Source organism: Staphylococcus sp. M0911 (genome assembly GCF_003491325.1).
Lineage (GTDB): Bacteria > Bacillota > Bacilli > Staphylococcales > Staphylococcaceae > Staphylococcus > Staphylococcus warneri_A.
The window spans coordinates 1,499,460-1,614,802 of the sequence record NZ_CP022881.1; the positions used below are offsets into that span (position 1 = coordinate 1,499,460).

The window sequence follows — 115,343 nt, forward strand, 5'->3', positions numbered from 1 at the left end:
TCCTTCGATAGATACGATTTCCGCACCATACATTACTGCTTGTGATAATTTACCTAAAGCAATTTTACCTTCAGGAATAACTACTATTGCTTTTAATCCTGCTCTCGCTGCATATGCCGCTGCAGATGCTGACGTATTACCTGTTGACGCACAAATAACAATTTTTTTACCTTGTTCTTTTGCTTTAGTTACAGCCATAACCATACCTCTATCTTTAAAAGAACCTGTTGGGTTCGCACCTTCATATTTCACGTATAATTCAATCCCAAGCATCTCCGACATATTTGCACAATAAATTAACGGTGTATTACCTTCATTCAACGTTAATTGAGGTGTTTGATCATTTACAGGTAAATATGTTTCAAATTCTCTAACTAAACCTTGCCATCTTTTCATAAGTATTAAACCCCTTCTACTGGATAAACTTTATTAACATCAAATCCTGCATCATTTAATAATTGTTCAGGTGATTGATCTAATCCTAAAATTACTATTGCATACGTATCTGCGTCACGCTTAGTTACCTTTAATGATTTATGGAATGGTAAATGTGATTTAAGCTCTTTTTCTAACTTTTCTTCAGACTGTGCTTGAGATTTAAGCACTACATAAAAGTTTAACTTTTCTTGAACGAGAACGGCTTCTTCATTATCCATCATTTCTCTTGTCTCTTCAGTTTTCAATTCAAAATGAGGTGGTAGCGTATGTAAATTTGATTCAAAGAATAAAGCAACATTCAGTAAATCACTCACTACAGCACTGCCTGTAGCTAAACTACCTGCACCTTTACCATAAAACATTGTATCTCCTACAGCATCACCAATGACATAAATGGCATTATACTCATTTTCAACTGCCGCAAGTTGATGCTTTTCATCGATCAAAGTAGGTTCTACGGATGCATTAACCTTTCCATTATTATAAGTTCCCTTACCAATCAATTTAATTTTATATCCTAGTGCCTTTGCCGCATTGATATCACTTAATGTCGTATTTCTAATACCTGTCAATTGAACATCATTAAGTTTAATCACTTGGTTAAATGATAGATAAGACGTAATTACTACTTTTCTAGCGGCGTCTACACCATCTACATCGTCTGTTGGATCAGCTTCAGCAAAACCTAGACGCTTAGCTTCCTCAAGTGCATCTTCAAATGTTGTTTGATCTTGAGTCATCTTTGAAAGAATAAAGTTTGATGTTCCATTTAAAATCCCCATAAATTTAGATATATTATTGGCATTCAAACCATTATTAATTGCATTCACAATAGGAATACCACCTGCAACACTAGCTTCAAATTTTAAAGCAACACCGTTAGCTTCTGCCAAATCTTCAAGTAATTTTAAATGTACTGCTAATAAATCTTTATTCGCAGTAATGACATGTTTTTTATTCTTTAAAGCACTACGTAACCAATCAACTGTAGGTTCAATGCCTCCCATAACTTCCACAACAATATCAATAGTGTCATCATTTAAAATTTCATTTACATCTTCAGTTAAGTGATATTGACTAATATTTAATGGACGTTTCTTAGATTTGTCACGAACAAGTATATGTTTGATAACAATATCTTTATTGAGCGTATCTTTAATTTGTTGCCTATTCTCTTCAATAATTTTAACAACGCCTGATCCTACAGTACCTAAGCCAAGTAATGCAATATTTAATTCCTTCATGTTGCTGTACCTCCTTGTTCACTTGAGAAAAACAAATGTATCGTTGAAAAATACTATATGATGGTATAGTATAGAATTATTCTTAATTTTTGTAAAGTTCACAATAATGAAAATATAACTTTATAGTACCACGCTCCACCGAAAAACTAAATAAAATTTTCTGATTTTTTAGAAAGGTTGTTTTATTATGAAAGTAGCTAAATTTGGAGGCAGTTCAGTCTCTAACGCCAAGCAAATTAAAAAAGTATTAAAAATTGTTAATGATGATCCAGAACGTAAGATTATTATCGTTTCTGCTCCAGGAAAACGTTCAAGTGATGATATTAAAACGACTGACTTACTCATTCGTTTATATGAAAAAGTCATCAACAACATTGACTATCAACATAAAAAGCATGAGATTATTCAACGTTATGCAGATATTGTTGAAGAATTAGATATGGACCGTGATATTCTTACTACAATTGATGAAACTTTGGAAAAACATATCCGTGAACTTAAAGATAAACCTGCACGTCTTTATGATGCTATTGTGTCATGCGGCGAAGACTTTAATGCACAACTTATCGCAGCTTACAACAATAGCCAAGGTGTTCCTACTAAATATATTTCACCGAAAGATGCAGGTATTTTAGTCACTGATTTACCTAAACAAGCTCAAATTTTAGATTCTGCCTATGAACAAATATTCAAATTAAATGATTACAAAGAGAAATTAATCATTCCTGGATTCTTTGGCGTTTCCAAACATAATTTTATAGTTACTTTTCCTAGAGGTGGCTCAGATATTACGGGTGCTATTATTGCTCGAGGTGTTAAAGCATCCCTATATGAGAACTTTACAGATGTATCTGGTATATTCAAGGCAAATCCTAACATTATTAAAAATCCTGAAATTATCGAAGAAATAACTTATAGAGAAATGCGTGAACTTTCATACGCTGGTTTTAGTGTATTCCATGATGAGGCGCTACAACCTTTACATAAAGACCGCATCCCTGTTGTTATTAAGAATACAAACCGTCCTGAAGATAAAGGCACATTTATCTTACATGATAGGGAAATCAATTCTAAAAATGTTATAAGTGGTATTAGTTGTGATAAAGATTTTACTGTTATTAATATCAAAAAATACTTGATGAACAGACAAGTTGGTTTCACAAGAAAGATTTTAGGTGTTCTTGAAGATTATAATATTTCATTTGATCATATGCCTTCAGGTATAGATAATATCAGTCTTGTCATGCGCTCTGACCAAATAAGAGATGTAGAAAGTCGTGTACTAAACGATATACAAAGACATTGTGATGTTGATGAATTGAGTATCGATCACGACCTTGCAATTTTAATGATTGTTGGTGAAGGAATGAATAGAGTTATTGGTACTGCCAGTAAAATTACCCATGCACTTGCAGAATCTAATATTAATTTAAAAATGATTAACCAAGGGGCATCTGAAATTTCAATGATGTTTGGTATCAAATTAGAAGACGCAGAAAAAGCTGTAAGAGCAACATATGAATTCTGTTATCATGGTGTTTGCATAAAAGATTAATTAAAAAAGCAACTTTCTAAATAGGACAAAATCTAGTCCTTTAGAAAGTTGCTTTTAAGCTTCTAATATCTTTTTATTATTTAAAATAGCTTCTTTAATTCTTTTTTCACCCACAACAAGTTTAAGAATGAAAAATTGATAGTAACTCAATGAATCAATTACTTTTTTATAATTCGAGAATTGATGATAGTTTTGGTTATCTAATAAATCATACATCAGTACGATTTCCGGTTTAATATAATCCACACCATAATTTAATGAATGGAAATAAATATTATTCTTAGGCAAACGAATTTGGGAATTCAACCTAAATATCCACTCATCATTCACAACATCATATACAAAAATCTCCATAATTTGACGCTCTTCATCATAAACATTTGCATGTGTAATTTCTTTTAATGACATGTTATGACTATCGGAACATTCACCAGCTTTATTAAAAAAGCGAACATTAAAATAATTAGGTATAGCTTTGACAACATCTATTAACTTTTTTCGTTCTACACAAATATCTACTTTTGAAGGTAGCTCAAGGTCATCACTTAAAAATAACTGCATTGCTACAACACCATGAAATTTGAAAGATTGTGATGATGATTGAATTAATGCTTCAACTAAAGTTTGAGTATTTGAATGTTCTTCCATATACATGTACACCACCTTCTTAGTAAACGCTTTCATACCCTATATTATACCTTCTAGCTACATCTTTTTCAATTGATTATTTGTGAACAATTAGTAAAAATTATATTTAATATATTGATAATTTTTTATTATTTTATCTTAATTGGTGGTTACTCCAATGGTTATTTATTAAAAGTGTCTATAACGTTAAAATTTCAAATATTATTCTTAATTTCACTTACAATAGATTGAACATCATTAAATGTAAGTTTATAATCAATATTGAGTTATCAATTGTGTGATTTTGATTATATATATTATTTTCTTTTTCATAAAAATTAATATTTCATATCACTATCATACATATGCATTACTGTTTAAATCTAAATAGATTCGGGTGAAAATTATGTCAACTTTATCGATAATTCTAATAATTATCATCATTGTTTTGATTATCGCATTTTTCTTGAATCAACAGTATTTAAAAAGTAGAGTTGAAACTGAAGAATATGCAAAAAATCAAATCGTAGCCAAAAATTCAGCTTTAAGTGAGGAAAATCTTTCTTTAAAAAATCAAATGCTAAGTACCAACAAAGGCATTAGCCCACATGCATTCAAAAATGCGAAGCGTGATTTACGAGGTATCTTAGATCAATTTGTGGAAAGTGGTCAATTAAATGTATATAACATTATAGCAACGAGTAACCTTGCCACTAAACATCCATTATTTGATTATGTAAGATCATTTGATTTTATTATTGTTACTGATGTCGGTTTAATCAATGTTGATGTTAAACATTGGAACCAAAAAACTTTCTATCATTTTGATGTGCCTGATAAGCATATTAATTTAGACCAACAACCTCTAAATAGAGATAAAATAGTTGGACATTATATTAGTGAACAGTATCATAAACAATTCAATACTACTCGTGAAGGTGTCTATACATTTATTGAAATGCTTCAAGATAATCGAGTGATTTATGAATTTTATGATTATGATCCATACCAACAAGCTGCTAATAACGCTAAAGCATTAAAAGACCAAATCGAGTCACAGTTTAATTTCAAAATTCAAAGTATCGGTGTGGTGTATTTTAATGATGGAACTGTCAATATTATCGAAGGTTCTGAAGAAAGCGACAAATATGTAGACACAGTTTCAACTAAATCATCACTTGAAAAAGTGATTAGCGATGCAGTAAGTTTATCTAAACATCCACTAACTAAAGATCAAGTTGAACAAATTACACAACAATTTAATTAAAATTGATATGATAAAAGGCCAATACATTTATGAAATGATATCCATAAATTGTATAGGCCTATTTATTATATATTAACTCCAAATATTAACTTTGTTTTTCTTAGCTTCATTTTGAGCTTTTTTAAATACATCTCTATACTTCCCGTTTGGCGCAAAGTACTTCTCTCTTGCTAAACCTTTTTCAATTAGTTCTTTATTATACATATGATCTTTATCTAGCCATACATATGCTAATGTTCTACCATATCTATCATTTTTTTCTTTATCATATTCAAGATATACATCTTTATTGGTTAAAGTTTTCTTACTATAGTTTGAAGCTTCTTTACCATATGGTTGAACAGGTGTGTTCGGTTTAACTGTTTCAGGCGTATCAACACCAATTAAACGCACTTTAATTTTTTTGTTGCCCTGTTTTGCTACAAATGTATCACCGTCAACTACCCTATCAATATGGACTTTTTCCTTTCCTTTTAATTCTGTACTAGTATTTTCAGATTTAGATCCACTAAATGGTCCAGTATGATTAATAAATTGAAACAATAATACACAAACAACTATGATTACCAACACGAGTGTTGATAAAGACTTTTTCGATTTCATTGATGTCACCCATTCTTACTTATTTATCCTGACTAATCATAATGAATAATAATCATAGCGTCAATACTAAATAAAAATTTTTAAACAAGCATGACCATGATATAATAATCAATGATAGGAGTGAATTAACAATATGTCTAGTGAGAATAGAGTCACACTTATAGCAGTCATTGTGGCAATTATAATAGGTATTGTAATGCAAGTCGTATTCAAATTCCCAACTATAGTTTCTGCCGTAGTTGCATTATTTTTAGGGATTTTTGTAGGATTTATCGTTTATTTAATTACTAATTTCATGGAAAAAAGAAAATAATAGCAATTAATTTTATAAAATATCAATAATAAACAAAGCGTGCCATTGAAATCAAATTCAATGGCCTTTTTTCATTTCAAAAAAATATTTATTTTGTAACATTTATGTGAATATTAGAGGAATAATTTGTAAAATTTGTGGTATATAAAAATTAATAAAACAATTAATTCAATAAAATTTTTAGGAGGGGGAAATTATGGAAATTATAGATTGCATCATTGATAGCTATGAAATTACTTATAAAGTTAAAACACCCCAAAATCATACATTCGATCATACTTTAAGCATTGAAACACCAACTTATAAAGCAATTGAAATTTTAAAATTACTTTCAGAACATGTTGATAAACAACCAAGCTAATTATATCCACCCATTATTTGTGGCAATTTTCCAAGCATCAAAACGATTTTCTGCTTCAAGTTTATCAATAATAGATGAGGTATAATTACGTATTGTTCCATTTGATAAATATAATTTATCTGCAATATCCTTACTACTTAATCCATTACCGATTTCTCGTAAGACAACTTGTTCTTTGTGCGTTAATGGATTGGTGTACGTAATTAATGATGTCATCAAGCTATCACTATATTCTTTCTTCCCTTTAACTACCTTCTGAATAGTATTTACTAATTCATCTATGGATCGCTCTTTTAAAACATATGCATCTACATCATTTGCTACAGCTTTTTCAAAATATCCTGGTCTTTTAAAAGTTGTAACAACGATAATTTTGGTCTGTAATTTTAACGCTTTAGATTCTGCTAAGACTTCAATACCAGTCATACCTGGCATTTCTATATCTAGAATTGCAATATCAGGTTCATATGTTTTTATTAACTCTAATGCCTCATTACCATTTCCTACATCTGCTATTACCTTCAAATCATCATTTAATTCGATAAGTTGTACCATAGCTTTTCTAAGCATATGTTGATCTTCAGCTATAATCATTGTAATCACATCATTTCACCTCTAGGTACACAGATTGTTAGTTTAGTTCCATTGTGATTTTCAATATTTAGTTCTCCGTTTAAATAATTTACTCTACTCCGAATACTACTCAGCTTTTCTTTATCTTTATTATTCATTCCTATACCGTTATCTTGGATAGTTAACATAATGCAATTTTGATAATCACTTAAATTAATTTTAACTGCAGTTGCATTAGCATGTTTAATAATATTATTTATCGCCTCTTTTAAAATCATGGATACCAAAGCCTGTTTAGCTGGATTTAAAGATGCTACTATTTGTGTGTTAGAAAAAGCAAAATCAATTTGAGCATCTTTTAAAATTGTCGATACTGCTTTAACTTCTTCTTGAAATGAAGGCGTTTGAAGATTTTCTATTATATTTCTCACTTTTTTTAACGTGTCTTTTGATAGTTCATTGATAGATTCTATTTCATCTCTAGCTTTAGCTGGTTGTTGATCAATCAGTTTCATAGCCAGCTCTGATTTTAAGGTTAAACTTGCAAAAACGTGACCTAATGTATCATGCAAATCTTGTCCTATACGTGATCGTTCTTGTTCCGCTATTAGAATATTAATGTATTTATTCTGTTCTGTAAGTTTTTCTTTCATTTTACGCTCTTCTAAAGCATAAATATTCCCTACACACATTAAAAATATGACCACAAAATAAATTGATAAAGGTAATGTTGCATCATTTATAATAATAAACGTGATTCCTAGTGTTACTATCATCGCAATAACAAATGTAATAAAATATTTAGACTTAAATCCTTTTTTCAACATGAAAGGAATAGCAAATGCACTAAAGAAATAAAATAATGCATTCATCGGTTGTTTACATATAACAAAATAATCTAATAATATATAGTGAATCAAAAACATTGTATACAGTGTTTTATCACTCACGTGATTATAGTAAAAAACAATTGTGATATAATCAATTACAAAAATGATTAGAATCAGTAAATATTCCAATTTGGGTCTGTCAATACTGTAATCGATAAGGTTTAATATCGGAAAAATCAAATAAATTAAAGGAGTTATTCTAGTTCCAATTTTTGTCCAAACGGATACATTTGCCATATTAATCCACTGCTTTCTGTTTATTAATCAGTATTGCGATAATTAAAAATATCACGCTATAAAAAAATATTATTCCAAAAGAAGTAAAATCGAGACTATCACCTTTACTTAAACGATAAGCCAAATGTTTAAGATGATAAGTAGGTGTTAATTTAGAAATAGTTTGTAACCAATTAGGAAATGTGTTAGTTGGGAACCATAAACCTCCTAAAATCGCTAATCCTATACCTATTAAGTTAGCAATACTGCTTGCTTTTTGAGTATCGTTAAATTGAGCAATAATTAAACCTAATGTTAACAACAAACTAGCACCTATCCATAATATAACTGCAGATTTTATCCACTTTATCATTTCCATATTTACGTTATTATAAAAATGTGCTACTACAAATATTAATACAATAGCTAATAAAAACTGAAAAGTAGTCTTACTAACTTTAACCAAATAATATGACGTTATATTGAGAGGTGTGGTCATAAGATGCTTAAACCACCCATTTGTTCTTTCTTCAATCATATCAATAGGAAATGAAATCAAACAAAAGTTCATACAACTAAATACTACCATACTATACATATATTCCTTATAAAATATTATTCTTTCAGACTTAGGCAAATCTAATATAGAAGTGAATAAAAGATAAAAAAATAGTGGTAAACATATGGACATGATTAAATATAATCTTTTCCTAAGTAGGACTTTAAATTCGATTGTAAAATAAGACATTAGCATTATATTTCCTCCTCACTGATATGCGACTTATTAAATAGCACTTCTAATAGAGATGATTTATATATTTCAATTTCATTTAAATCAATATTCTGATTCATCATTTCTATTAATATGTCCTTGACTTGTTTTGTTTTAATTTCGAACTTTTGTTCTAATTTTTTGAATATAAAATTAATAGCCAGTTTTTGAACTTCATCTTTATATTTAAGTGGAATATATATGTAGGATGTTTTTTCTAATGACTTTATTTTATTTATATCTCCCTTAATTTTAATATGACCATTTTCTAATAAAGCAATTTGATCTGCCATTCTTTCTACTTCCTCTATATAATGTGTGGTATATAAGATGGTCATACCTTCACTTTTAAATCGATTGATTATTTTCCAAAAATGTTCTCTCGTTTCAATATCCATTGCAGTGGTTGGCTCATCTAATATAAGTAACTTTGGTCTACCAGTAACTGTTAAGGCAAAATCTAAAATTCTTTGTTGTCCACCAGAAAGCTTTGAAGCCCATTGATTTAACAATTGTTCGTCAAAGTTAGTGATATTCATAAAATCCTCTTTAGAAATATGCTCTTGGTATAAACTACAATATAAATTAAATAACTCTTTTACTTTTACTAATTTTGGAAAATGTGTTTTTTGATATAAAACAGCCATATATTTTCTATTAATTAAACTATGTTTATCAATAATTTCACCAAATTCCATTGCTTTATTACCAATAATAATATCGATTAATGTTGATTTTCCTGCCCCATTCTTGCCAATGAGTGCCGTGCAAATCCCATCTTCTATATTTAAGTTAATATTTTCAAGTACATTGACATTGTTAAATTGTTTACTTAAATGATTTATTTTTATCATTTATACCACCTCTTTTTTGAGTTGAATACAGAATATCAAGTTTGTATAACTCAAAATAGTAGCGTTTGTCATTATTTAGATATGACATTTGTCACATACTTTACATAATATACTTATAATAAACAAAAAAACTGCCACCATTAGTGACAGATTTTTTGTTTATTATAAAATTGGTGAAATAAGTTTAGCTAAATCTTCTTTAATTTTAATTGTTAATGAACGATTTCTATAGCCTTCTATTGTTAATTCTTTTGACTTTTTAATATCTTCTTTATAAGCTTGTTTAATTTTTTTAGCCATATCTTTATCATACACAAATGCATTAACCTCAAAGTTTAATTCAAAACTTCTATAGTCCATGTTTGCTGAACCGACTGACACGACCTCATCATCAATTAAACATACTTTAGAATGTAGGAATCCATTTTCATATGTATAAATATGGACACCACTTTCTAATAATTGTGCCGCATTCGCAAATGTTGCCCAATAAACAAATGGATGGTCTGGCTTACAAGGAATCATTAAATGTACCTCAATACCAGTCGCTGCTGCCATTTTCAAAGCATTGATATATGAATTATCTGGAATAAAATAAGGCGTTTGTATATAAATCGACTTTTTCGCTTTCATAATCATTTTAGTATAACCAAATTCAATTTGATGCCAATCTTCTGCTGGACTACTCGCCACAATTTGCATAGGTACATGTCCATCTTGCACATGCTTTTTCGGGAAATATCTATCGTTATATTCGAATTGTGGTCTATGTGCTTGTGAATTCCAGTCCATCATAAATCGAGTTTGTAAACCATCAACTGCATCTCCAGCAATTCTAAAATGCGTATCTCTCCAATAACCTAATTTACCTAAACCAAGATAATCATCACCAACGTTGAAGCCACCTATATAGCCAACTTGTCCATCAATGACTACAATTTTACGGTGATTACGGTTGTTCATTCTAAAATTGATAATAGGTAATTTAGAAGCAAAAAACGCCTCTACTTCTCCGCCTAGTTCATTAAAGTGTTTAAAATTAGCTCTTCCAACTTTTTTAGAACCGACATCGTCATATAATAATTTGACTTCTAAACCTTCTTTCAGTTTTTCCTCTAATGCTTTGATGATACGTTTACCTAAGCCATCCAATTCGAAGCCAAAGTATTCTAAATGAATATAATCTTTAGCATTTCGAATATCTTCTAACATTTGATCATATAATTCATGACCATCTGTAAAAACATCAAGTTGGTTATTTTCAGTAATAAATCCATCTTGATTCATAAGTAACATTCGTACTAGGTCATGGTGTTTCGCTACTAATTCGTTATCAGTACCATAATTGTGTTCATCAAAATCCTTAATCTGTTTATCAATAAGTTCATTAAAGGCATCTAATTCTTTACCATTATTTTTATCCAACTTACGTTTAGACACTGTACGTCCAAAGAATAAATAAAGGATAAAACCAATTAAAGGTAATACAAATAGTACAAATAACCACGCCCATGTAGAACTTGCACTACGTCGGTTTCTCTCCAAAAATATAATAATAAATGCTAAAACAACATTAATTACAAAACCTATTGCAAGTAATATCGTAAAAAGCATACCCAAATCATGAGAAAACTTTAATTCCATAAACATATACTCCTAACGACATATTATCTTTTAATTTGACTCATTTTTGACTAAAGTCACAAAAGCAGTGAAATCTTCCTCAATATTTGGAAACTTTTGTTCTTCAGTCTGTTTAATTGTAACATTTAACAAACGATAATTTGCCCCTTCTTCTGATTTTAAAAATTCATTTAAAGTACTTTCTAATTTTTCTAAACTACTTTCTGTAAAAGTCTTAAATTTAATTTGTTCCATGTTCTAATCCCCTTTTCTTTTTATTGATTAAATGATACGGCTTTTCCAAAAATAATTCAATAAATAGCGAAAGCGACAAAAGTAATTAAATATATTTCGACATTATATTGCTCGGAATATATTTGAAATATATTTAAAATAAGATATAATATATTCATCCATCTTAGTTATCAGAATAATCTAACTAATTAAGGAAAGTAATTCATTGTAATATTGGAGGGAAAGTAAATGTTATCTTTTGAAAATGACTATTTAGAAGGTGCACATGAAAAAGTTTTACAACGTTTAATTGAAACAAATCGAATTCAAGCTCCAGGATATGGATTTGATCAATTTACTGATCAAGCTATCCAACAAATTAAACATAAAATCAAATGTCCTGATGCAACGATTCGTTTTTTAGTAGGAGGTACGCAAACAAATCAAGTCGTGATTAACTCCATGTTAGAAAGCTATGAAGGTGTTATCTCAGCCGAAACTGGTCATGTTGCAGTACATGAAGGCGGCGCAATTGAATATAGTGGACATAAAGTACTGACAATCCCTTCATCAGAAGGAAAAATCACTGCCAACGGTGTTGAAGATTATATTGAAACCTTTAATAGTGATTTTAAACGTGATCATATGGTCTTTCCTGGTATGGTATACATTTCCCATCCTACTGAATACGGTACATTATATTCAAAAAGTGAATTAGAAGCACTATCTAACGTTTGCCGAAAACATAATCTACCCCTTTTTATGGACGGTGCGCGCTTAGGTTATGGTTTGATGAGTGATCAATCAGATATGACTATTGAAGATGTTGCGAATTTCTGTGATATTTTTTATATCGGTGGAACTAAAATCGGTGCATTATGTGGAGAAGCAGTTGTATTTACGAAGCAGAATGAACCCAAACATTTTACGACACGTATTAAACATCATGGTGCCCTATTAGCTAAAGGACGATTAACCGGCATACAATTTCTTGAATTATTTACAGATGATTTATATTTCAAAATTAGCCGCCATGCGATAGAAATGGCCAATAAAATGAAAGAAGGTTTCCTTAAAAAAGGATATCGACTATATTTTGATTCACCCACTAACCAACAATTCTTCATTTTAAGTAACGATAAAATTAATGAATTAAAACAAAAAGTAAAATTTGCCGTTTGGGAAAAATATGATGATCAACATCGAGTTGTAAGATTTGCGACAAGTTGGGCCACAACTGAAGAAAATGTTAATCGATTATTAGAATTGATATAGATAAGTATTTTGAAAGCATCATTCTTTAAGAGATAAGAGAGTGGTGCTTTTATTATATGTTCACGGAAGACATTTTTTAGACTACCTGGTCATCAACATTGTCCACACCAGCTTCTTTAAGCATTAATCGTGTTTCCTCTTTCATTTGATTCAAAGCTTTTTCTGCTTTGAGTTCTTGATTTTCTTTCAGAACTTTTTCAAGTTCATATTGAGTCTTCTGATCACGATTCATCTTGGCTAATTTCTCAGCTTCTTGAACAGCATCTTTAATACGTTCATCTGACTTCTTACGTTCTCTGGTCAAACGGTCTTTAAGTATTTGTGATACTTCTTCTTGAGAAAAAGTTTTCTCAGTTTATTGTGATTGTTCATCACTGTTGTTTAATTCCTCATTGTTCTTAGGTTCTTCAGTAATATTACTTTGATTATTCTCCATGAGATATACCTCCGTTTATAGTCTGTCGACTGATATTCCATACTTGCTTTTAAAATGTCATCAGCACGTTTTGGACAATAAAAATAACCTTCACATTGGAAGGTTAAAAAAATGTATAAAAATAGCACCACTTTCTATATTTTTATGTAGAAAGGATGCTATTGGGTGATTGTTTGTATTTCTTTAATTTCTGATTCATCAAATGAAAATATTCCTAGGTCATTTTCTAAATAGACAACAATATTTCCTGTTTCACTTTCGAATTCATTTTCATAGTCTGTCACAAATCCTTTATATATATCATTATTTAAAAGTGTTATAACAACATCTTTACGATATGTGTCTACAATTCTCAATATTCTCACCTACTTATTAATGTACGGTACTATATGTGCACCTGTTTTTGAATAATGTACTTTTCCTAAACTAGTTGTAATATAGTAATTATTAATATACACTTTTCCAATTATTTGTTTAAAATCAATAATCTCCTTTCTATCAAATCTTTTTCCACTTAATATTAATTCCCCAGTGGTATTTTTTTCTTTTAATAATTTATTTAATAAATCAATAGGTATTTCTGTATAGCTAGGTAATTTATTGTTCTTTAAAATAGCATTTTTCCTATTTTCTTCATATAGCTTATGACCTAACATATGTCTATTTTGTTTTTCAGGATTAATTTCTACTTTTATTTTACCATTACTTATCATTTCAAGCATTTCTTTTTTAGCTTTTTCTTGTAATTTTTCTTTTTCAGATACTTTATTCTCTACTTGATATTTACCTTTACGCTCTTTAAAGAACTTGTCTCGCCAATTCCCTACATGTGGCACTGTGGTACTTCTACACCATGGATGCATAGGTGGCGCATTTACACCTGGAATCATTTCTTTAACTTTAAATACTTTGCCGTTGAGTTAATGACATAGTTTAGATGTTTTCTTATCTATTTTGGCCACATATTTATATTCGCCATCTTCACCTAAATCTTTTAATTGTAATCAGCACGTTTTGGACAATAAAAAATAACCTTCACATTGGAAGGTTAAAATTGGGTATAAAAATAGCACCACTTTCTATTTATTTGTGTAGAAAGGATGCTATTTTGTAATTATTTGAATATCTTCAATTTCAGAGTCATCTATAGAATATATACCCTGTGATGTATCTAAATCCATTACGAAATTTCCAGTATCACTTTCAATAGGGTTTTCAAAATTAATGACATTTCCAATTATATTATTATTATCTTTTAAAATTACATTAACTTTTCGACCATAGGCCTTTGCAATTCTCATTATTCAACCTCCTTTTTAACATATGGAACTACATGTGTCCCTGTTTTTGAATAATGTACTTTTCCAAAAGTTGTATCTAAATATTGGCCATTTACAAATGATTTTCCAATTACAATTTCAAAATCTATTATTTCTTTTTGATTAAACTTATCTTTTAATATTAAAAATTCTCCAGTTCCTACTTTCTCTTTTAATAACTCATTAAGTTTTCGATTGGATATAATTGTATAACTAGGTAACATATAATTACTACTTATTGCTTGTCTTTTACTTTTTATAAATAAGTGATGATTTTTGTTATGTCTATTCTGTTTTTCAGGATTAATTTCTACTTTTATTTTACCATTACTTATCATTTCAAGCATTTCTTTTTTAGCTTTTTCTTGTAATTTTTCTTTTTCAGATGTTTTATTCTCTACTTGATATTTACCTTTACGCTCTTTAAAGAACTTGTCTCGCCAATTCCCTACATGTGGCACTGTGGTACTTCTACACCATGGATGCATAGGTGGCGCATTTACACCTGGAATCATTTATTTAACTTTAAATACTTTTCCGTTGATTGAATGACATAACTTAGACGTTTTCTTATCTATTTTAGCCACATATTGATATTCGCCATCTTCACCTAAATCTTTTAATTGTCATCAGCACGTTTTGGACAATAAAAATAACCTTCACATTGGAAGGTTAAAAAAATGTATAAAAATAGCACCACTTTCTATATTTTTATGTAGAAAGGATGCTATTTTTCTAATTTTTGTTCTTTATTCTTATTTTCTAATTCTATTGCTTTCTTGTATTCTTCATCCAATAATTCTTGTGACTGTTTATTAGTTATTTCACCATCTAACTGTGCAAAATACATTTTAATCACCTAACTTTATATATTATGTTACCACTATTATATAATCTCTTTAGAATCATATCAATATCCTTATGATTGAATTTTTTTATATTCTTATTTTTATTATATTTTTTAATACAATCAATACAAGTTGATTTGCAATATTCTTTTGTCTTAGTTAAGTACTTTGTTTGACCTTTATTTGTAACAATTGTCAGTGTTTTAATAGAATTATTAAATATAAATAAATACAAGTCTGTAAGAGAAAAACTAGACTGCCCAGGATGGTTATGTAACATAATAATTGTATTAGGTTTACTGTTAAATAACAATTCTGTTGCTTTTTCCCCTGGTACAAAAGATACACTATCTTGATCACCATATACTTTTGTAACTTTACCATCTTTTAATAAATAAGCTACTTCATTGCTATCATTGTTTTCTTTGGCGTCTTTAAGCAAGGCTTTATGTTGTTCTTGTATATATTGATTTTCTTCTTTGGTATGTGTTGGAATATCAACGTATCTTACTTTATCAATCGCTTGATCAGTAATATTAATTTTCTTACCTAACACTTTAGCTTGTTTAAGCTCGTTATTTTCTTCTTTTTGTTCTACTTGATACTTACCTTCACGCTCTTTAAAGAACTTGTATCGCCAACTGCCGACATGTGGCACTGTGGTACTTCTACACCAAGGATGCATAGGTGGCGCATTTACACCTGGAATCATTTCTTTAACTTTAAATACTTTGCCGTTGAGTGAATGACATAGTTTAGATGTTTTCTTATCTATTTTGGCCACATATTTATATTCGCCATCTTCACCTAAATCTTTAAGATAAGTTAACTTTTGTGACTCTGCTTGAACGCGCGCTGATTCAGTGACTAACAATCGACTAGCGTTATACGTAGTAGATTGCGTTTGTTTTTTAAATTCAGATACGAATTCATTTGGATAACGGCCACGAATAACGACGTGACTCGTGACACGTTCTAATTTAGTCATTACATGAGAAAAGATTTCGTTTTGTATGATGTCTTTGAGATCTTATCACTTTTTACATTTAAAAAGACGTATCTAATTAGATACGTCTTGGTCTAAATACAGTATTCACTTATGGCAAAATTTAAATTAAACCATTTCCAAATAGTTCAATGTTCAAATAGCTTATTCAAACTAAATTAAATATTTTATTAAAAGTATAATTCCTATTAAGAGAAGTGCACCTTTTAAAAAATCTAATTTCTCTTGTTTTGTCGTTTTCCTTACTGTAATCGTTACTTTCATAATTATTTACCATAACATCAGTAAATATATAACTAATGTCTACCTTTCTTTTTATTTTATATTAATTATTTGATATCTATTATCCATCTATTTTTGCGTTCTTATTTTTAAATTATCATTTCGTTCACTACGACTATAATAGAGTCATACTAACTTTTTTATTTCTTCCCTCAATGATATTTATAATAAAAGTTAATTGTCTTAAGTTCATTAAAAATTCTTTTATTTCATTTTTATCGAGAGAGGTGGACAATAAGTGGACAACAATCTAAACACGATTCTACATAAATTGTATTGTTCACGCCATCATACAAAAAAGAGCTAAAGCAAAATTGCTCTAGCCCTTGATATAACGACATTCCCCAATGTTGTTTAGCGTTTTAGTATTGTTTCATATATTGCTCGCGTTCCCATTCAGAAACTTGAGTTCTGTAATAATCCCATTCAATTGATTTTGAATTGATGAATTGGTTATAGATATGATTACCTAACGCTTTTTTGATTGTTGGATTTTCACGCATTGCTTTTAACGCAGTGTATAAAGTTGATGGTAAATCTTGGATACCAACAGCTTCACGTTCTTCACGATTCATTTCATAGATGTTTTGGTTTACTGGTTTAGGAACTTCTAATTTGTTTTTGATACCGTCTAATCCTGCTTCTAAGATTGCTGCTAATGCCATGTAAGGGTTAGCTGCTGGGTCAACTGAACGTACTTCAATACGAGTAGATAAACCTCTTGATGAAGGTACACGTACTAATGGTGAACGGTTTTTACCACTCCATGCAATATAACATGGCGCTTCGTAACCTGGTACTAAACGTTTATAAGAGTTTACTAATGGGTTACATACTGCAGTGAATCCACGTGCATTTTTAAGAATACCTGCAGTGAATTGGTACGCTGTTTCAGTTAATTCCATGTCGCCATTTGGATCATAGAATGCATTTTCTTTACCTTTAAATAATGATACGTTGAAGTGCATTCCGCTTCCGTTCACACCAAATAATGGTTTTGGCATAAATGTTGCATGCAAGTTATGTTTACGAGCAATTGTTTTAACTACCAATTTGAATGTTTGGATGTTATCACATGCTGTTACTGCATCTGCATATTTAAAGTCAATTTCGTGTTGACCTGGCGCAACCTCATGGTGACTTGCTTCAATATCAAAGCCCATGTCCTCTAATTCAAGAACGATGTCACGACGGCAGTTTTCACCTAAATCCGTAGGTGCTAAGTCGAAGTAACCACCATCATCATTTAATTCTAATGTAGGTTCACCTTTGTCATCTAACTTGAATAAGAAGAATTCTGGTTCAGGCCCTAAGTTGAAGTCTGTGAAACCTAAATCTTCCATTTCTTTTAAGATGCGTTTTAAGTTGGCACGAGGGTCACCTTCGAATGGTGTACCATCTGTTTTGAATACATCACAGATTAAACGTGCAACTTTTCCTTGACCAGCTGTCCATGGGAAGATAACCCAAGTATCTAAGTCAGGGTGTAAGTACATATCTGATTCTTCAATACGTACGAAACCTTCGATGGATGATCCGTCAAACATCATTTCGTTATCTAATACTTTTTCTAATTGACTTACTGGTACTTCAACGTTTTTAATTGTTCCTAAAATATCAGTGAATTGTAATCTTAAATATCTCACATTTTCTTCTTCAGCAAACTTACGAATATCGTCTTTTGTAAAACTACGTTTTGGCATACTTGAAATCCTCCAAATTTTATTTTATAAATCGGGATAAGTCTCCTCGATTTATCGGCAATGTTTCACCGTATGGTTTTTGAGTTGCATCTACAATCATTTTCTTTCTAGTTTCATGTTCGTCTGATGATAAGTGATTCTCTTGTTTATGAATAATTTGTTTAATACCTTTAATGTTAAAGCCTTTTTCAATTAAAGATTTAATTTCTAATAATCTTTCCAAATCATTCAGTGAAAATAATCTCTTATTTCCCTCAGTTCTTTCCGGCTTAACAAGTTCATGTGTCTCATAATAACGAATTTGTCTTGGACTTAATTCTGTTAATTTACTGACTACACTCATGGAGAATACAGCCATGTTTCTTCTAATAGAATCATTAGACATCGCTAACATCTCCTCCACTTTTGAACTTGTACTTAATTTAGCATAGTTTAGCTCAGATTACAAAAATATGTTAGGTTTTCTGACATGATAAGTAAAACCATTGATATGACTGCATTTTAGAAGCATTGAAATACCACCACGTAACAACATTCACAAAATTTCTGAATAAATTTTAAAATTTTCTGATAAAACAAGCTGAAACAGGGTGGGACAACGCTAAAGAAATACTTTTTCTTTAAAAATTAGTATTTCTAATGAATGAGTTTCACTCATGTATTCCTATTTTAAAGTACACATTAGCTGTGGCTAATGCGTAAGAACCACTACATCATCAATGATTAGTGGTTCTTTATGATTTCTGCCCCACTCCCAATATCAAATTAAACAAGTCCTTGTTCTTTTAATTGAGTGACTGCACGTGTAACAGCTAATTTAACATGTTCATATGTTAAACCACCCTGAACATATGCTTCATACGGTTCACGTATAGGGCCATCAGCAGACAATTCAATTGAGGAACCTTGAATGAAAGTACCCGCAGCCATAATAACATCATCTTCATAACCTGGCATATAACTCGGCTCTGGGCTAAAATGTGCATTGATTGGTGATGCATGTTGGATACTTTGGCAAAATGATATCATTTGTTCTTTTGTTTCAAATATCACAGTTTGGATTAGGTCTGTACGTTTAATGTTATACTTAGGTGTTGTAGTCATATTTAATTTTTCAAGTAACAGACTCGTAAATAAAGCCCCCTTTAAACTTTGACTGACGACATGAGGTGCTAAAAAGAATCCTTGATACATTTCTTGTAATGAATTTAAAGATGCGCCTGCTTCTTTACCAATACCTGGTGCAGTTAATCTATAACCACAACGCTCAATTAAATCCTTATTACCAGCGATATAGCCGCCTATTTTAGCTAATCCACCACCAGGATTTTTAATGAGTGAACCTGCAATTATATCAGCGCCAACTTCTGTAGGTTCTTGTTCTTCAACAAATTCTCCATAACAATTATCGACAAAGATAATGACATTCGGATATTGTGCTTTAATTGCCGAAATCGCTTCTTTAATTTCATCAACAGGTATTGAAGGTCGTTGATCATAACCTTTGGAACGTTGGATAGCAACGACTTTAGTTCGATCATTAATTGCATTTAGAACGTTAGGTATATCAATTTTACCCTCTGCTAATGCTACTTCATTATATGAAACACCATGTTCCTTTAAACTCTCAATGCCATTGCCGTTTACTCCGATAACTTCTAATAATGTATCGTATGGACTACCCGTGATATATAATAATTCATCACCGTATTTCAAATTACTTTGTAAAGCCAAGGTAATGGCATGTGTTCCAGAAATAATTTGAGGTCTTACAATGGCATCTTCTGCTTTAAATGTTCTTGCATAAATTTCTTCTAAATGATCACGTCCAAAATCATCATATCCATAGCCAGTTGTTCCTAATAAATCACTTTCTGTAGCTTTAACTGCATGAAACGCATCTAATACCTTTTCTTGATTAATCAAAGCAATGCGTTCAATATCTTTAAAGTACGGTGTCAATGTAGATTCTACATCTTCAATAAGACTTCTCATATCTGTCATCTTGCTAACTTCCTTTTTATATTTTTTTATATCCTTTAATTTCATAAGACTCGTCTTTTTCATTGAAATTGAGTTCACTGACGAGTGTATGTTGTTTTAAGAAATAGAGTCGGTCTGCATCCGAACTCGGTACTGTCTCCTCGTAATACGTTAAACTACGCTTAATTTGATTGATTAATAAATTTTTCACTTTATCCTTATCTGATTCATCTCTACTTGAAACAAATACATAAGGTTGTTCAGAAACTGGTAGTTCCATATTACTTGGACATTGATCCTTTTTATTAAAAATCACTGATTGAGGAATTTGATCCATATCTAGCTGCTTAATAAGTTGATTGACAGTATCATATTGAGAGCGATACTCTGGGTGACTTGCGTCAACCACATGTAAGAGTAAATCTGCTCCTTTAGCTTCTTCTAAAGTTGATTTAAATGCAGCTACTAGCGTTGTAGGTAATTTTTGAATAAATCCAACTGTATCTGAAATGATTAAATTAAATCCTTCATTGATTTGTATTTGGCGTGTTTTAGGATCTAATGTTGCAAACAATTGATTCTGTTCATATGTTGTTTCATTAGTTAACACATTAAACCATGATGATTTACCAGCATTAGTGTATCCTACTAATGCTATTTGAAAGACTTGATTCTGTTCTCGTTTACTTCGGTATCTATCTCTATGCTCAACAACTGTTTGTAATTGATGCTTGATTTCATTCATTCTTGTACGGATATGTCGACGATCCATTTCAAGCTTCGTCTCACCTGGACCACGTGTACCAATGCCACCACCAAGTCTTGATAAACTACGACCATGTCCTTGTAATCGTGGTAATAAATAATCTAATTGTGCTAATTCTACTTGTAGCTTACCTTCTCTACTTTTTGCTCTTAAAGCAAAAATTTCAAGAATTAACTGTGTTCTATCGATAATTTTTATGCCCAAATTGCCATTTAATGTTTTAGATTGAGCTGTCGTTAATTCATCATTAGTCACAACGACATCTATATCATGGAATTCTATAAAAGCTTGAATTTCTTCAATTTTACCTTTACCAACATAGTATTTGTGATCAACTTGTTCACGGTTTTGGGTGATTTGACCTTTAACATTTAATTGGCATGTTTCTGATAGCGCTTCTAATTCTTCCATTGTCGATTCAAAATTAAATTCATTATCGTTTTGAGCATGTACACCGATTAGTACAGCCGTTTCTAATTTTTTCTTTGTATCATGTGTTGATAGCTGTGCCATGATATACATCTCCCTTTTAATTTAGTTCTTAAATATTTTATCATAGTGCCAATATAAAGACTATTCGTCAATATTATGTTAAATTGTAATTAATTCGAAAGGGTGATCTTATGGAAAATATATATGACTTCGTTGTAGAAAAGAATACAGGAGAAACATATAAGTTAGAAGATTATAAAGATTATGTGATGTTAATCGTAAATACTGCAAGTGAATGTGGTTTCACACCACAATTTGAAGGGTTACAAAAGCTTTATGAAAAATATAAAGATCAAAAATTTATTATTTTAGGCTTCCCTTGTAATCAATTTGGTGGTCAAGAACCTGGATCGGGTGAAGAAGCTGCTCAAAATTGTAAATTAAATTACGGTGTAACATTCCCTATCCATCAAAAAATTGATGTTAAAGGAGAACATCAACATCCGTTATTCCGCTTCCTTACTGATGCACAACAAGGGATGTTTAATGAAAAAATCAAGTGGAACTTCACTAAGTTTTTAATTGATCGTGACGGTAATGTAGTTAAACGTTTTTCTCCGCAGAAGAAACCGGCACAATTAGAAAATGAAATTGAAAAACTTCTTTAAAATATCAAACATAAACTTCTCATTTTTTAATATTAAAAAGCTTCATTTAAAGTGATCTGCAATAGCGAATTGATATACGCGAATGCTTACTTTAAATGAAGCTTTTTTGAATTACAATCTTTAATACGATAAAGCACTAATTAGAACCAATAAATCCATTATTTCTCTTCTATGTAACTATTACTACGTTCATTTATGATTTGTGCTTTACTGCACTTCAATTATGTCTTATTCTTCAGATGTTTCTGATGCTGAATCGTTTTCATCATCAATCATGAAAGTGCTGATCGCATGTTTGTAAATCAGATGTTGTTTTCCTTGTGAAACTAAACGAATCACTTGGCTGTCGAAATCTTCAATTGTTCCTTTCATTTGGAAACCATTTAGAAAGAACACAGTGACTTCTGTTTTTTCTGATTTAAAGTTCTCTAGTGCTTGATCTTGGATGTTTTCATTTGCAATCATGTTCAGTACTCCTTTTATTTATTTGGGGTGTAATCTCATCTAACATCATTTGAAGTGACATATTTTCTCTATCTAACCAGTGAACGTTCATTTTATTCTTAAACCAAGTCAATTGACGTTTCGCATACTTTCGCGAATTCTGTTTTAACTTATCAATAGCTGACTGTAAATCCATATTCCCTTTCACAACAGGTATTAATTCCTTATACCCAATTGCTTGCATACTTTGACTTGACTCATAGCCTTGTTCAACTAAGTGTTGCACTTCATTAAATAATCCGTGGCTCAACATAATATCAACACGTTTATTTATTTTTTCATATAATGTTTCACGCGACATTTCAATCCCTACTAATAATGTATCATAATTTTCAGTGAATTGTTGAACTTTCTTGCGATAACTTAAAAGTTTTTTTGTTTTTAAATAATATTCTATCGCTCTCAATACTCTTTTTCTGTTATTAGGGTGTATATTGTCGGCTGATTCAGGATCAAATGAATTAAGATATTCATGTAATTCATTATTATTTAATTTTGCTAATTCATTTAATTTAGATTTAACCTCTTTCATTTTTTCTTCTGAAACGGTTTCATCTTCAAATTGATAATTATAAAGTAAAGATTGAATATATAATCCAGTTCCACCAGCAACAATAGGTGTCTTACCTCTATCTCTAATATCATTGATACACTTTTCTGCTCTTTGTTTGAAATCATAAGCAGAAAATGTGTCCTCAGGATTCAATATATCAATCATATGATGGGTAATACCGTCCATTTCTTCTTTTGTAACTTTAGCAGTACCAATATCCATTTGTTTATATACTTGCATAGAGTCGCCACTAATAATTTCTCCATTACATCGTTTTGCTAATTCTATGCTTAATTCTGTTTTTCCAGACGCCGTTGGTCCTACAATTACAATTAGAAATGGCTTATCTGTATTACTCATCTTATTCACTCACTTTATTTTTCTTTAATATTTGCTTTTTAATCCATTCAAACATATGTTGCCAAGTTGTTAAATAATCATCTTCAAATAATATTTCATGGCGTTTATTTTTATATAATTGCACAGTTATGTGTTTGATTCCTGCTTTTTTATAAATCTTACCTAGTTTTTTAACACCTTTACCATATTCTCCAAAGGGATCATCTTTGCCTGAAATTAATAGTATAGGTAGATTGTGATTCATCTGCTTTAATGATTTAACATTGGCAGTGTCCATCATATATTTAACTGTTTGATAAATCAGTTGGTTAGATACTCTGAATCCACAATATTCATCATCGATAAATTTGTTCACTTCTTCTCTTTTGGTAGATAGCCAGTCACTTTCTGTTTGAGGTTGATCAATTTTTTTAGTAAAGGATTTATTCATTAATTGGTTAACCCATTTAACTCGACGTCTTTTACCTAAAATCATTGTGATTAATTTCAATAGAACCATAGTTGGGATACCTTTCCATTTAGGAAACATACCTGTACCAGTTAATATGAGACCATTTGCAAATTGAGGGTATTGTTTTACAAATAGTCTTGCAATGATTGACCCCATTGAATGACCTAACACAATATAAGGTAGTTCAAAATGGCTATCATAAATGGTTTCTACTATTTCGTATGCATCGTCAACAACCTGTGTCATATCATTAAAGTGGCCTCTTTCATTCTCATCTATATTTTTACCATGACCTCTATGATTGTGTCTAAGTACATCATACCCTTGTAGGTTTAATGCTTTAACTAACTCATCATATCGGTCCATATGTTCAGCCATACCATGAAAAAGATGGACTATACCAATTGTTTCATTATTAGCTTTATCTATTTTCACTTCAATCATTGTTCCATCTTTGACTGTAATGTTGAATTGACTTTGACTCACGCATATACCCCCAAAACTTCTTATCTTCATTCATCATGTTTATTAATATAAACATACATATTATATTCAATATACCTTTTGATAACATCGGAATCAAATTGTATGCATATTTAGTTAACAATTCACATTCAGATGTACTTTTTGTCTTATAAGCATGTATGACAAATATAACATTTCATATAAAAAAACTACTAACATTGAGATAAAACTCAATGCTAGTAGTTTGAAATTGATTTAAATTATTCTTTAACTGCTGGTTGGTTATTACCAGATTGTGCTTCATCAATCGCTTTATTTACTTCATCAGTATAGGCTTGTTTTTGACCTTCACTATATTGAAGCATATCTGCTAATACATCGATAACTGCATCTTTATATTGTAGTACATCATCAATATTAAAGTATAATTTACCTGATCTACGTACAAGGAAGTCAGTTGGTTTAAATACCATTTCTTGTTGGATACCATAGATTAATTCTACATAAATTTCTAATGGTAATTGACTAGTATGATATTGCGCAGTTTGAGCAATGTTGAATAAATCATCAACATTTGAACCGTATTTACTTGCTAAACGGTATGCTACATCTTCATCAATACCAAAACCTTTAGCAGCGTCTACTTTTTGTTTAACAAAGTGGTCAAAGTTTTTACTACCACCAACGTCACCACCAGAAATTTTCAATTCTTTAGTCGCACATGGTTTGAATGTTAAACCATATTCTTTTTTAAGACGTTTAGCTAATAAATCAACAATTTCTAATGCCATATGACGGTATCCTGTTAATTTACCACCCGCGATTGTTAATAAGCCTGATTCGCCTTCCCATACTTCGTCTTTACGAGAGATTTCTGAAGGGTCTTTTCCTTCTTCTAAAATTAACGGACGTACACCAGCCCATGTAGATTCGATGTCTTCATCTTTTACATCAACTGTTGGGAACATGTAATTAATCGCATCAATTAAATAATCTCTATCTTCTTGCGTTGTTAATGGTGTTGCTTTTTCATTATCATAGAATGTATCAGTTGTACCTACATATGCTTTACCTTCTCTAGGAATCGCAAAAATCATTCGACCATCTTTTTCTGTATCAAAGTAAACTGCTTGTTGTAATGGGAATTTAGATTGATCGATTACAACGTGAACACCTTTTGTTAAACGTAATTGTTTGTTATTACGTGCATAGTCACCGCTTCTTACTTCATCTACCCAAGGTCCTGAAGCATTGATTACTTTCTTAGCTTTGATAGGATACGTTTCATTATCAATCATATCTACAACTTCAATACCGTTTACTTTTTTATTTGAATCATAAGTAAAGTGTTCTGATTTTGTATAGTTAATGATTTCAGCACCTTTTTCGGCTGCTTTTTTCATCACTTCAATAGTTAATCTTGCATCATCTGTACGGTATTCAACATAATAACCGCCACCTTTTAGTCCATCTTGTTTCACTAAAGGTTCTTTATTAATTGTATCTTGTTTAGAAAGCATTTTTTTACGTTCAGATTTTTTAACACCTGCTAAACGATCATACATTGTTAAACCAATAGCCGTTGTAAATTTACCAAATGTACCACCTTTATGCATAGGTAATAACATCCATTCAGGTGTTGTTACATGTGGACCATTTTCATATACAATCGCACGTTCTTTACCAGTTTCAGCTACAACGCCTACTTGTAGTTGTTTTAAATAACGTAAACCACCATGTACTAATTTTGTAGAACGTGAACTTGTTCCTTGTGCGAAGTCTTGCATTTCTACTAAAGCAACTTTCATGCCACGGTTACTAGCATCTAATGCAATACCTGCACCTGTAATTCCGCCACCAATAATAACAACGTCATACTCTTCATTCTTTAAATTTCTCTTAATGTGATCCCTTTTTAGTGTTGATAAACCCATAATTCAACGCCTCCTATTTAGTATAAAAAAAGAGAGACTTATCCCACAATTACCATTTAATTGTACGAATAAATCTCTCATTTCTCGATTTCCTTATTAACTTGCTTCAAGTATAACATAAATAAGAAAATCTAGTCTATCTCGAGCTTACAATTTATTGATTTGCTAAAGACTAATCTTCTAATTTAAATACTTGTGTAGCTTCTACAGCTTTTTTCCAACCTTTATAAAGCTTAGTGCGTTGTTCTTCTTCCATTTTTGGTTCGAATTCTTCTTCAAGTTTCCATCTGTTAGCAATGTCATCTTTACTTTCCCAGAATCCAACTGCTAAACCTGCTAAGTATGCAGCACCAAGTGCAGTTGTTTCTTGAATTTCAGGTCTTTCTACAGGTGTATTAACAATATCTGCTTGGAATTGCATGATAAAGTTATTTTTAACTGCGCCACCATCAACTCGTAAGTTTTGAACTTCGATACCTGAATCTTTTGACATTGCTTCCATTACATCGCGAGTTTGATAGCATAGTGACTCTAATGTTGCACGAATGAAGTGTTCTTTTTCAGTACCACGAGTTAATCCAAAGATAGCGCCTCTAGCTTCAGAATCCCAGTAAGGTGTTCCTAATCCAACAAATGCTGGTACAACGTATACACCTTCAGTTGAGTCTACTCTAGTCGCATAGTTTTCAGTTTGTGGTGCTGAATTAATCATTCTTAATCCATCACGTAACCACTGAATAGCTGAACCTGAAACAAAGATAGAACCTTCTAAAGCATAGTTTACTTTACCATCAATACCATATGCGATAGTTGTTAATAATCCGCTGTCAGATTTAACTGCTTCTTCACCAGTGTTCATTAACATGAATCCACCAGTACCGTAAGTATTTTTCACGTCACCTTTGTCGAAACATGCTTGACCAAATAAGGCAGCTTGTTGGTCACCAGCGATACCTGCGATTGGTACATTTTGACCAAAGAAATGATAATCAACTGTATGTGCATAAACTTCACTTGATGGCTTCACTTCAGGTAGCATACTTTCAGGTACTTCTAAAATATCTAATAATTCTTTATCCCATTTTAAGTCATGGATATTGAACATTAATGTACGACTTGCGTTTGTATAGTCTGTGATATGTGCTTCTTTACCAGATAATTTCCATACTAACCAAGAATCAATTGTACCAAATAGTAAATCGCCATTATCTGCTTTTTCACGTGCACCTTCAACATTATCTAAAATCCATTTGACTTTTGTTCCTGCAAAATATGGGTCTAATAATAAACCAGTTTTGTCACGGAACAATGCTTCATGACCTTGGTCTTTCAATTCTTGGCAAATACTTTGCGTTTGACGAGATTGCCATACAATTGCATGGTAAATTGGTCGACCGGTATTTTTATCCCAAACAACTGTTGTCTCACGTTGGTTTGTAATACCAATACCTTCGATTTGTTCTGCTCTAATGTTATGTTCGTTCATGACCTCTGCCATCACAGATAGTACTGACGTCCAAATTTCATTCGCATCATGCTCTACCCATCCTGATTGTGGGAAATGTTGTTTAAATTCTCTTTGTGCTACACCTTTAATTTCGCCATCTTTATTGAATAGAATAGCTCTTGAACTTGTTGTTCCTTGGTCTATTGATAAAATGTATTTTTCCATAGGTATTTGACTCCTTTTGATGTCTTCAATATTATTTAAAGTATTTTAATGATAATTACTTATATCATATATCAACACATCATGTTAATTTATATGCAATTTTTTAATAACAAACACTAAAATTGTGATATTTTCTTATGTTGATTAATAGATTGACTCAATATCATTACTTTTAGAAGTTCTATTTAAAATCACACCTAATACTAATGTAATGATAACTAAAATAATACCAACTACACAACTTACATTAAATGTTTGTTTATAAAATACTTCATAAATGACTGCGCCTAGCATACCTCCAGCAATAGGACCTAGTACAGGTACAATCGCATATGACCAGTTTGAACCGCCTTTACCAGCAATTGGTAAAATGGCATGCGCGATACGAGGACCTAAGTCACGGGCAGGGTTAATTGCATAACCTGTTGTACCACCTAAACTTAACCCGATTGCAATAATTAAAGCACCGACAATTAATGGATTTAAACCATCAGCAATTTTATTTACACCGATGAATAAAATACCTAAAGTTAAAGCTGTTGTACCAATAATCTCACTTAAAAAGTTTGCGAAATAATTTTTAATTGCAGGGGCTGTTGAGAACACGCCTAATTTTGTAGCTTGATCTTCTGTTGCTTTCCAATGTGGTAAATACATTAACCATACTAAGGCACCACCAACGATACCTCCAAGCATTTGGCAAACGATATATCCTGGAACTTGCGCCCAACTAAATCCACCATCCATGGCTAATGCAATTGAAACTGCTGGATTTAAATGTGCACCTGAAAATTTACCAACTGCAAATGCACCCATTGCAACGGCTAGACCCCATCCTGTAGCGATAACAATCCAGTCAGCGTTATTACCAGCACTACGTTTTAAATTAACGTTAGCACAAACGCCGCCACCGAAAAGTATAAGGATGGCCGTACCTAAAAACTCTGCTAAATAAGCATTCATATAACTATTCCTCCCAAAATAGATAGGGAGACCCCTACAACGTTATAAAGCTGCAGAAATCTCCCCTTCTCTGTTCTAATATTAACTTTTAATAACTTGGTTATATATTACAGTTATATTGTAAGCGTTGTCAATATTTTTGTTATAAATTTGTCAAATTTATTTCATTTCAATCCTCATTACTCAACTCATTTTTGATATATAAAAAGGAATCAGCGACTCAACAGTTCGACTGATTCCTACACTTATTCATAGAGATATTATTCTATTGTTACCATAATTTTTGATTGCTTGTTGTAATATATTCTGCACCATTATTTATGGCCTCTTCTACTTCAGATACTTCACTAATCAATCCACCTGCAATCACAGATGTATCAGTCTCTTCTTGAATACATCTTACTGCTTTGTGTGCAATACCCGGTAGCACTTCAACGAAATCTGGTTGTACCTTTTGGATTAATTCAATACTCCGACTTAAAGCCTGACTATCTATAATAAACACTCTAAAGATAGTTAGCGTATTTAGCGACTTTGCTTTTTTAATCACTTTAGTCTTTGTTGAAACGATGCCTTTAGGTTTATATTGTTGAATAATATATTCACAAGAATATTCGTCATGACTTAACCCTTTAATTAAATCAATATGGATATAACATTCAATACCTTTATTTTTCAAAAGATCTAATATACTTTTAAGATGACCGATATGCATATCCAACAGTACACATGATTTATATTCGGTTTTAATGAGCTTATCTAAATCTTTCATATTTCTAATTGCCGGGAGTATATTTTCTTTCAAATGATTGCTCCTCTCTACATTACACGTTTAAATAATTTTTCTAATTCGTAATTCGAAAAGTTAATGATAATGGGTCTTCCGTGCGGGCATGTAAATGGATCTTCCATTTCACGCAATTGATCAATTAAATCTGCCATCTCATTATTTTTAAGATAATGATTAGCTTTAATCGACTTTTTACAAGACATCATTATTGCTGCATCTTCACGCATTTTTTTCACATCAATTTTTTTATTTTCTAATACGAGTTCTATCATATCTTTGATGATCTCTTCCGCTTCTGCTTTTGGAAACCAAACTGGATAACTATTAACAATATAATCATGTCCACCGAAATGTTCAAGGTGTACGCCTACTCTGTCTAATTCTTCTTGATACTGATCTATAATGAACTGTTCATCTTTTGAGAAATGAAATGTCATTGGAATTAACAAGTTTTGAACTTCATTTGTTACTTCCCCAATCTTTTCTCTAAAATACTCGTATTTAATACGTTCTTGAGCAGCATGCTGATCAATCATAAACATGCCATTTTCGTTTTGAGCAATGATATATGTGCCATGAACTTGTCCGACAACTTCCATATATGGTACACGTCGACGTGTTGAAGCACTTACTGTACCTTTAATGTCATTTTCATTTTGATTTTCTTCTTGTTCTAGAGTCTCATATTGATTATCTAATTCATTTAAAATATCTTTTTGATTATTGAAGTAATAATCATCATGATTACGGTTAATATATTGAGAGTCATTAAACAATGTACTTTCATTGTCTTCGTTCACTTGTGAAATATTTTGATTCTCAACTTTATCTAATTTGGTTGCACTTAAATCTTCTTGTCTCTCATCTTCAGATGATTGTGGACGATTTTGGACTTCATTTTGTTTACGTTCAAAGTCTAACTTTTGTTGTTCAAAGCTATTGAGCACTTTATTTTTCTTTGGATGATGATCTAAGTCATTTTTAGGAATAAGGATTTTATCTTTAAATGCTTCTCGTATTTTTTCTACTATCAAATCATATAGTTGTTCTTCTTTAGATAATCTCACTTCAAGTTTAGTAGGATGTACATTGACATCTACTAATATAGGATCCATTTGTATATTGATATAACAAATAGGATATCGACCAATAGTTAGTAACGTATGGTAACCTTCTACAATGGCTTTATTCAAAACGAAATTTTTAATATATCTACCATTAATAAATATAGAAATATAATGTTTGTTACTTCTTGAATGTTCAGGTCTAGCTACATATCCTTCTAGATGGTAATCACTTGTATCACCTGTGATATGTACGAGATCTTTTGCCACTTTCATGCCATATATTTCTGCCATTACTTCATTTGTTTTCCCAGAACCATTCGTTTTGAGTAGTGTCTTGCCATCAGAAACAAGAGATATTCTTATATCAGGATGACTCATTGCCATACGGTTAACTATATCAGTGATTTTTCCTAGCTCTGTATAGAGACTTTTAATATATTTTAATCTAGCCGGCGTATTGTAAAATAATGATTCTACTAGGATATCCGTGCCTTTTTTCGCTTTAGCTGGTTTTTGGTTAATAATTTCACCATTCTCAGCATATATTTCATGTCCACTTTCATTATCTGTACATGTACGTAACGTTACTTTCGATACTGAAGAGATACTGGCTAAGGCTTCGCCGCGAAATCCTAATGTTCTAATATGAAATAGATCATCATCTGCATCTAATTTACTTGTCGCATGTCGATGAAATACCAAACTTAAATCATCAGCTTCTATTCCAGTACCGTTGTCTACTACACGTATTGATGCAACACCAGATTGTTCTACTTCAATATTTATTTCAGTTGATTGGGCATCGATGGCATTTTCCAGTAATTCTTTAACAACCGAACTAGGTCTTTCGACTACTTCGCCAGCTGCAATTTTATTAGCTAAGGAGGTTTGTAGTTCTTTAATTTTTCCCATTTACAACACCTCTATTTTAATTGATTTTGTAATTCGTTTAATTTTATCAATGCTTCGATTGGAGTCATGTTTGATAAGTTTAATGATTTGATGTGCGCTTCAATTTCGCTTTGTTGTGTTTCCGATTCAAATAAGTTAAATGCGGCTTGTTCAAATGATGCTTCTTTCTCATCACACTTGTCATGATTTGCCTTTTTATTAGGTGCCTTAGTTTCATCAGCTTGATATGATTCAGTTTGAACGATCTGAGGTTCAGGACTATCAGATTTTTGTTCAAAATCATTCAAAATAACTTGTGCTCTTTGAATGACTTCATCAGGTAAATCAGCAAGTTTCGCTACTTGAATACCATAACTATCATCAACCGCACCATCTTTAACTTTGTGTAAGAAGATGAGCTCTCCTTTATATTCATTAGCCGCTACGTGCACATTTTTTAAACATGGTAATAGCTGATCTAATGTCGTCAGTTCATGATAGTGTGTTGAGAATAGCGTTTTAGCATGTGAGGTTTGTGCGACATACTCTATCATCGCTTGTGCTAACGCTAAACCATCATACGTTGACGTTCCTCTTCCTATCTCATCGAAAATAATCAAACTATCCTCAGTAGCATAGGTTAATGCTTTTTGAGCTTCTAACATTTCTACCATAAATGTACTTTTACCTGAAACTAAATCATCTGCAGCGCCAATACGAGTAAAAATCTGATCAAAGATTGGCAATGTCGCAGATTCGCAAGGTACATACGCACCCATTTGAGCCATTATACTAATAATTGCAATTTGTCTCATATAAGTCGATTTACCAGACATATTAGGGCCCGTTATCAGATAAATAAATGTGTCATTATCTAAAGCACAATCATTAGGTACGTAATCATTATAATCCATGACACGTTCAACAACTGGATGTCTAGAATTTTTTAATTTTAATGTTTTATCATCACTAAAATGTGGTCGAACATAATTATATTTTTGAGCTATTTCTGCGAAACTTTGTAAACAATCCAGTTCCGATATGATTTTAGCTTGTTTTTGAAGTCTCTCGGTATATTCTTTAATATGTTCTCTTAATTTGACAAATAATTGATATTCTAACTCTATTGCTTTGTCTTCGGCACCTAAAATAATATCTTCTTTTTCTTTTAACTCATCTGTTATAAAGCGCTCAGCATTAGATAATGTTTGTTTACGATTATATCCAAACTGTGATGGATCAAAGCCTTGTAAGTTGGCACGAGTAATTTCGATAAAGTAGCCAAATACTTTATTAAAACTTATTTTTAATGATTTAATGCCTGTACGTTCTCTTTCTTTGGCTTGTAATTCAGCAAGCCAAGATTTACCATTACGTGAAGCTTCTAAATATTCATCTAATTGGTGATTAAATCCTGATTTAAATAGGCCACCATCTTTGACTGAAATAGGTGGTTCTTCAACCAAACTATTCTCTAATACTTCGAGTAAGTCATCAAGCGGTTCGAGTGCATCAAATTGCGTAATCGTATCGCTATCTAATTGACTTAATAATTGCTTTATATTAGGTATTTCACTAATTGAATGTTTAAGTTGAATTAAATCGCGTGCATTTACATTTCCGTAACTTACACGACCTACTAATCTTTCTATGTCATATACTTGATTCAAATAGTTTCTCAATGTATCTCGTTCAATAAAATGATTGATAAACTCATCAACGATATTTAATCGTTCTTCGATTTGTTGTTTATATATTAACGGACGGTCTATCCATTGTTTCAGTCGTCTTGCACCCATTGGCGTCTTGGTTTCATCCATCAACCATAGAAGTGTCCCTTTTTTAGATTTCAATCTAATGCTTTCTGTTAATTCTAAATTTCTTTTAGCATAGAAATCCATCTTCATAAAATCAATAGCAGCATATTGTTGGACATCTTCTAAGTGTGATAAATCTCTTTTTTGTGTATGTTGTATATAATCTAACAATAATTGCGTTGATTGTTGCATGTGCTGATGTTCGATGTTATTCACTTCAAAATATTGATTTGAAATCTCATCTCGAACTGTTATGGTTTCGGTAATCATATTAATTTGTCGTTGCATATTCTCAGATAAAGGTTCACAAATAACTATTTCATTGGGATTGATAGTCGTGATTTCATTTAATAATGTAGCTTCATCTTCAAAATGTGTAGTTTTCAATTCACCTGTTGAAATATCACAATAACTTAATGCATATTCATGAGGAGATTGTATAAAACTTAAGATATAGTTATTTTGCTTTTCATCCACGCCACCTTGATCCATAACTGTCCCTGGCGTTACGATTCGAACAACTTCTCTTTTAACCATACCTTTAGTTTGTTTTGGGTCTTCCATCTGTTCGCAAATCGCTACTTTATACCCGTTATTAATTAGCGTCTCTATATAACTATCTGCTGAGTGATATGGAACGCCACACATAGGTATAGGATTATCTTTTTTGGCATCTCTTTTTGTTAGCGTAATCTCTAATACTCTTGATGCTTCTTTAGCATCATCGAAGAACATTTCATAAAAGTCTCCAAGTCTAAAGAATAACAAGCAGTCATCATATTCTGATTTGATTTTTAAATATTGTTGCATCATTGGTGTCACATTTGACATAAAGTTCTTCACAACCCTTATTTTATAGTCTTTTTATTAATATGGTTCAATAAATTTATGTAATTTTTTACGTATTATTTAACTCATCTATTTTAACATATACAATCACATCTAGCCCATTATCTAAAATGAAGCATAAAAAATACGCATAATCCCATGTGCTAAATCATTACAGTTACACATTGGACTATACGTACTCAATCATTATTTTTGAAAACGATCTAAGAGGCCTCGTCTTTTTAATATTATTAATAACACATAACTAATAGCTGCACCGATAATACTAGATACAATGAAAGTAGTCATAAGCGGTTTTACAAAGAAGTTTTGTAAGTTAAGTATCCATGCTAATGGAATACAGATCAAACTGCCTATAATACCCGTGCCTAAAACCTCACCTACTGCAGCCATAAAAATATGTTTACGATACATGTAAAATAAACTAGCCAATAACACACCGATCATACTGCCTGGAAATGCAAATACACTTCCTGTACCAAATGTTACGCGTAAAATGGATGATATTAAAGCCTGAGCTAATCCATACCAAGGCCCTACAAAAACTGCACAAAGTACATTAACTAAGTGTTGCATAGGTGCTGCTTTGATTGGACCAAGTGGGATGACAATGATACTGCTTAAGATGACATTAATCGCTATTAATAACGCTGTTATGGTTAATTTTCTAATATTCAATGCATTGTCTCCTTATCCAATTTATTTATCGTGGTAGTTCTCATTATGCTCATTTAAGCGATTTTCCATTGTATTAATCATCATTTGTAATAAATCATTAGCTTCGTACTGTGATGCACGGAATTCTTCAACAATCGGCAATTCATTGATTTCATTTTCTAACTGATGTATTTGATTCTCTGACTGGTGAAATGCCGTTTCCTTACCATAATTTTGTAAGTTAACTGATTGCTTCTGTTGCTTTTTTAATTGATTCATTTTATTTTCAATCGCTTTATTATTATGAATTTGTGATTCAATTGATTGATATTCTTTGATCATTTCTAAGTTTTTAATCTTCTGCGCTAATTGATCTGCATTAGAAAGTATTTGTGTTTTGTTATACATTATTATTGCATCACCAATTCTCTTTGATGTTCTCCTATAAAGGTACCATTTAAAGAATATTGTTTAGCTTCATCAATCTTAACATCTACTAGCTTGCCAACCATTTCTTTTGGTGCTTTAAAATTGACTAATTTATTTTTTGAAGTATAACCCGCTAAAACAGAATCATCTTTTTTACTTGAGCCTTCACATAACACTGTGACAATTTCATTTTCATATTGGCTCATAGCTTTTTGAGAGTACTCTCCGACTTTTTTATTTAAGCGTTGTAGACGTTCTTTTTTAACTTCTGTAGGTACGTTGTCTTTCATTTTCGCAGCTGGTGTACCATCTCTTTGAGAATATAAATACGTGTAGGCATGTTCAAATCCTACTTCATCATATAAAGTTAAAGTATCCTCAAATTGTTCTTCAGTTTCATTAGGATAACCAACAATAATATCCGTCGTTAAGGCAATATTAGGAATGGCTTCTTTTATGCGAGATACTAAATCTAAATAACTTTCTCTCGTATATTTTCTTCCCATAATTTTTAATACTGCGTTATTACCTGATTGTACTGGTAAATGGATATGCGGAACAATATTACCTCCATTAGCAATTACTTCAATCATACGATCTGTAAAGTCCCATGGATGGCTAGTTGTAAATCTTACTCTCGGAATATCAATTTTAGAAATATCTTCTAGTAAATCGCCTAATCCATAGTCTAGTCCTTCAATATCTTTACCATAAGAATTAACATTTTGACCTAATAATGTAATTTCTTGATAACCTTCTCTAGCCAACTCTCTTACTTCATCAATAATGTCTTCTGGTCTACGACTACGTTCTTTACCTCTAGTAAATGGCACGATGCAATATGTACAGAACTTATCGCAACCATACATAATATTTACCCATGCTTTTATATGACCATCACGTACTTTAGGAAGATTTTCAATAACATCTCCTTCTTTAGACCATACTTCAACAACCATTGCTTTTGATAAGTAGGCTTCTTCTAATATTTCTGGTAGACGATGGATATTGTGTGTACCGAAAATCATATCAACGTTTTGGTATGATTTTAATATTTTGTTTACAACTGATTCTTCTTGAGACATACACCCGCATACCCCAATTAAACAATCAGGTCTTTCCTTTTTTAAATGTTTCAAGTTACCGATTTCACTAAACACTTTATTTTCTGCATTCTCACGAATTGCACAAGTATTGATTAAAATGACATCAGCAGTGTTAATATCAGTCGTTGCACTATAACCTAAAGCTTCTAAAATCCCCGCCATAACTTCAGTATCATGTGCATTCATTTGACACCCGTATGTTTTTATTAAAAATGTACGTTCTTTACCCATGCCACGATATTTTTCATCTATTTGAAAGTCTCTATTGTATTCAACTTCTTGTTTCCCACGCTTTTTAGCTTCTTTTAAATTAGGTGGTTGATACACATGTTCAAAATATTTGCTATAATCTTTTTCTTCTTTACGATTACGTTCTGCTAAAATATCTATCGTACCAGCTTTTCTCTGCTCTTCATTCACTATTAAAAATCCTTTCTATATGCCCATATATCATTTCTACATTATATTAAATTTAATACAAAAGTGCAAAAAGCGTCATCATTCAATCATACAAAAAAGGCTAAGACCAAAGCCACTAGCATGATTATCAATACGAAAAATTGACGAAGAAAATCTCTTTTCTATCTATATCAAAATGACTAGCTTTTGGTCCTGCCTCATTTATGCACTATGATTTTAAAATTTATCATTTGTTAGAATATGCTTTAGATATTATTATTTTACCTTGCATCATATTTTCCAGTTAATGTTTCTATTTCTATACCTTCTGGCACATGATAAAACTTAACTTGACTTATTATACTTGGACACTCTAATTCAACCATTCGTTGATTTAATTTTTGTATTAAAATTAAACATTCATTCATGTCTCCTTGGACTGTTGTCTCGAGAGGCCCTACGCGATAATGTAAACCAGATTGATCAATGATTTTAATTGCTTCATCAACATATGGAATAACATCCTCATTTTTTGGTGTTTTCGGTATAATTTGAATACTCATTAGTGTATCGATCATTTTATGCACCTCAATTTATATAATATATCGTTCTATATGATTACTTATATTCAACTCTCATTTTCTACTTTATCAAGTGCTGTTGCAAGTGCATTAGCAAAATCATATAAAAAATCATCCCAATTATTTTTATCTTCTCTACTTTTACGACCAATTTTTCCATCTTTAAAAAATTGCTTTCTTAAAGATTTCGTCAATTCAAGTTGAACGCCACCCTTAATACGAGTTTGATTCACAATATTCTCTTTTTGCTTACCAGACATTGTAGAAGGCGCATGCTCCACATTCACACCAATTTTATCAAGTTCTGATGTGATAAGTTCAATTAACGCTTCATCTTTCCCACCGATGTAAGCGACTGATTCATGTCCAGTACATCCATGTATTGAAATAGCTCTTTTACTTTTTTGAGTCAATTGACAAGCCGTATCATTATCGTAGTGTATAGATGTCACATGTAATTCATTATTACCTTTACTTCTATCCCCTTTAAACGTAAAAAAATTATAATCATTGGTTTGTGCAGTGACTAATGCTAATTCACTAGTTGCAGGTTCAATACCACCGCCATGAATAGCTAGAATAGTAACATCATGATGATTATCTATGGATTCGATATGCCAATCTTTATCTTCATTAGTATATTTTTGTAATTCATTCATCGTACTATATTTATCCATACCTATACCTCCTCAGTTAATCCTTGTTATTCTATTCCACCATCTTTATATTTTTAATTCTAATTTACAAAATCATTATAATACTAACAAATTTATAAAAACGAAAATGCCCTTTTCAATTTCAAAAATTGGAGTGTTTCAATAATAAAAATATTTTTATAAAATCAAGGATGTGTAGTTAAATAAATATTTCTTATGATTTGAATATTTAAGTCACATATAAAATTAACCTGAGCCATCTTTATTGTGCCTCAGGTTAATTCATTAAAGTTATACAAATTGTTTTGTTAAATCATTAAATGTTTCTTCAGAAATGTGAATATCTTTTTTAGCTAATGCTTCGCCTTCCATTTCTTCAATTTGTGATTCATATGAAGGTGTTTCTGTATCTTGGTAAACAATACCTTTAACTAGTGATTCATGTTCCAACACAGTTTGAATGGCTAGTTGTTTATTAGTTGGATCATAATTTTCAATATCGTCAATACTAATTAAGTTTTCTTTAAACCAGTCATAAGTATTAATTTTATTATAAGTCACACATGGTGAAAACACATTTACAAATGAAAAGCCATCATGATTGATAGCGTCTTCAATTAATTTCGTTAGTGCTTTGATATCACTTGAAAAACCTTGTGCTACAAATGTTGCGCCTGATGATAATGCCAATTCTAGAGGTGCTACATTTTTCTCGATATTACCTTTTGGTGTTGATTTAGTCACAAAGCCTACAGCAGATGAAGGTGATGTTTGCCCTTTTGTCAATCCGTAAATTTGATTATCCATGACAATATATGTCATATTCATATTTCTACGTAAAGCGTGAATTGTATGACCCATACCAATAGCATATCCATCACCATCTCCACCTGAAGCGATAACAGTTAAATCTTTATTAGCCATTTTTACGCCTTGTGCAAGTGGTAATGCACGACCATGTATCGCATGAACCCCATATGCATTTATATAACCAGATAATCTACCTGAACAACCAATTCCTGTAATGAGTGCAACTTCCTCAGGTTCTAGTCCTACATTTGCTGCTGCTTTTTGTATAGCCGCTTGAACAGAGAAATCGCCACACCCAGGACACCAGTTTGGCTTAACATTATTTCTAAAATCTTTAAATGTAGCCAATTAGACCAACTCCTTTAATTCTTTGGCAACTTCTAAACCTTTATCTTCAATTTCATGTGGTAAGAATGGTGTGCCATCATATTTCGTTTGATTCACCAATTTATCTTGAATATTAACATTCATTTTAATTATACTTGCTAATTGTCCTTGATAGTTATGTTCTGCAATAACTACTTTTTGAGCTTTATCAATTGCATTTTGAATCGTTTCTGTAGGGAAAGGATGCAATTGTCTAATTTGTAATGTATTAACAGCAACATTTTGATTGTTTAAACGTTCTGCCCCTTCTTGAATTGCCCCTTTACTAGAAATGAATCCAATATATAAAATATCTGCTTGTTCATGATTTTCAGTAAGTTCTACAGGTTTTTCTATTAGAAGATTTTTCGTTTTTCTCATACGTTTATCCATTTGTTGTTGACGATTTGTAGCAGCTTCACTTGTCTTACCTTCTTCGTTATGTTCAACACCAGTTATATGATGAATACCACCTTTTGTTCCTGGAATAGGTCTAGGTGAAATACCACTACCTGTTAATGCATATCTTCGGAAGTAAGATTTATCATCTTCTTCTCGTTCTATATCAGATTGGATTAGTTCACCACGTTTAATTTGAATTTTATTATAATCTAGGTTTTTAACGGTTTGTTTACCTAATGATAATTGTAAATCACTTAAGATAATTACAGGACATTGGTATTCTTCTGCTAAGTTAAATGCTTCCATCGTTAAATAAAATGCATCTTCTGCATCAGTAGGTGCAACAACAATTTTAGGAATATCGCCATGTGTGCCATAAATCATTTGCATTAAGTCAGCTTGTTCTTGCTTTGTTGGTAAACCAGTTGATGGACCACCACGTTGTGTATTAATCACAACAAATGGCGTTTCAGTCATACCTGATAAGCCTATCGATTCCATCATTAATGACAATCCTGGACCTGCACTAGCTGTAAAACCTCTAACTCCTGCATAATTTGCACCAATAGACATCGTTGCAGCTGCGATTTCATCTTCAGTCTGAACTACTGTTCCGCCTACTTTAGGTAAATTAGCAATCATATACTCCATAATTTCTGACGCAGGTGTAATTGGATATGCAGCCATAAATCTAGAGCCTGCTGAAATAGCACCTAATCCGATAGCATCATTCCCAATCATATAAAGATGTGGTGCTTCATTACTTTCTTGTAATTCAAAGTCACCATTGATATCGGCTAATTGTTCTTTCATTAGTTGATAGCCTTGATTTAATGCTTGAATATTCATTTCAACAACTTTGTCACCTTTTTTAGTGAACATATTAGTAATTAAATCTTCAAATGTAGATGTATCTAAATGCATTAATGCTGATGTAGCACCGATTGCCACCATATTTTTCATTAATGCAGTGCCTAATTCTTTTGCAGTACTTGTAAACGGTAAGTCTATAAGTTGTGCCTGACAATTTTCAGGTTTAACTGGTTTCGCCTTTGAATCAGCAATAATGATGCTATCTTCGCGCATTTCATGATGATTAACTTCAATAGTCTCTTGGTCAAATGCAATTAAAATATCTAAATCATCACTTATTGCATGTACTGGAGATGTAGACACTCGAATTTTATTGTTTGTGTGCCCACCTTTGATACGGCTTGAAAAGTGTCTATAACCATATAGGAAATAACCTTTTCTATTCATTGCAGTCGCAAAGATTTCACCAGTTGATTCAATACCTTCACCTTGTTGTCCGCCCACTTTCCATGATATTTGTGATTTCATATCATAAGCCTCCTGTGGTTTTAATTCATATTAAATGATAACAAAAAGAACCACTGTATTACTATGTAAACAGTGGCGTGTTTTTAAATTCATACTAATGGACGATAACTAATTGTAACTGTTATGTCACATGTCATTGCACTATAATTTCATAGGATTATCGTCATTAATCAGTATTCTTTCAATGTTAGTCGTTTTACCATTCTTATCTATATCAATGATAACACCAGATAACACGCTTCGACCATTGTCAGGAACTACATGACGTTGAGGTAAACTTGTAATAAATCGTTCTATCACTTCATCTCTATTAATACCTAATATGCCATCGTAAAATCCTGTCATACCAACATCAGTAATATATCCAGTTCCACTAGGTAAGATACGATTATCTGAAGTTTGGATATGAGTATGTGTACCAACTACCGCACTAACTCGACCATCTAAATACCACCCCATAGCATTTTTTTCTGATGTCGTTTCAGCATGAAAGTCTACAAAAATATAAGGTGTCACATTTTGTGCTTCTTTAACAAGTTCATCAGCCTTTTTAAATGGATCATCTATATCTTGCATAAAAGCTCTACCTTGTAGATTAATAATCGCTAACTTAATATCATTAATTTGAATAATGCGCATACCCACGCCAGGTGCTTCGCTCGGGAAGTTAGCTGGTCTGACCATTCTTTTAGCTTCATCGATAAATTCATAAATTTCACGTTGACCATATGTATGATTACCCATTGTCATAAAATCAATGCCTTCACGAAGTAATTGCTTATATATTTTTTCTGTCAGTCCTTTACCGTGTGCTGCATTTTCTGCATTTACAATGGAAACGGTAGGACGATATTCTTGTTTTAACTTAGGTAAATATGTTGAAATCGCATTTCTTCCAATCTTACCAACGATATCTCCTATAAATAATATTCTCATGTCATGTTCATCCTCTCATACAAATAAGTTTAATAGATAGATAATTTTATTTAAAGTACTCTTTGAAAATTATTTATTTGAGTAATAACTGTCTTTGCTTTTTTATCAACATATATTATGTTAGTATATGTTTATCAAAAGTTTAGGAGTTGTAAATAATAAATGTCTATTAATATCGATCCTGAAAAATTTGCAGAATTAGTAGTAAGTGCTAACCCATCTAAATCAGAAGATGTGGAAGATATCGCAAAAGATAGCTTAAAATTATATATCAATGCATATCGCTTAGCTGAAAGATACGCTAACATCGCTACTAACTGTTATGACACAGCTGAAATTATCCAAGAATTGAAAAAAACAGATTTACAATTAAAATAAACAATTTTAATACTAACATAATATGAAAAAGTGATTATTGATTTGATGTAAATCAATAATCACTTTTTTTAACATAAAAACCCCCAATCACCTTTACGATGATCAGGGGTAAGAAATTATTTAGCATATTCTACTGCTCTAGTCTCTCGAACAACTGTCACTTTGATATGACCTGGATATTGTAATTCATCCTCAATTTGAGTTTTAATATCTCTAGCCAATCGATATGATTTTAAATCATCTATTTCTTCAGGAGATACTACCACACGGATTTCTCTTCCTGCTTGAATTGCGAATGCTTTTTCAACACCATCATAACTTTCAGAAAGTGTTTCTAAACGCTCTAAACGACGAATATAATTTTCTAATGTTTCTTTACGAGCGCCAGGACGTGCTGCTGATAATGCATCAGCTGCTGCAACTAAAATTGAGATAATAGATGTTGGTTCAACATCACCATGATGAGAATGAATAGCATTAATGATTGTTTCATTTTCACCATATTTTTTCGCTAATTCAACACCTATTTCTACGTGACTACCTTCGACTTCATGATCTATTGCTTTACCAACGTCATGAAGTAAGCCAGCACGTTTCGCTAAAGTAACATCTTCACCTAGTTCGGCTGCTAACATTCCTGATAAATGTGCTACCTCAATTGAATGTTTAAGCACATTTTGTCCATAACTTGTACGGTAATTTAAACGGCCAAGTATTTTAACTAAGTCAGGATGCATGTTATGAACATTGATTTCGAATGTTGCTTGTTCACCAGCATCTCTAATGATATCGTCTACTTCTTTTCTAGCTTTTTCGACCATATCTTCAATGCGTCCAGGATGGATTCTTCCATCTGAAACTAGATTAACTAAAGCTGTTCTAGCGATTTCTCTTCTGATAGGATCAAAACCAGATAAAATGACAGCTTCTGGAGTATCATCGATAATTAAATCGATTCCCGTAAGTGTTTCAAGTGTTCGAATATTTCTTCCTTCACGTCCGATTATTCGACCTTTCATTTCATCATTTGGCAAGTTTACAACTGATACGGTTGACTCAGTTGTATGATCTGCTGCTAATCTTTGTACTGTAGTAGCTAACAATTCTTTTGCGGTTTTATCTACTTTTTCTTTAGCTTCTCTTTCTTTTTCCTTAACAAGTATTGCAATATCTTGTGACAGTTCTTCTTCAACTCGTTGAAGTTGCTCATTTACAGCTTCTTCTTGAGTGAGACCGGAGATGCGTTCTAATTCTTGTTCATGCTTCATTATTAATGTTTGAACACTACTCTCTTTTGCATCTACTTGTTGTTGTCTTTCTTCAATTTTTGATTCTTTTTGCTCTAAAATCTCATCTTTTTTATCCAATAGATCAGATTTTCGCTCTAAGTTCTCTTCTTTTTGAAGAAGTCGGGTTTCTTGTTTTTGTAATTCACCACGTCTTTCACGTAGTTCATTTTCAGTTTGTTCTCTTAAAACTTGGTTTTCTTCTTTTGCTTCAAGCAATTTTTCTTTCTTAGTGTTGTCTGCTTCTTTGTGTGCTTGATTAACAATGTCATCGGCAGTTTGTCTAGCCTGAACTTGTTTTTGATGCAATAAATTTCGGGCAACAACATACCCTACAACAACGCCTAGAATTATACCCAGCAAAATGAGTAGGAGGCCTAATAAATTCACATAAACACCTCCTTTATCTAGGGTTTGCTCTGTATATCAAAATCAATATGATTATATGAAATTATATAAGAATCATACATACTAATTGTACGGTTTTACACTTATAAGTGTCAAGATATCAATTTGAACTTATCAGTATCATAAATGTATTAAATACTTATATTACAAGATTTAATTTTTAACTTTTAGTTTTCTATATAAATAAAAAAAGAGGTGAAGACATAAAGTTTTTATACTCTGGGTAACCGATAAACAGCATCCCAATAGCAGGATTTATCTGCAGTATTCGTTAGTTTTCTAATTGAAAACTAATGATTACTGCCTGTTGAACAAGAAACTCACACGATTCAACAAAATTTTAATAGCAATTTTGTTCATCAATCAGTTCTGCTCATATCCTAAATACTTATGTCTTGACCTCTTCCAATACATTAATTTATTTTACTCTTCATCAAATAATGACTTCGGAGCGTCTTCTTCTTTTTCTTCTACGTCACCATCAAAAATACCGAGCTTTTCACGTAGTTTTTGATCAATTTCATCTTTAATTTGAGGATTTTCTTTAAGGTAAGTTTTAACGTTTTCTTTACCTTGTCCCATTCTTTCCCCATTATAAGAATACCAAGCACCAGATTTATCAACGATTTCATTTTCAACACCAAGATCAATCAGTTCGCCTTCTTTAGAGATACCTTGACCATACATAATATCAACTTCGGCAACTCTAAATGGTGGTGCAACTTTGTTTTTAACTACTTTAATCTTAGTTCTATTACCAACAATCTCTTGTCCTTGCTTCAATTGTTCGGCACGACGAACTTCTAATCGAACAGAACTATAGAATTTCAATGCTCTTCCACCTGGTGTTGTTTCTGGATTACCGAACATTACACCTACTTTTTCACGAATTTGGTTAATGAAGATAGCAGTCGTATTTGATTTAGAAATAGCACCAGAGAGTTTACGTAATGCTTGAGACATTAATCTCGCTTGTAAACCAACATGTGTATCTCCCATTTCACCTTCAATTTCAGCTTTAGGTGTTAATGCAGCTACTGAATCGACTACTACGATATCCACTGCACCACTACGAACAAAAGCTTCAGCAATCTCTAAACCTTGTTCCCCATGGTCAGGTTGTGATAAGTATAAGTTATCAATATCTACGCCTAATGCTTGAGCATAAACAGGATCTAAAGCATGCTCAGCATCAATAAATGCAGCAACGCCACCATTTTTTTGTGTTTCTGCAATGGCATGTAATGCAACTGTAGTTTTACCAGAACTTTCTGGTCCATATATTTCAATAATTCTTCCTTTAGGATAGCCACCTACACCTAATGCGTTATCTAATGTAACTGAACCACTTGATGTACTTGAAACTCTGCGACCTTTATTATCGCCTAATTTCATTACTGCACCTTTACCAAATGATTTTTCCATATTTTTTATTACTGTATCGAGAGCTTTTTGACGTTCGTTATCCAAAGCGAGACCTCCTAAATTGAGAATGTTTTCTGTTTAATATCTTAATTCATACTATACAAGCTTTTAAATAAAATTACAAGCATTTTGCGAATATTTGTTCGCGTTATTCCAAGATTTAATTATACAAAAACGAACAAACGTGCTATTAATTTAAACGGTAATTGATTTATTTCGATTGTTCTAACCATTTTAATAATCTAATTAGTGCATAATTTTGACTTCTGCTTCTAAGTAAATTTCTGTTCTGAGACATTTTAAATGACTCAATTTCCAATTCTTCTCCGACAAGTTTTCCTAAATAAACTTCATTTTCATCGTGCAATAATGCCATACCCATTTCTACATTAAATAAATCTCGGACGTATTTAGCACTCTCATATAATTGTTCATTTATATTTAATTCGCTATCAACAAATTGCGAAGAATGTGGTAATGCACCTTTTAATAGTTGTCTATCATCTACATTTTTCAATCGTGTATATAATGCACCATTAGTGACGCCGTCATATATTGCAAATGAAGTGTCCATACATTCCATCACTGATTCTTCTATACTGATATCATCAGATCCAAAGTAGTAATTACCAATTCGACTCAAAATTTCGTTTTTCATCGGTTGGATTAGTTTCTGACATTCTTCTTCAGTTTCAGCGTTTGCAGTTAATCTGATATATACTTCATGTGTTCCTGCAAGTGGCGCAATAGTAGGATTAGTTTGTTGGTCGATTAAATCCATTAAGATAGTTTCAACTTTGGACTCACCTATTCCCGCAAATTTAAGTTGTTCTGAGAAGATGACGTTATCGTCATCTAAAATATAGGGTAACAACTCATTTTTCGCCATTGGTTGCATTTCTTTAGGCGGTCCTGGTAATAATACTACCTGTTTATCTTCAATTTCCACTAACATACCAGGAGCCATACCATTCTTATTTGGTAGTACAGTAGCTCCCTCAATAACAAGCGCTTGTTGTTTATTGTTTGGCGTCATAACTTGTCCCTGGTCTGCAAAATAACTTTCTATATATTGTAAAGATGGTTGATCTATAACTAATTCTTTATTTAATACTTTGGCAACTGTATGCTTTGTAAGATCGTCTTTAGTTGGACCTAACCCACCTGTTAGTACAATCATGTCAAATCGCATTAGTCCTTGTCGTATGATGTACTCTAAGCGTTCAGGATTATCTCCAATAACAGTATGTTCGACAACGTTTTTACCTACTCCGTTTAGTAATTTGGATAAATACTGACCGTTTGTATTAGCTATTTGACCTAATAGTAACTCTGACCCTACTGCAATTATTGAAATATTCATAACATATTTCTCCCCTTTTAATACTTGAATGTAAGTAATATCACTATTATAAACGTTTAAAAAATTAAAATCTAAGAATGAGAATTACTCAGTTATTAGACACTTCAAATCATTCTTCAAGTCCAAAATAAAAAACGAGTTGAAATTAAATGTCATTTCAACTCGCTAAAATATTAATGTTTAAATACATCTCTGCCTTTATAAAAGTATTCAATACCAGATAAAATAGTAAAGAAAACACCGATATATAATAACACCTGTCCAATCGGGAATCCAATCCAAGTTGCTAAAGGATCACCTAATAAAATCCAAATAATGGCAACCATAGTAACTGCTGTTTTGATTTTACCTAATTGACCGGCTGCACTTACAAAACCTTGTTCAATTTGTAATAATCTAAGTCCAGTTACTGCAAATTCTCTAGCAATAATGATAATAGCAACAATAGAATTGGTTAAATCAAGTTGTACCATCACAATTAATGCACTAGCAACCAATAACTTATCAGCTAATGGATCTAAAAATTTCCCCATGTTTGTAACTAATTGCCATTTACGAGCCAAATAGCCATCTGCGAAATCACTTAATGATGCAATGATAAAGATCAAACCACTTATTAAAAGCTCTATTTTAATATCATATCCACCTAGGAATGATACTTTTCCAAAACCAAAATTGACTAATGCAAATAAGATAAATACTGGTATAAGTACAACTCTAAATACCGTTATCTGATTTGGTATATTCATTTAAAATCCTCATTTCTAATACTTTTTTATCTAAAATAATAGTACTGCAATAATCCACAACATAAGTGTAACCAAGATAACTAATCCAATAATGACTACTACTTGTAAAGATTCTTTCGACTTTCTTCTATAAGGAGGTGCTTCTTTATTAGCGAATGAATGAATCGCATCATCTAATTGAATACGATTGTCCGGTATTTCATCTTGATGAACTTCAATTAAATGATTAGGCTCGATATTCACAACACTGGCATATTTTCTAATAAAACCTTCAGTATAATTACTGTTAGGTAATTGATTAAATTCATTATTTTCAATTTGTTCTAAAGTATGACGTTTAAGTTGTGTACGTTGCTCTAATTCATTAAGAGTCATACCTAATCTTTCACGTCTACTCTTTAAAACTTCACCTATTGTATTCAAAACGATGCCTCCTTAAATACTATTCAAAGAATCCAAATCCTCCACCAAACGGGTCACCAAAGTCTAAATTATTTTTACTTTTAGTTTGAACCGTTTGTCTTTTCATCTCTTCATATTGAATTTCTTGATTTTTATTTTCGCGTAATTCTATGATGTAATCAAAATCATCCATACTATAATCACATGCCTCTACAAATAAATCAGGATGTTCTACTACTTTGACTGAAGGAAGTGTCATGATTTCTCTTACTAAATCTTGATGTTTCATATTAGATTCACGTGCTGTAACAGCACCATCAATAATATACACATGATTCGAATCATATTCACCTTTAATTAACGAACTTCTAACTGTTTGTTTAATTAAGGTTGAACTAATAAATAACCAACGTTTGTGTGCACAGACGCTACCAGCAACAATTGATTCAGTCTTTCCGACTCTAGGCATACCACGAATTCCTATTAATTTATGACCTTCTTCTTTAAATAATTCTGCTAAGAAATCCACTAATAATCCTAGGTCTTCACGTTCAAAACGAAATGTTTTTTTATCATCTGCATCTTGCTCTATGTAACGACCATGTCGGACAGCTAATCTATCTCGTAATTCTGGTATACGTAATTTAGTAATATCAATTTCATTAATTTCTTTAACTATTTGTTCAAATCGTTCTACTTTTTCTAGTTTATCGGTTTTAATTAATAAGCCACGCTTACCTTGGTCAACACCATTAATCGTTACAATACTAATTCCTAACATACCTAATAAACTTGAAACATCACCTAACAAACCGGCACGGTTCATAGTAATCTCATATTCGAGATACCATTCTTTTCTTCTCTCTGCCACTGACACCAATACCCACCCCTTGTTTAAACACGACTCAAATTTCAATTTCACTGATTAAATATAATAATAATCACATTATAACATCGAATTGAATATCATGTACTAGAGAAATCATGTTTTTATAGTTGATACTATTAGTTGAAGCGATTATAAATACCATCCGCCATTCACTTTTTGAATAGTCCCTGTAACACCTTTAGCCATCGGATTATATAAATATGCACAAGTGTGTGCTACTTCGCAAGGTTCTATCATGCGATGTTGCGGGAGTTCATCTAGAATCTCTTCCAACTCTTCTTCTGACCACTTTTTACTCATGTTACCTGAGACAAATCCTGGTGTAATAGCATTTACTGTCACTGTTGTTTGAGCCAGTTCCTGACTTAAAGCTTTTACAAAGCCAATTTGAGCACTTTTCATAGCAGAATAAATCGTTTCCATACTTGCACCCGTTTCACCCCAAATGGATGAAATGACTATTATTCTACCATTTTCACTTTGTCTTAAAGTATCAACAAAATAACGACTCAGTCTTATGAGTTGTCTTACATGGATATGGTAAGACTTATCAACTTGTTCATCTGACATATCTTGAAGCATGCCATACAATGCTGTTCCTGTTGCATAAATCATACAATCAAGATGGTTGATATGACCAAAATACTTTTCTAAGTTGATATCCTCAGATAAATCACATTGTATTAAATTAACAGGTCTATTTTGATATCGGTTAATCAACTGCGTTTTATCAGCTGAATTAAATTGTAAATCTACTTCATAACCATCTTCTAATAATCGATCAACAATTGCAGATCCAATTGACCCTGAACCACCCAATACTAATGCTCTCATTAGTTTTTAAGCTCCAAACGACTATCCACCATCTCATCTAAATCTAAGCATAACTGAGACGTTTCATTAACACTTTCAAGCGTAATATTTTCAACAATGTTTAACATATCAAATACACTAACACCTTCGAAATATAACTTTGCGTATTGATTAGCAATGTATTCAGGAGAATTAAGACTTGAAATAAATTCTCCTATAAATTGTTTTTTCAATAAATCAAATGCTTCAACGTCAGTAAGATTACCTTTGGTATCCTTTAATTGTTTGATAAGCAACTGTTTTAATTGATCTGGATGATTGGTTGCACTAGTAATAATTGAAAAGCTATAAGTTGGCTCTAAAACAAATTGATAACCAAATGTTTCATCAATTAAATCATCATTCAATAACTCTTGATAAAACTCTGTTTCTTCACCAAAAATAAGTTCATAGAAAAATGTCATTTCTAAATCACGTTGAACATATTTCTCTGGTGATTCATCTAAAGGTTGATTTTTAAATCCTAGCATTAACTTAGGAGATTGTAGTTTCATTTCTTCAGATATAACATGTTGATTCACTGATTTTGGTTCATCAATCAATGCACGTTCAATTTTAGGTTGATTCGTTTTATCTCTAAGGTTTTCATGTTCTTCTACAATATCAACAATATACTGCGGTTCTACATCGCCTACTACGAAAAGCACCATATTAGATGGGTGATAAAATGTTTCATAGCAAAGATATAAATCATCTTTTGTAATATCATAGATACTTTCAACACTACCTGCGATATCAACTCTAATAGGATGTTTTTCATACATAGCTCTTAATGTATTAAACATGAGTTTATATCCAGGTTGTTCTTGATACATTTTAATTTCTTCAGCGATTATACCCTTTTCTTTGTCTACAGTTTCTTTTGTAAAATAAGGTGTCTCAACCATAGTCAATAACCGTTTGATATTATTCTCAAGATGATCTGTCGCACTAAATAAATAACTTGTGCGGTCAAAGCTAGTAAAAGCATTGGCTTGTGCATTTTCCTCAGCAAATGCAGTGAATAAATCTTCTTCTTCTTTTTCAAATAACTTATGCTCTAAGAAGTGTGCCACACCATCCGGTACAGTTACAAAATCTTCTTTACCTAGCGGTTTAAAACGACTATCTAGAGAGCCAAATTGAGTAGTATAGGTAACAAACGTTTTTTGAAATCCTGGTTTAGGTATGACAAATAAACGTAATCCATTTTGTAGTTCATGTTCATAAACTGTCTCATCTATGACATCATAATAATGTTGTTTCACTACTCATTCCCTCCTTTAGTAAGTACATAAATTGTATCTAATACTGCTTCATTTGCTAATTTTATAATATCTTCTTTAGTCACTTTATCTATTTCATTTAAGAAAGCTTCATCACTTTGAGGCTCATCTAATAAAATTTGATTGTGTGATATTTCTATAATACTTTTTGGTCTATCTGCAGATTCATGTCTCTGGGATGTAATGATTTTTTTAGCTAATGCAAGTTTATTATCGTCAAATTCACCTTTTTTAAATTTATCAAATTCTTCTAAAATCGTTTGCTTCGCAATTTCGTATTTATCTGCTGATACACCACTCAACACAAATAAGTAACCATTTTTACCATCGATCTGAGAGTGTATAGAGTATGCTAAACTTTGACGTTCACGTACTTCATTAAATAACACTGATGATGGATCTCCTCCGAACATGATATTAAACACAATAAAAGCGTAATAATTACTTTTACCATAATGAGTTGGGAATCGATAACCTAAATTAAGTTTAGCTTGGTCAACATCATCTGTTGCAACAATTGTCTTTGGCAGTTGTTCAATTTTATTGTCTAATTTTTGTGCTTTATTATCAGAAACTTCAAAAGTAAACGGTTTAATTTCGAATTTAGATTGGATTTGATTGTAGACTTGTTGTTTATCAACATTACCAACAACATAAATAGCACAGTAGTCGTTTTCAATCATAGATTGATATGTATCATACAGTGATGCAGGTGTTACCTGTGGTACTTGTTCAATTTGACCAGTTGCTAAATATTGATATGCTTCATTTTCAAACATGTTTTCTAATAATTTTAAAAATGAATATTGTGCTTTGTTATCAATCATCGCCTCAATCTTTTTACCTAACAATGATTTTTCTTGTTTCACAAATTTGTCGTCAAATTGTTTATTATGTATTAATGGATTCCAAATTAATTCATTTAATAAATCTAATCCATGCTCAAATAATAGTGTTTGATCTTTTAAATATCGTTCATTAACTATTTCTAAAGAAATAGTAATTACATGTTTATCTTTAAATTTCGAAACAAAACTATTTACATATGCGCCGTAAAGTTCGGATAAACGACGGTTTAGGGCTTTGTCATCCTGCCATTTTTGAGATGCGCGTACAAGTACTTTGCTTAATACTGAACGTGCAGTTATTGTTTCATATTCAAGTGGTGCCATAAATTTAAACGTAATCATTGTTGTTTTAAATTTCTCGGTTGGCAAGACATGTATATGGCTTTTTTGATTTTCTTGCTTTTCGTTATGCAACTGCAATACCTCCATTGACATTTTTCATTATTTTTCTCTCGTAATTCTAAACTTAACTAAACTACTCTTCATATAATTTAAAGAGTATAAAATTGGATTATTTTGTTCATCAAAATGAGTTACCTTAAGTAACATCAATCCTTCATGTGGTGAGGCATTTAACATTTCAGAAATATGTGGTTCATAATTAACCGCTTCTAAGTCAGTTTCAGCATAAGTTACTGTATGTCCTGTTGCATGTTTAATTGCATTTAACATTGATCCATTACTTTCTTGATATCCCGTACATGTTAAATAGTCCTTTGCAATCTTGTCTAAACAATAAACTACAGGTTGATGGTTAGCAGTTTTTAATCTTTCTATAATAGTTACTGGTTGTTTCTCGTTAATACCCAAACGCTTAGCATCTAATAATGTTGCAGGTTGTTCATCAAAGTTTAAATATTCTGTACCAGATTGATAACCAGCACTTTTTATCATCTCTGTAATACTAATTAATTCATTTAATGGATAAAAGAAAGGGGGCAGTGATTTGACACTGGTACCCTCTTCAAAATTATCTACAACTACTTGTTCAGTAATTAATTCCCCTATACCTTCATAAACATCATCTGTTTTAATATTGAGTTCTCGTGCAATAGCTAAATTGCTTGGTAATTTACTACCAAACTCTAATTCTCCAGACTTAATTTTGTTTAAGATATATTGTTTCACTCTATAAATAGCATTCATTTCCGCCATAATTACACCTCATCTTTATCAATATCAACTAAAATTTGTCTTGGTTTACTACCTTTTTGTGGACCAATCACTTGGTTTCTTTCAAGATCATCCATCAGGCGTGATGCTCGGTTATACCCAATTCTAAACTGTCTCTGTAATAAAGATGTACTTGCTTTTTGTTTTTCAATTACAAATAAATAGGCTTCATCATATAAGGTATCTTCACTTTTCATTTCTGACTTATCTACTGGCGCATCAGGTTCCATTTCTTTAACATAATTTGCTTGTTGTTGCTCAACAACATAGTTAACTACATCTTGAACTTCTTGGTCACTTAAGAATGCACCTTGTATTCTAGTTTTAGTTGAATCTCCATTTCCAACGTACAACATATCACCTTTACCTAATAATTTTTCAGCTCCACCAGATCCAATGATTGTTCTTGAGTCTGTTTGAGAACTTACAGCAAAGGCAATTCTTGATGGAATATTATTTTTAATAATACCTGTGATAACATCCACTGATGGTCTTTGTGTTGCAACGATTAAATGTATACCTGCTGCACGGGCCATTTGTGTAATACGTTGAATTGCATTTTCCACTTCTTTACCTGCTACCATCATCAAGTCCGCTAATTCATCGACAATGACAACGATATAAGGTAACTCAGCTTGTTTTTCATCTAATTCTCTATTTTGTTTTCTTATAAACTGATTGTAACCTTCAATGTTTCTAGTTGATGAATGTTGGAATAAATCATAACGTCTCTCCATTTCAGCTACTATTTTTTCCAATGCTTGAGCTGCTTTATGTGGATTAGTTACAACTGGTATTAATAAATGTGGAATACCATTGTATACATTTAATTCTACCATTTTTGGATCAATCAGCATAAGTTTTACTTCATGCGGTTTCGCGTTTAATAACAAGCTTGTAATGATTCCATTGATACAAACTGATTTACCACTACCGGTAGAACCTGCTACCAACAAGTGTGGCATTTCATTCAATTGAATCGTTATAGGATCGCCTGAGATGTCTCTACCCAAACCTACTTCTAATTTATCATTAGATGGGAATTTTTCCTCTAAAACTTCTTTGAGTGCTACAAGAGAAATTTTATCATTTGGAACTTCTATCCCAACAGCTGAACGGCCTGGGATTGGCGCTTCTATTCGTACATCTTTAGCTGCTAACGCTAAAGCAATATCATTATGCAAGTTTACTATTTTATTGACTTTCACACCTTGCGCTGGCTGCACTTCATATTGTGTAACTGCTGGACCTATTTTAATTTGTGTCACTTTAGCATCTACACCAAAGTTTTTCATCGTAGATTCTAGAACTTGACCTTTTCTTTTCACTTCTGCTTTTGATGTCGATTGTTTTTGTGTTGGTTGGTTTAATAATGATAATGGTGGCACAACATAAGCCGCATTCATTTCTTCTCCAGCTTCTGAAATTGAATTTTCATTATCTTCATCACTAGACTGTTGATGATTTTCTGGCTCATCTACTGTTGATGGTTGTGAAGTGTTTGGAGTGCCATTTGTCATTGGTGACATTTGTTCTGAATCATTACTAAATGAACGCTTTTTTCGTCTAGAAGGCGTAGGTTCTTGCTCAGAATCACTGTGTCCATAAATAGGAATATCGCTATCTTGAGGTACTTCAGGTAAATCTGAAACATCTTTAACTTCGTCTTTATCATTAATACGATGTCGTTTGTCTATTCTTTCAGCCTTATCTTTAACTCTTTGTTCTTTATTCGATTTATTAGCTTCACGTTTTTCTTTTAAAGTTTGAGTGGCTGAAATGCTCGATGCTCTAACACTTTCAAATACTTTTTTAGTTACATCTCTATGTCGTAAATTAAATAATAAAATAATACTTGAAGCAACAAGTAAAACAGTAATGATAAATACGCCAATAATAGAAATGAGTGGAATAAATAACTCTAATAGATAATATCCAATTAAGCCGCCACCAAAATTAGGAAAATGACTATGTTTGTATGATTGATAAACGTATGATAAAACTGGTTCTCTTTCAGATATGACACCTTTACTAAAGTGATAATATAATTGAGAAATAAATAATAACGCTACTTGTAACGTAATCGTACCAACCGTACGTCTTGTTTTAGGAATTTTTTTAGAATATGTGATAAATCCAGTTGCTAATAATATTAATATATATGTTAAATAACGACTCATTCCGACAAAATAATTAAAGAAACTATCAATCATTCGTCCAACGATGCCTAATTGAAAAGCACCTAAAATGACTAAAATAACCACAATGATAGCAATGATGTATCTTAATGGACTCTCTGTTTGCTTTTTCTTTGTGGTTGATTTTTTCCTAGTTGTATTCGATTTTCTCTTTGTCGGCGATTTTTTCTTTGCTTGTGGCAAATTCGTACACCTTCTTTTTTTAATCTTACGTATGTATCGTATTGATTTAAAGTTTTATTAAATAAGATGAAAGAGGTAAGGACGTCACACACATAATAGAACATCTGTATGATATAACGAATCTACCTTGATGCAGATTCGCATTTCAACATTTGCCTATTGAAGTCTGTAGTGATTTACATACTTGAACTACAAACAACGTGAGTTTGTCCCAACCTCTTTAGTTTATTTTATAATGATTATATTTCAGAAATAACTGGAATAATCATTGGACGACGTTTTGTGCTTTCGAAAAGTAATTTACTAATTTTATCTCTCATGTTTTGTTTGATTTCTGACCATTCAATTCGTTTTTCTTGTAAGCCAGCTTCAACAATTTCACGTACTTTTTCTTCAGCTTCTTTTAATAAGTCTTCGCTTTCTCTTACATATACAAAGCCTCTCGATTGAATTTCAGGTCCAGCAGCAATTCTACGGTTTTTAGGGTCGAGCGTTACGACAGCAATAAAAATACCATCTTCAGCTAATAAATGACGGTCTCTTAATACAATATTACCGACATCTCCTACGCCAATACCGTCAATTAATACATTACCAGAATGAACTTTTTCATTTAATACCATATTCTTGCCATCATAATTAATGACGTCCCCTTTTTCAACAAGGAAAATCTTTTCAGGCGCAACACCTGCTTCGGCTGCTAACTTAGCATGAGCAATTTGCATTTTGAATTCACCTTGAACTGGTACAAAGTATTCTGGTTTCATAATGTTAATCATCATTTTTAACTCTTCCATGCAACCATGGCTTGATGCATGTATTTTTTTGTTATTTGGAATAATGTGTGCACCAGCACGTACTAATTCATTTAATGTATCAGCAATAATCACTTCCATATTTGCAGATGCAGTAATTGCTAAGAAAACTGAATCACCTTTTTCGATGTTCATAATTTTATGTTTTTGTTGAGCCATTTGACTTAACGCTTCTACAGGTTCACCTTGCATTCCTGTTGCAATGATGATGACTTCATTTTTCGGATAATTTTCAACTTCACTAATTGGAATAAGTAAATCTTTAGGAATATCGAAATATCCCATTTTGCGTGCGATATTAAATGAACTTTCTAATGAACGACCTAAAAATGACACTTTTCGATTTAATTGGCTAGCAATATTCAACACTTGTTGAATTCTGATAAAATTCGATGCATAACATGAAACAATCAAACGACCTTTGACTTTTGCAAATGCATCATACATATGATGTTCGATGACATTTTCAGGTGTATTATATCCCGGTTTTTCTGCTTCTGTAGAGTCACTAATTAATGCAAATACGCCTTCTTCACCAATTTCAGCCATACGTTTGAAATCTGGAGAATATTGTCCACTTAAACTTTGATCAAATTTAAATTCACCAGTATAAACAATTGATCCATAAGAAGTGTGGATACAAATGCCTAAACTATCAGGAATACTGTGTGTAGTATTAAAGAAACTAATATTCACATTTTTAAAACGCATCACAGATTCATGATTAACTGAATAATAACGCACTTTTTTATTAATATTTCGAGATTTCATATTCTCTTTAACAAGTGCAATTGTTAATTTTGAACCATAAACAGGTGCATCAACTTGTTCTAAAATATAACTTACAGCACCCATTGCATGTTCATGTCCATGTGTAAGGAATATTCCTTTTAACTTTTCTTTATTTTCAATGACATATTGAATGTCTGGTATTACAATATCTACACCTAACATTTCATCTTCTGGAAACATTAAGCCTGCATCAAGCATAAACATTTCATCGTCTACTTCAACGATATACATATTTTTCGCAATTTCTCCAACACCACCAAGTGGTATGATGCGAATGTCTTTGTTTTTTTTCTTTATTAAACTCAAAATGTTACCTCCTATAATTAATCCCCGTCCATATATAAACTCACCATTTATTATAAGTTAAAATTCGCTTGATGTACACTATTAATGCAAGTCATGACTCTATATTATAGTAGGATATTTGAATTCTTTAAATGAACTAAAAAAGATTGGAAACCTTTGTTTGGTTTCCAATCTTGTAAGGTATTATTATTTTTCATTAATAGCTTTGTGAGATGCATTAACGCGGCCTTGTTTATCAATTTCAGTTACTTTAACTTCGATTGAATCACCTAATTTTAATACATCTTCAACTTTATTAATACGCTCAGTTGAAATTTGTGAGATGTGTAATAACGCATCTTTTCCAGGGAACAATTCTACAAAGGCACCATATTTTTCAATGCGTTTTACTTTAGCATTGTATACTTGACCAACTTCAGCTTCACGAGTGATTTCTTCAATGATTTCACGTGCACGATTAATCATTTCTTGATCTATAGCACCAATGAATATTTGTCCATCTTGTTCGATATCTAATTTTACACCTGTTTCATCAATAATTTCATTGATTTTTTTACCACCAGGTCCAATTACGTCTCTAATTTTTTCAGGTTTAATATTCATAGTAACCACTTTTGGTGCATACGCACTTAATTCATTTCTAGGTTGATCAATTGTTTGTAACATATGATCCATAATCGCTAAACGACCTTGACGGGCTTGTTCTAAAGCTTCTTCAATTACTTCACGTGTAAGACCATCAATTTTAATATCCATTTGAATTGCTGTAATACCATCTTTAGTACCAGCGACTTTAAAGTCCATATCACCAAGTGCATCTTCCATACCTTGGATATCAGTTAAAATAGTGTAACTATCTTCACGTGTAACTAATCCCATTGCGATTCCGGCAACTGGTGCTTTGATTGGTACGCCGGCATCCATTAATGCTAATGTTGAACCACAAATAGAAGCTTGTGATGATGAACCATTTGATTCTAATACTTCACTTACGATTCGTACAGTATATGGGAAATCCGATGTATCTGGAATAATATATTTAAGCGCTCTTTCACCTAGTGCACCGTGACCAATTTCACGACGACCTGGCGCTCTTACAGGACCAGTTTCACCAACAGAGAAGTTAGGGAAATTATAGTGATGCATGAAGCGCTTTTCTTCTTCAGGTCCAAGACCATCAATTAGTTGATAATCTCCAAGGGCACCTAATGTTAAAACGGATAAGGCTTGTGTTTGACCACGAGTGAATAATCCTGAACCGTGTGCTCTTGGAAGAAGTCCTACTTCTGATTCTAACGGACGGATTTCATCTGGTTTACGACCATCTGGACGGATTTTTTCGTCTGCAATCAGACGTCTCACTTCTTCTTTAACTAAATCGTTTAAAATGGCATATACTTCTTTAATTAACGCCTCATTATCAGGATCTTCTTCATCAATAAATTCAGCAACAATATCTTCTTTTAATGCGTCTAAATTAATATCACGTTGTTGTTTGTCAAAAGTTAGTACTGTGTCTTTTAAACCTTTAGCTTCTGTTAATGATTTAACCTTTTCAACAAGTGCCTCGTCTCTTTCAACTGGAATAAACGCCTGTTTTTCCGGTTGAATATAATCTATGATTTCTTGTTGGAAAGCAACTAGTCGTTTAATTTCGTCATGACCAAAGAAGATTGCCTCAAGCATTTCACTTTCTGTGATTTCACTTGCTCCAGCTTCAACCATGTTAACTGCATCTTTATGGCCTGCTACCTCTAAATCTAAACGTGAAACTTCTTTTTCAGCAACGGTTGGATTAATCACATACTTGCCATCTACATATCCTACATTGACACCTGCGATAGGTCCTAAGAATGGTATGTCAGACACACTTAATGCCATTGAAGAACCAATCATAGCAGCCATTTCAGGCGAACAATCAGGGTCAGCACTGAGTACAATATTCATAATTTGAACATCGTGCTTATAGCCTTTAGGGAACAACGGTCGTATTGGTCTATCTATTAATCGTGCAGTTAATGTTGCGTCATCTCCTGGACGTCCTTCTCTTTTTTTAAATCCTCCAGGAATCTTACCTGCAGCGTACATTTTTTCTTCATAATTAACTGTTAATGGGAAAAAGTCACCATCACGTGGTTCCTTAGAAGCTGTAGCAGTTGATAAGACAACTGTATCACCATAACGAACTAAAACAGCACCATTAGCTTGTTTGGCTAATTGTCCTGTCTCAATCGTTAATGATCTGCCAGCCCACTCAGTTTTAAACACTTTCTTCTCTTGAGACATTATGAATCTCCTCTCTAAATTCTATTATCTATATCATATCATTTATTACATTTAATTTATATTAGTTCTTATTTGTCAGATAATAAAAAAAGGAAAGTACCAATCGAATGGTGCTTTCCTAATTTATTATTAAGATTAACGACGGATACCTAAAGATTTGATTAATTCACGGTAACGTTGAATATCTTTACCACGTAAGTAGTTTAATAAGTGTCTACGACGACCAACCATTTTTAATAATCCACGACGTGAATGGTGATCTTTTTTGTGCTCACGTAAATGCTCGTTTAATGCAGAGATTTCTGCAGTTAAAACAGCGATTTGTACTTCTGGAGAACCAGTATCTGTTTCGTGAGTGCGGTATTCTTTAATTAATTCATTTTTACGTTCTTGTGAAATTGCCATTGTCAATTTCCTCCTTTAATTTGTATACTCCTTTATCCGAGTTAGGCGTCGGAGTCTCGACCTACTAAGAAAAAGGTTGTCTCTTAAACAAGGTTAACTTGTTTTAATCAACTTTATATATTATATGATACATCATCACCAAAATCAACAGATAATAAATATTTAGCACGTGCTTTGTCATCATTCATCTGCTCTACCAATGGATCAATGCCATCAAATTTTATTTCAGGACGTAAGAAATGATGCCAATATACCACTACTCGTTCGCCATAAATATTTTCATCGAAATCGAAAATATTTACTTCTATTACCACTTCGGCTTTAGCTGGATCATGGAAAGTGGGTTTAACACCTACGTTTGCAACGCCTCTATATAATTTTTGTTCAGTGCCGATTTCCATACTTACTGCATATACACCTTTTTTAGGTAACAAATAATCATCACTAGGATGAACATTTGCAGTTGGAAATCCTATTGTTCGCCCACGCTTTTCACCTTGAACGACTGTACCTTTAATTTTATATAAGTAACCTAATTCCTCATTCGCTTTTTGCAATTCACCGTTTTGTAACGCATCTCTAATCGCTGTAGTAGAAATTTTTTCATCGTCTAATTCCTGTTTGCCTACTATTGTCGTATTAAATGAATCAACTTCGTTTAACACTGTCATATTACCTTTACCAAATTTACCAAATGTAAAGTCAAATCCAGCAATAACTTCTTTAACATTATTTTTTATAATATATTCTTCAATAAATTCTTCAGAAGTTACATTCGCAAACCTAGATGAGAAATTGATAACAATACAGTAGTCCACATCATGTGAAGCTATCATATCAATTTTGTCTGAAAGTGGTGTTAAATAAGTCGTTCTTTTACGTTCAGGATTTAACACAACTGATGGATGTGGATCAAACGTCATAACAGCTTTCTTCAATCCACGAGATTGTGCCTGTTGATCTAATGTTTGAAAAACTTTATCATGCCCTTTATGCATACCATCAAAGAAACCAAACGCCATCGCAACATTTTCATTTATTCGTTGGTCTTCTTGAATTGGATGGGTAATTTCTATCACTTTCATAATAAATCTCCTTTAATTAAATACTTTTTTTGGTTTTAATTCATCTGGTTTATCTGGATGTACAATGTATATTGCCATCGCTTTTTGAGTTGAATCATTAACAAATACAAATTGGTCATTCGTTATATTTTGAAATTGCTTTTTATAAAACTTTTGACCATTTAAAATGCGTTGTTTGATTTGTTCATCATCTATACTAATTTGTGGTAAACCTTTCAAACCATATTCTATAGGAAACAATTTATCTTGTAATGCATCATGCTCATGTAAAGAACGTATATCATCAAGAGTGAGACTTTGTTCAAGACCAAATCCTCCTGATTGAACACGTGTTAATAATGACATATGTGCTGGCAAGCCTAACTTTGCACCTATATCAGTCGCTAATGTTCTAATATATGTTCCTTTACCACAATTTACTGAAATATCGAAATGACATTCTCCATCTTTGAATCTTAAAGGTGATGTACGTACTATGTGTTTAATGGTTACTTTTCTCACTGGGCGCTCCACAGTTTCATTATTACGTGCATACTCATATAATCTTTTCCCATTAACTTTAACGGATGAGTACATGGGTGGAATTTGTTCAATTGTACCTTTAAATTGATTGATAATGTCATCCACCTGAGTTTCAGTTAATGTATTTTCTTCAATATTTTGATATTCAACAGTTTCTCCTGTTTGATCTTCTGTTGTTGTACTTCTTCCAATTGTTACGGTTGCATTATAGGATTTCCCCATTTCCATAACATAATCACTTACACGTGTTGCCGAACCGATACATATAGGTAGGACACCTGATACTTCGGGATCCAACGTGCCCGTATGACCGATTTTTTTAGTTTTAAGTATCTTTCTTAATTTAAATACCACATCGTGACTTGTTAACCCTCGATCTTTATATACTGGTAATATACCGTTATACATGGTTTCACACCTTTTATTTTCCAAAATTATTACGCTTTATATTATAACATTTAGCAAAGTATTTGATGATTGAGTACATCGATTAATATGATTGATTTTGATATGTATATAGCCTGAGAAACATTTTCCCAGGCTAAAATAATATGATAATTATTTATCTTGTTTGTGTAAATCTTGGATCATACGTTCAATTTTATTACCATATTCTATTGATTCATCATATTCGAATGATAATTCTGGAATAATTCGTAATCTCATACGTGAGCCAAGTTCAGATTTAATAAATCCTTTAGCTTTATCTAGTGCTTTAAAAGTATTATCTACTTCTTTTTGATTACCTAGAACTGTTAAATATACTTTACCTTGAGATAAATCATTTGTTAATTCAACATCTGTAATTGTAATAAAACCTACTCGAGGATCTTTCACTTTATTATTAACGATATCCATGATTTCTTTTTTCATTTGTTCGCCAACACGTTCTGCTCTCATATTACTCATTTATTGTCACCTCTTTTATTCTTTATTTTTGAGTTTAAATAAGAGGTGAGACATAAGACAATTATTTATTAGAACATGGTTTAATGCTCTAATATATCTCGCCTGTCTCAACCTCCAAACTTCATCGCAAAATTAGCGATTATCTTTTGATTTCAACCATTTCGAACGCTTCAATAATGTCGCCTTCTTTTAGGTCGTTATATTTTTCAATCGTAATACCACATTCATAACCTTGGGCTACTTCTTTAGCATCGTCTTTGAAACGTTTTAATGTGTCTAATTCACCTTCAAATTGAACAATGCCATCACGAATAACGCGTACGCCTGCATTACGAGTAATTTTTCCTTCAGTAACATAACTACCTGCTATTGTACCAACTTTAGAAACTTTGAATGTTTGACGTACTTCTGCTTGACCAATGACTTGCTCTTCATATTCAGGGTCAAGTAGACCTTTCATAGCTGATTCAATTTCTTCAATAACGTTATAAATGACACGGTGTAAACGCATATCTACGTTTTCTGCTTCAGCTGCACGCTTAGCACCAGCATCAGGACGTACATTGAATCCGATGATAATACCATTTGATGCATTGGCTAAAGTAACGTCAGATTCATTAATTGCACCTACAGCAGTATGAATAATACGTACATTCACACCTTCAACATCTATTTTCATTAATGATGCTGCTAATGCTTCAACTGAACCTTGTACGTCACCTTTAATAATAACGTTTAAGTCTTTCATTTCACCTTGTTTCATTTGTTCGAACAAGTTATCTAACGTAACGTTTTTACTTTCTTGACGTTGTTGAATAACGCTTTCTTCATGACGTGCTTCACCAATACGACGCGCTTGTTTTTCATCTTTAAATACTACAAAGCGATCGCCAGCTTGTGGTACATCATTAATACCTGTAATTTCAACTGGTGTAGATGGACCAGCAGTTTTGATTCGTTGACCTAAGTCATTAACCATCGCACGAATACGGCCATACGTATTACCTACAACAATTGAATCTCCTTGATGTAATGTACCATTTTGTACTAGTAATGATGCTGCAGGTCCTCTTGATTTATCTAATTCAGCTTCAATCACAGTACCTACTGCTTGTTTATCAGGGTTTGCTTTCAACTCTTGAACTTCTGCAACTAAACCAATCATTTCTAATAGGCTATCGATACCGTCTCCACTTAATGCTGATAGTGGTACGAAGATCGTATCGCCACCCCAGTCTTCTGGAATTAAACCGTACTCTGTTAACTCTTGCATTACACGGTCAGGATTTGCGGTTGGTTTATCTATTTTATTAACTGCAACAATTGTAGGAACATTCGCTTCTTTAGCGTGATTAATCGCTTCAATTGTTTGAGGCATAACACCGTCATCTGCAGCTACTACTAGGATTGTAATATCTGTAACTTGAGCGCCACGTGCACGCATTGTAGTGAATGCCGCGTGTCCAGGTGTATCAAGGAAAGTAATCTTTTTACCTTCATTTTCGATTTGGTAAGCACCAATATGTTGTGTGATACCACCCGCTTCACCTGCAGTTACTTTAGTATGACGAATTGAATCTAATAATGTTGTTTTACCATGGTCAACGTGTCCCATAATAGTAACAACTGCAGGACGTTCAATTGCATCTGGATCTTCAGTTTCATCGTCGAAATAAATAGATAAATCTTCTTCTTCAATGATGACTTCCTCTTCAATTTCAACACCATAGTCATCTGCAATTAACTCAAGTGTCTCTTGGTCCAATGATTGGTTAATGTTAGCAACAATACCTAATAAGAATAATTTTTTTACAATACCTGAAGATTCAACATTCAGTTTATCTGCTAATTCTCCTACTGTAATGCCTTCTTGATACGTAATTTTAGATGGCATTTCTTTAGGTTCTGCTTGTTGTGGAGCACTTTGCTTTTGGTTATTCTTTTTATTATTTTTGTTGTTTTTGTTATTTTTATTATTCTTCTTATTGTTATTGTTGTGTTGATTACTTTGTTGTTTACCTTTGTTGTTATTATTCTGCTTGTTTTGATTATTTGATTTATTATTATTTTGTTTTTGGTTACTTTGTTGCTTATTTTCAGATTTATTGTGATTATTTTGAGTATTCTTTTGTGTTTCGTTACTTTGTCCTGGTTTGAACTTTTTGTCTAAAGCTTTAATTTGGTCATCTTCTAAAGCTTGCATATGGTTCGACACTTCAACGTTCATACTCTTTAATTCATCTATAATCTCTTTACTCTTTAGATTTAATTCTTTCGCATATTCGTAAATTCTTTGTTTACTCATATAATCACTCCTCACGATATTCATCTATCATAGACAGCAACTTTTTGGCAAAACCTTGATCAGTAATGCCAACGTTGACTCTCTCGCCTTTACCAAGTGCTATCCCTATTTCTTCTCTAGTTCCAAATACCCTTAAAGGCACTTTATAACTCGAAGTTTTATTTTTAATTAATTTCATAGTGTTTGGAGAAGCATCATTAGCTAATATAACTAACTTTATATTGCCTTTTTGCATATCATTGACAATAACTGATTCACCCGTTTTCACTTTACCTGCTCTCATCGCAAGACCTAAAAAATTAAATATCTTCTCATTAATCATTTTGTTGGAATCTCTTCTCTATAAATTAAACGAATAACCTCTTTATATACAGGCTCTAATTGTTCTTTAGAAGCTTTAAAATATTTTTCTAAAACTTCCTTTTGTTGTGCTTTTTCTACTAATTGAACATCTTTTGAAACATAGGCACCACGGCCTTGTTTTTTACCAGTAGCATCAGCGAATATTTCGCCTTCTTTGTTAATTACAACTCTAATCATATCTTTCTTTGGATGCATTTCATTAGATATGATACATTTACGCATTGGAATTTTTTTCTTTTTCATGTTCAATCATCACTCCAACCTATTTTTCTGTATCTTTATCTTCAGTAGTAACTTCATCCGTATCTTCTAACGTTTCATCTGTTTCAGCTGCTAATTCGGCAGTAGTTAAATTTGATTCTTCTAAATTCACATCTTCAAATTCAATGTCTTCATCACCAGTATTTACAACTTCATCAGCAATTTCTTCTGATTCAATAACAGGATAAACGCCTGCTTCACGAGCATCACTTTCAGATTTAATATCAATTTTCCAACCAGTTAGTTTAGCAGCTAAACGTGCGTTTTGACCACGTTTACCAATTGCTAATGATAATTGATAGTCTGGTACAACTACTACTGTAGATTGATTTTCTTCGTCTACGATAACTTCTAACACTTGTGATGGACTTAAAGCATTTCTTACAAATACTTTAGGATCTTCATTCCATTGAACAATATCAATTTTTTCTCCACCAAGTTCTTCTACTACAGCTTCAACACGAGCACCTTTTGATCCGACACAAGCACCTACTGCATCGATTTCAGGATTATCAGAGTACACACTAATTTTAGAACGATCTCCTGCTTCACGTGCTACTGATTTAACAATAACGGTACCATCAAAGATTTCAGGTACTTCTTGTTCAAATAGTCGTTTTAATAAGCCTGGATGGCTTCTTGAAACATAAATTTGAGGTCCTTTAGTTGTTTGTTCAACTTTGTTAACAAAGACTTTTATTCTTTCGTTAGGGATATAGCTTTCATTCGGACTTCTTTCTGCCTCAGACAATACTGCTTCAATACGACCTAAATTAACGTAAACATATCTATGGTCTACACGATCGATCACACCCGTTAAGATGTCTTCTTCTTTATCGATAAATTCATCATAAAGAATTTCTCTTTCAGCATCTCTTAAACGTTGCATGACTGCTTGTTTAGCTGCTTGAGCACCAACACGTCCGAAATCTTGTGGCGTCACATCTTCTTCATATATGTCACCAATCTCGTATGCTGGATTTTTAACTAATGCAGTACTAATATCAACTTCTTCTCTATCATCGAATACTTCTTCAACAACTTCTTTTCTAGCAATAACTTTGAAAGTACCTTCGTCCATATTAAGTTCTACCCTAACATTTCTGGCACTATCATAGTTTTTTTTGTAAGCAGTAATTAAAGCTGCTTCAATAGCATCAATTAATACTTCTCTTGGAATTTTCTTTTCCTTTTCTAAATATTCAGTAGCTAATAATAATTCATTACTTGACACGGCTCTTCCTCCTCACCACGTTATAGCATTACTGCGTGACGTGCTTTTGCAATTTTATTGCGTGGTATCTCTATCGTTTTTGTTTTAGATTTTTCTTTGACTTCTATTAATATAATATCCTCTTTGACTTCTTTTAAAATACCTAACCATTCTTTTTCATTTTCGATTGGTACATAAAGTGAAATAAAAATGGGATGTGATATTGCATCTTTAAGCGCTTTCTCATTCTTGATAGGTCTTTCAGCACCTGGAGATGCTACATCTAAGTAGTACATTTCAGGTATTGGATCATTTTCATCCATCGCTTCGCTAATCTTTTCTGAGGCTAACGTACAATCATTAAGATCGACGCCACCTTCTTTGTCTATTGAAATTCTTAAAAAATGATCTTTACCTTCTTTAACATACTCAATTTCAACTAGTTCAAAGTTAAGGTCATCTAATACGGGTTGAATAATAGGTTCAACTTGTTCAGCTATTTTACTCATACAGGCCTCCCTTTTAGGCAAATAGAAAAGAGCGGGTTTATGCCCACTCTTTTGCCTGAGTCACTAATTTTTTAAGCAATCTAAGTATACCATAAGTTATACTAGTAAACAAATCACACCCTAATTAATGGGAACATCCCTGTATACACTTAATAATTTAATAACTTCTTTATTGTTTTACATTACATGTCAAAAATAGATAATTGTGCTTTATCAGGTAATCCTGGTAATGAGCCTAAATCGTCTAGATATTCAATAACCTTTTGTGATAAACCTGCTTTTTTATTTAAATCTTCTTTAGATAAAAATGGTCCTTCTTCTCTTGCTTCAACAATTCGTTTGGCAACATTTTCACCAAGTCCTGGTACGGCTATAAATGGTGGAATTAATGTATCACCTTCAATAATGAAATCAAACGCTTGGCTTTTTTCTAAACTAATCGGTTGCATACGATAACCTCGATGAGCCATTTCATTCATTATTTCTAATACTGTTAATACATCTTTTTCTTTTTTACCTAAATCCATATAGCGAGAGTACATATCTTTTACAGTGTTTTTAATACCTGTTTTATCTTTAATCATAGTAATTAAATCAAAATCAGATGCTCTAACTGTAAAGTAAGACGCATAATAATATAAAGGATGATGTACCTTAAAGTATGCGATACGGACTGCCATTAATACATAGGCTGCCGCATGGGCTTTAGGGAACATGTATTTGATTTTACGACAGGAATCTAGATACCAATCAGGAACGTCATTTTCTTTCATAGCTTCAACCATTTCATCAGTTAAACCACGTCCTTTACGTACAAATTCCATTGTTTTGAAGGCCATAGATGGTTCTAATCCTGCATACATCAGATATACCATGATGTCGTCACGACAACCAATAACTGATGATAAATCACAGATACCTGCACGGATTAGTTCTTGTGCGTTACCTAACCAAACATCTGTACCATGTGATAGTCCAGAAATTTGTACTAATTCAGAAAATGTTGTTGGTTTAGTATCTTCAAGCATTTGTCTTACAAACCCTGTACCAAATTCCGGTACACCAAATGTCCCTGTTTTACATAAAATGTCTTCTTCAGTCACACCTAAACTTTCTGGACTACTAAATATTTTCATAGTTTCTTTATCATCCACAGGAATCGTTTTAGGATCAATGCCAGATAAATCTTGTAGCATACGTATCATAGTTGGATCATCGTGTCCAAGTATATCGAGTTTTAAGACGTTATCATGGATAGAATGGAAATCAAAATGTGTTGTCATCCAAGCAGAACTTTGGTCATCTGCTGGATATTGTATAGGTGTAAAATCATAAATATCCATGTAGTCTGGAACTACTATAATACCACCAGGGTGTTGTCCAGTTGTACGTTTAACACCTGTACAACCTTTAACTAAACGATCCACCTCTGCTCCACGTTTATGAATACCTTGGTCATTAAGATAACCTTTAACAAATCCAAATGCAGTTTTTTCGGCAACTGTACCAATTGTTCCTGCACGGAATACTTTGTCTTCACCGAATAATACTTTTGTATAGTTATGTGCATTAGGTTGATATTCACCACTGAAGTTTAAGTCGATATCTGGTACCTTATCACCTTTAAATCCTAAGAACGTTTCGAAAGGTATATCTTGCCCCTCTTTAATTAGCTCATTGCCACATTCAGGACATTTTTTATCGGGTAAATCGAATCCTGAACCAACAGAACCATCGTCGAAAAACTCACTCGTTTTACAATGCGTACAAATGTAATGCGGCGGCAATGGGTTAACTTCAGTGATTTCTGTCATAGTCGCTACAAAGCTTGATCCTACAGAACCACGTGAACCTACTAAGTAACCATCATCTAAAGATTTTTTAACCAAACGTTGTGAAATTAAATAAATAACTGAGAAACCGTTCCCTATAATACTATCTAGTTCTTTCTCTAAACGATCAATAACAATTTGAGGTAAATCTTCACCATATAACTTTTTGGCATTGCTATAACTTAATTCTCTAATTTCTTCATTCGCACCATCCATTCGTGGTGTATATAATTTATCTTTAATTGGTACAACACGTTCAATTTGATCTGCTAAGGCATTAGTATTTGTTACAACTAACTCATAAGCCTTTTCTTCACCTAAGAAATGTAATTCATCCAACATTTCGTCGGTTGTTCTAAAATGTGCTTCTGGTAAAGTTGAACGATTTAAAGGATTCCCCGGTTGGGAAGCAATTAAAATTTTACGAGCGATGGCATCGTGTTCATATAAATAGTGTGCATTACCTGTTGCTATAACAGGAATATTAGCACTCTTTCCAGCTTCAATTAAACGATGATAAATCTCATGAAGTGTTTCAGTATCTCTAATGAGTTCACGATCAATAAGATCTTGATAAAGTGCTGGTGGTTGTACTTCAATAAAGTCATAATACTTTGCTATTTTTTCTACTTCTGATTGATCTCTTTGCATGACAGCTGTAAATAATTCACCTTCATCACATGCCGTTCCAACAAGCAAACCTTCTCTATACTCATTTAATAAAGATCTCGGTATTCTTGGTGTTCTATAATAATACGTTACTAATGATTCACTCACAATTTTGAAAAGATTTTTTAAACCTTGTTGATTTTGAACTATTAATGTGACATGTGATGGTCTAGCACGTTTATATGCATCTTCATTAGATAGTTTTTTATTAATATCTATATGATTTGTCACGCCAAGTTCTTTCATTTGTTGAACCATTTTAATAAAAATATATGCAGTAGCTTCAGTATCATATATCGCTCTATGATGTTGTGTTAAGTCCACACCATATTTTTTAGCAAGGAAGTTCAAACCATGCTTACCATAATCAGTATTTATAGTACGAGATAATTCTAGTGTATCAATTACACCATTAGTTGAAGGGCCGAATCCAAGGCGTTCATAACCTGTATCAATGAATCCCATATCGAATGAGGCGTTATGGGCCACGAATATAGCATCTCCTACCCATTCTTTGAATTCTGTAAGTACATCTTCTATTTCAGGAGCATCAGTTAGCATATCATCTGTAATATGCGTTAAATTAATAATTGTTTCTGATAATTTCTCATGAGGATTACTAAATCTTTCAAACTTATCTATGATTTCTCCGTTATGTACTTTAACAGCTGCTAATTCGATAATTTTATCATATTGATTAGATAAACCAGTCGTTTCTACGTCAAAAACAACATATGTAGCATCTTTTAAATCTCGATCTGTAGGTTTGTAAGCAATAGGTACACCATCATCCACTAACATGCCTTCCATACCATATATCATTTTGATACCATGTTTTTCAGCAGCAGCATGGGCATCTGGAAATGCTTGAACAACATTATGATCTGTCACAGCAATCGCTTGATGACCCCATTCAGCTGCTTGCGCTACATAGCCGCCAATATTAGGTATGCCATCCATTTGACTCATTGATGTATGTAAATGGAATTCAACTCTTTTATTCTCTGCCTTATCTTTTTTAGGCGATTTTTTAATTTCTTCAATATCAGACATCATCATAACTAAATCTCTAACAAAAGTATCTTCTTCAATACGACCTTGTGCACGAACCCACTTTCCTACACTTAAGGCTTTAAAATGATCTAAATCATTTTTATTTTTACGAGTAAACATTTTCAATACTAATGAATCTGTATAATCCGTTACTTTCAATTCTACGATATGACGTCCACTTTTCAATTCTTTTAAATTAATATCAAATATAACGCCCTCAATTGCCACTTTAAATTCTTCTTCTATAATCGATTCTATTGATCTTAAATTTTCAACTTGAATTGGTTTACCAATTTGACATTTATCTACATCGCTTTCGTTGTTATCTTGTTGTTTTGCTTTTTCCGCTTTCATTTTTTCAAGTTTTTCAGTAGCCTCACGTGCACTTTGTTCATCTTCTTCTTGAATATGCGCTTCTAATGATGCTAGATCTTCATCATGGTTAGTAGTATCTGTTTCAAATACGACTTTATCTATTTTAAATCCGCATTTTTTAAAAGCAGCGACTAAACTACCATTACATGCCTTATCAAAATGGTTACGTTCAATATCATTGGAAACCATAACTTTTAGAACATTACCTGACATAATCAAGCGCTTTTGTTTTAACTGCCCTTTTACTTTAGGAGATAAGGCAGTTTGATCGATACAATGTGCAAAATATTTAATTGCCTGTTCATCTTGATTATCAGTGTTTTCAATCGTGAAATGACAGCTTACATCCGCTATTTCTTTAAATTCTTCTACAATCGCATGATTAAAAAGTAAATAATCTTCATGAGATAAGAAATATGGCAATGTAATATGAAATTCCCATGTTCTATTTTTACTTGAGACATCAATTCTAGTTAGTTCTCCTTGCTGTAGGATTTCTGAATCTAATTGATTAGAAATTTTAATTTGATCAGCAAGTACTTTAAATTTTTCCTGATTTGTCATTGCCAATATGAAAACCACCTTAAATTTATACTTCTTTAACATTGCTTGAATTAGTAATTTGGAATTATGAAATCAATCATACAAATTATACTGATGAATCGTTCGAAGTTCAAAGCAAATTTATATCTTATTATACGCTTAATTGGTATAGATTTCATCGATATGAATTAAATACATTTACGAAAAATAAGGAGTGGATAAGAATTCTAATTGAATCCATCATCACACTCCCAATACATAAAACCTAAAAGGTCAAATGTTCATATTTAGTTTAATGTTAAATATAAATCTTTAATATAATTTTCTAAATCATCAATATGAATTTCTTCACTTTCACCTGTTGAACGTTGTTTAACTTCTACAATACCTTCTTCTGCACGTTTACCAACTACAACTCTTAATGGTAAACCTATTAAATCAGCATCGTTAAATTTAACACCCGCACGTTCTTGGCGATCATCATATAGTACATCATAGTTATTCATTAATTGATCATATAATTGATCACCTAGCTTACGTTGTTCCTCTTTTTTAGGGTTAATTGTAATTAAATGTAAATCAAATGGTGTAACTGATTTAGGCCAAATAATACCGTTATCGTCATGGTGTTGTTCTACTATAGCACTCAATGTTCTAGACACGCCAATACCATAACAACCCATAATGAGCGGTTGTGCTTTACCTTGGTTATCTAAGAAAGTCGCATTCATTGATTCAGAATATTTTGTTCCGAGTTTAAAGACTTGTCCAACTTCTATTCCTTCTGCAAATTGTGCATTTCCAGAACCATCACTTAAAGGTTCACCTTCTAAGATAAATCTAAAGTCTCCAAATTCGTCAACTTTAAAATCACGATCTAATTGTGCATTTTCGAAATGATATCCATCTTCATTTGCACCAATCACAAAGTTATTTAAGTCTTGAACAAAATGGTCAGCATAGATTTTAATATCTTTATCATGAATAGGACCTAATGAACCTGGATGTGCACCCACAATATTAACAATTTCATCTTGGCTAGCCATTTCAATTTGGTCTGTACCAAAGTATGCTTTTAATTTCACGTCATTCAACTCATGATGTCCTCTTACAAGTACCATGATAAACTCGCCATCCACTTTAAATATCATTGTTTTCACAATTTCATCTAGCGGACGATTTAAATATTCAGCTACTTCTTCAGCTGTTTTTATATTAGGTGTCTCTACCTTTTTCAATTCAGCAACTTCAGTATTTTTAGGGTTAGCTGTATAAACCACTTCTGCTTTTTCAATGTTGGCAGCATAATCACTTTCATTACTATAAACGATAGTGTCTTCACCAATTTCACTTAAAGCCATAAACTCATGTGTATGATTACCACCAATTGCCCCTGAATCTGCTACAACAGGTCGTGCATTGATGCCTACTCGTTTAAATATACGATCATACGCGTTATACATATCTTGATAAGTTTCATCTAATGATGCTTCATCAGCATGGAAAGAATAAGCATCTTTCATGATAAATTCTCTACCACGAAGTAACCCAAAACGTGGACGTTGTTCGTCTCTAAATTTAGATTGGATTTGGAACAACGTTAAAGGTAAACGTTTGTATGACTTTAACTCATCTCTAACAAGTGATGTCACTACTTCTTCATGCGTTGGTCCTAATGCAAATTCGCGTCCATTACGGTCTTTTAATCGCATTAATTCAGGACCATATGCACCCCAACGGCCTGATTCTTCCCATAATTCAGCTTGTTGAAGCGCTGGCATTAAAATTTCTACTGCATCTACTTTTTCCATTTCTTCACGTATAATCTTAGAAATATTATTCAGAACACGTGTAGCTAATGGTAAATAGCTATATATTCCACTTGTACTTTGTTTAATTAAACCTGCTTTTAATAATAAACGATGACTTAAAGCTTCAGCTTCTGCTGGCACTTCTCTCATAGTTGGTATAAAAACTTTAGATTGTTTCATAGTTACTTTGCCTCCCTATTTATAAGAAATATCTTTGAATATCGTTCCATGTTACTAGAATCATAATGATAACTACAAAGATTGCACCGACTGCAATAATACCTGTTTCTGCCTTTTTATTAATAGGCTTTCTAAATATTGCTTCGTAAATCACAAATAAAATTCTTCCACCGTCTAATGCTGGAATTGGTAATAAATTCATAATACCTAAGTTTACACTTAATAATGCTGTATATGTGATCAAGTTAATAATTCCCGATTTCACAACTGAATCCACATTATGATAAATACCTACTGGCCCATTCAACATGTCAAATGAAAAACCACCAGTAAAGATACTCGCAAGCATGCCAACGACTGCTGTAAATATTAACGTACCTGCTTTAAAGAACTGTTCAACTCCTGCGACAAGAGGTTTAAATACCGTATGTTCTGTTTTCGGTTTGAATCCAATTTGATAAACTGTCTCAGATTTATTCTTTGTTTGTTTGATTTCAGTTTTCTTAGGTTCGATATCGATTGATTTCATCTTACCGTTTCGTTCAACTTTAACAGTAGTTTTAGCAGATTTATTTTTATCTAAAATGTTTGAAATATCATTATAATCTTTAACTTTGTGGTTACCAATTTGTTCAATTTTGTCGCCTGCTTTTAATCCTGCTTTTTCAGCGGGATAACCTTTGGCTAAATCGCCTACTGTTGTTGTAGGTGTACCATGATAATATGCTAATCCAATAAATAGTAAGATAGCCAAAATAAAGTTAAATAACGGGCCGGCAAATAATGTTAAAAATTTGGGTAACGGCTTCTTATGTGTGAATTGACGTTCTCTAGGTGCTATTTGAATTAAGCTACCATTTTCAACGAAATATGCTTTCTTAGCGATATTGAAATGATGACGCTCTTCATCATATGATGTGATACCTTCAATAAAAAGATCATCTTTAAAATCACATTTTTTCACTTCAATAGCTTCAATTTGTTGGAATTTATGTTGATCATCTAAAATGATATGTGTAATTTGATCATGATCATTTAATTTAATTTTTACGTTCATACCTGGTTCAACAGGCGGCTCCTCAAGACCATCACCTGCCATACGCACATATCCGCCTACAGGCAAAATACGAATTGTATATAACGTTTCATCTTTTCTAAAACTAAAGATTTTCGGTCCCATACCGATGGCAAATTCTGGGCACATAATGCCCGCTCTCTTAGCAAAGAACATATGTCCATATTCGTGGACAGTTACAAGAACACCAAAAACGATGATGAACGCTAATATTGTTATTAATGAGCTCACTCGCTACACCTCTATTTTAAGTAATATTTCAAATTTCTCTCGATTAATTATTAAAAGATAATATAAGACATTATATTACGTTTGACTTAATTAGCATATTAATTTGGCTAATCATGTTCATTATACTTTTGTACCAATGAAAATTATGTATAAGTTATGAAAAGGAGTTAAGAAATGCTATGAACATCTCAATAACTCCCCCATTATAACATTTTATTTATTAAAAAATGCTTCAAGATATTAAATTTGAATTAAAAGAATGTTTAACAATGGTAAAACAAACATGAAACTATCAAATCTATCTAATATACCACCATGTCCTGGTAAAATTCTTCCAGAATCTTTCACACCGAAATGACGTTTAAATCCAGATTCTACTAGATCACCTAATTGTCCAAACATGCTTAAGATGATGGTCACAATTAACAATAACCACACGTTTAAATTAAAATCTACAAAAAACTGCATTACTAGCGGTACAAGTAAACTACAGAAAAGACCACCAATAAATCCTTCAATTGTTTTGTTTGGACTTATAACTGGCCATAACTTATGTTTGCCCATTAAACGGCCAAAAATGTAAGCACCAGTATCTGTTAACCAAACTATTAAGAATGCATATAAAATGTAGTGTAATCCTTCTGAACGCGTTTCATAAAAGTACATAAAACCAATTCCGACATAGGCAACGCTCATTAAACAAAATGCTGCATCCATAAAACTAAATCTATTTTTTGATAAAACAGTATAACTGAGTACTATAAAACTCATTGCGACTAAACTTTTCAACTGTATGACTTGTACCCAATCTCCGGCATCCTGAGGAAGCATAATAATAATTAAACCGATTGCACTTATTATCCCGGGAATTGAAATAAATTTAATCATATTCATATTTAAAAGTTCTTTTAATGCAATTAATGCTAATAAATAAGCAAAAAGCATTAGTACTAATCCACCCTTTAAAAGGATAGGCAAGAAAATTAATAAAGCAATAATCGCTGTCAATGTTCTTACTTTCATACTTTACTCCTCACTCAATCCTCCAAAACGTCTTTGGCGTGATTGGTAAATTTTTAAACAATTTTTCAATTCGTCACCATCAAAGTCTGGCCATAATTTTTCATTAAATATGAATTCACTATATGAAACTTGCCAAATTAAAAAGTTGCTTATTCGTTGCTCACCAGAAGTTCTAATTAATAATTCTGGATCAGGATAATTCTTAGTCATCAAGTGTTGATTAATTAAATCTTCGTTAATATCACCACTACTCAATCCTTTATGTTGGATTTCATCTACAATCGTTTTAAAACTTTGAACGATTTCAGCACGCCCACCATAATTGATGGCAAAAATTAATCTTAATCCTGTATTATTTTTCGTTTTTTCTTTGGCATGATCAATAGCTTCGATTGTTGATGTCGGTAACCCTTTTTGAAAACCAATTGTTTCAACTTTAACATTCTTCTCTATCAATTCTGGTAGAAATGTTTTTAAAAAGTTAACTGGTAAATTCATAATATAGTTTACTTCACTTTCAGGTCTAGACCAATTTTCAGTGGAGAAAGCGTATAAGGTAAGATATTTAATACCGATATCACTAGCTTCTCGTGTGACCTTCTTGATTGTTTGCATACCTTCATAATGTCCTTTAATACGAGGCATTTTGCGTTGTTTAGCCCAACGGCCATTACCATCCATGATAATTGCAACATGTTCAGGTATATTATGTAAATCTAAATCATTAAATTGATTACTTTCACTCTTATTATTATTTCTAAGCTTTTTAAACATGGTCTTTCCTCCGAGCCTGATCATCTCTGTATTATTGTATAGGTTGTTTAAACAATCATCTACCATTTTATCATACTCATTTATAGCATTGAATAAGCAAATAAAAAAACTGTACCAAAGTCTTACTTGGTACAGTTTAGACTAGAATGAATATTGCATCATTTTGTCTTACATTAACACTGTATAAGTGCCATCTACAATAAGTTAATATGACTTTTAAGTTTGTCAGAAGATTATACTGACATAATGTCTTTTTCTTTGTCATCAACTAATTGATCAATTTCTTTAATTGAATTATCCGTTGCTTTTTGAACGTCGTCTGTTTGACTTCTTAAGTCATCTTCAGTAATGTCGCCGTTCTTTTCATCTTTTTTAAGTTGATCGTTAACATCACGACGAATGTTTCTAATTGAAACTTTGGCATCTTCACCAATTTTTTTAACATCTTTAACTAATTCTTTACGACGCTCTTCTGTTAAAGCAGGAACAGAAATACGAATAACTTCTCCGTCACTAGTTGGGTTAACACCAAGATTAGCCGCATTAATTGCTTTCTCGATATCAGCCACAGAAGATTTATCGTAAGGAGAAATAACAAGTAATCTTGCTTCTGGAACATTAATACTTGCTAATTGTTGTACTGGTGTTGGTGCACCATAATAATCAACATTTACACCATTTAATAAATTAGAATTCGCTCTACCTGCACTGATATTAGCTAATTCTTTAGATAAATTATCGATAGATTTTTGCATTCTTGCTCTAGTATCTTTAATAATGTCACTCATTTTTTACACCTCATATTATTTTGTAATTAATGTACCAATTTTCTCGCCCATTACAGCTCGTTTAATATTACCCTCTTCCATAATAGAGAACACATTTAATGGAATATTGTTATCCATACAGAATGAAGAAGCTGTTGAGTCCATAACTTGTAGACCTTCTTGAAGCATTTGAATATGTGTTAAATGTTCATATTTAACTGCATCTTTATCTACTTTAGGATCTGCAGAGTAAACACCATCAACATTATTTTTACCCATTAATATAACGTCTGCTTCTACTTCAGCCGCTCTTAGTGCCGCTGTTGTATCAGTAGAGAAATAAGGGTTACCAATACCTGCTGCAAAGATAACAACACGTTTTTTCTCTAAATGACGAATGGCACGACGACGAATGTAAGGTTCAGCAACTTGCTTCATTTCAATAGAAGTTAAAACACGCGTATCACATTCTAATTGTTCAAGGCTATCTTGTAGGGCAAGTGCATTCATAACAGTGGCTAACATTCCCATATAGTCAGCAGTACCGCGATCCATTCCTAAATCGCTTCCTGTTTTACCTCTCCAAATGTTACCGCCACCAACTATTACAGCAATTTCGCAATCCATTTTTGCTATTTCGGCTACTTGCTTAGCAACACTTTTAATAATCATTGGGTTAATGCCAAATCCTTTGTCACCTGCAAGTGCTTCACCACTAAGTTTTAAGACTACACGTTTATATTTAGAAGTTTGAGCCATTTTCTTATCCTCTCTATAGTAGAAATATGTAAAAGTATATAAGTAAAGAAGACACGGACGTCCTCTCTAAATTAAAAACTACTGCTTTTAATCTGAGAAAACCTTTCAGGTGTCTTCTTTCTTGTTAACAATATGACTTATTATTTCATTTGTCCTTTAACTTCATCAGCAAAGTTTTCTTCGCGTTTTTCCATACCTTCGCCTACTTCATATCTTACGAAGTCAACAAGTTTACCACCTTTAGATTTTAAGAAAGCTTCAACTGTTTCATCTGGGTTTTTAACGAAGTTTTGGTCAACAGCACAAATTTCTTGTAAATATTTACGTAAACGACCTTCAACCATTTTTTCAACGATGTTTTCTGGTTTACCTTCATTTAATGCTTGTTGTTTAAGTACTTCTCTTTCATGATTAATTTCATCTTCGCTTACTTGGTCAGATGAAACATATTTAGGGTTGATAGCAGCAATGTGCATAGCTACATCTTTAGCAGCTGCTTCATCAGTAGTACCTTCAATTACAGTTAACACACCGATACGTCCACCCATGTGTAAGTATGCACCGAATGCATCGTTATCTGATTTAGTTCTAACTGCAAAACGACGGATGCTTAATTTTTCACCGATTGTTGAAATAGCTTCTTTCATTTTTTCGTCAACAGTTTTACCGTCTTCGAATTTAGTTTCCATTAATGCTTCAACAGATTCTGCTTTAGTAGCAAGTACTTGGTTAGCAATTTCTTTTACTAAGTTTTGGAAACCTTCGTTACGAGCAACGAAGTCTGTTTCTGAGTTGATTTCAACGATAGCTGCTTCGTTACCATTGATTTCAACATGTACAAGACCTTCTGCTGCGATACGATCAGCTTTTTTAGCTGCTTTAGCAATACCTTTTTCACGTAAGTAATCGATAGCTTTGTCCATATCACCATCAGTTTCAGTTAGCGCTTTTTTACAGTCCATCATGCCAGCGCCAGTTTTTTCACGTAATTCTTTTACAAGTTTAGCTGAAATTGCCATTAATTATTCCTCCAGTATATATAATTCTGTTACAGATATATTTAAATTTTACCATTATTCCTAGTAAAATTTCCAATACTCTATACTATTAATTTATTTTTTAAAAAAAGGTGATAAGCATTAGTATCTTATCACCCATTTAAACTATAACTTAGTTTGATTCAACAGAAGTGTTTTCTTCAGTTGTTTCTGCTTTGTCAGATTCTTCTTTTTCATCTAAATTGATGTTTTGTTCTGCAGCTACTTCTTCGTTTGATACACCTTGTTGACCTTCTAAAACAGCGTCTGCCATTTTACCAGTTAATAATTTAACGGCACGGATAGCATCGTCGTTTGCTGGGATTACATAATCAATTTCATCTGGGTCACAGTTAGTGTCAACAATACCCACGATTGGAATATTTAATTTACGTGCTTCAGCAATTGCGTTGCGCTCTTTACGAGGATCAACTACGAATAATGCTTGAGGCATAGTTTTCATATCACGAATACCGCCTAAGAATTTAATTAAACGGTCGTATTCTTTTTTAAGTTCAACAACTTCTTTTTTAGGTAATACTTCGAATAAGCCGTCTTCTTCCATTTTTTCAATTTCAGAAATACGTTTGATTCGTTTTGAGATTGTTTTATAGTTAGTTAAGATTCCACCTAACCATCTTTGGTTAACGTAGAATTGACCAGCACGTTCTGCTTCAGCTTTAACTGAATCTTGTGCTTGTTTTTTAGTACCTACGAATAAGACTTTACCGCCATCTTCTGATACTTGTTTGATGAAGTTATATGCTTCTTCAACTTTTTTCACTGTTTTTTGTAAGTCAATGATATAAATACCATTTCTCTCAGTGAAGATATATTTTTTCATTTTTGGGTTCCAACGACGTGTTTGATGGCCGAAGTGAACACCAGCTTCTAACAATTGTTTCATTGATATAACTGCCATTATAAATTCCTCCTATTGGTTAATTACCTCCATAACAAACTCATATAAAGACAGTAATTAAATACTGCACCCTCTATATTTACATTTATTATGTGTGTATTGGCTTTATAGCCGAAAATAAATATATCATAATTCGACATTGATTGCAATGCCTTTCGTCTAATAAATGATTGATTAAATCAAACATCATCTAGTGTCATTTATTATTTATTTTTCATCGATAAAGTGTTACTAAAAATCATTATCCCTTATTTACAAAAAATTAAGGTTTAGGCATCCCAATGGTAGCACCTAAACCTTAATAAATTTATTTATTACGTTCTAATTCATCTAAGAATTTTTCTTTTTTGACTTTGATAAATGTACCTTTCATACCTAGTGAACGTGACTCAATCACACCAGCGCTTTCTAGTTTACGTAGTGCATTTACAATTACTGAACGTGTAATACCGACTCTATCAGCAACTTTAGAAGCAATTAATAACCCTTCATTACCACCTAATTCATCAAAGATATGTTCGATGGCTTCTTTTTCTGAATAAGATAATGAATTAATGGCCATTGTGATTGAAGCTTTATCTCGTGCTTCTTTTTCAACTTCATTGTGCTTTTCACGTAAAATTTCCATACCAATGACAGTTGCAGCATATTCGCCTAAAACTAAATCATTTTCATTGAAATCATCTTGAACTCTTCCTAAAACTAACGTACCTAATCTTTCTCCTCCACCTAAAATAGGGAATATTGTTGTTCTACTATTTACAAACACTTCTCTATTTTCTGGTGGGAATACCGTTAAAACATTATCAATATCAATATTAGATTGTGTTTCTTTAACATCCATTAATTGATCAGTATATTCTGCAGGGATATGTCTATCTTCAAGCATGTGAATGATTCGATCACTCTTCAGTAATTCATTTAAGCTCGACCCTAAAATTTTACCTCTTCTCGACACAATAAATACATTAGTTACTGTAACGCTACTAATCGTTTGGGCAACGTCCTTAAAATCTACTGCGATGCCTTTGTGTTTCTGTAATAACGTGTTTAACTCTCTTGTTTTAGATAATAAGCTCATAATTTTTCTCCTTCTTTTTATTTTTATAGAATAAATGCACTTAAATCTTTATTTGTTGAGATTGATTTTAATTTATCATCAACATATTGTGGCGTAATATCAACAACAGCATGTGGCATATTCGGTGCTTCGAATGATAAATCTTCTAACATTTTTTCTAAAATTGTGTGTAATCGACGCGCACCAATATTATCAGTATCTTGATTGACTTGATATGCAATTTCAGCTAATCGTGTAATTGCTTCATCTGAGAAGTTAACTGTTACTTCTTCTGTTTGAAGTAACGCTTCATATTGTTTTACTAGTGATAATTTAGGTTCCTTAAGAATTCTAACGAAATCTTCTACTGATAAACTATCAAGTTCGACTCTAATTGGGAATCGTCCTTGAAGCTCTGGAATTAAATCACTAGGTTTAGACACGTGGAATGCACCAGCGCCAATAAATAGCATATGTTCAGTATTTACAGTACCATATTTAGTTTGAATCATGCTACCTTCAAGAATTGGTAAGATATCACGTTGAACACCTTGTCTTGAAACATCTTGACCACTATTTTGATTATTTGTAGCCACTTTATCGATTTCATCGATAAAGATAATTCCCATTTGTTCAGCTAACTCTAATGCTTCTTGATTTGCTGTTTCTTGATCGATGAGTTCATCTGCAAAGTCATCTGCAAGTATTTTACGTGCCGTCTTAACTGGAACTTCACGTTCAACTTTCTTTTTAGGCATAAGTTGATTCATCATATCTTGCATTTGTTGGTTTTGATTTGTACCTAACATTCCTAAAGCACCTGGATCTTGTTCAACTTTGATACGCACTTTTTCTTCTTCAAGTTTGCCCTCTTCAAGTTGTTTTTTGATTTCTGAACGTTTAGTTTTAATTTCCTCTGTTGGTGGCTCTTCCTCTTCTTCATTATTTTGATTAAAATTCGGAATTGCTCCACCGAATAAAGATTCTAATGGATTATTACCTTGAGATGCTTTTTTCTTCATGCTAGGAACGAGTAATTTTACTAATTTATCGTTAGCTTTTTGCGTTGCTTCATCTTTGACCATTTCTTTCTTTTCATCTTTAACTAATCGCACTGACACATCAACTAAATCTCTGACCATACTCTCTACGTCACGACCTACATAACCAACCTCTGTAAATTTAGTTGCTTCAACTTTAATAAACGGTGCACCTACAATTTTGGCCATTCTACGTGCTATTTCTGTTTTACCTACACCTGTTGGTCCAATCATTAAAATATTCTTGGGTGCTATTTCTTGTTTAGATTCTTCATCTAATAAGCTTCTTCTGTATCTATTACGTAAGGCAATGGCTACTTTCCTTTTCGCATCATCTTGTCCTACGATATATTCGTTTAATTTAGATACAATATCTTTCGGTGTTAATTTTATACCATTTGTATCCATATATGGATGACCTCCAATTTCTTACTTTCTGAAATTAATGCTATTTATACTTACTACAAATCAATTTGCTCGATTGATTATAGATTTTTATAATGTTTCAACTATAATATTATCATTTGTGAACACACAAATGTCAGATGCCACCTTCAAACTTTCATAAGCCATTTCTTCTGCTGACATTTGTCCTGCGTGTCGTTTTAGTGCTCGACCTGCACTTAATGCATAATTTCCGCCTGAACCTATCGCTATTAAATCATCATCGGGGGCAATCACTTCTCCTGTCCCGCTAACAACTAATATGGCATCTTTGTCCATTACTATTAACATTGCTTCTAACTGACGCAGTTGTTTATCTCCACGCCACTCTTGTGCAAGTTCAACGGCTGCTCTTTCAAGATTACCACTAAATTGTTGAAGTTTTGTTTCGAACTTTTCAAAAAGTGTAAACGCATCAGCAACACTACCTGCAAAACCTGCTAGTACCTTTCCATCGTATAAGCGTCTCACTTTTCTTGCTGTTTGTTTCATTATTACTTGTTGTCCTAATGTGACTTGTCCGTCTCCGGCCATTGCTGCGCCACCATTATGTCTTACAGCATATATCGTAGTTGCATGTAATGAGTTATCCATCATTCATTCTCCTTTTTTGCTCGAGGATGTGCATTAAGATAAACTTTTCTTAATTGTTGATTAGATACGTGTGTATATTTCCCAGTGGTTGATAAATTAACATGACCTAGTAGAGATTGCACTGTTCTCAAATCAGCTCCTTGGTTTAACAAGTGTGTTGCGAAGGTATGTCGTAATTTATGGGGGTGAATATTCGTTACACCAGACGTACGTTTTACTACATCATTAAGTACGTATCTAACTCCTCTTTCTGTTATTGGTTGACCTTGCATATTAACGATTAAATAGTCATGATCAACATGTTTAAAAGGTTTAAATTCCTTTAAATACCGTTCTATACTTTGCTTACAAAATTCTCCAAAAGGAATAAATCTTTCTTTATTACCTTTACCTAATACTTTAACTCCAGGTAACTTCATATCTAAATCTTGTGTTTTGATATGCACCAATTCAGAAACACGAATACCTGTTGCATATAATAGTTCAAGTATTACTTTATCTCGCATACCCTTTTTACTATCAGTATCTACCGTTTTAAATAAAGCTTCCATTTCTTCTTCATAAAAAAATTGTGGTAAGTACTGTTCTTTCTTTGGGTGTACAAGTTGAACAAATGGATTAACAACGGACTCATCCTGTGTCATCCAATATTCATAAAAAGTTCGTAACGTAGAAATTTTACGTGAAACTGTAGTTCTTTTCAAATTTTTCGAATATAAAAAACTTAAATAATTTCTTGCATCTTTATATTCAAAGTCATTTAAATCTAAAGATTCCTGATATAAAAAATCATTAAATTGCACAATGTCATCATGATAAGACTTGAGTGTGTGATCAGAAAAATGTCGTTCTACTTTTAACATATAGAGAAACGCTTTTTGAATATCATTCAATAAATTTCGCCTCCATCATATAGAATTGTAGCATATCCGTGGTAGGGCTTACAGTGATTTGATATTCAATTCAAAATCTTTCGAGAATTGTAACATATACCGTCAGCAATCATAACCAACAAAAAACTAGATAGCATAAGCCACCTAGTTTATGTTCTTAAAAATTATAAAGTTTTTTTATAATTTTCAAGATATTCTAATGCACGATTTGCTTGTGTTTCATATCTTTCTTTTTTATCTTTAATTCTCTTTTCTAATGATGGTAATAAACCAAAGTTGGCATTCATTGGTTGGAAGTTCTTTTCATTTTTAGCGTGTGAAATATAGTAAGCCATGCTACCAATCATTGTTTCCCTAGGGAAAATAACCTCACCTTTATCTAGTAATTTATGTGCTAAGTTAATCCCTGAAACTAATCCGCTTGCTGCACTTTCAACGTAACCTTCCACACCTGTCATTTGTCCTGCAAAGTAAATATTTTCATGACCAATTAATTCATACTTTTCGTTTAAGACATCTGGTGAATTAATAAATGTATTTCTGTGCATCACACCATATCGTACGATATCTACATTTTCTAATCCTGGTATTAATTTGATAACTTCTTTTTGAGCACCCCATTTTAAATGTGTTTGGAAACCAACAATATTATATAACGTGCCTGCTGCATCATCTTGTCTTAATTGAACAACTGCAAATGGTCGTTTACCAGTTTTAGGATCTTCTAATCCAACTGGTTTCATTGGCCCAAATAGTAATGTTTTTCTACCACGTTCTGCCATTACTTCAAACGGCATACAACCTTCAAAGTATTTTTCTTTTTCAAATTCATTAACGGGAGCGACTTCTGCTTCTAATACGGCATTATAAAAACGGTCAAACTCTTCTTCGGTCATCGGACAATTTAAATATGCTGCTTCTCCTTTATCATATCTAGATTTTAAATAAACTTTATCCATATCAATTGAATCTTTTTCGATAATAGGTGCTGCAGCATCATAGAAGTACAATTGATCTTTTCCTGTAATATCCACGATTTCTTGTGCTAAGTTTTCTGTAGTAAGTGGTCCTGTCGCTATGATTGTATATCCTTCAGGAATACTGTGTACTTCTTGATTTAAAACTGTCACATTGGGATGATTTCTAAGTGTGTCTGTGATATAGCCAGCAAAATCATGTCTATCAACTGCAAGGGCCCCTCCTGCCGGTACTCTGGCTTTATCTGCAGCTTTTATAATTAAAGAATCTAAGCGTCGCATTTCTTCTTTTAATACACCTACAGCATTTGTAAGTGCATTACCTCTTAATGAGTTTGAACATACTAACTCTGCAAATTTATCTGTATGATGCGCAGGTGTTTGTTTAACTGGGCGCATTTCTATTAAATTAACTTTAATTCCTCTTTCTGCTAATTGATATGCAGCTTCGGAACCAGCTAAACCTGCACCAACTACATTGACTGTTTGTGTCATGCTTATGCCTCCTGTAGAATTCGTTTGGTTATATTTTAACGATTTATGATCTTTATTCAAACTATAAAAATAGCTCGCACAACTTGATTGTGTAGCTATTTTTATATAAGTCATATCTATTTTTGTACTTCTTCTTTGTAATCACAATTTGAACAAGTCACTTGGCTACTTCGACCTTTTTTCTTATCAACTAGGTAATGATTACATTTTGGACAATCTCTGCCTACCGGTTTATCCCATGAGATGAAATCACATTCTGGATAATTAGAACAACCATAAAAAATTCTATTTTTCTTAGATTTACGTTCAACTACTTCTCCATCTTTACACGTAGGGCACTTAACACCGATAGTCTTAACAATTGCTTTTGTATTTCGACAATCTGGGAAATTGGAACATGCCATGAATTTTCCGTATCTTCCCATTTTAATAACCATTGGAGAGCCACAAACTTCACAGTCTTCTCCAGCAGGTTCATCTTTTATCTCAATTTTTTCCATTTCCTCTTCAGCACGTTCAACATCTTGTTTGAAACTATTGTAGAAGTCACCAACAACTTTTCTCCAATTCATGTCACCTTCTGCAATTTTATCAAGTAATGTTTCCATATTAACTGTAAATTCGACATCGATAATTTCTGGGAAGTATTCTTTCACTTGTTCATAAACGATTTCACCTAATTCTGTTGGCATGAAACGTTTACTTTCAAGTTTAACGTAGTTACGCTTTTGAATTGTATCTATCGTTGGTGCATACGTAGAAGGTCGTCCAATCTTCAATTCTTCTAATGTTTTAACTAACCGTGCTTCGGTATATCTTGGTGGTGGTTGTGTAAAATGTTGTGCAGGTTCAATTTGTGTAGCAGTGACTTTATCACCTTGTTCTAATTTAGGTAATTTATTTTCTTTATCACTGTCTTTATCATCTTTAGTTTCAACATATAATGTCATGAAACCTTTAAATTTTATTGTCTGACCATTCGCTCTGAATTTAATATCATTCTGAGTGACATCTAAAGCAATAGTATCTAAAATTGCTGGAGCCATTTGACTAGCTACGAAACGTTCCCATATCAATTTATATAATCGATGTTGGTCACGTGTTAAGAACGGTTTCATTTCTTCTGGTGTTCTTAGTGTGCTTGTAGGTCTTATAGCTTCATGGGCATCTTGATCCCCTTGTTTACCAGATGCTTTCCTATTAGATACATATTCATTGCCATACTTGTCAATGATATAATTTTTAGCTTCTGATTTAGCTTGATCTGAGATACGAGTTGAATCAGTACGCATATAGGTAATTAAACCAACTGTTCCTTGTCGTTTCAAATCAATACCTTCATATAGTTGTTGTGCAATCATCATTGTTTTACGTGCTTTAAAATTCAGTTTACGTGCCGCCTCTTGTTGAAGTGTAGACGTTGTAAATGGATTAGCTGGATTACGTGTTTTTTCTTTTTTATTAACATTTGTTATTTCAAACTCGTCTCCATCTAACGCTGCAGTAATTTTTTCAACGTCTTCTTTTTTATTTAATTTATATGGTTTGTTTTTATAATGAAGGAATTTGGCTGTAAATTTAGACTTTTTATATCTAAACTCACCTTCAATTGTCCAATATTCTTCTGGTTTAAAGTTTCTTATTTCATTTTCTCTATCAATTACGAGTTTCAATGCTACAGATTGTACACGTCCAGCTGATAAACCTTTTTTAACCTTCTTCCATAAGACTGGAGAAATATTATAACCCACTAATCTATCAAGTATACGACGTGCTTGTTGCGCATCTACTAAATCCATTTCAATACCTCTAGGGTGTTTGAAACTATCCTTTACTGCATCTTTAGTTATTTCATTAAATACTACTCTGTTTTCTTTTGAATCTTCTAATTCTAAAATTTTTGATAAATGCCAAGCAATCGCTTCACCTTCGCGGTCAGGGTCACTAGCTAGAAAAACTTTTTTAGCTTTCTTAGCATGCTTTTTCAATTCTTTAACGACAGGACCTTTACCACGTATTGTTATATATTTGGGTTCATAGTTATCTTCAGTGTCCACGCCCATTTGACTTCTAGGTAAATCACGAACGTGTCCCATTGAAGCAATAACTTTATATCTTTTTCCTAAATACTTTTCAATGGTTTTAGCTTTTGCAGGCGACTCAACTATGACTAAATTATCTGCCAAAGTGATTTCCCCCTTGCTAATCTAATTACTAAAGATAAATGATAAACGTTTAATTTTGTTTTTGTCAATGTTTTAATATTTTATCAAGCATTTTGTTTTATCTTTTATTTAATTTCCCAATCATTTCTTTAATGATTTTAATCCATTTTCATTATGTCTAATTGTCTCATACAAACTATTTTATCAATTTAAATAGTCTTGTAAAATATCTTCTTCACTAACGACTATAGTAGCCCCTTCTTGGTGTAATAATAAATTGCCTTTTGTTTTGGAATCAAATAATTTACCTGGTAAAACATACACGTTTCTATTTTGTTCTAATGCACAATCAATTGTAATTCTGCTACCACTTCTTTCGTTTGCCTCAGTTAGTAATACACCTTTTGACAAACCACTAATAATCCTATTTCTTTCTGGAAACTTATATTTAGCAATTGGCGAAAAAGGTGGATATTCAGAAATGACTAACCCCTCTTTTTCAATCCGATTTCTTAATGAAACCGAGGATCTAGGATAATAATAATGGTGTCCAAAACCTAGTACTGCAATGGTTGGTAAATGATTTTTCAATGCTTGTATGTGTGCTTCACTATCAGCGCCTTCTGCTAGTCCAGAAATGATTGTAATATTTTTATCTTTAAATGAAGGAAAAAGAAAATGAAGCGTTTCTTGAGTATAATGTGTACATTTCCTAGACCCAACTATGGCTAGAGTTTGACTACTTAAAAATAGCTTTTCATCTCCTTTATAAAATAGAACAAATGGATAATCATAGATTTCTTTTAATAAATGTGGATAACCTTGGTCGAAACAAGTGATATATTTTACATGTAATTGTCGAAGAATTTTCATAATTTCTTGTATATTTATTTGTTTATATTTATGAAATTTAGAAAGAAACATAGGATGATGATGTGTTATCCAGCGTAATAATGACGTTTCTTGTTCTTTAGGAGTCATTTGGAAAATATGTGGGTAGTACCGATAGAATTGATGGATTTGAGAGGTTGTAAATTGCGACCAGTATAATTTAAGTAAAAAGTATTCGTTCAAGTTCATTACTCCTTTAACTTAATTATACAAAGAAATAACTCATTAAAATATTACAGTTGAAAAACATCTTAGCACTAATTGTAACGTACTTTTAAGAAGTAAAACTATCAACTCTTTATACAACTGAAATGACATATGAACAAATAATCGTAATAATATAATGCTCACAAAAAAGCTTAGACACTTTTAGAAGTGTCTAAGCTCATAACAAACATTATTCATACTGATTATTTTACAGTTAATAATTCTTCGTAAATACCAGCTTTTTTAGCTGCTTCGATTAATGTTGTACCAATTTCAGAAGGTGTGTTAGCTGTTTCTACACCACAACTATTTAAAGTTTTAATTTTTTCTGATGCAGTACCTTTACCACCAGAAATAATGGCACCAGCATGGCCCATACGTTTTCCTGGAGGTGCTGTTTGACCACCAATGAATCCTACAACTGGTTTAGTCATGTTGGCTTTAATCCATTCAGCTGCTTCTTCTTCAGCTGTACCACCGATTTCACCAATCATAACAACCGCTTTAGTTTCAGGGTCTTCATTGAATGCTTTTAATACATCGATGAAGTTAGTACCGTTAACTGGGTCACCGCCGATACCTACAGCAGTTGTTTGACCAATACCTTCTTCAGTTAATTGGTGAACTGCTTCATATGTTAATGTACCTGAACGAGATACAACACCTACGTGACCTTTTTTATGAATATAACCTGGCATAATACCAATTTTACATTCATCTGCTGTAATAACACCTGGGCAGTTTGGTCCTACTAAACGTGTTTTTCTACCTTGTAAATAACGTTTAACTTTAACCATATCTACAACAGGAATATGCTCAGTAATACAAATAACCATGTCTAATTCTGCATCAGCTGCTTCTAAAATTGAGTCTGCAGCAAATAGCGCAGGCACATAAACTACTGATACATTAGCACCAGTTTCTTGTTTTGCTTCTTCTACAGTATTGTATACTGGAACACCTTCTACTACTTGTCCACCTTTACCAGGTGTTACCCCTGCGACAATTTGTGTTCCATAATCTAACATTTGTTTTGTATGGAAAAGGGCAGTAGACCCTGTAATACCTTGTACAATTACTTTAGTATTTTTATCTATAAATACACTCATCTTAGTGTTCCCATCCTTTCCTTATGATTCTTTCACAAGTTTAACAATTTTTTGAGCACCTTCAGCCATAGTAGATGCTGGTTCAATCGCTAAACCTGAATCATTTAAGATTTCTTTACCGCGTTCTACGTTTGTACCTTCTAAACGTACTACAAGTGGTAAAGTTAACTCTACTTCTTTAACTGCTGCAACGATACCTTCAGCAATGACGTCACATTTCATGATTCCACCAAAGATATTTACAAAGATACCTTTAACATGTTCATCACCTAAGATGATTTTGAATGCTTCAGTAACTTTTTCTTTAGTAGCACCGCCACCAACGTCTAAGAAGTTAGCCGGATTTCCACCAAAATGATTGATTGTATCCATTGTAGCCATGGCTAAACCTGCACCATTAACCATACAACCAATATCTCCATCTAAAGCGATATATGATAAATCATATTTAGACGCTTCGATTTCTTTTGGATCTTCTTCTTCTAAGTCTCTTAATTCCATAATATCTTTATGTCTGAATAAAGCATTATCATCGAAATTAAGTTTAGCATCTAATGCTAAAACATCACCATCACCAGTAGTTACTAGTGGGTTAATTTCAACGATTGAACAATCTTTTTCAATAAATACATTGTAAAGTGAAATTAAGAATTTCGCTGCTTTATTAATTGATTCTTTAGGAATATTAATATTGAAAGCAATTCTACGTGCTTGGTAAGGTGATAATCCTACAACTGGATCAATTGTTTCTTTAAAGATTTTTTCAGGTGTTTTAGCAGCTACTTCTTCAATTTCAGTACCGCCTTCTTCTGAAGCCATTAAAGTCACTTTATCAGTAGCACGATCAATTACAAAACCTACATAATATTCTTTTTGAATATCGCAACCTTGTTCGATATACAAGCGTTTAACTTCTTTACCTTCAGGTCCTGTTTGATGTGTAACTAATTGTTTACCTAATAATTCATTAGCGTAAGTTTCAACTTCAGATAGTGATTTAGCAATTTTAACACCGCCTGCTTTACCTCTACCCCCAGCGTGTATTTGTGCTTTAACCACATATACATCTGAATCTAATTCTTTCGCTTTTTCCACCGCTTCGTCAGCAGTAAATGCTACTCGTCCTTCTGGAACGGCAACGCCCATTGAACGAAATATTTCTTTACCTTGATACTCGTGGATATTCATCTTCCATCCTCCTGTTTCTTAGGTTAAGTTCCCTATTAATTATAAAAAATGTAAGCGTTATTGTAAACTGATACACCATCTTTTTTGCAATTAATTTAAAATTCAAACTATTGTAAGATTGATTTAATCGGTTCAAAAGTTTTACGATGCTCTGATATGACACCATTTTGAGCTATACCTTCAAGATGAGCTTTAGTACCATAACCAACATTTTTTTCGAAATCATAACCAGGATATTGTTTCGCTAAATCCTTCATATAATGATCTCGGTACTCTTTGGCCATGATACTTGCAGCTGCAATAGATACACTTTTAGCATCACCTTTAATAATCGATGTTTGGCTAATCTCATTATCTAAAGTCATCGCATCAATTAATAATTGAGTTGGTTGAATGTTTAATTGATCAATAGCACGTTGCATAGCCAACCGCGTTGCTTGATAGATATTCATTTCATCAATTTCTGCTGATGTCGCAATGCCATATGCATAATCTGTCACACCCTCTTTTAATTGTTGATTCAAGATTGCTCTATTTTTGGCAGATACTTTTTTTGAATCGTTTAGACCTAGATATCGATGTCCTGGATTTAAAATCACTGCACATGCCACGACCGGTCCAGCAAGCGGTCCTCTTCCAACTTCATCAATACCGCAAATAATTGCTTTGTTATTTTGAGCTAATATATCATTTTCATACCTATTCATATCTTCATAATTACGAATTAATGCTAATTCTTTTTCTAATTGTTTTCTACGTGAAGCAATGGCTTTTTGAACACCTTTACGCGCATCGTTATTACATTCATGTTGTTCAAGCACCTCTAGAGAATCAATTTGATCAATAATTGATTTCATCTCTTTAATTGTTTTACTCATGTTCTATGTCACGCTTCATTTCTTTAAAAATATCAAAGCAATATGTACCAATTTTAGCATTACGAATTTCATAAATAATAAGTTCAATAACTGCTTCATAATCTACTTCGTTACCCTTTTGCAGAAGGCCTCTACGACGACCAATTGCATCAAACCATTCTAATATTTCAGCTTGTTCATCAACGTCAATATTATAGTGATTTTTTAATCCATCTAAATCTCTTTCAATCATAAATTGAAGACCGTAAATGGCTACTTCGTCTAAATGAACAATGCTATCTTTAATTGCACCTGTTAGACTCAATTTTTTACCTACTTCTTCGTCTTCGAATTTTGGCCATAAAATTCCTGGTGTATCTAATAATTGTAAAGAATTACCTACTTTAATCCATTGTTGTTGTTTCGTAACACCTGGTTTATTACCAGTTTGTGCAATACTACGATTGGCAAGTTTATTAATGAGTGTTGATTTACCAACATTAGGTATACCAACAATCATTGCTCTTATCGCTCTTGGTCTTAAACCTTTCGCTTTTTCACGCTCAAATTTCTCTTTAGTAGCTTGTATTGCTGCTTTCTCAACATCTTTTAAATTTTTACCATGCTTCGCATCTACAGCAACTGGATAATACCCTTTCTCTTCAAAAAATTGTTCCCATTTTTCTAGTTCTTTTAAGTTTGTCATATCTTTTTTATTTAAAATAACCACTCTAGGTTTTTGTTTAATTACTTCATCAATCATTGGGTTTCTTGAGCTATAAGGAATACGAGCATCGACAAGTTCAAACACAACATCAACTTTTTTTAATTGCTCACTTACTTCCCTTTTGGCTTTAGCCATATGTCCTGGATACCATTGAATTGCCATAGTTATCACCTTTCGTTACTATCAATTTTTCTAAAATACATATTGTTCAAATTATACGCTAACATCTTCATCTAGACTAGGTTTAGTTTAACACGATAAGCTTGTTTGACCATTTTACTTCAATTTTTATATTTTAAGATTTTGTAAAATGTCTAAAACAGAAGCATAAATACTTTTCATCAATCATACTATCACCTACAATTTGATAATAAGCATGAATTTAAAATTAACATATAAACCACTTAACTTTTGGTAGTGTAAAACATGCTCATGATAAATATATGCAAGTAGGAGAAAGACATGAAAAAATTACTTAAATACATATTCATATTCGTACTTTTATCACTTGTTGGTCATAGCTACGTTATATATAAATTTTATCATGATGGCATACTTTTTACCGGACCTAATGATGGTATGGAACAAATGGTTCCTATCCAAATGTTTCTATTTAATCAATGGAGTCACGGTAACTGGTTTTATTCATCAGATTTTGGATTAGGTGGTGACTTCTTCACCGATTTAAGCTATTACTTTTCTACAAATATACTCTTTATAATCAACGCATTCGCCATTATGCTGTTCAAGCTGTTTATTCATTTAGACACATCTCAATTATTATTTTGGATGAATAACGCACTTATCGTTTCTATTATTAAAGCAAGTATTGCACTTTATTGTACTTATTTATTTGCAAAGCATCTAACAAAACATCATCTTATCAGTCTACTTATGGCCTTTTTATTTGTAATATCACCGTTATATTTTAGATTCACCGTATACTGGCCATTTTTTAGTGATGTTTTCATTTTCATGCCTTTGTTACTTTTATCTATAGAACGATATTTAACATGTAAAAAAATAGGTTTATTTGTTGTTACAACGTCGCTCATATTGATTAATAATTTTTATTTTGCTTATTACTTACTTATCATTGGTGCTGGTTATATCATTCTTAGAATTATCTTTAGACATCCTAATGATTTAGCCAATCGTAAGCAAGCGCTCTGCATCTTTGGTATCAGTGGTTTTTTATCGTTCGGTAATAGTCTTTTTATTTTTTACCATAGTGTTCAAAGTTATTTAAATAACCGTAGAGTACCTTTCTCAGGTAAGGTGCCACACTTTGAACATTTGGATGCAAATACAAATTTATTTTTTGATAATTATTTAATCGTCATTTTATTTATAACTATCCAAGCTATTTTAAGTTTCAAATTATATAGACACTTTTATTATCGAGTATTTGCCATTTTAACTATTATATTTATATGTTTTAATTTTATTCCATTTATAGACCAATTATTTAATGGGTTTTCTGCACCTCAAAAAAGATGGCATTTTATCATTGCATTTAATTCAGCAATGCTAATAGGCCTTTATGTAAAATATTTTAAAACTATATCGATTAAATCATATCTCATCACAAGTATATTGGCTCAAAGCGTCATATTTATTAGTGCAATTATATATCATACGTATGTTGCATGGATTATATTGGTGCCTATCGTATCTGTCATTGGTTTATGTATTTTAATTATCAACGATAGAACGAGTCGTACCAAATTGACCTATCTATTTATCATTGCCATTGCCATACTTAACATTATGGTGTCAATTGTTTTTATAAAGAATCAAATATACTTTGAAGATCATAAAGATAGAGCAAATACGTTCTACCTTAATTCCAATATGTATAGTTCCGAATTACAACGCGCGTTAGTTAAGCAAATGAATGATTCTAAACGTAATGATGAGCGTATTGATTGGCGTGTCAACGAGCAAGACAACACACCTATGTATCAACATTTCAAAGGATTAAGTTTGTATTCAAGTATTTTCCATCATAATATACTCGATGATTATTATGACGATTTAAAGATTAACATGGCTGAAGAATCACTGAGTCGTTATCAATCGACGAATGGTAGACAAAATATTGCCAGTCTGTTTTCTATTCGATACGTCATGTTGAAAGAGTATCAACATAATATCCCAAGTTTCTTTAAAAAAGTTAAATCTGCCGGTCAATATTCTATTTACGAAAATGCACTTAATCTTCCTTCAGTTAAAGTGACAAATCATATTTATGATAGTAAATCTTTAAAGACCCCTATAGATAGAGAACATGCAATGTTAGACGGTGTGGTATTAAATAATAAAGGAACAAACTATAAACAAAAAGCTAAAAATTTATTAAATCAAGTTGATATCTCTAGTCAAAACATTGTTAAATCAAATAAACATCATATTAAAGTCACTCAATCTTCAGGTAAAGTTAAACTTCATTTACCTAAGTCCTTACAAAAACGTTATACTGATTTTTATTTAACTATGAAAATTAAAAGAGGTTTACCAGATAGTAATTATACAGTGGGTATTAATCAATATAGTAACAATCGTTTATACAATGATTCTGTTTATAGAATCGGTGTAGATACACAACTTTACCGAACACAACCCGATAAGAATGGTGATATAACGATTCAACTATCACCAAAAGGCACTTTTGATTTTCAATTATTGAACCTAAATGGTGAAAATTATGATAAGCTCAAAAAAGCACATGAAAACGCAAACTTTAATTTGAAATATCATGACATTAAAAATGGCGTCAAAGTTAATTTAGATAAACATTCAAAAGGTATAGCAACTATTAACATTCCATATCGAAATGGTATGAAAGCTTTTGTTGATGGAGAACAAGAAAATGTTTATAAAGCCAATGGCATGATGACAGCTGTACCAGTAGAAAAAAATGCCAAAACAATAGTCATTAAATATCAACCACCTTTATGGAATACAATGATATTCGTTTCGATTTTAAGCATTATTATAAGTTGGTTATTCATTAAATACATTTATCCTAAAAAGAGAAAGAAGAGGACACATAGTGTTTAAAAAAATTGTTTCTAAGCCATTCTTATTATTATCTTCAATTATTATTTTAAGTTGCATTTTATCATTATGCATATATATTCCATTCATTTACCGTTTTATCACTCAAGGTATTGTCTTTAGTGGTGAAGGTGATGGCTTTAGGCAAATGATGCCCTTTCAAATGTATCTATATGAACACTTCACGCAATTCAAAGGATTTTATGATGAATCCTTTGGATTAGGTGGAGATTATGTAAAGGGCTTGGCATATTATTATTCCATGTCGCCTTTAATGTGGTTAAACTTTTTAACGATATGGATATTAGAAAACATGGGGTTAGCAAATCCTCACGATATTAGTTATTGGCCAATTAATCAACTCATTATGGCATATGTTAGAACAGTTATTACATTTATCTGTACGTTTTATTTCTTTAAATACATAAAGTTAAAACCTCTAGCAATTATAGTGGCAACGATAATGTATGGTATGTCAACCGTAGTTATCTACTATAACTTTACATGGTCATTTTACGGTAATTTGTTAATTCTATTACCACTATCATTATTTGCGATGGAACGCTTCTTCAAAGAGAAGAAAATAGGGTTATTTATCTTTGTCATTGCTTTAACTTTATTTATGAATTTCTATTTTAGCTATTATCAAGCAATTGTCTTAGGCTTTTACTTTATGTATAGAGTCATCGTCGTTCACCCTAATGATATCGTTAATAGATGGCAAAAATGCTATTTACTCATTATCGGTGTTTTATTAAGCGTAATGAGTAGTATTTTAGGCTTATATACAGTATTATCGTCATTTTTTAATAATGACCGAGCACAAAATCCTAAACTTAAAACACCATTATTTACAGATCTTGTTAATCCTAATTTTAATATTTTTTCAGATGGCTTTTATATAACCATTACGTTTATTACTATTATTGCTTTATTTTCATTTAAATTATATCGTCATTATTATTTTAAATTATTTGCGATGATTACTTGGATATTACTTATTGGTTCTCTATCTCAATACTTTGATAGTGCTTTTAATGGTTTTTCGATGCCACAAAGACGTTGGGTATACGCTTTAACACTTTCTTCAAGTGCTTTAGTCGTATTATTCATACAACATATCAGTGAATTATCTCTTAAAAGATATAGTCTGATTGCTATCCCTATAACCATTTACGGGATTGTTTATTTTGCATTAGCAGAAAAAAACTTATTCTGGATTCCAGTGTCAATCGTATTGATATGTTTATTAGCTTTACTGATTAAGCAACCACAACTTCAATCAAAAAGATGGATTCAAATCGCACTCGTGTTGTTGATATTCATGCAACAACTTGGTATTGAACATATCACTACGCAAAATACAATTGAGCCATACCAAACAACGATGAAAACAATTGATGACCCAAGCTACAGAGGTAAAGCATTAAATAAAACTATTCAACATATTAAAAGATCTCAATCTAATCCATTATCAAGAATAGATTATATGTCATTCTATGGTTTAAATTCACCATTTATTTACCACTATAACGGTATTTCTCTCTATTCAAGTATATTTGATGGAGACATTTTGAAATATTACGATAAAATGATGCAAATCAATATGCCAGTAGATAAAAACAGTACCTATCGCTATTTAGGAAATCGTGCTAACTTAATGGCACTGTGGGGTGTTGAAGATCGTCTTAGACATCCTAACGATATAAATATGCCTTATGGATTCGAAAAGGAAAAGTTAATAAAAGATAAAGATGATCAATGGATTCATTCACATAATATGATTGATTATCCTGCAGCACATATCACAAATAAAATTTATGATTCAAGTGATTTAAAATCACCTTTAGACCGTGAACAAGCAATGATTCAAGGCGTCGTATTGAATGATAAAAGTTCAAAACCAAATACATCATTTAAGCCAAATTCTAACCTTATATCCCAAGCTGATATTAAATTAAATCATGCTAAGCAAATCAAAAACCATCAGATTGAAGTTACCAAAAATAACGGTGGTATAGAGCTTCAATTACCAAAATCTTATGCACAACGTTATAAAGATTTATATGTAGAAATGGATGTCGAATTGTTAGCACCTGACAAGAAACATCGCGTTGGTGTTAATGAATATAGTCAAGAAAGGAATCCTCTCACATATAAATATCGTAGATTTGTAAGTCCAGTCACTATGAGAGTAACGTCGTCTGACCTATTAAATATTAAGCTTTCACCAGGTAAATATCGACTTAAGATTAACGGCATTTATGGGGAAAAATATCAAACTTTACGCAAATCAGCAAAACAATTGAAAAAAGTGGAAATTCATAAACAAAGAAATGGCTATACAATTAAAAAAGATAAACAACAAAATGGCTATTTAATCATGCCTATCCCTTATGCCAAAGGGATGAAGGCAACGATTGACGGTCACGCAGTGGATGTTAAAAAAGCAAATGGTATTATGACAGCTATACCTGTAAATAAAGGCCAAGAAATAATTCGATTAACATACACTCCGCCACACTTTTATTTACTTATCGTAATCTCAATTATTGGTGTTGTCCTTAGTATGATATTTGCTAGAAATATGAAAAAGAATAATTAATTGATGAAAAAGATGGTCGTAGGACACAATAGTGAGTTCCTCGACCATCTTTTTTATATGAATATAAATAAAAAAGCATTAAACTTTGTCTAAAGTGACAACAGTTTAATGCTTGATGTTTGAATCTGTTATGATTCCATTTTATTGATCGAATTGGCTGATTAACGAATTTCTTGAATTCTAGCAGCTTTACCACGTAAATTACGTAAGTAGTATAATTTAGCACGACGTACTTTACCGCGACGTTTAACTTCGATTTTTTCGATTTTTGGAGTGTGTAATGGGAATGTACGTTCCACACCTACACCTGAAGAAATTTTACGAACTGTGAAAGTTTCTGAAATTCCTCCACCACGGCGTTTAATTACAACACCTTCGAATACTTGGATACGTTCACGTGAACCTTCAATGATACGAACGTGTACACGTAAAGTGTCACCTGGACGGAATGAAGGTAAATCTGTACGTAATTGTGATTTAGTTACTGCTTCGATTAACTTATGATTACTCATTATAAATTCTCCTCTTCAACCTATGTTCTTGCCTAGACAAATGTATAGCAGCGGATCATAGTGATTTTTAGTGTTTTTTCACACTTAAATTATGTTAGCATAACGTTAGTCATTTTTCAATTGGTTTTTGTATGTTTGGATTATTTTTTTATCTTTATCTGTTAAATCATATTGCTCTAATAAATCCGGTCTCTTATTCAAAGTGCGAATCAGTTTCTGTTCATGACGCCATTGATCAATATGAGCATGATTGCCAGATAATAATACATCTGGTACCTTCATTCCATTATACTCACGTGGTCTTGTATATTGTGGGAATTCTAGTAATCCATCAGAGAATGAATCATCCTGGTGTGACTGTTCATTACCAAGTACTCCGGGAATTAATCTAACGATAGCATCAGTCATAGTCATTGCAGGTAATTCGCCACCTGTTAACACATAATCTCCCATGGAAATTTCGTCAGTTACTAAATGTTCTCTTATACGTTCATCATAACCTTCATAATGACCGCATATAAACACAATATGTTTGGCTTCACTTAATTCTTGGGCAATGTCTTGCGTAAATGGACGCCCTTGAGGACACATTAATATAACACGAGTATCATCGGTCCTATTGATGTCTTCCATCGCATTAAACACTGGCTCAGGCTTTAATACCATACCTTGTCCTCCACCAAATGGATAGTCATCTACTTGATTATGTTTATTTACCGAATAATCTCTAAAATTGATAGTATTCACATTTATAATTTCTTTGTCTTGCGCTCTTTTTAAAATAGAATGATTGAGTACGCCATCAAACATTTCCGGAAATAAAGTTAAATAATCGATTTTCATTAATCTAACAGTCCTTCCATTGGTGTGATAATGACTGTTTTATTTTCTACATCAACGTCTTTAACAACATCTGCTATGTAAGGAATTAAATATTCTTTGTCTCCTTTTACAACCCACACATCATTAGCGCCTGTTTCAAAAATACTAGTTATGCGACCAATTGGCTGTTGTTCATCATCAAATACAGTACATCCTATAATATCTGAATAATAAAATTCATTTTCTTCAAGTTCGATATCTTCATGGTCTCGTTCTTGATATAGTACAGCGCCTTTTAAATACTCGATATCATTGATGTTGTCAATACCTTCAAATTTCAACATATGAAATCCTTTGTGTGTACGATATGACGTCACAGTCAACTCTTTTTCAATTTGATTTAATTTTGCTGTTAACACTTCACCCGGTTGAAAACGTGTATCTGTAAAATCTGAATTAGATTTCACTTTGACTTCTCCTTTAATTCCATGGGTATTGACGATTTGTCCTACCTCCACTTCCATAATGACTAACCTCCTTGTAAATTTAAATATTGTTAATTAATGATTTTACTATATCATTGATTAATACGTTATACATGCATTTTTTCTTAATCAATCAAAAATAAAAAAGGACACCAATATATGGCGCCCTTTCAACTAAATATATAAACACGTCACGAGTGACTATGATTATTTAGCGTTTTTTTGGTCATCGAATTTTTTCAAAATACCTTCTCTTGATAAGATATTATGAACTGTATCAGTTGGTTTTGCACCGTCTTTTAACCATTTTAATGCTAATTCTTCGTCAATTTTAACTTCTGGAGCATTAACGTGTGCTGGATTGTAAGTACCGATTTGTTCGATGATACGACCATCACGTGGTGAACGAGCATCTGCAACTACGATACGATAGAATGGATTTCTTTTTGAACCTAAACGAGTTAAACGAATTTTAACTGCCATTATAAAACTCTCCTTTAAACATTTCAATTTTTATTTTCTACAAGAATAAATAATAACAGGTATATTAAACTTTGTAAAGACATTTTGCTTTACCAACACTTTTTTCTTTCAGAAAAATTAGTGTTGGTTATGCTTGAGCCTTGGTCTCAAGCGTTACATCTTTATTAAATTCATGAAATGAATTGTAGATTTGGTTATGCATTAGCTTTAGCTAAGGCGTTCCTTTCTTTCAGAAAAATTAGTGTTGGTTATGGGAGTGAGACAGAAATAATTGTTATTATTTCTATGTCTCACCCCGGCAATGCTGACTAGGCTAGAAAGTAGCTTAGAATAAGCGTATTTTCTGCCAGTCAGCTACTGCCACATATAAATTTAGACCATGATATTCATCTATATCAAGCGTTTCATCTTCATTAAATTCACATAATAAATTGATTTTTATGACCCTAATCAAACATTCGATTTTAATTAAATATAAAAATTCCAACAGACATACATCTGTTGGAATAAAACTTCATATTAGAAAGGTAAGTTCATACCTTTTAACATATTTTCCATCTGGCTTCGTTTCGCTTTCTTACCTTTACCGCCACCAGTGAATTGTTTCATCATTTTCTTCATGTCATTAAATTGCTTCATCAAACGATTGACTTCTTGTAAAGAACGTCCAGACCCTTTTGCGATACGTTTTTTACGAGAAACGTTTAACATCGCTGGATTCGCTCTTTCACTTGGTGTCATGGATTGAATAATCGCTTTAATATGATCGATTTGTTTGTCACTCATATTAAGTTGATCTAAGCCTTTCATCTTATTCATACCTGGAATCATTTTCATGATGTCGTCTAGTGGTCCAAGATTTTTAACTTGATCTAGTTGTTCTAGGAAATCATCTAATGTGAAAGACGAGTCTCTCATTTTCTTTTCTAAATCTTTAGCTTTATCTTGATCGACATCTTGTTGCGCTTTTTCAATTAAACTTAAAACATCACCCATACCTAAAATACGGGACGCCATACGTTCTGGGTGGAATAATTCTAAACCATCAAGCTTTTCACTCATACCTACAAATTTAATTGGTTTTTGAGTTACTGAACGTATTGATAATGCAGCACCACCACGAGTGTCACCATCTAATTTAGTTAATGTCACACCCGTTACATCTAATTGTTCATCAAATGATTGTGCAACATTAACTGCATCTTGACCAGTCATTGCATCGACAACCAACATAATTTCATCTGGTTTAGCAATTTCTTTAACTTCTTGCAATTCATTCATCAATGCTTCGTCAATATGCAAACGACCTGCTGTATCAATAATGACAAAGTCTAAATGCTCTTCTTTAGCATGTGCTAATGCATTTTGAACGATTTGTTGTGGTTTAACTTGATCTCCTTCACTATAAACTGGGACATCTAGTTGTTTACCTACTGTTTGTAACTGATCAATGGCAGCTGGACGATAAATATCTCCAGCAACTAACATTGGTTTTTTATTATATTTTTTACGCATTAAAAGTGCTAATTTACCTGCAGTTGTAGTTTTACCTGCACCTTGCAAACCAACCATCATGACAACAGTTGGGGGCTTATTAGCCATTTTAATCGTTGAATTCTCGCCACCCATTAAATTAGTTAATTCATCTTGAACAATTTTAATAACTTGTTGTCCAGGTGTTAATGACTGCATCACATCTGAGCCTAATGCTCGTTCTGAGACAGTTTTGACGAAATCCTTTACGACTTTAAAGTTAACGTCGGCTTCTAATAACGCAAGACGAACTTCACGCATCATTGCTTTGATATCTGCTTCTGTTACTTTACCCTTGCCGCGCATTCTTTGCATAGATGCCTGTAAGCGATCCGACAATCCTTCAAATGCCATAATTATTCCCTCCTCTTTTTATCGCTATTCTAATTCTTCTAATTGATCTATATATTGCTTCAATAATTCTGGTTTATCAAGAGATTGTTTCATTTGATCATAAATATCTCGTCGTTGTTCAAACCTTTTGTATAATCCTAATTTAGTTTCATAATCTTCTACTAAATCGCCAGTTCTTCTTATATTATCATAAACTGCTTGTCTACTCACATTAAAAGTATCAGCAATTTCACTTAATGCATAATCTTGTAAGTAAAATAATTCTAAGTAGTTTCTTTGTTTATCAGTCAGCAAAGATTGATAAAAATCAAAAAGATAATTCATTCGTAGTGTTTTTACTAAATCATTTTGGCTCATGAGATGCATCTCCATTATCAGATGGAGATTCTGCTAATTCATCTGGAATCTCTTCATTTTGTTCAATCATATCAGCAAATAGTCCATAAACATAGCTTTCAGGATTGAATGGTTGTAAGTCATCTAATTTTTCACCTAAACCTACATATTTAACAGGTATTTTAAGTTCGTTTCTGATTGCTAAAACAATACCACCTTTGGCAGTACCATCTAATTTAGTTAATACGATACCTGAAACATTCGTTACTTCTTTGAATGTACGGGCTTGTGATAATGCATTTTGACCAGTTGTAGCATCTAAGCACAGTAAAGCTTCATGAGGTGCGTCAGGAACAGCTCTACCAATAACACGTTTTACTTTTTCTAATTCTTGCATTAAATTAGATTTATTTTGTAAACGTCCTGCAGTATCACAAATTAAAATATCTACTTGTTTATTTTTAGCGGCATTAATTGCGTCATACATCACTGCGGCTGGGTCTGAACCTTCGCTTTGACTAATAACTTCAACGCCAACTCGCTCTCCCCAAACTTTTAATTGTTCAATAGCTCCTGCTCTAAATGTATCACCTGCAGCAAGCATGACTTTTTTACCTTCCATTTTATAACGGTATGCTAATTTACCAATTGTTGTCGTTTTACCTACACCATTGACACCGACCATTAAAATAACATTTAAGCGTCCATCTTCAAGATTCATCGCTTCTGATTTATCATCTTCTTGGTGATAAATTTCTACGATTTTTTCAACAATAACTTCACGTAAATCTTCTGTTTCTTGAATGTTACGACGTTGTGCTTCAGCACGAAGTTCTTCAGTTAATTGCATTACCGTATTGAAACCTACATCGGCTGTTATTAACATTTCTTCTAAAGCTTCAAAGAATTCTTCATCGACTTTTCTATAGCGCGCAATTAAATTGTTTAACTGTTCTTGGAAGTTTTCTCTAGATTTTTCTAAACCAGCTTTAAATTTTGCACCGATTTTTTGTGCTTCTATCTCTTCAAAATCTTCAATGGAAATTAAGCCATCTTCATCAAAATCTGCTTCACTTAATTTTCTAGGTTTCTTTTTGGGTTTATCTTCTTCTTGTTCATGTTGAGATGCTTGTGGTTCATCATCCATTTGTTTAGAAGAATCATCTGAAACCTCTTCACTGGATAATTCCTTTTCTATGTCTTCTTCACTTGGTCCTGAAAATTTATCTTTTAAGCGTTTAAAAAAGCTCATGCTTCTTCCTCCTTCATAACCTCATCTATTGTATTTAGGTTAACACTTACTAATTTTGATACTCCTGATTCTTGCATAGTTACACCGTATAGTCGGTCTGAAAATTCCATCGTACCTTTTCGGTGTGTAATAACTATAAATTGTGTTTGATCAGATAATTCATTGAGGTATTGTGCGTAACGAATCACATTGGCTTCATCTAATGCCGCTTCTACCTCATCTAATATAACAAATGGTGCTGATCTTACTTTTAATATAGCAAATAATAAAGCAATTGCACTTAATGCGCGCTCTCCACCACTTAATAAAGATAAATGTTGTAGTTTTTTACCTGGGGGTTGAACAATAATATCGACACCAGCTGCTAAATAATCATCTTCTGTTAATTGTAATTCAGCTTGTCCACCACCGAATAGTTGTTTAAAGACATCACTAAAGTGACTTTGTACAGCATGGAACGTTTCTTTAAATCTGTCTTCTACTTCTTTATCCATTTCGTTGATGATCTGTTCTAATGTTGATTTAGCTTCTCTTAAATCTGTTCTTTGTTCATTTAAAAATGTATATCGTTCATTTAATTCTTCAAATTGCTCAATCGCATTTAAATTAACTGGACCTAATTCGTCAATTGACATTTTAGTTAGTTTGACCTTTTTACGTAGCTGATCAATATCCTCATCGTTGTCATAGAGCATACGTGCACGTTCGACAGTCAGTTGATATTCATCATTCAAATGATCAATCGCATGATTAATAAGGACATCTAATTTAGATTGATTGGCTTTAATATCTTGATAATGGTTTTCGATAGATAATAAGTCTTGATGACATTCTTGTAGCTTACTATCATTGTCTTCAATCATCTGATTTAAGTCAACTCGTCGCTGCTTCATTTCATCAAGTTGTTCATTTAATTCCGTTCGAGTTCGCTCTTTATCAGCAATTTGTGCCTTGATTTTATCAAAAGCCTGTTCACCCATCATTTCATCAGAATTAAATAATTGTATTTTTTCTTTAACTGTATCAAGTTGTTGTTCGGTACTTTGTAATTGTTTTTCTAAGCGCTCGATTTCTTGTTGTTGCCCTTTAATTCGTTCTTTAACAACTGCAAGATCAGATTGTTTTTGATGTAAGTGTTGTTGAGTTTGGGTAGTCGTTTCTTTACCTTCTTTAGATAGCTTCGTATACTTTTCAATATCTACTTCTAATTGTTTAAGTTGAGTTTGAATTTCAGATAGATGCTGTTGTTTTTGCTCCAGTGTTGCTTTACTTTCATCACTTTGATAACCATCATTTTTTTCAAATTCAAACTCTTCATGTTCATCTTTTAAATGTGTTTCTTGTTTCTTCAAGCGATCAAGCTCTAACTCATAGCCATGTGCTTTTTCTTTTAAGTTATTATAACTTTGACTTAACTCAAAATATTTTTCACTTAACTTTTCAGATTGTGCTTGATGTGATTGGAACTGTTTCTCAAACTCTTGTGTCTGCTTTTGATAATTTTCTAATTGATGACGCATCGTTGTTAGCTCATCTTTTTGTGTTAAGATGCTTTTAGTTTTACGGGCGCCCCCACCAGTCATGGAACCACCTGGATTAACAACATCGCCTTCAAGCGTCACAATTCTTGTACGATAACGTATCGATCTTGCTAATTCATTTGCATGTTTTAAATCATCTACAATAATAGTATTACCTAGTAAATTTTCCACGATATTTTTATATTTAGAAGATACTTTCACTGCATCTGAAGCAATGTTCACAAAGCCGTCAGAAGCTTGTGCTGTCGATTTAATATCTGCAGCTAAATACCTAGGTTGAATAACATTTAAAGGCAGGAATGTGGCACGTCCTAAACTACGTTGTTTTAAAAATTGTATTGCCTGACGGCCATCTTTTTCATCTTCTACAATGACATGTTGTAACGATGCTCCTAAAGCTGTTTCTATCGCTTGCGTTAATTGTGAAGGAACATCTATAATTTCCGCAACAGCACCGTGAATACCATTTAATTCTTTATCTTTAGCTTTAAGAATATGTTTAACACCATTAAAGAAGTAAGTGTAATCTTCTTCTTGAGTAGCAAGACTATCAATACGTGATTTTAACTTTTCGTTATATCTATACGCTTGATACAATTTATTTTCGAATTCAGTTTGTAGTTGCTTCGATTCAGTTAATTGTTTTTCGACATTTTTGATTTGTTGTTCAGTTTGATGCATATCTTTCTGTACTTGTTGATATTCTTGTTCGGTATTCGAAATACTATTTTGAATATCTTTTAATTGATTAAATGCTTCAACTAATCTGGAATCTAAACGTGATTTTTTCGCTTCGTTTTCATTGATTGTATGTTCTAAAAAGCGTATATCATTATTGACATCCGATTGTTCGGACATCAACGTGTAATATTTATTTTTGATTTCTTCTAATTTCTCATCGTGTTGTTCGTCTGAAACATATAGCTTTGATTCTAACGTTTGTATCGTCTGATTAAGTTCTTTTTGCTTTTGTTTTAATTGGTTTAATGTTTGTACTGCTTGTTCTTTTTCAGATTTAAGGTTGTCTAATTGTGACATTAAATTATCTTGTTCTTCTTCAAACCTAGCATTGGTTTCTGATTGATTCTTTTTTCTTTCTTCAAGCACATTAAGTTGACCAGAGTACTTTTCGAATTCTTCTGTAGCTTTTACTAGTTCATAATTTAATCGTTCTATACTTTGATCTAGCTCTTGCCTTTGGCCTTTATACTTTTGTAATAATTGATTGATTTGACTTTGTTCAGCTTCTTTATTCGCTTGTTTCCCTTTTAAATCATTGAGTTGTTCATCTAACTGACTATTATCCTGTGTATATTGATCAATATCATGAACAGTCACAATTACGTCACTTTTTTTCATTTCAGATGACAGTTGTTTATATTCTTTAGCAATGGCTGCTTCTTCTTTTAAAGGTTCAACTCTTCCTTCTAAATCATAAAGAATATCTTCTACACGTGATAAATTATCTTCAGTTTGATCTAATTTTTGCACAGATTCTGCTTTACGCTTTTTATATTTTAAAACGCCTGCTGATTCTTCAATAATTTGTCTACGATCAATTGGTTTTGCATTTAAAATCTCGTCCACTCTACCTTGAGATATGATTGAGAATGCTTCTTTACCTAAACCAGAATCTAAAAATAAATCAATGATATCTTTTAATCGAGCGCGATCATTATTTAAATAGTATTCACTTTCGCCACTTCTATAAAGACGTCGTGTAACCTCTACCACTTCTGCATCTATTTGTAATTTTTTTGAATGATTATCTAATTTTAATTTTACTTCTGCAAAATTTTGAGGCTTACGATGTTCAGCACCTGAAAAGATAATATCTTCCATTTTAGAACCACGAAGTGACTTCGCTGATTGCTCACCTAATACCCATTTGATTGCATCCGTAATATTACTTTTACCGCTACCATTTGGACCAACAATAGCTGTTACGCCTTTATCAAACTGCACATCAGTATGGTCTGCAAATGATTTAAATCCTACGGCGTCTATTGATTTTAAATAAACCATGTTATTCTCCTTATCCAAATCCTAGTTGATCCATATCTTTACAATCAACTTAATATATGATGCAAAGTTATTAACGTTACATCTTCCTTTAAAGTTTAACCTTAATTGATCGTAATGATTTCAATTAAGATGATTTATTAGATTTTTTAATTACTTTTTAGTCTTCATCTGTTTGTAAGCACGTTCAGCTGCCTTTTGTTCAGACTCTTTTTTAGTTTTACCTTGACCTTCTGCGATAGCTTGCTTTTCTAAAATAACTTCTGATGTAAATAAACGATGGTGTGCTGGACCTTCTTCTTTAATTAAGCGATAAGTGACATCACCTTTATTTTGTCTGTGTACAAATTCTTGGAATTGTGTTTTAAAATCGACTACACCATCTAATTCATCATCTTCTACGTATGGGAATATAATTTTGTCAGCAAAGTCCCATACTGTATCTAATCCTTGATCTAAATATAAAGCACCAACGAATGCTTCAAATGCATCAGAAATAAGTGAAGGACGTGTTCTACCACCTGTCTTCTCTTCGCCTTTTCCTAATAAAATCAGTTCATTTAATTTTATTTTATTTGCAAATATTACAAGTGAAGGTTCACATACGATAGTTGCTCTCATCTTTGTTAAATTACCCTCTGGTAAATCTGGGTGTTTATCAAATAGATAACGTGAAACCGTCAATTCTAATACCGCATCACCTAAAAATTCTAATCTTTCATTATGGTCTAAACGATCCATATTAAAATCATTAATAAAACTAGAATGTGAAAATGCCTGTTGATATAATTCTATATTATTATATTCAAAGCCTAGTTCATGCATTTTCTGTGCAAATTGCTCTCGAAAGTGATTAATCATTTCTGTCTTTTTATGATTGGTCATTAAATATACCTCCTCAATTAATGATATGTTAACTCTAATTTTACGTGAAATCACACCAAAACAAAAGAAAAAATCTGAGCCGACGCAATGACGACTCAGATATAGGTTTATTATTTTTCAAGACTATTGATATACTTAACAGCATCACCAACAGTGTTGATTTTTTCAGCTTCTTCATCTGGAATTTCAGTACCAAATTCATCTTCTAATTCCATTACTAATTCAGCGATATCAAGTGAGTCAGCGCCTAAATCATCTTTGAAAGATGCATCTTCAGTTACTTTATCAGCATCAACACCTAAACGGTCAACGATGATATCCTTTACTTTATCGAAGTTTTCCACGTCGATTCACCTCCTTTAAAAGCGTCTATCCATAGACTATTATATTTTCCCATTTTAGAATATAAAAAACAAGTAGAATTTGGTTGCAAGACAGAAATTCTATAGATTTCGTTGTCTTGCACCCGCAAGGTTGACTAGTTCAATCATGGCTTTTGACATGAGTGGACAGTCAACTACTGCGTTACATAAGCTTTAGCTTGTGTGTTCATCTTCTCTTTCATTAAAATGAATAGTGTTTCTTAGGGAGTAATTCTTAAATCTATTTGATTTTTTAGAATTACCCCCGTAAAGGTGACTAGGTTAGTCATAAAGTGGATAACCAGTCAACTACTACGTAATGAGCTTTAGCTCAGGTAATCCGTTCTTTATTAACCCCAACTTGCATTGCTTGTTGAATTTCTTTTTTTGAAATTCTCTTTGTTGGGGCCCCAACCCCAACTTGCATTGCTTGTTGAATTTCTTTTTTTTGAAATTCTTTTTGTTGGGGCCCCAACCCCAACTTGCATTGCTTGTTGAATTTCTTTTTTTTGAAATTCTTTTTGTTGGGGCCCCAACCCCAACTTGCATTGCTTGTTGAATTTCTTTTTTTGAAATTCTCTTTGTTGGGGCCCCAACCCCAACTTGCATTGCTTGTTGAATTTCTTTTTTTGAAATTCTTTTTGTTGGGGCCCCAACCCCAACTTGCATTGCTTGTTGAATTTCTTTTTTTGAATTTCTCTTTGTTGGGGCCCCATCCCCAACTTGCATTGCTTGTTGAATTTCTTTTTTTCAATTTCCATTTTTTAGGAGTTTGTATCATTATAGAACTGTATGTAGTTCATTACATGTACATACCGCCATTTACATGAATCGTTTGACCAGTAATGTATTTTGCTTTTTCAGAAGCTAAGAATGCAACTGTATTCGCAATATCAGTATCTTCACCAAAACGTGCTAAAGGAATTTGACCTAACATTTGTTCTTTCAAGTCATCACTTAAAGCATCAGTCATATCGGAAACAATAAAACCAGGTGCAACAGCATTTACAGTAATTCCACGTGAAGCTAACTCACGTGCAGCAGATTTAGTTAACCCTACTACACCAGCTTTAGTAGCTACGTAGTTTGCTTGACCTGGATTACCAACAGCGCCTACTACGCTTGATAAATTAATGATAGAGCCACTACGTTGTCTTAACATTTGTGGCGTAACCTTTTGGATACAATTGAATACACCTTTTAAGTTAGTATCAATCACATCATCCCATTCTTGCTCTTTCATACGCATTAATAAATTATCACGTGTTATGCCAGCATTGTTAACTAATACATCAATAGAACCAAATTGACTTACAACTTCTTTAATCATTGCTTTTACTTCGTCACCGTTAGCAACATTCGCTTGAATCGCAAAGCTTTCGACACCTTTTTCTTTAATTTCTGATACAACTGCCTCAGCTTTATCTTGGTTACCTGCATAATTGACTGCAACATTATAACCTTCCTCAGCTAATTGAATTGCTATACTACGACCAATACCTCGTGAAGCACCTGTTACTAAAGCATTTTTAGCCATTATTCATTCCATCCTTTCACATCTTCTAGTGTTTGAATTGATGTTAATTTTACGTCTCTGTTAATTTTTTTAATTAAACCAGATAATACTTTTCCTGGACCAATTTCAATAAAGTGATCGACACCTTGTTCAATTAACCATTCAGTTGATTTGATAAATTGAACTGGAGAGTATAGTTGTTTTACCATATGGTATTTGATAACCTCTGCATCAGTTTCACCTTCAGCATTATAATTTTGAACGACCGGGAACTTTGCATCATGCCATTCAAATTGATTAATATATGCCGCAAAATCTTCTTCTATAACATTCATCATTGAAGAATGGAAAGGACCTGACACAGCTAATGGTAATACACGTTTCGCTCCTAATGATTTACCTTTTTCAACTAATTCATCAATTAATGTTTTATGACCTGAAACTACGATTTGACCAGGTGAATTAATATTTGCCGGTTCAATTAATTGATCTTCTGTTGATAGTTCTTTACAAATTTTATCTACTTCGTCAAAATCTAAATCTAAAACAGCAGCCATACTACCTACACCATTAGGGAATGCTTGAGCCATAAGTTCACCACGTTTACGAACAATCTTCACGGCATCTTCAAATGATAAAACACCGCTTGCCACTAAACTTGAATACTCGCCTAAACTATGACCCATAGTATAATCTGCATCGATATGATTTAACGCTTCTAATAATGCAACACTGTGCGTTAATAAAGCTGGTTGTGTATTTTCAGTTTCACCTAATTTACCTTCTTCATCTGTAAACATTGTTTCTAATAAATCAAAATCTACTGATTCTTGTGCTGTGTTTAATACTGCAGTAGCTTTTTCATCTACATTATATAAATCTTGTGCCATTCCCACTTTTTGTGCACCTTGACCTGGGAAAATGATCGCTGTTTTACCCATTTGTTCCACCTACCGTTTCTCTCATTGTTTGTACAATTTGTTGTTCTCCCGCAATTTTAGCCTGACGGATAGCTGAATAAAACGCTTTAGCATTTGAACTTCCATGCGCTTTAACGACTGTACCATCTAAACCTAATAATACTGAACCACCATACTCTGAGTAATCCATTTTTTGAGAGAATTGATTTAAGTCTTTTTTAAGTACTAAGGCTGCTATTTTATTTTTAAAGCTACTTAATAATGTTTCTTTTAACATTTTGCCAATTGATTTAGCAGTGCCCTCTAAGTTCTTAAGTACCATATTTCCTGTAAAACCATCTGTAACGACGACGTCTACGTTACCATCCATTAATGTTTTCGCCTCAACATTACCAGTAAATTTGAAGTCATTTTGTGCTTCCATTAACTCATAAGTTTTCTTAGTTAACGTATTACCTTTAGCTGCTTCTGTACCAATATTCAATAATGAAACTGATGGTTGTTTGATGCCTCTAATTTTTTGTGCATAGATATTACCCAACTGAGCATATTGTAATAAATGTTCTGGTTTAGCATCTGCATTCGCACCTACGTCTAGGAATACAAATCCTTTACCGTCTATCGTAGGTAAAGTAACAACTAATGCTGGTCTTGATACACCTTTGATACGACCAACAATGAATAAACCTGCTGACATTAATGCCCCTGTATTACCAGCTGAAACACATCCATCCGCTTCGCCAGACTTAACCGCTTCAGCCATTTTAACCATTGAACTATCTTTTTTACGTTTAATGGCACGTACTGGTTCATCTTCCATTTCGATTTTTTCAGAGCAGTGTCTAAAATCGATACGTCCATGATTTAATGTATATTGCTCTTGATCACCGAATAAGATGATTTCTAAATCTTTAAAATCGTCGACTGCTTTTTTAACAGCTTCAAGTACGATTCCAGGTGCGTCATCTCCGCCCATCATATCTACTGCAATTTTAACCATTTAATTCATCCTCACTTATATAGAACATTTTAAATTTACCAATAAAAACTAATTTATCTTTCACATAAGAGTTTACTTCTATTAAATAATGTTTGTTAGTTTGATTGATTACGTTGGCTACTGCTTTCACTGTATCATTTAATTTTACTTTATCCAGAAATTTAACATCACTTTCTTGCGTTAATACCGTTGGATTATGTATAAGTGCAACACACAAAGAGTTGGCCTGTGCAAATAAAACATGACCACGTGCAATTTGTGATTTAGAGAAAACGGAATCGCTTGTAATTTCAATCATCGATGTAGCTGTATCATTAGGTTTCAATTGAACTAAATCACCTATAATTTCATTAGCCTCAATTGATTTAATTTGATCGTAATTGTGTTCAGCTACTAATTTTACTCGTTTTCTTAATTCTGGAATATTCAAATGTGTTCGATCAAGTCGAATGGTTTGAATACTCACTTGGAACATTTCACATAGTTCATTGTCTGTGATAAAGGGGTTGTTTTCAATGGCTTGCTGAATCGCCTGTCTACGTTCATTTTTCTTTAATTTCACATTCTCACCCCTCATTTTAGTACCAAGTCTTAAACATTCCTCACATATCATAACACTTTCTATTTCAATCCCTCAACAATTAACTATAATACATACATAAATTTATTTATTGGTTATTAAATTCCTCGTTTTAAATGATAGCATTTTATCAATCAAAGCTCATATCAAGTAAATTATCTTCGATAAAATGTCTAAGATGATCATAATTTTCATTGAAAAATTCACCAGATTGAATTAATTCACCTGCTTCGTCTCTTGCTACTTCTAACATACGATAATCTTCTACAATATTGGCAACTAAGAAATCAGGCAAACCACTTTGCTTCACACCGAAGAAATCACCTGGACCACGCATTTCTAGATCTCGTTCACTCAATTCAAACCCATCTGTTGTTTGTGTCATAATCGTCATTCTTTCGATTCCAGTTTCAGTTTTAGGCGAAGCAATGAGCACACAATAACTTTGATGTTCACTTCTACCTACTCTTCCACGTAATTGATGTAAAGTTGATAAACCGAAGCGGTCAGCATCATATATCATCATAAAAGTCGCATTAGGTACATTAACACCTACTTCAACCACTGTCGTTGAAACTAATATATCAATTTCATGTTCACTAAAACGGTGCATGACTTCATCTTTTTCTTCATTGCTTAGTTTACCGTGTAATAAACCTACTTTGTTTTCACCATAGTATTGTTGTAATGATTCAAATAGTTCTACCACATTCTGTACATCTTCTAAATGTTCAGAGCTTTCAATAAGTGGACAAATGACATAGGCTTGTCTTCCTTTTTTTAATTCACTTGTCATTTGAGTTAATACTTGTTCATATTGCTCATGCTTTGCCCAACTCGTCATAATCGGTTTTCTACCTTTAGGTAACTGTTTAATAGATGAAACGTCCATTTCTCCAAACACTGATATTGCTAATGTTCTAGGAATCGGTGTGGCTGTCATAAACAAGACATTGGTCATCGCACCTTTTTCTCTTAATTTTTGACGTTGATTCACTCCAAAACGATGTTGTTCATCCGTAATGACTAAACCAACATTGTCAAAGGCAACATCATCTTGAATTAAAGCATGTGTACCAATTAAGCAATCTATCGTTCCATTTTCAAGTTGTTCTAACAAAATACGACGTTTTTTCCCTTTGACTGATCCTGTTAATAAAGCGACATTCATTGTGTCACCGAATAATTGAATTAAACTTTCGGCATGTTGTTCAGCAAGTATTTCTGTAGGTACCATAAGTGCTGATTGGTATCCAGCTGTTTTTAAGGCATACATACATATAGCAGCTACGACCGTTTTACCTGATCCAACATCTCCTTGTAATAATCTATGCATACGAATAGGTGCTTTTAAATCTCTAAATATTTCATTAACACTCGTCTTTTGGGCATCTGTTAATTCGAACGGTAAACTATCAATAAATGATTTTACTTTTTGAATATCATAATCAATTTCTATGGCATCGTCTGACGCTTTTTCTAATCGATTCAACCATTGCATGCGTAATTCAAACATAAATAATTCTGTAAATGCATAAGTACGTCTTGCTCTAAGTAAGTCTTGTTTACCTTGGGGATGATGTAAATGATTAAGTGTAAATTCTAAAGTTTCTAATTTATACTTATTTCTGAGCTCATCTGATAACCACTCATGTATGACTACATCATTTAATGACTGACGTATATGATCACGCAATTGCTTTTGTTTAATACCTTCTTTAATACGATAAACGGGCTCTAATTGTGTATCATTAAGATTTTCCTGCTGATTAAAGAACATTCTATTACCATTTATTTCTTGTTTTGAGCGATTCCATTTCCCTTTAACCGTTACAGTACCATGTAATTCAATTTTCTTTTTTAAATAAGGTTGATTAAA

The 115,343-nt window shown here is 32.4% G+C and carries 101 protein-coding genes and 5 pseudogenes (2 of these 106 cut by a window edge); 9 read left to right on the top strand and 97 right to left on the bottom strand.

The window, feature by feature from the left end; translation table 11 throughout:
• Positions 1-396 carry the beginning of a threonine synthase gene (gene thrC, locus ssp1_RS07250; RefSeq protein ID WP_107533165.1) on the bottom strand. 666 nt of this gene lie to the left of the window's left edge, so only the first 396 of its 1,062 coding nucleotides appear in the window; its start codon is at positions 394-396; its stop codon lies beyond the left edge, outside the window.
• 5 nt (positions 397-401) lie between these two features.
• Complete coding sequence (locus tag ssp1_RS07255; protein ID WP_107536129.1) at positions 402-1,682, bottom strand: homoserine dehydrogenase; 1,281 nt, start codon at positions 1,680-1,682, stop codon at positions 402-404.
• A 187-nt stretch (positions 1,683-1,869) separates the two neighbouring features.
• On the opposite strand from ssp1_RS07255, the gene ssp1_RS07260 reads away from it, so the two are divergent.
• On the top strand, positions 1,870-3,237 hold the full coding sequence (locus tag ssp1_RS07260) for an aspartate kinase (protein WP_002451290.1): 1,368 nt from the start codon (positions 1,870-1,872) through the stop codon (positions 3,235-3,237).
• Positions 3,238-3,291: 54 nt separating this feature from the next.
• Here ssp1_RS07260 and ssp1_RS07265 read toward each other — a convergent pair whose 3' ends face one another.
• A complete protein-coding gene (locus tag ssp1_RS07265; RefSeq protein WP_075778839.1) occupies positions 3,292-3,891 on the bottom strand; it encodes a hypothetical protein in 600 nt (199 codons plus the stop codon).
• 379 nt (positions 3,892-4,270) lie between these two features.
• Here ssp1_RS07265 and ssp1_RS07270 point away from each other — a divergent pair, with 379 nt between their 5' ends.
• On the top strand, positions 4,271-5,131 hold the full coding sequence (locus ssp1_RS07270) for a hypothetical protein (protein ID WP_075778840.1): 861 nt from the start codon (positions 4,271-4,273) through the stop codon (positions 5,129-5,131).
• Between the two features lie 72 nt (positions 5,132-5,203).
• On the opposite strand, the gene nucI is transcribed toward ssp1_RS07270, so the two are convergent.
• Positions 5,204-5,734, bottom strand: a complete 531-nt coding sequence (gene nucI, locus ssp1_RS07275) for a thermonuclease NucI (protein WP_075778841.1) — start codon at positions 5,732-5,734, stop codon at positions 5,204-5,206.
• A 133-nt stretch (positions 5,735-5,867) separates the two neighbouring features.
• On the opposite strand from nucI, the gene ssp1_RS07280 reads away from it, so the two are divergent.
• Entirely contained in the window at positions 5,868-6,047 is a 180-nt protein-coding gene (locus ssp1_RS07280; RefSeq protein WP_075778842.1) for a hypothetical protein, read from the top strand.
• A gap of 196 nt (positions 6,048-6,243) precedes the next feature.
• A complete protein-coding gene (locus ssp1_RS11910) occupies positions 6,244-6,408 on the top strand; it encodes a hypothetical protein (protein ID WP_002451285.1) in 165 nt (54 codons plus the stop codon).
• Here the strand turns inward: ssp1_RS11910 and ssp1_RS07285 are convergent, their stop codons facing one another.
• The 6 genes from ssp1_RS07285 to ssp1_RS07310 form a co-directional block, all read right to left on the bottom strand.
• On the bottom strand, positions 6,409-7,002 hold the full coding sequence (locus ssp1_RS07285) for a response regulator transcription factor (RefSeq protein ID WP_228077241.1): 594 nt from the start codon (positions 7,000-7,002) through the stop codon (positions 6,409-6,411).
• Between the two features lie 5 nt (positions 7,003-7,007).
• On the bottom strand, positions 7,008-7,853 hold the full coding sequence (locus ssp1_RS07290) for a sensor histidine kinase (protein WP_119569595.1): 846 nt from the start codon (positions 7,851-7,853) through the stop codon (positions 7,008-7,010).
• Positions 7,854-8,109: 256 nt separating this feature from the next.
• The gene (locus ssp1_RS07295) at positions 8,110-8,841 is read right to left on the bottom strand and encodes an ABC transporter permease (protein ID WP_107536127.1); all 732 of its coding nucleotides are present in this window, start codon (positions 8,839-8,841) and stop codon (positions 8,110-8,112) included.
• Positions 8,841-9,713, bottom strand: a complete 873-nt coding sequence (locus tag ssp1_RS07300) for an ABC transporter ATP-binding protein (RefSeq protein ID WP_075778846.1) — start codon at positions 9,711-9,713, stop codon at positions 8,841-8,843. The genes ssp1_RS07295 and ssp1_RS07300 overlap by 1 nt, the downstream gene beginning before the upstream one ends.
• A 162-nt stretch (positions 9,714-9,875) precedes the next feature.
• Positions 9,876-11,357: a cardiolipin synthase gene (gene cls, locus ssp1_RS07305; RefSeq protein WP_107533041.1), complete on the bottom strand. Its 1,482-nt coding sequence runs from the start codon at positions 11,355-11,357 to the stop codon at positions 9,876-9,878.
• A 30-nt stretch (positions 11,358-11,387) separates the two neighbouring features.
• A complete protein-coding gene (locus tag ssp1_RS07310; RefSeq protein WP_002451279.1) occupies positions 11,388-11,591 on the bottom strand; it encodes a hypothetical protein in 204 nt (67 codons plus the stop codon).
• Between the two features lie 228 nt (positions 11,592-11,819).
• Here ssp1_RS07310 and ssp1_RS07315 point away from each other — a divergent pair, with 228 nt between their 5' ends.
• Positions 11,820-12,845, top strand: coding sequence for a threonine aldolase family protein (locus tag ssp1_RS07315; RefSeq protein ID WP_075778849.1), 1,026 nt, complete (start codon positions 11,820-11,822; stop codon positions 12,843-12,845).
• A gap of 79 nt (positions 12,846-12,924) precedes the next feature.
• On the opposite strand, the pseudogene ssp1_RS07320 reads toward ssp1_RS07315, so the two are convergent.
• From ssp1_RS07320 to hflX, 12 genes and pseudogenes are all read right to left on the bottom strand, one after another.
• Positions 12,925-13,281 (bottom strand): annotated as a pseudogene (locus ssp1_RS07320) (capsid assembly scaffolding protein Gp46 family protein); the annotation flags it as partial.
• Positions 13,275-13,394 (bottom strand): annotated as a pseudogene (locus ssp1_RS07325) (hypothetical protein); the annotation flags it as partial. The pseudogenes ssp1_RS07325 and ssp1_RS07320, both read right to left, overlap by 7 nt.
• Before the next feature lie 45 nt (positions 13,395-13,439).
• Positions 13,440-13,637 carry a hypothetical protein gene (locus ssp1_RS07330; protein WP_058709383.1) on the bottom strand — a complete coding sequence of 66 codons (198 nt, stop codon included), beginning with the start codon at positions 13,635-13,637 and terminating at the stop codon, positions 13,440-13,442.
• Between the two features lie 9 nt (positions 13,638-13,646).
• Positions 13,647-14,279, bottom strand: a pseudogene (locus ssp1_RS07335) (polymorphic toxin type 50 domain-containing protein); the annotation flags it as partial.
• Between the two features lie 105 nt (positions 14,280-14,384).
• Positions 14,385-14,582 carry a hypothetical protein gene (locus ssp1_RS07340; RefSeq protein WP_075778674.1) on the bottom strand — a complete coding sequence of 66 codons (198 nt, stop codon included), beginning with the start codon at positions 14,580-14,582 and terminating at the stop codon, positions 14,385-14,387.
• Positions 14,582-15,223: pseudogene (locus ssp1_RS07345) on the bottom strand (polymorphic toxin type 50 domain-containing protein); the annotation flags it as partial. The gene ssp1_RS07340 and the pseudogene ssp1_RS07345, both read right to left, overlap by 1 nt.
• A gap of 104 nt (positions 15,224-15,327) precedes the next feature.
• Complete coding sequence (locus ssp1_RS12120; protein WP_002451272.1) at positions 15,328-15,450, bottom strand: hypothetical protein; 123 nt, start codon at positions 15,448-15,450, stop codon at positions 15,328-15,330.
• Positions 15,451-15,455: 5 nt separating this feature from the next.
• Positions 15,456-16,424: pseudogene (locus ssp1_RS07350) on the bottom strand (minor capsid protein); the annotation flags it as partial.
• Between the two features lie 674 nt (positions 16,425-17,098).
• Positions 17,099-18,439 carry a type I glutamate--ammonia ligase gene (glnA, locus tag ssp1_RS07355; protein ID WP_002451270.1) on the bottom strand — a complete coding sequence of 447 codons (1,341 nt, stop codon included), beginning with the start codon at positions 18,437-18,439 and terminating at the stop codon, positions 17,099-17,101.
• A 19-nt stretch (positions 18,440-18,458) separates the two neighbouring features.
• Complete coding sequence (locus tag ssp1_RS07360; RefSeq protein ID WP_002451269.1) at positions 18,459-18,824, bottom strand: MerR family transcriptional regulator; 366 nt, start codon at positions 18,822-18,824, stop codon at positions 18,459-18,461.
• A gap of 380 nt (positions 18,825-19,204) precedes the next feature.
• Positions 19,205-20,443 (bottom strand): methionine gamma-lyase family protein, encoded by a 1,239-nt coding sequence (locus tag ssp1_RS07365; protein ID WP_075777965.1) that lies wholly within the window; start codon positions 20,441-20,443, stop codon positions 19,205-19,207.
• A 16-nt stretch (positions 20,444-20,459) separates the two neighbouring features.
• A complete protein-coding gene (hflX, locus tag ssp1_RS07370; RefSeq protein ID WP_118828165.1) occupies positions 20,460-21,701 on the bottom strand; it encodes a GTPase HflX in 1,242 nt (413 codons plus the stop codon).
• A gap of 110 nt (positions 21,702-21,811) precedes the next feature.
• Between hflX and ssp1_RS07375 the strand changes: the two genes are divergently transcribed.
• Complete coding sequence (locus tag ssp1_RS07375) at positions 21,812-22,288, top strand: glutathione peroxidase (RefSeq protein ID WP_002451266.1); 477 nt, start codon at positions 21,812-21,814, stop codon at positions 22,286-22,288.
• Between the two features lie 228 nt (positions 22,289-22,516).
• On the opposite strand, the gene hfq is transcribed toward ssp1_RS07375, so the two are convergent.
• The 17 genes from hfq to ssp1_RS07460 form a co-directional block, all read right to left on the bottom strand.
• A complete protein-coding gene (gene hfq / locus ssp1_RS07380) occupies positions 22,517-22,753 on the bottom strand; it encodes an RNA chaperone Hfq (protein WP_075777963.1) in 237 nt (78 codons plus the stop codon).
• The gene (miaA, locus tag ssp1_RS07385) at positions 22,740-23,705 is read right to left on the bottom strand and encodes a tRNA (adenosine(37)-N6)-dimethylallyltransferase MiaA (protein ID WP_118828166.1); all 966 of its coding nucleotides are present in this window, start codon (positions 23,703-23,705) and stop codon (positions 22,740-22,742) included. The genes hfq and miaA overlap by 14 nt, the downstream gene beginning before the upstream one ends.
• Before the next feature lies 1 nt (position 23,706).
• The gene (locus tag ssp1_RS07390; RefSeq protein WP_075777961.1) at positions 23,707-24,642 is read right to left on the bottom strand and encodes an alpha/beta hydrolase; all 936 of its coding nucleotides are present in this window, start codon (positions 24,640-24,642) and stop codon (positions 23,707-23,709) included.
• A gap of 239 nt (positions 24,643-24,881) precedes the next feature.
• Positions 24,882-26,555, bottom strand: a complete 1,674-nt coding sequence (locus tag ssp1_RS07395) for a glycerol-3-phosphate dehydrogenase/oxidase (protein WP_002451262.1) — start codon at positions 26,553-26,555, stop codon at positions 24,882-24,884.
• 172 nt (positions 26,556-26,727) lie between these two features.
• Positions 26,728-28,227 (bottom strand): glycerol kinase GlpK, encoded by a 1,500-nt coding sequence (gene glpK, locus ssp1_RS07400; RefSeq protein ID WP_049425252.1) that lies wholly within the window; start codon positions 28,225-28,227, stop codon positions 26,728-26,730.
• Between the two features lie 144 nt (positions 28,228-28,371).
• Positions 28,372-29,190: an MIP/aquaporin family protein gene (locus tag ssp1_RS07405; RefSeq protein WP_002451260.1), complete on the bottom strand. Its 819-nt coding sequence runs from the start codon at positions 29,188-29,190 to the stop codon at positions 28,372-28,374.
• A gap of 271 nt (positions 29,191-29,461) precedes the next feature.
• Entirely contained in the window at positions 29,462-29,995 is a 534-nt protein-coding gene (locus ssp1_RS07410; RefSeq protein ID WP_002451259.1) for a glycerol-3-phosphate responsive antiterminator, read from the bottom strand.
• A 14-nt stretch (positions 29,996-30,009) separates the two neighbouring features.
• Entirely contained in the window at positions 30,010-31,959 is a 1,950-nt protein-coding gene (mutL, locus tag ssp1_RS07415; RefSeq protein WP_075777960.1) for a DNA mismatch repair endonuclease MutL, read from the bottom strand.
• 11 nt (positions 31,960-31,970) lie between these two features.
• Positions 31,971-34,586, bottom strand: a complete 2,616-nt coding sequence (gene mutS, locus ssp1_RS07420; protein ID WP_075777959.1) for a DNA mismatch repair protein MutS — start codon at positions 34,584-34,586, stop codon at positions 31,971-31,973.
• Positions 34,587-34,790: 204 nt separating this feature from the next.
• On the bottom strand, positions 34,791-35,282 hold the full coding sequence (thiW, locus tag ssp1_RS07425) for an energy coupling factor transporter S component ThiW (RefSeq protein ID WP_075777958.1): 492 nt from the start codon (positions 35,280-35,282) through the stop codon (positions 34,791-34,793).
• A gap of 21 nt (positions 35,283-35,303) precedes the next feature.
• On the bottom strand, positions 35,304-35,669 hold the full coding sequence (locus ssp1_RS07430; protein WP_002451255.1) for a YlbF/YmcA family competence regulator: 366 nt from the start codon (positions 35,667-35,669) through the stop codon (positions 35,304-35,306).
• A gap of 2 nt (positions 35,670-35,671) precedes the next feature.
• Positions 35,672-37,216, bottom strand: coding sequence for a tRNA (N6-isopentenyl adenosine(37)-C2)-methylthiotransferase MiaB (gene miaB / locus ssp1_RS07435; protein WP_002451254.1), 1,545 nt, complete (start codon positions 37,214-37,216; stop codon positions 35,672-35,674).
• Positions 37,217-37,476: 260 nt separating this feature from the next.
• Complete coding sequence (locus ssp1_RS07440) at positions 37,477-37,773, bottom strand: thiamine-binding protein (protein WP_075777957.1); 297 nt, start codon at positions 37,771-37,773, stop codon at positions 37,477-37,479.
• A 50-nt stretch (positions 37,774-37,823) separates the two neighbouring features.
• Entirely contained in the window at positions 37,824-38,453 is a 630-nt protein-coding gene (locus ssp1_RS07445) for a poly-gamma-glutamate hydrolase family protein (protein ID WP_049425167.1), read from the bottom strand.
• A 270-nt stretch (positions 38,454-38,723) separates the two neighbouring features.
• Positions 38,724-39,590: a 2-oxoacid:ferredoxin oxidoreductase subunit beta gene (locus ssp1_RS07450; protein ID WP_002451251.1), complete on the bottom strand. Its 867-nt coding sequence runs from the start codon at positions 39,588-39,590 to the stop codon at positions 38,724-38,726.
• Positions 39,591-41,351, bottom strand: a complete 1,761-nt coding sequence (locus tag ssp1_RS07455; RefSeq protein ID WP_075777956.1) for a 2-oxoacid:acceptor oxidoreductase subunit alpha — start codon at positions 41,349-41,351, stop codon at positions 39,591-39,593.
• 141 nt (positions 41,352-41,492) lie between these two features.
• Positions 41,493-42,287 (bottom strand): TIGR00282 family metallophosphoesterase, encoded by a 795-nt coding sequence (locus tag ssp1_RS07460; protein ID WP_075777955.1) that lies wholly within the window; start codon positions 42,285-42,287, stop codon positions 41,493-41,495.
• Between the two features lie 162 nt (positions 42,288-42,449).
• Between ssp1_RS07460 and ssp1_RS07465 the strand changes: the two genes are divergently transcribed.
• Positions 42,450-42,665 (top strand): hypothetical protein, encoded by a 216-nt coding sequence (locus tag ssp1_RS07465; RefSeq protein ID WP_002451248.1) that lies wholly within the window; start codon positions 42,450-42,452, stop codon positions 42,663-42,665.
• A 116-nt stretch (positions 42,666-42,781) separates the two neighbouring features.
• Here the strand turns inward: ssp1_RS07465 and rny are convergent, their stop codons facing one another.
• The 42 genes from rny to ylqF all read right to left on the bottom strand — a co-directional run bounded on the left by rny (position 42,782) and on the right by ylqF (position 93,358).
• Positions 42,782-44,341 carry a ribonuclease Y gene (gene rny, locus ssp1_RS07470; RefSeq protein ID WP_118828167.1) on the bottom strand — a complete coding sequence of 520 codons (1,560 nt, stop codon included), beginning with the start codon at positions 44,339-44,341 and terminating at the stop codon, positions 42,782-42,784.
• 441 nt (positions 44,342-44,782) lie between these two features.
• On the bottom strand, positions 44,783-45,829 hold the full coding sequence (gene recA, locus ssp1_RS07475) for a recombinase RecA (protein ID WP_002451246.1): 1,047 nt from the start codon (positions 45,827-45,829) through the stop codon (positions 44,783-44,785).
• Positions 45,830-45,995: 166 nt separating this feature from the next.
• Entirely contained in the window at positions 45,996-47,147 is a 1,152-nt protein-coding gene (locus ssp1_RS07480; RefSeq protein ID WP_075777954.1) for a CinA family nicotinamide mononucleotide deamidase-related protein, read from the bottom strand.
• A 173-nt stretch (positions 47,148-47,320) separates the two neighbouring features.
• The gene (gene pgsA, locus ssp1_RS07485; RefSeq protein WP_002450528.1) at positions 47,321-47,896 is read right to left on the bottom strand and encodes a CDP-diacylglycerol--glycerol-3-phosphate 3-phosphatidyltransferase; all 576 of its coding nucleotides are present in this window, start codon (positions 47,894-47,896) and stop codon (positions 47,321-47,323) included.
• A 30-nt stretch (positions 47,897-47,926) separates the two neighbouring features.
• Positions 47,927-48,319: a helix-turn-helix domain-containing protein gene (locus ssp1_RS07490; protein WP_002450529.1), complete on the bottom strand. Its 393-nt coding sequence runs from the start codon at positions 48,317-48,319 to the stop codon at positions 47,927-47,929.
• A gap of 19 nt (positions 48,320-48,338) precedes the next feature.
• Positions 48,339-49,175, bottom strand: a complete 837-nt coding sequence (locus ssp1_RS07495; protein WP_002450530.1) for a YmfK family protein — start codon at positions 49,173-49,175, stop codon at positions 48,339-48,341.
• Between the two features lie 141 nt (positions 49,176-49,316).
• Entirely contained in the window at positions 49,317-50,021 is a 705-nt protein-coding gene (gene ymfI, locus ssp1_RS07500; RefSeq protein ID WP_075777952.1) for an elongation factor P 5-aminopentanone reductase, read from the bottom strand.
• Positions 50,021-51,307 carry an EF-P 5-aminopentanol modification-associated protein YfmH gene (gene yfmH / locus ssp1_RS07505; RefSeq protein WP_118828168.1) on the bottom strand — a complete coding sequence of 429 codons (1,287 nt, stop codon included), beginning with the start codon at positions 51,305-51,307 and terminating at the stop codon, positions 50,021-50,023. The genes ymfI and yfmH overlap by 1 nt, the downstream gene beginning before the upstream one ends.
• Positions 51,307-52,515, bottom strand: a complete 1,209-nt coding sequence (gene yfmF, locus ssp1_RS07510) for an EF-P 5-aminopentanol modification-associated protein YfmF (protein WP_481906190.1) — start codon at positions 52,513-52,515, stop codon at positions 51,307-51,309. The genes yfmH and yfmF overlap by 1 nt, the downstream gene beginning before the upstream one ends.
• Before the next feature lie 99 nt (positions 52,516-52,614).
• The gene (locus ssp1_RS07515; protein ID WP_002450534.1) at positions 52,615-53,328 is read right to left on the bottom strand and encodes a GntR family transcriptional regulator; all 714 of its coding nucleotides are present in this window, start codon (positions 53,326-53,328) and stop codon (positions 52,615-52,617) included.
• A 2-nt stretch (positions 53,329-53,330) separates the two neighbouring features.
• The gene (locus ssp1_RS07520; protein WP_075777950.1) at positions 53,331-55,727 is read right to left on the bottom strand and encodes a DNA translocase FtsK; all 2,397 of its coding nucleotides are present in this window, start codon (positions 55,725-55,727) and stop codon (positions 53,331-53,333) included.
• Positions 55,728-55,966: 239 nt separating this feature from the next.
• Positions 55,967-57,640 (bottom strand): ribonuclease J2, encoded by a 1,674-nt coding sequence (gene rnjB / locus ssp1_RS07525; protein WP_075777949.1) that lies wholly within the window; start codon positions 57,638-57,640, stop codon positions 55,967-55,969.
• 186 nt (positions 57,641-57,826) lie between these two features.
• On the bottom strand, positions 57,827-59,926 hold the full coding sequence (pnp, locus tag ssp1_RS07535; protein WP_075777948.1) for a polyribonucleotide nucleotidyltransferase: 2,100 nt from the start codon (positions 59,924-59,926) through the stop codon (positions 57,827-57,829).
• Positions 59,927-60,061: 135 nt separating this feature from the next.
• Positions 60,062-60,331, bottom strand: coding sequence for a 30S ribosomal protein S15 (rpsO, locus tag ssp1_RS07540; protein ID WP_002450539.1), 270 nt, complete (start codon positions 60,329-60,331; stop codon positions 60,062-60,064).
• 113 nt (positions 60,332-60,444) lie between these two features.
• Positions 60,445-61,416 carry a riboflavin biosynthesis protein RibF gene (gene ribF / locus ssp1_RS07545; RefSeq protein WP_002450540.1) on the bottom strand — a complete coding sequence of 324 codons (972 nt, stop codon included), beginning with the start codon at positions 61,414-61,416 and terminating at the stop codon, positions 60,445-60,447.
• 12 nt (positions 61,417-61,428) lie between these two features.
• Positions 61,429-62,346 (bottom strand): tRNA pseudouridine(55) synthase TruB, encoded by a 918-nt coding sequence (gene truB / locus ssp1_RS07550; RefSeq protein ID WP_002450541.1) that lies wholly within the window; start codon positions 62,344-62,346, stop codon positions 61,429-61,431.
• Positions 62,347-62,496: 150 nt separating this feature from the next.
• Positions 62,497-62,847 carry a 30S ribosome-binding factor RbfA gene (gene rbfA / locus ssp1_RS07555; protein WP_002450542.1) on the bottom strand — a complete coding sequence of 117 codons (351 nt, stop codon included), beginning with the start codon at positions 62,845-62,847 and terminating at the stop codon, positions 62,497-62,499.
• Positions 62,848-62,986: 139 nt separating this feature from the next.
• Positions 62,987-65,152: a translation initiation factor IF-2 gene (gene infB / locus ssp1_RS07560; protein ID WP_075777945.1), complete on the bottom strand. Its 2,166-nt coding sequence runs from the start codon at positions 65,150-65,152 to the stop codon at positions 62,987-62,989.
• Between the two features lie 4 nt (positions 65,153-65,156).
• On the bottom strand, positions 65,157-65,474 hold the full coding sequence (locus tag ssp1_RS07565) for a L7Ae/L30e/S12e/Gadd45 family ribosomal protein (protein ID WP_075777944.1): 318 nt from the start codon (positions 65,472-65,474) through the stop codon (positions 65,157-65,159).
• The gene (rnpM, locus tag ssp1_RS07570; RefSeq protein WP_002450545.1) at positions 65,471-65,758 is read right to left on the bottom strand and encodes an RNase P modulator RnpM; all 288 of its coding nucleotides are present in this window, start codon (positions 65,756-65,758) and stop codon (positions 65,471-65,473) included. The genes ssp1_RS07565 and rnpM overlap by 4 nt, the downstream gene beginning before the upstream one ends.
• 19 nt (positions 65,759-65,777) lie before the next feature.
• Positions 65,778-67,010, bottom strand: a complete 1,233-nt coding sequence (nusA, locus tag ssp1_RS07575; RefSeq protein WP_002450546.1) for a transcription termination factor NusA — start codon at positions 67,008-67,010, stop codon at positions 65,778-65,780.
• Between the two features lie 20 nt (positions 67,011-67,030).
• A complete protein-coding gene (rimP, locus tag ssp1_RS07580; RefSeq protein WP_049425144.1) occupies positions 67,031-67,498 on the bottom strand; it encodes a ribosome maturation factor RimP in 468 nt (155 codons plus the stop codon).
• Positions 67,499-67,680: 182 nt separating this feature from the next.
• The gene (locus ssp1_RS07585; RefSeq protein ID WP_118828235.1) at positions 67,681-71,991 is read right to left on the bottom strand and encodes a PolC-type DNA polymerase III; all 4,311 of its coding nucleotides are present in this window, start codon (positions 71,989-71,991) and stop codon (positions 67,681-67,683) included.
• A 266-nt stretch (positions 71,992-72,257) separates the two neighbouring features.
• Positions 72,258-73,961: a proline--tRNA ligase gene (locus ssp1_RS07590; protein WP_002450549.1), complete on the bottom strand. Its 1,704-nt coding sequence runs from the start codon at positions 73,959-73,961 to the stop codon at positions 72,258-72,260.
• 19 nt (positions 73,962-73,980) lie between these two features.
• Entirely contained in the window at positions 73,981-75,267 is a 1,287-nt protein-coding gene (gene rseP / locus ssp1_RS07595; protein WP_107535781.1) for an RIP metalloprotease RseP, read from the bottom strand.
• A 240-nt stretch (positions 75,268-75,507) separates the two neighbouring features.
• The gene (locus ssp1_RS07600) at positions 75,508-76,290 is read right to left on the bottom strand and encodes a phosphatidate cytidylyltransferase (protein WP_002450551.1); all 783 of its coding nucleotides are present in this window, start codon (positions 76,288-76,290) and stop codon (positions 75,508-75,510) included.
• 3 nt (positions 76,291-76,293) lie between these two features.
• On the bottom strand, positions 76,294-77,064 hold the full coding sequence (locus tag ssp1_RS07605; RefSeq protein WP_075777940.1) for an undecaprenyl pyrophosphate synthase: 771 nt from the start codon (positions 77,062-77,064) through the stop codon (positions 76,294-76,296).
• Positions 77,065-77,297: 233 nt separating this feature from the next.
• Entirely contained in the window at positions 77,298-77,852 is a 555-nt protein-coding gene (gene frr, locus ssp1_RS07610; RefSeq protein WP_002450553.1) for a ribosome recycling factor, read from the bottom strand.
• 15 nt (positions 77,853-77,867) lie between these two features.
• On the bottom strand, positions 77,868-78,590 hold the full coding sequence (gene pyrH, locus ssp1_RS07615; protein ID WP_107535782.1) for a UMP kinase: 723 nt from the start codon (positions 78,588-78,590) through the stop codon (positions 77,868-77,870).
• Between the two features lie 140 nt (positions 78,591-78,730).
• A complete protein-coding gene (tsf, locus tag ssp1_RS07620) occupies positions 78,731-79,609 on the bottom strand; it encodes a translation elongation factor Ts (protein WP_002450555.1) in 879 nt (292 codons plus the stop codon).
• A gap of 151 nt (positions 79,610-79,760) precedes the next feature.
• On the bottom strand, positions 79,761-80,549 hold the full coding sequence (gene rpsB, locus ssp1_RS07625; RefSeq protein ID WP_002466032.1) for a 30S ribosomal protein S2: 789 nt from the start codon (positions 80,547-80,549) through the stop codon (positions 79,761-79,763).
• 307 nt (positions 80,550-80,856) lie between these two features.
• Positions 80,857-81,630, bottom strand: coding sequence for a GTP-sensing pleiotropic transcriptional regulator CodY (gene codY, locus ssp1_RS07630; protein WP_002450557.1), 774 nt, complete (start codon positions 81,628-81,630; stop codon positions 80,857-80,859).
• A 23-nt stretch (positions 81,631-81,653) separates the two neighbouring features.
• Entirely contained in the window at positions 81,654-83,057 is a 1,404-nt protein-coding gene (hslU, locus tag ssp1_RS07635) for an ATP-dependent protease ATPase subunit HslU (RefSeq protein WP_015365077.1), read from the bottom strand.
• An 87-nt stretch (positions 83,058-83,144) separates the two neighbouring features.
• The gene (hslV, locus tag ssp1_RS07640) at positions 83,145-83,690 is read right to left on the bottom strand and encodes an ATP-dependent protease subunit HslV (protein WP_002450559.1); all 546 of its coding nucleotides are present in this window, start codon (positions 83,688-83,690) and stop codon (positions 83,145-83,147) included.
• Positions 83,687-84,580: a tyrosine recombinase XerC gene (gene xerC, locus ssp1_RS07645; RefSeq protein ID WP_075777938.1), complete on the bottom strand. Its 894-nt coding sequence runs from the start codon at positions 84,578-84,580 to the stop codon at positions 83,687-83,689. The genes hslV and xerC overlap by 4 nt, the downstream gene beginning before the upstream one ends.
• 164 nt (positions 84,581-84,744) lie before the next feature.
• Positions 84,745-86,052 (bottom strand): FADH(2)-oxidizing methylenetetrahydrofolate--tRNA-(uracil(54)-C(5))-methyltransferase TrmFO, encoded by a 1,308-nt coding sequence (gene trmFO, locus ssp1_RS07650; RefSeq protein ID WP_049425631.1) that lies wholly within the window; start codon positions 86,050-86,052, stop codon positions 84,745-84,747.
• A 116-nt stretch (positions 86,053-86,168) separates the two neighbouring features.
• Positions 86,169-88,244 (bottom strand): type I DNA topoisomerase, encoded by a 2,076-nt coding sequence (gene topA, locus ssp1_RS07655; protein ID WP_171970108.1) that lies wholly within the window; start codon positions 88,242-88,244, stop codon positions 86,169-86,171.
• Positions 88,245-88,421: 177 nt separating this feature from the next.
• Positions 88,422-89,297 (bottom strand): DNA-processing protein DprA, encoded by an 876-nt coding sequence (gene dprA, locus ssp1_RS07660; RefSeq protein ID WP_420031064.1) that lies wholly within the window; start codon positions 89,295-89,297, stop codon positions 88,422-88,424.
• A 221-nt stretch (positions 89,298-89,518) separates the two neighbouring features.
• Positions 89,519-90,424, bottom strand: coding sequence for a succinate--CoA ligase subunit alpha (gene sucD, locus ssp1_RS07665; RefSeq protein ID WP_118828170.1), 906 nt, complete (start codon positions 90,422-90,424; stop codon positions 89,519-89,521).
• Between the two features lie 21 nt (positions 90,425-90,445).
• Complete coding sequence (gene sucC / locus ssp1_RS07670; protein WP_118828171.1) at positions 90,446-91,612, bottom strand: ADP-forming succinate--CoA ligase subunit beta; 1,167 nt, start codon at positions 91,610-91,612, stop codon at positions 90,446-90,448.
• A gap of 107 nt (positions 91,613-91,719) precedes the next feature.
• Positions 91,720-92,490, bottom strand: a complete 771-nt coding sequence (locus ssp1_RS07675; RefSeq protein WP_049425627.1) for a ribonuclease HII — start codon at positions 92,488-92,490, stop codon at positions 91,720-91,722.
• Positions 92,483-93,358 (bottom strand): ribosome biogenesis GTPase YlqF, encoded by an 876-nt coding sequence (gene ylqF, locus ssp1_RS07680; protein ID WP_049425626.1) that lies wholly within the window; start codon positions 93,356-93,358, stop codon positions 92,483-92,485. The genes ssp1_RS07675 and ylqF overlap by 8 nt, the downstream gene beginning before the upstream one ends.
• Positions 93,359-93,658: 300 nt before the next feature.
• On the opposite strand from ylqF, the gene ssp1_RS07685 reads away from it, so the two are divergent.
• Together ssp1_RS07685 and ssp1_RS07690 are read left to right on the top strand one after the other, a co-directional pair.
• On the top strand, positions 93,659-96,259 hold the full coding sequence (locus ssp1_RS07685) for a YfhO family protein (RefSeq protein WP_075777934.1): 2,601 nt from the start codon (positions 93,659-93,661) through the stop codon (positions 96,257-96,259).
• Complete coding sequence (locus ssp1_RS07690) at positions 96,252-98,861, top strand: YfhO family protein (RefSeq protein WP_118828172.1); 2,610 nt, start codon at positions 96,252-96,254, stop codon at positions 98,859-98,861. The genes ssp1_RS07685 and ssp1_RS07690 overlap by 8 nt, the downstream gene beginning before the upstream one ends.
• A 161-nt stretch (positions 98,862-99,022) precedes the next feature.
• Here the strand turns inward: ssp1_RS07690 and rplS are convergent, their stop codons facing one another.
• From rplS to recG, 16 genes are all read right to left on the bottom strand, one after another.
• Entirely contained in the window at positions 99,023-99,373 is a 351-nt protein-coding gene (rplS, locus tag ssp1_RS07695; RefSeq protein ID WP_002450570.1) for a 50S ribosomal protein L19, read from the bottom strand.
• A gap of 105 nt (positions 99,374-99,478) precedes the next feature.
• A complete protein-coding gene (gene trmD / locus ssp1_RS07700; RefSeq protein ID WP_002450571.1) occupies positions 99,479-100,216 on the bottom strand; it encodes a tRNA (guanosine(37)-N1)-methyltransferase TrmD in 738 nt (245 codons plus the stop codon).
• On the bottom strand, positions 100,216-100,719 hold the full coding sequence (rimM, locus tag ssp1_RS07705; protein ID WP_002450572.1) for a ribosome maturation factor RimM: 504 nt from the start codon (positions 100,717-100,719) through the stop codon (positions 100,216-100,218). Before rimM ends, trmD begins: the two co-directional genes overlap by 1 nt.
• A 168-nt stretch (positions 100,720-100,887) precedes the next feature.
• On the bottom strand, positions 100,888-101,163 hold the full coding sequence (gene rpsP / locus ssp1_RS07710; protein WP_023375169.1) for a 30S ribosomal protein S16: 276 nt from the start codon (positions 101,161-101,163) through the stop codon (positions 100,888-100,890).
• Between the two features lie 519 nt (positions 101,164-101,682).
• On the bottom strand, positions 101,683-103,050 hold the full coding sequence (gene ffh / locus ssp1_RS07715) for a signal recognition particle protein (protein WP_002450574.1): 1,368 nt from the start codon (positions 103,048-103,050) through the stop codon (positions 101,683-101,685).
• A 24-nt stretch (positions 103,051-103,074) separates the two neighbouring features.
• On the bottom strand, positions 103,075-103,407 hold the full coding sequence (locus ssp1_RS07720; RefSeq protein WP_002450575.1) for a putative DNA-binding protein: 333 nt from the start codon (positions 103,405-103,407) through the stop codon (positions 103,075-103,077).
• Positions 103,394-104,638 carry a signal recognition particle-docking protein FtsY gene (gene ftsY / locus ssp1_RS07725; protein WP_107535785.1) on the bottom strand — a complete coding sequence of 415 codons (1,245 nt, stop codon included), beginning with the start codon at positions 104,636-104,638 and terminating at the stop codon, positions 103,394-103,396. Before ftsY ends, ssp1_RS07720 begins: the two co-directional genes overlap by 14 nt.
• Positions 104,635-108,204: a chromosome segregation protein SMC gene (gene smc / locus ssp1_RS07730; protein ID WP_118828173.1), complete on the bottom strand. Its 3,570-nt coding sequence runs from the start codon at positions 108,202-108,204 to the stop codon at positions 104,635-104,637. The genes ftsY and smc overlap by 4 nt, the downstream gene beginning before the upstream one ends.
• Before the next feature lie 150 nt (positions 108,205-108,354).
• The gene (rnc, locus tag ssp1_RS07735) at positions 108,355-109,086 is read right to left on the bottom strand and encodes a ribonuclease III (RefSeq protein ID WP_002450578.1); all 732 of its coding nucleotides are present in this window, start codon (positions 109,084-109,086) and stop codon (positions 108,355-108,357) included.
• A gap of 110 nt (positions 109,087-109,196) precedes the next feature.
• Positions 109,197-109,430, bottom strand: a complete 234-nt coding sequence (locus tag ssp1_RS07740; RefSeq protein ID WP_001830184.1) for an acyl carrier protein — start codon at positions 109,428-109,430, stop codon at positions 109,197-109,199.
• Between the two features lie 349 nt (positions 109,431-109,779).
• Complete coding sequence (locus ssp1_RS07745; protein ID WP_162886116.1) at positions 109,780-110,229, bottom strand: hypothetical protein; 450 nt, start codon at positions 110,227-110,229, stop codon at positions 109,780-109,782.
• Positions 110,230-110,250: 21 nt separating this feature from the next.
• Entirely contained in the window at positions 110,251-110,985 is a 735-nt protein-coding gene (gene fabG / locus ssp1_RS07750) for a 3-oxoacyl-[acyl-carrier-protein] reductase (protein ID WP_002450579.1), read from the bottom strand.
• Positions 110,985-111,905: an ACP S-malonyltransferase gene (gene fabD / locus ssp1_RS07755; protein ID WP_075779041.1), complete on the bottom strand. Its 921-nt coding sequence runs from the start codon at positions 111,903-111,905 to the stop codon at positions 110,985-110,987. The genes fabG and fabD overlap by 1 nt, the downstream gene beginning before the upstream one ends.
• Complete coding sequence (plsX, locus tag ssp1_RS07760) at positions 111,898-112,884, bottom strand: phosphate acyltransferase PlsX (protein WP_107532453.1); 987 nt, start codon at positions 112,882-112,884, stop codon at positions 111,898-111,900. The genes fabD and plsX overlap by 8 nt, the downstream gene beginning before the upstream one ends.
• A complete protein-coding gene (fapR, locus tag ssp1_RS07765; protein WP_002450582.1) occupies positions 112,877-113,446 on the bottom strand; it encodes a transcription factor FapR in 570 nt (189 codons plus the stop codon). The genes plsX and fapR overlap by 8 nt, the downstream gene beginning before the upstream one ends.
• A gap of 148 nt (positions 113,447-113,594) precedes the next feature.
• Positions 113,595-115,343: the 3' portion of an ATP-dependent DNA helicase RecG gene (gene recG / locus ssp1_RS07770; protein ID WP_107535787.1), read on the bottom strand. 300 nt of this gene lie beyond the right edge of the window; the window shows 1,749 of its 2,049 coding nt (coding positions 301-2,049); its start codon lies off the right edge, out of view; its stop codon occupies positions 113,595-113,597.

Excerpts from the sequence above, each read along its gene's own strand:
- rnpM (WP_002450545.1), bottom strand. The coding sequence starts at position 65,758 with ATGAAAAAGAAAAAAATTCCAATGCGTAAATGTATCATATCTAATGAA.
- ylqF (WP_049425626.1), bottom strand. The coding sequence starts at position 93,358 with ATGGCAATTCAATGGTATCCAGGACATATGGCTAAAGCCAAAAGGGAA.
- ymfI (WP_075777952.1), bottom strand. The coding sequence starts at position 50,021 with ATGAGAGCATTAGTATTGGGTGGTTCAGGGTCAATTGGATCTGCAATT.
- fabD (WP_075779041.1), bottom strand. The coding sequence starts at position 111,905 with ATGGGTAAAACAGCGATCATTTTCCCAGGTCAAGGTGCACAAAAAGTG.
- ribF (WP_002450540.1), bottom strand. The coding sequence starts at position 61,416 with ATGAAAGTGATAGAAATTACCCATCCAATTCAAGAAGACCAACGAATA.
- ssp1_RS07260 (WP_002451290.1), top strand. The coding sequence starts at position 1,870 with ATGAAAGTAGCTAAATTTGGAGGCAGTTCAGTCTCTAACGCCAAGCAA.
- ssp1_RS07605 (WP_075777940.1), bottom strand. The coding sequence starts at position 77,064 with ATGTTTAAAAAGCTTAGAAATAATAATAAGAGTGAAAGTAATCAATTT.
- smc (WP_118828173.1), bottom strand. The coding sequence starts at position 108,204 with ATGGTTTATTTAAAATCAATAGACGCCGTAGGATTTAAATCATTTGCA.
- ssp1_RS07600 (WP_002450551.1), bottom strand. The coding sequence starts at position 76,290 with ATGAAAGTAAGAACATTGACAGCGATTATTGCTTTATTAATTTTCTTG.
- pyrH (WP_107535782.1), bottom strand. The coding sequence starts at position 78,590 with ATGGCTCAAACTTCTAAATATAAACGTGTAGTCTTAAAACTTAGTGGT.
- hflX (WP_118828165.1), bottom strand. The coding sequence starts at position 21,701 with ATGGCACAGCTATCAACACATGATACAAAGAAAAAATTAGAAACGGCT.
- pnp (WP_075777948.1), bottom strand. The coding sequence starts at position 59,926 with ATGTCTCAAGAGAAGAAAGTGTTTAAAACTGAGTGGGCTGGCAGATCA.
- ssp1_RS07405 (WP_002451260.1), bottom strand. The coding sequence starts at position 29,190 with ATGAATGCTTATTTAGCAGAGTTTTTAGGTACGGCCATCCTTATACTT.
- ffh (WP_002450574.1), bottom strand. The coding sequence starts at position 103,050 with ATGGCATTTGAAGGATTGTCGGATCGCTTACAGGCATCTATGCAAAGA.
- ssp1_RS07445 (WP_049425167.1), bottom strand. The coding sequence starts at position 38,453 with ATGGATAAATATAGTACGATGAATGAATTACAAAAATATACTAATGAA.
- rimM (WP_002450572.1), bottom strand. The coding sequence starts at position 100,719 with ATGGAAGTGGAGGTAGGACAAATCGTCAATACCCATGGAATTAAAGGA.
- ssp1_RS07480 (WP_075777954.1), bottom strand. The coding sequence starts at position 47,147 with ATGAATATTTCAATAATTGCAGTAGGGTCAGAGTTACTATTAGGTCAA.
- frr (WP_002450553.1), bottom strand. The coding sequence starts at position 77,852 with ATGAGTGACATTATTAAAGATACTAGAGCAAGAATGCAAAAATCTATC.
- yfmF (WP_481906190.1), bottom strand. The coding sequence starts at position 52,515 with ATGATTACGTTTAAATTTATGGCACCACTTGAATATGAAACAATAACT.
- ssp1_RS07300 (WP_075778846.1), bottom strand. The coding sequence starts at position 9,713 with ATGATAAAAATAAATCATTTAAGTAAACAATTTAACAATGTCAATGTA.
- ssp1_RS07515 (WP_002450534.1), bottom strand. The coding sequence starts at position 53,328 with ATGGCGGAAATGAATGCTATTTATAGAGTGAAACAATATATCTTAAAC.
- tsf (WP_002450555.1), bottom strand. The coding sequence starts at position 79,609 with ATGGCAATTTCAGCTAAACTTGTAAAAGAATTACGTGAAAAAACTGGC.
- ssp1_RS07440 (WP_075777957.1), bottom strand. The coding sequence starts at position 37,773 with ATGATCGATACACTAATGAGTATTCAAATTATACCGAAAACACCAAAA.
- ftsY (WP_107535785.1), bottom strand. The coding sequence starts at position 104,638 with ATGAGCTTTTTTAAACGCTTAAAAGATAAATTTTCAGGACCAAGTGAA.
- ssp1_RS07315 (WP_075778849.1), top strand. The coding sequence starts at position 11,820 with ATGTTATCTTTTGAAAATGACTATTTAGAAGGTGCACATGAAAAAGTT.
- ssp1_RS07365 (WP_075777965.1), bottom strand. The coding sequence starts at position 20,443 with ATGACAGATATGAGAAGTCTTATTGAAGATGTAGAATCTACATTGACA.
- rpsP (WP_023375169.1), bottom strand. The coding sequence starts at position 101,163 with ATGGCAGTTAAAATTCGTTTAACTCGTTTAGGTTCAAAAAGAAATCCA.
- ssp1_RS07290 (WP_119569595.1), bottom strand. The coding sequence starts at position 7,853 with ATGAATGCATTATTTTATTTCTTTAGTGCATTTGCTATTCCTTTCATG.
- fabG (WP_002450579.1), bottom strand. The coding sequence starts at position 110,985 with ATGGCTAAAAATGCTTTAGTAACAGGTGCTTCACGAGGTATTGGTCGT.
- nucI (WP_075778841.1), bottom strand. The coding sequence starts at position 5,734 with ATGAAATCGAAAAAGTCTTTATCAACACTCGTGTTGGTAATCATAGTT.
- infB (WP_075777945.1), bottom strand. The coding sequence starts at position 65,152 with ATGAGTAAACAAAGAATTTACGAATATGCGAAAGAATTAAATCTAAAG.
- ssp1_RS07720 (WP_002450575.1), bottom strand. The coding sequence starts at position 103,407 with ATGAGCCAAAATGATTTAGTAAAAACACTACGAATGAATTATCTTTTT.
- ssp1_RS07455 (WP_075777956.1), bottom strand. The coding sequence starts at position 41,351 with ATGAAATCACAAATATCATGGAAAGTGGGCGGACAACAAGGTGAAGGT.
- dprA (WP_420031064.1), bottom strand. The coding sequence starts at position 89,297 with ATGAACTTGAACGAATACTTTTTACTTAAATTATACTGGTCGCAATTT.
- hfq (WP_075777963.1), bottom strand. The coding sequence starts at position 22,753 with ATGATTGCAAATGAAAACATCCAAGATCAAGCACTAGAGAACTTTAAA.
- rnc (WP_002450578.1), bottom strand. The coding sequence starts at position 109,086 with ATGACCAATCATAAAAAGACAGAAATGATTAATCACTTTCGAGAGCAA.
- ssp1_RS07745 (WP_162886116.1), bottom strand. The coding sequence starts at position 110,229 with ATGATACAAACTCCTAAAAAATGGAAATTGAAAAAAAGAAATTCAACA.
- ssp1_RS07360 (WP_002451269.1), bottom strand. The coding sequence starts at position 18,824 with ATGTCTAATGATTCTATTAGAAGAAACATGGCTGTATTCTCCATGAGT.
- ssp1_RS07270 (WP_075778840.1), top strand. The coding sequence starts at position 4,271 with ATGTCAACTTTATCGATAATTCTAATAATTATCATCATTGTTTTGATT.
- cls (WP_107533041.1), bottom strand. The coding sequence starts at position 11,357 with ATGGAATTAAAGTTTTCTCATGATTTGGGTATGCTTTTTACGATATTA.
- ssp1_RS07565 (WP_075777944.1), bottom strand. The coding sequence starts at position 65,474 with ATGATTAATGAGAAGATATTTAATTTTTTAGGTCTTGCGATGAGAGCA.
- sucC (WP_118828171.1), bottom strand. The coding sequence starts at position 91,612 with ATGAATATCCACGAGTATCAAGGTAAAGAAATATTTCGTTCAATGGGC.
- ssp1_RS07675 (WP_049425627.1), bottom strand. The coding sequence starts at position 92,490 with ATGAGTAAAACAATTAAAGAGATGAAATCAATTATTGATCAAATTGAT.
- sucD (WP_118828170.1), bottom strand. The coding sequence starts at position 90,424 with ATGAGTGTATTTATAGATAAAAATACTAAAGTAATTGTACAAGGTATT.
- hslV (WP_002450559.1), bottom strand. The coding sequence starts at position 83,690 with ATGATGGATAACTCATTACATGCAACTACGATATATGCTGTAAGACAT.
- ssp1_RS11910 (WP_002451285.1), top strand. The coding sequence starts at position 6,244 with ATGGAAATTATAGATTGCATCATTGATAGCTATGAAATTACTTATAAA.
- ssp1_RS07590 (WP_002450549.1), bottom strand. The coding sequence starts at position 73,961 with ATGAAACAATCTAAAGTTTTTATACCAACTATGAGAGAAGTGCCAGCA.
- rpsB (WP_002466032.1), bottom strand. The coding sequence starts at position 80,549 with ATGGCAGTTATATCAATGAAACAATTGTTAGAAGCTGGTGTTCACTTC.
- ssp1_RS07310 (WP_002451279.1), bottom strand. The coding sequence starts at position 11,591 with ATGGAACAAATTAAATTTAAGACTTTTACAGAAAGTAGTTTAGAAAAA.
- glnA (WP_002451270.1), bottom strand. The coding sequence starts at position 18,439 with ATGCCAAAACGTAGTTTTACAAAAGACGATATTCGTAAGTTTGCTGAA.
- mutL (WP_075777960.1), bottom strand. The coding sequence starts at position 31,959 with ATGGGAAAAATTAAAGAACTACAAACCTCCTTAGCTAATAAAATTGCA.
- ssp1_RS07340 (WP_075778674.1), bottom strand. The coding sequence starts at position 14,582 with ATGAGAATTGCAAAGGCCTATGGTCGAAAAGTTAATGTAATTTTAAAA.
- ssp1_RS07395 (WP_002451262.1), bottom strand. The coding sequence starts at position 26,555 with ATGGGTTTATCAACACTAAAAAGGGATCACATTAAGAGAAATTTAAAG.
- ssp1_RS07265 (WP_075778839.1), bottom strand. The coding sequence starts at position 3,891 with ATGTATATGGAAGAACATTCAAATACTCAAACTTTAGTTGAAGCATTA.
- ssp1_RS07430 (WP_002451255.1), bottom strand. The coding sequence starts at position 35,669 with ATGTATAACAAAACACAAATACTTTCTAATGCAGATCAATTAGCGCAG.
- ssp1_RS07465 (WP_002451248.1), top strand. The coding sequence starts at position 42,450 with ATGTCTATTAATATCGATCCTGAAAAATTTGCAGAATTAGTAGTAAGT.
- rbfA (WP_002450542.1), bottom strand. The coding sequence starts at position 62,847 with ATGAGTAATATGAGAGCAGAACGTGTTGGCGAACAAATGAAAAAAGAA.
- ssp1_RS12120 (WP_002451272.1), bottom strand. The coding sequence starts at position 15,450 with ATGTATTTTGCACAGTTAGATGGTGAAATAACTAATAAACAGTCACAA.
- ssp1_RS07295 (WP_107536127.1), bottom strand. The coding sequence starts at position 8,841 with ATGCTAATGTCTTATTTTACAATCGAATTTAAAGTCCTACTTAGGAAA.
- rplS (WP_002450570.1), bottom strand. The coding sequence starts at position 99,373 with ATGAGTAATCATAAGTTAATCGAAGCAGTAACTAAATCACAATTACGT.
- ssp1_RS07685 (WP_075777934.1), top strand. The coding sequence starts at position 93,659 with ATGAAAAAATTACTTAAATACATATTCATATTCGTACTTTTATCACTT.
- ssp1_RS07285 (WP_228077241.1), bottom strand. The coding sequence starts at position 7,002 with ATGATTATAGCTGAAGATCAACATATGCTTAGAAAAGCTATGGTACAA.
- trmD (WP_002450571.1), bottom strand. The coding sequence starts at position 100,216 with ATGAAAATCGATTATTTAACTTTATTTCCGGAAATGTTTGATGGCGTA.
- truB (WP_002450541.1), bottom strand. The coding sequence starts at position 62,346 with ATGTATAACGGTATATTACCAGTATATAAAGATCGAGGGTTAACAAGT.
- codY (WP_002450557.1), bottom strand. The coding sequence starts at position 81,630 with ATGAGCTTATTATCTAAAACAAGAGAGTTAAACACGTTATTACAGAAA.
- miaA (WP_118828166.1), bottom strand. The coding sequence starts at position 23,705 with ATGAGTAATACAGATAAGCCATTTCTAATTGTAATTGTAGGACCAACG.
- pgsA (WP_002450528.1), bottom strand. The coding sequence starts at position 47,896 with ATGAATATACCAAATCAGATAACGGTATTTAGAGTTGTACTTATACCA.
- ssp1_RS07585 (WP_118828235.1), bottom strand. The coding sequence starts at position 71,991 with ATGACAAATCAGGAAAAATTTAAAGTACTTGCTGATCAAATTAAAATT.
- mutS (WP_075777959.1), bottom strand. The coding sequence starts at position 34,586 with ATGTCAAATGTGACACCAATGATGCAACAATATTTAAAAATCAAATCA.
- hslU (WP_015365077.1), bottom strand. The coding sequence starts at position 83,057 with ATGGATACAAATGGTATAAAATTAACACCGAAAGATATTGTATCTAAA.
- ssp1_RS07375 (WP_002451266.1), top strand. The coding sequence starts at position 21,812 with ATGGAAAATATATATGACTTCGTTGTAGAAAAGAATACAGGAGAAACA.
- rimP (WP_049425144.1), bottom strand. The coding sequence starts at position 67,498 with ATGAGTAAAATAGCTGAACAAGTTGAACCTATTATTCAACCCGTATTA.
- ssp1_RS07460 (WP_075777955.1), bottom strand. The coding sequence starts at position 42,287 with ATGAGAATATTATTTATAGGAGATATCGTTGGTAAGATTGGAAGAAAT.
- trmFO (WP_049425631.1), bottom strand. The coding sequence starts at position 86,052 with ATGACACAAACAGTCAATGTAGTTGGTGCAGGTTTAGCTGGTTCCGAA.
- rpsO (WP_002450539.1), bottom strand. The coding sequence starts at position 60,331 with ATGGCAATTTCACAAGAACGTAAAAATGAATTAATTAAAGAATACCGC.
- plsX (WP_107532453.1), bottom strand. The coding sequence starts at position 112,884 with ATGGTTAAAATTGCAGTAGATATGATGGGCGGAGATGACGCACCTGGA.
- glpK (WP_049425252.1), bottom strand. The coding sequence starts at position 28,227 with ATGGAAAAATACATTTTATCAATAGACCAAGGAACAACAAGTTCAAGA.
- ssp1_RS07280 (WP_075778842.1), top strand. The coding sequence starts at position 5,868 with ATGTCTAGTGAGAATAGAGTCACACTTATAGCAGTCATTGTGGCAATT.
- ssp1_RS07255 (WP_107536129.1), bottom strand. The coding sequence starts at position 1,682 with ATGAAGGAATTAAATATTGCATTACTTGGCTTAGGTACTGTAGGATCA.